At 36.1% G+C, this 115343-nt stretch carries 99 protein-coding genes and 1 pseudogene (1 of these 100 running past the window's edge); 15 read left to right on the top strand and 85 right to left on the bottom strand.

Annotated elements, in window-relative coordinates; all coding sequences use genetic code 11:
- From ACE025_RS05975 to ACE025_RS05880, 20 genes are all read right to left on the bottom strand, one after another.
- Window positions 1–839, bottom strand: partial view of a LacI family DNA-binding transcriptional regulator gene (locus tag ACE025_RS05975; RefSeq protein WP_485938439.1) — the 5' portion only. 199 nt of this gene lie to the left of the window's left edge; the window shows 839 of its 1038 coding nt (coding positions 1–839); its start codon is at window positions 837–839; its stop codon lies off the left edge, out of view.
- Window positions 840–999: 160 nt separating this feature from the next.
- On the bottom strand, window positions 1000–1671 hold the full coding sequence (locus tag ACE025_RS05970; RefSeq protein ID WP_485938437.1) for a YczE/YyaS/YitT family protein: 672 nt from the start codon (window positions 1669–1671) through the stop codon (window positions 1000–1002).
- A 240-nt stretch (window positions 1672–1911) separates the two neighbouring features.
- Window positions 1912–2664: a glycerophosphodiester phosphodiesterase gene (locus tag ACE025_RS05965; protein ID WP_485938435.1), complete on the bottom strand. Its 753-nt coding sequence runs from the start codon at window positions 2662–2664 to the stop codon at window positions 1912–1914.
- 160 nt (window positions 2665–2824) lie between these two features.
- Window positions 2825–3787 (bottom strand): ATP-grasp domain-containing protein, encoded by a 963-nt coding sequence (locus ACE025_RS05960; protein WP_485938433.1) that lies wholly within the window; start codon window positions 3785–3787, stop codon window positions 2825–2827.
- A 29-nt stretch (window positions 3788–3816) separates the two neighbouring features.
- Window positions 3817–5073: a dicarboxylate/amino acid:cation symporter gene (locus ACE025_RS05955; protein WP_485938431.1), complete on the bottom strand. Its 1257-nt coding sequence runs from the start codon at window positions 5071–5073 to the stop codon at window positions 3817–3819.
- Window positions 5074–5493: 420 nt separating this feature from the next.
- Window positions 5494–6477 carry a glycosyltransferase family 2 protein gene (locus ACE025_RS05950; protein WP_485938429.1) on the bottom strand — a complete coding sequence of 328 codons (984 nt, stop codon included), beginning with the start codon at window positions 6475–6477 and terminating at the stop codon, window positions 5494–5496.
- A gap of 20 nt (window positions 6478–6497) precedes the next feature.
- A complete protein-coding gene (locus tag ACE025_RS05945) occupies window positions 6498–7256 on the bottom strand; it encodes a YveK family protein (RefSeq protein WP_485938427.1) in 759 nt (252 codons plus the stop codon).
- Entirely contained in the window at window positions 7240–8574 is a 1335-nt protein-coding gene (locus tag ACE025_RS05940) for an O-antigen ligase family protein (RefSeq protein ID WP_485938425.1), read from the bottom strand. The genes ACE025_RS05945 and ACE025_RS05940 overlap by 17 nt, the downstream gene beginning before the upstream one ends.
- 35 nt (window positions 8575–8609) lie before the next feature.
- The gene (locus ACE025_RS05935) at window positions 8610–9539 is read right to left on the bottom strand and encodes a DUF6625 family protein (protein WP_485938423.1); all 930 of its coding nucleotides are present in this window, start codon (window positions 9537–9539) and stop codon (window positions 8610–8612) included.
- A 104-nt stretch (window positions 9540–9643) separates the two neighbouring features.
- Complete coding sequence (locus ACE025_RS05930) at window positions 9644–10816, bottom strand: DegT/DnrJ/EryC1/StrS family aminotransferase (RefSeq protein ID WP_485938520.1); 1173 nt, start codon at window positions 10814–10816, stop codon at window positions 9644–9646.
- Window positions 10817–10846: 30 nt separating this feature from the next.
- On the bottom strand, window positions 10847–12700 hold the full coding sequence (locus ACE025_RS05925) for a polysaccharide biosynthesis protein (RefSeq protein ID WP_485938518.1): 1854 nt from the start codon (window positions 12698–12700) through the stop codon (window positions 10847–10849).
- Between the two features lie 149 nt (window positions 12701–12849).
- On the bottom strand, window positions 12850–14307 hold the full coding sequence (locus ACE025_RS05920; RefSeq protein ID WP_485938421.1) for an oligosaccharide flippase family protein: 1458 nt from the start codon (window positions 14305–14307) through the stop codon (window positions 12850–12852).
- A gap of 128 nt (window positions 14308–14435) precedes the next feature.
- Window positions 14436–15677 (bottom strand): glycosyltransferase family 4 protein, encoded by a 1242-nt coding sequence (locus tag ACE025_RS05915; RefSeq protein ID WP_485938419.1) that lies wholly within the window; start codon window positions 15675–15677, stop codon window positions 14436–14438.
- Window positions 15678–15706: 29 nt separating this feature from the next.
- Complete coding sequence (locus ACE025_RS05910) at window positions 15707–16792, bottom strand: lipid II:glycine glycyltransferase FemX (protein ID WP_485938417.1); 1086 nt, start codon at window positions 16790–16792, stop codon at window positions 15707–15709.
- Between the two features lie 46 nt (window positions 16793–16838).
- Window positions 16839–17468 (bottom strand): sugar transferase, encoded by a 630-nt coding sequence (locus ACE025_RS05905; RefSeq protein WP_485938415.1) that lies wholly within the window; start codon window positions 17466–17468, stop codon window positions 16839–16841.
- Window positions 17469–17612: 144 nt separating this feature from the next.
- The gene (locus ACE025_RS05900; protein WP_485938413.1) at window positions 17613–18635 is read right to left on the bottom strand and encodes a GNAT family N-acetyltransferase; all 1023 of its coding nucleotides are present in this window, start codon (window positions 18633–18635) and stop codon (window positions 17613–17615) included.
- 372 nt (window positions 18636–19007) lie between these two features.
- Window positions 19008–20165: a mannitol-1-phosphate 5-dehydrogenase gene (locus ACE025_RS05895; RefSeq protein WP_485938411.1), complete on the bottom strand. Its 1158-nt coding sequence runs from the start codon at window positions 20163–20165 to the stop codon at window positions 19008–19010.
- A 1-nt stretch (window position 20166) separates the two neighbouring features.
- A complete protein-coding gene (locus tag ACE025_RS05890; protein WP_485938409.1) occupies window positions 20167–20607 on the bottom strand; it encodes a PTS mannitol transporter subunit IIA in 441 nt (146 codons plus the stop codon).
- A 27-nt stretch (window positions 20608–20634) separates the two neighbouring features.
- Window positions 20635–22716: a BglG family transcription antiterminator gene (locus ACE025_RS05885; protein ID WP_485938407.1), complete on the bottom strand. Its 2082-nt coding sequence runs from the start codon at window positions 22714–22716 to the stop codon at window positions 20635–20637.
- Between the two features lie 100 nt (window positions 22717–22816).
- Window positions 22817–24259, bottom strand: coding sequence for a PTS mannitol transporter subunit IIBC (locus ACE025_RS05880; RefSeq protein WP_485938405.1), 1443 nt, complete (start codon window positions 24257–24259; stop codon window positions 22817–22819).
- Between the two features lie 390 nt (window positions 24260–24649).
- On the opposite strand from ACE025_RS05880, the gene glmS reads away from it, so the two are divergent.
- Window positions 24650–26458 carry a glutamine--fructose-6-phosphate transaminase (isomerizing) gene (glmS, locus tag ACE025_RS05875; RefSeq protein ID WP_485938403.1) on the top strand — a complete coding sequence of 603 codons (1809 nt, stop codon included), beginning with the start codon at window positions 24650–24652 and terminating at the stop codon, window positions 26456–26458.
- A 167-nt stretch (window positions 26459–26625) separates the two neighbouring features.
- Entirely contained in the window at window positions 26626–27432 is an 807-nt protein-coding gene (locus ACE025_RS05870; RefSeq protein WP_485938401.1) for a MurR/RpiR family transcriptional regulator, read from the top strand.
- A gap of 297 nt (window positions 27433–27729) precedes the next feature.
- Here ACE025_RS05870 and ACE025_RS05865 read toward each other — a convergent pair whose 3' ends face one another.
- Window positions 27730–28407: an N-acetylmannosamine-6-phosphate 2-epimerase gene (locus ACE025_RS05865; protein ID WP_485938516.1), complete on the bottom strand. Its 678-nt coding sequence runs from the start codon at window positions 28405–28407 to the stop codon at window positions 27730–27732.
- Window positions 28408–28409: 2 nt separating this feature from the next.
- On the bottom strand, window positions 28410–29960 hold the full coding sequence (gene ptsG, locus ACE025_RS05860) for a glucose-specific PTS transporter subunit IIBC (RefSeq protein ID WP_485938399.1): 1551 nt from the start codon (window positions 29958–29960) through the stop codon (window positions 28410–28412).
- A 285-nt stretch (window positions 29961–30245) separates the two neighbouring features.
- Between ptsG and ACE025_RS05855 the strand changes: the two genes are divergently transcribed.
- A complete protein-coding gene (locus tag ACE025_RS05855) occupies window positions 30246–31280 on the top strand; it encodes a YsnF/AvaK domain-containing protein (protein WP_485938397.1) in 1035 nt (344 codons plus the stop codon).
- Between the two features lie 82 nt (window positions 31281–31362).
- Here ACE025_RS05855 and ACE025_RS05850 read toward each other — a convergent pair whose 3' ends face one another.
- The 28 genes from ACE025_RS05850 to ACE025_RS05715 form a co-directional block, all read right to left on the bottom strand.
- Window positions 31363–31872: a lipopolysaccharide assembly protein LapA domain-containing protein gene (locus ACE025_RS05850; RefSeq protein ID WP_485938395.1), complete on the bottom strand. Its 510-nt coding sequence runs from the start codon at window positions 31870–31872 to the stop codon at window positions 31363–31365.
- 69 nt (window positions 31873–31941) lie between these two features.
- On the bottom strand, window positions 31942–32331 hold the full coding sequence (locus ACE025_RS05845) for a YtxH domain-containing protein (RefSeq protein WP_485938393.1): 390 nt from the start codon (window positions 32329–32331) through the stop codon (window positions 31942–31944).
- A gap of 173 nt (window positions 32332–32504) precedes the next feature.
- Window positions 32505–32696 (bottom strand): hypothetical protein, encoded by a 192-nt coding sequence (locus ACE025_RS05840; protein ID WP_485938391.1) that lies wholly within the window; start codon window positions 32694–32696, stop codon window positions 32505–32507.
- Window positions 32697–32796: 100 nt separating this feature from the next.
- The gene (locus tag ACE025_RS05835; RefSeq protein WP_485938389.1) at window positions 32797–33549 is read right to left on the bottom strand and encodes an SGNH/GDSL hydrolase family protein; all 753 of its coding nucleotides are present in this window, start codon (window positions 33547–33549) and stop codon (window positions 32797–32799) included.
- 180 nt (window positions 33550–33729) lie between these two features.
- On the bottom strand, window positions 33730–34626 hold the full coding sequence (gene galU / locus ACE025_RS05830) for a UTP--glucose-1-phosphate uridylyltransferase GalU (protein ID WP_350469867.1): 897 nt from the start codon (window positions 34624–34626) through the stop codon (window positions 33730–33732).
- A gap of 487 nt (window positions 34627–35113) precedes the next feature.
- Window positions 35114–35881, bottom strand: coding sequence for a tyrosine-protein phosphatase (locus ACE025_RS05825; protein WP_485938386.1), 768 nt, complete (start codon window positions 35879–35881; stop codon window positions 35114–35116).
- Between the two features lie 159 nt (window positions 35882–36040).
- Entirely contained in the window at window positions 36041–38395 is a 2355-nt protein-coding gene (locus ACE025_RS05820) for a phosphoketolase family protein (protein ID WP_485938514.1), read from the bottom strand.
- Window positions 38396–38568: 173 nt separating this feature from the next.
- Window positions 38569–39636, bottom strand: a complete 1068-nt coding sequence (locus tag ACE025_RS05815) for a glycosyltransferase (RefSeq protein WP_485938384.1) — start codon at window positions 39634–39636, stop codon at window positions 38569–38571.
- 120 nt (window positions 39637–39756) lie between these two features.
- Window positions 39757–40668 carry an LCP family glycopolymer transferase gene (locus tag ACE025_RS05810; protein ID WP_485938382.1) on the bottom strand — a complete coding sequence of 304 codons (912 nt, stop codon included), beginning with the start codon at window positions 40666–40668 and terminating at the stop codon, window positions 39757–39759.
- Window positions 40669–40850: 182 nt separating this feature from the next.
- Window positions 40851–41996: a non-hydrolyzing UDP-N-acetylglucosamine 2-epimerase gene (wecB, locus tag ACE025_RS05805; protein WP_485938380.1), complete on the bottom strand. Its 1146-nt coding sequence runs from the start codon at window positions 41994–41996 to the stop codon at window positions 40851–40853.
- Window positions 41997–42098: 102 nt separating this feature from the next.
- Complete coding sequence (locus ACE025_RS05800; RefSeq protein ID WP_485938378.1) at window positions 42099–43934, bottom strand: glucosaminidase domain-containing protein; 1836 nt, start codon at window positions 43932–43934, stop codon at window positions 42099–42101.
- Window positions 43935–44011: 77 nt separating this feature from the next.
- Window positions 44012–44854 (bottom strand): dTDP-4-dehydrorhamnose reductase, encoded by an 843-nt coding sequence (gene rfbD, locus ACE025_RS05795; RefSeq protein WP_485938376.1) that lies wholly within the window; start codon window positions 44852–44854, stop codon window positions 44012–44014.
- A 64-nt stretch (window positions 44855–44918) separates the two neighbouring features.
- Window positions 44919–45947 carry a dTDP-glucose 4,6-dehydratase gene (gene rfbB, locus ACE025_RS05790; protein ID WP_485938374.1) on the bottom strand — a complete coding sequence of 343 codons (1029 nt, stop codon included), beginning with the start codon at window positions 45945–45947 and terminating at the stop codon, window positions 44919–44921.
- A gap of 20 nt (window positions 45948–45967) precedes the next feature.
- A complete protein-coding gene (rfbC, locus tag ACE025_RS05785) occupies window positions 45968–46549 on the bottom strand; it encodes a dTDP-4-dehydrorhamnose 3,5-epimerase (protein WP_485938372.1) in 582 nt (193 codons plus the stop codon).
- Window positions 46549–47421, bottom strand: a complete 873-nt coding sequence (gene rfbA, locus ACE025_RS05780) for a glucose-1-phosphate thymidylyltransferase RfbA (protein WP_485938370.1) — start codon at window positions 47419–47421, stop codon at window positions 46549–46551. The genes rfbC and rfbA overlap by 1 nt, the downstream gene beginning before the upstream one ends.
- 280 nt (window positions 47422–47701) lie before the next feature.
- Window positions 47702–50260 carry an N-acetylmuramoyl-L-alanine amidase gene (locus ACE025_RS05775; RefSeq protein ID WP_485938368.1) on the bottom strand — a complete coding sequence of 853 codons (2559 nt, stop codon included), beginning with the start codon at window positions 50258–50260 and terminating at the stop codon, window positions 47702–47704.
- A gap of 620 nt (window positions 50261–50880) precedes the next feature.
- Window positions 50881–51261: a hypothetical protein gene (locus tag ACE025_RS05770; RefSeq protein ID WP_485938366.1), complete on the bottom strand. Its 381-nt coding sequence runs from the start codon at window positions 51259–51261 to the stop codon at window positions 50881–50883.
- Window positions 51262–51333: 72 nt separating this feature from the next.
- Complete coding sequence (locus tag ACE025_RS05765) at window positions 51334–51666, bottom strand: DUF2304 domain-containing protein (protein ID WP_485938364.1); 333 nt, start codon at window positions 51664–51666, stop codon at window positions 51334–51336.
- Between the two features lie 24 nt (window positions 51667–51690).
- The gene (locus ACE025_RS05760; RefSeq protein ID WP_485938362.1) at window positions 51691–52386 is read right to left on the bottom strand and encodes a glycosyltransferase family 2 protein; all 696 of its coding nucleotides are present in this window, start codon (window positions 52384–52386) and stop codon (window positions 51691–51693) included.
- Window positions 52387–52506: 120 nt separating this feature from the next.
- Window positions 52507–53283: a glycosyltransferase family 2 protein gene (locus ACE025_RS05755; RefSeq protein ID WP_485938360.1), complete on the bottom strand. Its 777-nt coding sequence runs from the start codon at window positions 53281–53283 to the stop codon at window positions 52507–52509.
- Between the two features lie 93 nt (window positions 53284–53376).
- A complete protein-coding gene (locus ACE025_RS05750; protein ID WP_485938358.1) occupies window positions 53377–54894 on the bottom strand; it encodes a DUF2142 domain-containing protein in 1518 nt (505 codons plus the stop codon).
- A 141-nt stretch (window positions 54895–55035) separates the two neighbouring features.
- The gene (locus ACE025_RS05745; protein WP_485938356.1) at window positions 55036–57588 is read right to left on the bottom strand and encodes a CDP-glycerol glycerophosphotransferase family protein; all 2553 of its coding nucleotides are present in this window, start codon (window positions 57586–57588) and stop codon (window positions 55036–55038) included.
- 22 nt (window positions 57589–57610) lie between these two features.
- Entirely contained in the window at window positions 57611–58804 is a 1194-nt protein-coding gene (locus ACE025_RS05740; protein ID WP_485938354.1) for a CDP-glycerol glycerophosphotransferase family protein, read from the bottom strand.
- Window positions 58805–58810: 6 nt separating this feature from the next.
- The gene (gene tagD, locus ACE025_RS05735; RefSeq protein WP_485938352.1) at window positions 58811–59257 is read right to left on the bottom strand and encodes a glycerol-3-phosphate cytidylyltransferase; all 447 of its coding nucleotides are present in this window, start codon (window positions 59255–59257) and stop codon (window positions 58811–58813) included.
- 41 nt (window positions 59258–59298) lie between these two features.
- On the bottom strand, window positions 59299–60108 hold the full coding sequence (locus tag ACE025_RS05730) for an ABC transporter permease (protein WP_485938350.1): 810 nt from the start codon (window positions 60106–60108) through the stop codon (window positions 59299–59301).
- Window positions 60109–60134: 26 nt separating this feature from the next.
- Window positions 60135–61196 (bottom strand): CDP-glycerol glycerophosphotransferase family protein, encoded by a 1062-nt coding sequence (locus tag ACE025_RS05725; protein ID WP_485938348.1) that lies wholly within the window; start codon window positions 61194–61196, stop codon window positions 60135–60137.
- 129 nt (window positions 61197–61325) lie between these two features.
- Window positions 61326–62423 (bottom strand): teichoic acids export ABC transporter ATP-binding subunit TagH, encoded by a 1098-nt coding sequence (gene tagH / locus ACE025_RS05720; RefSeq protein ID WP_485938346.1) that lies wholly within the window; start codon window positions 62421–62423, stop codon window positions 61326–61328.
- Between the two features lie 290 nt (window positions 62424–62713).
- Complete coding sequence (locus ACE025_RS05715; RefSeq protein ID WP_485938344.1) at window positions 62714–63736, bottom strand: NAD(P)H-dependent glycerol-3-phosphate dehydrogenase; 1023 nt, start codon at window positions 63734–63736, stop codon at window positions 62714–62716.
- 218 nt (window positions 63737–63954) lie between these two features.
- Between ACE025_RS05715 and ACE025_RS05710 the strand changes: the two genes are divergently transcribed.
- Both ACE025_RS05710 and galE read left to right on the top strand, forming a co-directional pair.
- Window positions 63955–64686: a WecB/TagA/CpsF family glycosyltransferase gene (locus tag ACE025_RS05710; protein ID WP_485938342.1), complete on the top strand. Its 732-nt coding sequence runs from the start codon at window positions 63955–63957 to the stop codon at window positions 64684–64686.
- A 37-nt stretch (window positions 64687–64723) separates the two neighbouring features.
- Window positions 64724–65737, top strand: coding sequence for a UDP-glucose 4-epimerase GalE (gene galE / locus ACE025_RS05705; protein WP_485938340.1), 1014 nt, complete (start codon window positions 64724–64726; stop codon window positions 65735–65737).
- A gap of 55 nt (window positions 65738–65792) precedes the next feature.
- Here galE and ACE025_RS05700 read toward each other — a convergent pair whose 3' ends face one another.
- From ACE025_RS05700 to ACE025_RS05650, 11 genes are all read right to left on the bottom strand, one after another.
- A complete protein-coding gene (locus ACE025_RS05700; RefSeq protein ID WP_485938338.1) occupies window positions 65793–66716 on the bottom strand; it encodes an aldo/keto reductase in 924 nt (307 codons plus the stop codon).
- A gap of 81 nt (window positions 66717–66797) precedes the next feature.
- Window positions 66798–67841: an acyltransferase gene (locus tag ACE025_RS05695; RefSeq protein ID WP_485938336.1), complete on the bottom strand. Its 1044-nt coding sequence runs from the start codon at window positions 67839–67841 to the stop codon at window positions 66798–66800.
- Between the two features lie 187 nt (window positions 67842–68028).
- Window positions 68029–68784 (bottom strand): type I methionyl aminopeptidase, encoded by a 756-nt coding sequence (gene map, locus ACE025_RS05690; protein WP_485938334.1) that lies wholly within the window; start codon window positions 68782–68784, stop codon window positions 68029–68031.
- Window positions 68785–68920: 136 nt separating this feature from the next.
- Window positions 68921–69646, bottom strand: a complete 726-nt coding sequence (locus tag ACE025_RS05685) for a GntR family transcriptional regulator (RefSeq protein WP_485938332.1) — start codon at window positions 69644–69646, stop codon at window positions 68921–68923.
- A 362-nt stretch (window positions 69647–70008) separates the two neighbouring features.
- Window positions 70009–71427: a glycoside hydrolase family 1 protein gene (locus ACE025_RS05680; protein WP_485938330.1), complete on the bottom strand. Its 1419-nt coding sequence runs from the start codon at window positions 71425–71427 to the stop codon at window positions 70009–70011.
- Between the two features lie 12 nt (window positions 71428–71439).
- Window positions 71440–72765, bottom strand: a complete 1326-nt coding sequence (locus tag ACE025_RS05675) for a PTS sugar transporter subunit IIC (protein WP_485938328.1) — start codon at window positions 72763–72765, stop codon at window positions 71440–71442.
- A 195-nt stretch (window positions 72766–72960) separates the two neighbouring features.
- Window positions 72961–73764, bottom strand: coding sequence for an alpha/beta hydrolase (locus ACE025_RS05670; protein WP_485938326.1), 804 nt, complete (start codon window positions 73762–73764; stop codon window positions 72961–72963).
- Window positions 73765–74676: an ROK family protein gene (locus tag ACE025_RS05665; protein WP_485938324.1), complete on the bottom strand. Its 912-nt coding sequence runs from the start codon at window positions 74674–74676 to the stop codon at window positions 73765–73767.
- A gap of 66 nt (window positions 74677–74742) precedes the next feature.
- Window positions 74743–76089, bottom strand: a complete 1347-nt coding sequence (locus ACE025_RS05660; protein WP_485938512.1) for a PTS sugar transporter subunit IIC — start codon at window positions 76087–76089, stop codon at window positions 74743–74745.
- A 158-nt stretch (window positions 76090–76247) separates the two neighbouring features.
- Window positions 76248–77684 carry a glycoside hydrolase family 1 protein gene (locus tag ACE025_RS05655; RefSeq protein WP_485938322.1) on the bottom strand — a complete coding sequence of 479 codons (1437 nt, stop codon included), beginning with the start codon at window positions 77682–77684 and terminating at the stop codon, window positions 76248–76250.
- 128 nt (window positions 77685–77812) lie between these two features.
- Entirely contained in the window at window positions 77813–78556 is a 744-nt protein-coding gene (locus tag ACE025_RS05650) for a MurR/RpiR family transcriptional regulator (RefSeq protein ID WP_485938320.1), read from the bottom strand.
- Between the two features lie 237 nt (window positions 78557–78793).
- Here ACE025_RS05650 and ACE025_RS05645 point away from each other — a divergent pair, with 237 nt between their 5' ends.
- Window positions 78794–79246, top strand: coding sequence for a flavodoxin (locus tag ACE025_RS05645; RefSeq protein ID WP_485938318.1), 453 nt, complete (start codon window positions 78794–78796; stop codon window positions 79244–79246).
- Between the two features lie 42 nt (window positions 79247–79288).
- Here ACE025_RS05645 and ACE025_RS05640 read toward each other — a convergent pair whose 3' ends face one another.
- Complete coding sequence (locus tag ACE025_RS05640; RefSeq protein WP_485938316.1) at window positions 79289–79843, bottom strand: TetR/AcrR family transcriptional regulator; 555 nt, start codon at window positions 79841–79843, stop codon at window positions 79289–79291.
- Window positions 79844–80352: 509 nt separating this feature from the next.
- On the opposite strand from ACE025_RS05640, the gene ACE025_RS05635 reads away from it, so the two are divergent.
- Window positions 80353–81591 (top strand): aminopeptidase, encoded by a 1239-nt coding sequence (locus ACE025_RS05635; protein ID WP_485938314.1) that lies wholly within the window; start codon window positions 80353–80355, stop codon window positions 81589–81591.
- Between the two features lie 192 nt (window positions 81592–81783).
- Here the strand turns inward: ACE025_RS05635 and ACE025_RS05630 are convergent, their stop codons facing one another.
- Window positions 81784–82635: an aldo/keto reductase gene (locus ACE025_RS05630; protein WP_485938312.1), complete on the bottom strand. Its 852-nt coding sequence runs from the start codon at window positions 82633–82635 to the stop codon at window positions 81784–81786.
- 100 nt (window positions 82636–82735) lie between these two features.
- Entirely contained in the window at window positions 82736–83065 is a 330-nt protein-coding gene (locus ACE025_RS05625) for a thioredoxin family protein (protein WP_485938310.1), read from the bottom strand.
- A 248-nt stretch (window positions 83066–83313) separates the two neighbouring features.
- Here ACE025_RS05625 and ACE025_RS05620 point away from each other — a divergent pair, with 248 nt between their 5' ends.
- Both ACE025_RS05620 and ACE025_RS05615 read left to right on the top strand, forming a co-directional pair.
- On the top strand, window positions 83314–83667 hold the full coding sequence (locus ACE025_RS05620; RefSeq protein ID WP_485938308.1) for a hypothetical protein: 354 nt from the start codon (window positions 83314–83316) through the stop codon (window positions 83665–83667).
- 98 nt (window positions 83668–83765) lie between these two features.
- Window positions 83766–84746, top strand: coding sequence for a 3-oxoacyl-[acyl-carrier-protein] synthase III C-terminal domain-containing protein (locus ACE025_RS05615; protein ID WP_485938307.1), 981 nt, complete (start codon window positions 83766–83768; stop codon window positions 84744–84746).
- Between the two features lie 1619 nt (window positions 84747–86365).
- Here ACE025_RS05615 and ACE025_RS05610 read toward each other — a convergent pair.
- Complete coding sequence (locus ACE025_RS05610; RefSeq protein WP_485938305.1) at window positions 86366–87391, bottom strand: YeiH family protein; 1026 nt, start codon at window positions 87389–87391, stop codon at window positions 86366–86368.
- Between the two features lie 81 nt (window positions 87392–87472).
- On the bottom strand, window positions 87473–87964 hold the full coding sequence (locus ACE025_RS05605; protein WP_485938303.1) for a GNAT family N-acetyltransferase: 492 nt from the start codon (window positions 87962–87964) through the stop codon (window positions 87473–87475).
- Window positions 87965–88110: 146 nt separating this feature from the next.
- On the opposite strand from ACE025_RS05605, the gene ACE025_RS05600 reads away from it, so the two are divergent.
- A complete protein-coding gene (locus ACE025_RS05600; RefSeq protein WP_485938301.1) occupies window positions 88111–88524 on the top strand; it encodes a hypothetical protein in 414 nt (137 codons plus the stop codon).
- A 69-nt stretch (window positions 88525–88593) separates the two neighbouring features.
- Here ACE025_RS05600 and ACE025_RS05595 read toward each other — a convergent pair whose 3' ends face one another.
- The 9 genes from ACE025_RS05595 to ACE025_RS05555 all read right to left on the bottom strand — a co-directional run bounded on the left by ACE025_RS05595 (window position 88594) and on the right by ACE025_RS05555 (window position 97720).
- Window positions 88594–89079, bottom strand: coding sequence for an SRPBCC family protein (locus ACE025_RS05595; protein ID WP_485938299.1), 486 nt, complete (start codon window positions 89077–89079; stop codon window positions 88594–88596).
- Between the two features lie 244 nt (window positions 89080–89323).
- On the bottom strand, window positions 89324–89545 hold the full coding sequence (locus ACE025_RS05590; RefSeq protein ID WP_485938297.1) for a hypothetical protein: 222 nt from the start codon (window positions 89543–89545) through the stop codon (window positions 89324–89326).
- An 81-nt stretch (window positions 89546–89626) separates the two neighbouring features.
- Window positions 89627–89932: a PTS sugar transporter subunit IIA gene (locus ACE025_RS05585; protein ID WP_485938510.1), complete on the bottom strand. Its 306-nt coding sequence runs from the start codon at window positions 89930–89932 to the stop codon at window positions 89627–89629.
- An 80-nt stretch (window positions 89933–90012) separates the two neighbouring features.
- The gene (locus tag ACE025_RS05580) at window positions 90013–90327 is read right to left on the bottom strand and encodes a PTS sugar transporter subunit IIB (RefSeq protein WP_350458051.1); all 315 of its coding nucleotides are present in this window, start codon (window positions 90325–90327) and stop codon (window positions 90013–90015) included.
- A 167-nt stretch (window positions 90328–90494) separates the two neighbouring features.
- Complete coding sequence (locus ACE025_RS05575) at window positions 90495–93167, bottom strand: sigma-54-dependent transcriptional regulator (RefSeq protein WP_485938294.1); 2673 nt, start codon at window positions 93165–93167, stop codon at window positions 90495–90497.
- A gap of 30 nt (window positions 93168–93197) precedes the next feature.
- The gene (locus ACE025_RS05570) at window positions 93198–94523 is read right to left on the bottom strand and encodes a DEAD/DEAH box helicase (protein WP_485938292.1); all 1326 of its coding nucleotides are present in this window, start codon (window positions 94521–94523) and stop codon (window positions 93198–93200) included.
- Window positions 94524–94600: 77 nt separating this feature from the next.
- On the bottom strand, window positions 94601–95605 hold the full coding sequence (locus tag ACE025_RS05565) for a Gfo/Idh/MocA family protein (RefSeq protein ID WP_485938290.1): 1005 nt from the start codon (window positions 95603–95605) through the stop codon (window positions 94601–94603).
- A 237-nt stretch (window positions 95606–95842) separates the two neighbouring features.
- On the bottom strand, window positions 95843–96754 hold the full coding sequence (locus ACE025_RS05560; RefSeq protein ID WP_485938288.1) for an aldo/keto reductase: 912 nt from the start codon (window positions 96752–96754) through the stop codon (window positions 95843–95845).
- 132 nt (window positions 96755–96886) lie between these two features.
- Entirely contained in the window at window positions 96887–97720 is an 834-nt protein-coding gene (locus tag ACE025_RS05555) for a metallophosphoesterase (protein ID WP_485938286.1), read from the bottom strand.
- A 180-nt stretch (window positions 97721–97900) separates the two neighbouring features.
- Between ACE025_RS05555 and ACE025_RS05550 the strand changes: the two genes are divergently transcribed.
- Window positions 97901–98104: a hypothetical protein gene (locus ACE025_RS05550; protein ID WP_485938284.1), complete on the top strand. Its 204-nt coding sequence runs from the start codon at window positions 97901–97903 to the stop codon at window positions 98102–98104.
- Window positions 98105–98336: 232 nt separating this feature from the next.
- Here the strand turns inward: ACE025_RS05550 and ACE025_RS05545 are convergent, their stop codons facing one another.
- Window positions 98337–99047 (bottom strand): hypothetical protein, encoded by a 711-nt coding sequence (locus ACE025_RS05545; protein ID WP_485938282.1) that lies wholly within the window; start codon window positions 99045–99047, stop codon window positions 98337–98339.
- Between the two features lie 364 nt (window positions 99048–99411).
- Between ACE025_RS05545 and ACE025_RS05540 the strand changes: the two genes are divergently transcribed.
- Window positions 99412–100755: an MATE family efflux transporter gene (locus ACE025_RS05540; protein ID WP_485938280.1), complete on the top strand. Its 1344-nt coding sequence runs from the start codon at window positions 99412–99414 to the stop codon at window positions 100753–100755.
- Window positions 100756–100985: 230 nt separating this feature from the next.
- Here ACE025_RS05540 and ACE025_RS05535 read toward each other — a convergent pair whose 3' ends face one another.
- From ACE025_RS05535 to ACE025_RS05505, 7 genes are all read right to left on the bottom strand, one after another.
- Window positions 100986–103004: a hypothetical protein gene (locus tag ACE025_RS05535; RefSeq protein ID WP_485938278.1), complete on the bottom strand. Its 2019-nt coding sequence runs from the start codon at window positions 103002–103004 to the stop codon at window positions 100986–100988.
- 46 nt (window positions 103005–103050) lie between these two features.
- Complete coding sequence (locus ACE025_RS05530) at window positions 103051–103689, bottom strand: hypothetical protein (protein ID WP_485938276.1); 639 nt, start codon at window positions 103687–103689, stop codon at window positions 103051–103053.
- Window positions 103690–104241: 552 nt separating this feature from the next.
- Entirely contained in the window at window positions 104242–104742 is a 501-nt protein-coding gene (locus ACE025_RS05525; protein ID WP_485938274.1) for a signal peptidase I, read from the bottom strand.
- Between the two features lie 81 nt (window positions 104743–104823).
- Entirely contained in the window at window positions 104824–105945 is a 1122-nt protein-coding gene (locus ACE025_RS05520) for a PfkB family carbohydrate kinase (RefSeq protein ID WP_485938272.1), read from the bottom strand.
- A gap of 178 nt (window positions 105946–106123) precedes the next feature.
- The gene (locus ACE025_RS05515) at window positions 106124–106792 is read right to left on the bottom strand and encodes a P-II family nitrogen regulator (RefSeq protein WP_485938270.1); all 669 of its coding nucleotides are present in this window, start codon (window positions 106790–106792) and stop codon (window positions 106124–106126) included.
- Between the two features lie 3 nt (window positions 106793–106795).
- Window positions 106796–108274: a DUF1538 domain-containing protein gene (locus ACE025_RS05510; RefSeq protein WP_485938268.1), complete on the bottom strand. Its 1479-nt coding sequence runs from the start codon at window positions 108272–108274 to the stop codon at window positions 106796–106798.
- 186 nt (window positions 108275–108460) lie between these two features.
- Window positions 108461–109738 (bottom strand): mechanosensitive ion channel, encoded by a 1278-nt coding sequence (locus ACE025_RS05505; protein WP_485938266.1) that lies wholly within the window; start codon window positions 109736–109738, stop codon window positions 108461–108463.
- Window positions 109739–109910: 172 nt separating this feature from the next.
- On the opposite strand from ACE025_RS05505, the gene ACE025_RS05500 reads away from it, so the two are divergent.
- Window positions 109911–111251, top strand: a complete 1341-nt coding sequence (locus ACE025_RS05500) for an MATE family efflux transporter (protein WP_485938264.1) — start codon at window positions 109911–109913, stop codon at window positions 111249–111251.
- A gap of 71 nt (window positions 111252–111322) precedes the next feature.
- Here the strand turns inward: ACE025_RS05500 and ACE025_RS05495 are convergent.
- Together ACE025_RS05495 and ACE025_RS05490 are read right to left on the bottom strand one after the other, a co-directional pair.
- Window positions 111323–111400, bottom strand: a pseudogene (locus ACE025_RS05495) (SEC-C metal-binding domain-containing protein); the annotation flags it as partial.
- A gap of 1536 nt (window positions 111401–112936) precedes the next feature.
- Window positions 112937–113368 carry a VOC family protein gene (locus ACE025_RS05490; RefSeq protein ID WP_485938262.1) on the bottom strand — a complete coding sequence of 144 codons (432 nt, stop codon included), beginning with the start codon at window positions 113366–113368 and terminating at the stop codon, window positions 112937–112939.
- Between the two features lie 233 nt (window positions 113369–113601).
- Here ACE025_RS05490 and ACE025_RS05485 point away from each other — a divergent pair, with 233 nt between their 5' ends.
- A complete protein-coding gene (locus ACE025_RS05485) occupies window positions 113602–114633 on the top strand; it encodes a hypothetical protein (protein WP_485938260.1) in 1032 nt (343 codons plus the stop codon).
- Between the two features lie 26 nt (window positions 114634–114659).
- Complete coding sequence (locus ACE025_RS05480; RefSeq protein WP_485938258.1) at window positions 114660–115337, top strand: PspA/IM30 family protein; 678 nt, start codon at window positions 114660–114662, stop codon at window positions 115335–115337.
- Window positions 115338–115343 lie beyond the last annotated feature (6 nt).

Below are 115343 nucleotides of genomic sequence, written 5' to 3'. Positions count from 1 at the left end.
TGAATATCATCGAATCCACAAATACCGTAATCAACAGCTATTCTTTTTCCTGATTTCTCGATTTTTTTCAATACGTTCAATAAAATCAATCCATTAGCTGCTATCAACACACGCGGTTCAGGCAGCTTGAAAAAATCTTCTGCTGTCTCACTTAATGAATCTGTCTGTCCGTTGACTGTAATGTATTGCTTCATTTCAATATCTGAATGATGTTTCAACACGTCTTCTAAAGCTTGAAACCTATTTTGCTGTACAGTGTTAGAGGTTAAAGTTGGTGTAAAATATCCGATTGAATTAAACCCTTCTTCCACTAAATGTTGCGTCAATTCTTTACTGAGATCGTAATTATTCGAAGTGATGCAATCATAACTTTTATCAGAAATAGATTTATCCAATAAAACAATCGGAACATGTTCCTTTTTCAATGACATTAAATAGTCTTCGTTCTCTCCTACTGTGTTGATGACCAACCCATCTACTCTGTTGTCTAAAAAACGTTGGATGTGTTTTTGTTCTTGCTCTTTTGAACCATCTGAAACAGCCACCATCAATGAATAATTCAAATCATTCGCACGATCAGATAAACCTTTTATGATCGTATTTGAAAAAGGATTTTCAATATCTGCAATGACTGCACCAAGCAGCATGCTTTTTTGTGATTTCAAAGATCGGGCTATATTGCTTGGTCGATAATCCAACTCTTTGATTACTTTTTCAATAGTTTGACGGGTGTCTGTTGACATGTAATCAAATTTCCCATTCAAATAACGAGAAATAGTTGTTCCGCTGACATTTGCTGCTTTTGCGATATCTTTTAAAGTGACATTCTTTTTAGCCAATCTGCTCACCTGCTCTTATGCTGTATTTATTTTGTGTATCGATTTCGTTAACCGATTCCAGAAACCGTTATCATACATTCAAGTGTATGCTTTAATTTATATTTTGTCAACTCGATTCTTATGTTCTTTATACGAAAAAAGATCAGGAGCACTAATCTCTTTAAGTAATTTTTTTTGCAACTGGAGTAAGCTTGATTTGATGAATGGGGAATATACGATAAATATTCAAGTAAATAAAATTCATAATAGGAGCAAAAAGAAGAGCACCGATAATTGTTCCTTCACGAATAAAGAAAGAACCACCGAATAGTAAGGTTAGTGTTAAAGAAGCAGCAATAAGTATGATATCTGCAGACTGTCTGATTTTCCCGAAACTGGCTTTTGTTCGCTTGCTGAGCACCATACAGAGCGATTCTAATGGAAAACTGACAAAGTCTAAAGCTGTGCATAATCCTACACCTAAAGCTGCAGTCAAATTACCTACTATGATCAACAGAACATTCATATAATAGTCTCCCAAAATAAGTGAAGGCAATACAACATATACCATTGTATTGATGACTTCTCCGATCAATAAAGATAAAGGGATTTGCATCAGTTGAAACAGTTTAAAATCACGTCTTTGGATGATCCATTGGACAAATACTAACAACACATTAATGATAACCGAGACTGTTCCAACTTTAATCGTAGTTAATTCACTGATTCCGCTATTGAAGGCGTCCATAGCGGAAACTCCTATAGCTGCTTTGATACACAAACTTCCGCCTATTCCTACTAAAGTCGTGCCTAAAACTACGCAAATCACATTCATCATTATTTTTTTCGTCACACTCTTCACTCCTATTTCGCTCTATTACCAAACACTATACGTAAAAGAACCTATGAATTCAAGGCAGAATAAAAATAACACCAAATTGTTGGATATATAAACTTTTTAAAAGCAACTAATGAACGGAGTGTTATTAGGATCATTCCATAAATAGATTTTCTTTTGGTTGGTTTTTTAATACAGTATTGTTTGCATAACTCAAAAAAGCAGCTGTTACTCGCAGCTGCCCTTGGGTACCTTTTAAAAAAATTCTCCTGATTGCTCTTTAAAGATGTTGTTTAACTTATCTGGATAGTTTGTGATAATACTGGTCACTCCAGCTTGAATCAAACTTCTCATTTGTTCCTCTTTATTGACTGTCCATGTGTTAATCTCTAGTTGCTTTTCTAAGAGCTCATTTAATACTATAGGATTCTGTAAAGTATAGTGTGCCGGGTGTACACATTCTACTCCGACTTTTTTAGCATACTCGCCAAAGTCAACGAGCCAATCTGAAGATAACAAGCCGCATTTGATGGTCGAATCTAATTCTTTCAATTTCTTAATAGTGTAATGGTTGAATGAAGAAAAAATAATTGTATGCTGCAATTGATACTCTTGAATGAGCTTTATGACTTTTTCCTCAATTCCCGGATACTCGAATACATTGGTCTTCAATTCTATATTGGTTAGTAAAGGCTTTTCTTTTACCCACTCAAAATATTCTTTTAAGGTAGGGATAATTTCCTTGTTACTAATCTCTGGAAACTTATGTGCAGCATTTAACTGCTGCAACTCGTTTAACGTTTTATCTTTAACATAACCTTTTCCATCCGTTGTTCGATTGACAGTCGTATCATGAATCACGATCAATTCTTGGTCTTTCGTCAATTGAATGTCTATTTCGATACCGTCGACTCCTATTTCAAAAGCTTTTTGAAAAGCCAGCATCGTATTTTCTGGATATTTTCCACTGAATCCTCTATGAGCAAAGTTCAAAGGTTTCTTTTGCACTGTCTCTTCAACTCCCCATTTAACTGTTAAGCTTAGTATATCATTTCAATCTTTAGTTCCTAATATATTTACCTCTATTTTTTAATTAAAATATAAAAAAACAGTGCAAGCAAGCTTGTACTGTTTTTTTCATCTTGTATTGAAGGTCATTCTGAATTGCTTATGCTTCTACAGCCGTTGTTTTTTCCAATTCACTTTTTAGGTAATTTGCTAGTTCTAACATAGCGTACTTACCGGCTTCTCTTTCAGCGTCTGCATTGTAATTTGTATTAGTATTTACGTCATAAGCGTATGTTTGACCGTCTTCAGTTTCAATAAACTCAATAGCAGCTACGTCAATACGTTGTTTTTTTAAGAATGCTTCGTATAAATCGATTTGAGCTTGAGGCAGTCCATCTTCTTTGATCTTAAATTTGCTTGGTATCAACTCTTCAGATTCTTCTGCTGGGCACATTTCTGTTCCAATAGGAATTTGGCAATTATCTGCAGGACAAAGTTCAAATCCGTCACTAGAATCAACTTTCACAGCATAAAAGAATTTCCCGTTAATAAATTCAGAACGGACAATGTTTCCATCAGCTGGGCGAACATATTGTTGGATCAAGCTGATTCCGTCAATAGAATCTTCAAACTCCGGCCCATAAACATAGTCTTTTAAATCTTGAATTGTATACATCAAACGTACTCCAAGCCCTTTACCGGCACGATTATGTTTGATGATGAATGGAAAACGATTCAACTTTTCAGCTGCACGGATAATATTTTCTTTCCCAACAGCTCCTATAGTTTCCGGTGTAGTGATCCCGTTTGTCTTCAATGCTAAATGTTGTTTTAATTTACTGACTTCTAATTCGATTGCTCCTGTACCATTGATTACCGTAGCACCATTGCTTTCTAACCAGTGCAATAAATTGTCTGTCAATTCTGGAGCATATCGATGACCTCTAGTATGAGAAGAAGCACTCATACGGTTATAAAAAACACCCTCTGGTGGAGCAGCTTGAATATCTACTAACCCTTCTGATAAATCCCAGTTTTCATAAGGTACATTCAATTCATCCAAGCGAGCTGTTAAGTGTCTTGTCCAATCATCATTTTCGTGAATAATATATACTTTTTTCATGTTTAATGTCCACTCCATTTCTTATCTTCTTATTTTACCAAATTTGTACTCTCTTTTTCATTCAAAATGCTTGAAGGAACAAATTGCCCTTCCGTCTTAGCTATTACAACTGGCGCTAATGCATTTCCTACAACGTTTAATGCCGTACGACCTGCATTAACAAAGAAGTCAATCGATACCAAAAGCGCCACTCCTTGTGGCGGCAATCCTAATTGAGTAGCAGAAGCTAATAAAACCACTACTGCTCCTGAGGGCACTGCTGCAATGCTTTTAGTGATGATGGTCAAAAAGAAAATCAATGCGGTATAATCTGTTGCATTTAAAGTAGCTCCATACAAATTAACCACAAACATGACCGCTAATGTCGTATAAACAGCAGCTCCTCCTAGGTTGAAAGAATACCCCAAAGAAGTAACAAACGAAGCTACTGAACTTGGAACACCAAATTTCTTCAATCGATCAATCAGAGAAGGTAACACTACACTTGAACTTCCTGTTGAAAAAGCCAATAGCGACAAATCGCTAGTTTCTTTTAATAGAGTAAAATACGGAACCTTAAACCCTAAACCAATTATCGGATACACAACAAACGCTACAACAGCATAAGCTATGTAAGCCCAAATGACAAATTGGCCTAGAGACAACAAATTGCTGACTCCATATGTAGCCACATCATAAGCTAAAAATCCAAACACTCCGATTGGTGCAAGTGCAATAGCATAGTTGACCATTTTGAACATAGCGCTTATCCAAGCATCAAAGAAATCTAACACCGGTTTTGCTTTTTCTCCGATAGTGACTAAAGAGATGCCTAAGAAAACCCCAAAGAAGATGATTGGCAATAAATTGCCCTCTGCCAAGGCTTGGAAAATATTACTTGGGATAATCCCTAGAATAAATGTTCTAAAATCAATACTGTTGGCTATCCCATCCAAAGCTTCGGTACTGATTGAATCAATCAAAAGACCATTACCTACGTTGCTCAAAGCACCGATGATCAGCGTTAAAACAATCAAAAATGTCGTCACTATAAAAAAATACGCAAAAGATTTAAACGCAACTTTACCAAAGCGCTTCGCTTTGCTGATTTCCACTATAGCCAGTACAATCAACGGGAAAATCAATGGTACGATGACCATTTGAATAAAATTCATAAATAAAGTACCTAAAAATTCCAATTCTATTCCTGTCGCCGGGCTTAAATAGCCCAACAAAACTCCAATAACTGCTCCTATAACGACTTGAACCATCAGGCTGGGCCTTTTCACTTGTACTCTTTTTTCCACATTTTTCCGCTCCTCTTTAATAAAAAAACAAAAAAGTGCATGAGAATAGTTATTCTCATGCACAGTTCATCTTCATAATTGGTTTAATATAAAAAGCCTACAGTTTTCCTAGAAAACCGTAACATTTTGTTATTTAACATAACACAAAAAGACTTTTTTAACTAAAAGAAACCGCATACGATGTTAACTGATTACATGAGTTTTTAATACAACATGAACAACAACAGTTAAACATCAACATTTGGTTTCCTCCTTTTTTATTGAATCATTTTTTTGTTTCGTTCGTTTAAGCGCGCACTTAAGTGAAACTGGAACAATCTTAACAGAGGTTCAATGATTTGTCAAACATCAAAATAACCGATTTTCGATGTTTATTCTCGAGCGTCTCGATCATAAAAAACACTCCATTCAGCCTCTTTTTCACCCCCGGACCAACCGGTACAAATCATATGAGTACTGAGTAAAAGCCTTATTTAGCGAAAAGCTGTGAATAAGTATTTTATCAATTAATTTAGCTTGTTTTAATTCTGAACTTCTTTTTAACACTTGAAAATGTTTGTTAAAATCTAAAATCAGTTTGTTTTTATAATCTTTATTCTCTCTATTTTTGCTGTGCATCAAATCAATGTACAGGAAAACACAAACTTTACAGACTTCTATTCTTGCCCAGTTTTGATATTGAGGTGTGTAGTATAAACACTGTTGCAGTGAGTATTCTCCAGCCTCCAGCCTGTCGAATTTTTTTTCTGTGAATTGAGCCCCCATGATACTCCCTTTCCGCTGCAGGTAATAGTAATAGTTTTTAGGAGTATTCACCATCTTAAAAATGTGGACTAAAGCATCGGTTAACATAAAGACATCTTCATTATTTTTACCAACTTTGAAACGTAGTTCTTCAAACAACTCAGCTTTATACAGCTTATTCCATACTACAGAACTAAGTTCATTTGTTATATAATAAGCTTTCTCCACTTCTTTTTTAGAATTGAATCGTTGATTTCCAAAATTGATTTCACGGGTTACCTTCCCTTGCTCGTTGATCAAAGCATAACCACACTGTACAACATCTGCTTGATGGGTAAGAGCTAAATGAAGCATGGACTCATACATATGACTGTCGATCCAGTCGTCACTGTCAACAAATCCAATAAATTTCCCTTTAGCATTATCTAGTCCAACATTTCTAGCTGAACTCAGCCCTCCATTTTCTTTATGGATGACTTTGACTCGAGGATCTGCAAAACCATATTCCTCACAAATCACACCTGAACGATCTAAAGATCCATCATCCACTAAGATCACTTCTATATGCTTATAGGTTTGGTTTAATATGCTTTCAATACATTGCTGGACATACATTTCAACATTATATACTGGGACGATGATACTGATTAAAGGATTCATTTATATGACCTCCAATAGAACTAATTCCGATTTAAATATGTTTTCACCATTTTTTTTGCTGGTATTTTTCTATTCAGCTGATTCTTATTTTGATAACCAGCATTTCCCGCGACTTCCATAGAACTGATTACTCCAATAATATTCCAGTCTAACAATTGAGGTATCAGAGTTTCAGTACGGATCTTTTGATCTGATAAAGTTCTGATCAGCGCATAAACAGTTCCAATCAACATACCGATCAATCCACCCAGAATCGTATGAAAAGGTACATTTGGATAAATGGAAGATGGATTGCTTTTTGCAGGAGATAAAATAGCTACATTTTCTATACTGACCACTTCTGTAATATTTTCCTGAAACGAAGCGGCTATTTCGTTAGCAATCAGTGCAGCTTTATCGGGTTGATCTGCAAAAGCCGTTAAAGAGAATACTTGCGAATTTTCTTCGATTGCTACCTCAATTTTCTCCTTCAGTTCCTCTGCAGTAAATTCGTTCCCTAAATTTTCTGCCGCATCATCCAATACGATAGGGTCTTGTATCACATCCCGATAGGTTTGGATCATACGCAAGTTTGTTTCGATATCTCCTAATTCCATCGTTTGAGGATTTGCAGCGCCTTGACTGACTAGTAAATTGATAGAAGCAGAATATTGTGGTGTCATCATGTATGTACTAGCAATAAAAGCTGCTAATGCAAACACGACCCCACTAGCAAACAGCACATACCAATTTTTTTTAAGCACCAATAAAAATTCCAGTAAACTAATCGTATTCTTCATTCATATCCCTCCAGTTGTACTGTCCTCCATCTTTATGCGTTTGTTGTACCCATTTTTCTTTTGCCTCTATCGAATACCAGACAGCCATTCCCAATAGCAGCCAAAAAATGCGGGAATTATTAAAAGAAAGAGACAGCGAACTGACTAAAAAAGCAGCCATCATTTCTTTTGTCGTGAGATGAACCTGTTTATTTTTTCCTTTAGAAACCGGTATGAGGAACACCCTGATAATGTAATACGCCATAAAAAGCGTTACAGGTAAGCCCCATTCTCCTGCCATTTGCAAATACGTATTATGAGCAAGATTTCCCATAGGACTCATCCCTTGAACAACAGTTAAGTAGTTGGCTGTATTTCCTACCCCCAATAAAGGGAACTCTTGGATCAGATCCATTGCAATAACCCATTGTTCCTCTCGACCGGATCCATTCGCTGTAACAGCTTGGTCAAAATCCGTCAATAACAGTTCTACCCTGGAAAATACAGGGAATTTATCGGAAACTATCTCTAAAAAGCCGCTTAAGATTGTTTGCAAGTTTGGCAGAAAAGTAAACACAACAAACAAAAGCAACAAGTAGGAAATCAACTTTTTCACTTCCATTTTTCCTTCTAAAAAATTATTGAATACAATAAACACCAATAAACAGCCCAAAGTAAGAAATCCTGTCTTTGAACCAGAGCTGAAAATCGACAAAATCAGTATGGCGATCGAACTGATTTTTAGAGCACTTGGGATGGGTTTGTGGCGTAATATGATCGCAATAGCGGCACATTGAATCACTGAGAAATAATTCGGATCATTCATCAGCCCTTTCAATCTTACTTGTTCGTAAAACAAGAGTTCTACCATTTGCGGAACACGTACGAGAGAAAAAACGATTCCTAAACAACCAATCATTACAGCAGCAATCGCGAACCATTTAAAAAGAGGTCTGCTTAAACCGTTTTTTGCGATCAAATATCCGACCAAAAAATACAAGAAACTAACCAGCACTTTGATATAGTCAGTCAATACAGATCCTGGACTAATGGGTATTTGGAATAAATTAGGAATAACAAATACTGCATTTACAAATATCACTACGGAAAAAAGTATAAATACCACAATATGAGTGGAAGATACATGAAATAAATTGTAATTAATCAATGCTGCGATGAATAACACGATGATAAAATCGGCCAACGAAATATTTATCCCAAACAATACATCTGATTGATTCAATAATGCTCCTATAAAACAAGTCATACCCACCAAAACAGTATTAACCGCAATTTTTTCAGATTTTTTCTTAAGCTCCATGGGTCGTGAAATCATCATTTAAAGACTCCTTTCTTTCATGAGGGAACGACTTTTTATGACATTAACCCTTTCAGAGTACGTTTTACTTTGACGGGTGTGATTCCCTTAAGTCGTTTTATATGGTATTGAAAGACTTGTTTGTAGTTCGCTTTTGAGGTTTCAACGGATTCATCACAAGAATAAAATCCGTAAGCTGAGATGATAAAAGCTTCTTCTTCTGTCAAAGAGGAAGGATGGGATGGAAAAGCACGTTTTTGTAAATGAATGTAACTGTATTCTCGTTGGCGGATCTCACCATTTTCCTCCCAACACTTGTATACATGTCCATTTTTCCATTGGAAGAATTGATTTTTGTGGTGTTGGTCATCTCCGAACAAAACGTTCCTGAAGTAAGGAGATTGAGGAAGGATATCTGCATACTGAGGATTATTGTATTGTCGCAGCCCATACTTTTCGTACAACAAATTGATTCCCCACTCGTCAAAGTACATCACTTCAGGAAATTGGATACAATATCTAAAGCTTGTATCTCTATCTCCTATCAAGTCAAAAGTATGATTGACTTTTTTAGTGTTCCGATAGAGAATCAGATGCCCGTCCATAAAAATTTTATCGTATTCTATTAACATTTCTTCAGTAATAAATTGCCTTAAATTACCAAAAATCAAGTCAACGTCACAATGTCCCCAAAAATCGTATTCTTTTAGATAAGCAGTAAATATTTTTCCATAAGCAGGTTTATAGTCGCATAATTTATAAGGATGCGGTAAAGGAGCTGTCGTATTTAATTTATTGGAGATGAGGCTTTTCAATTGATCAAATGTCATAGGTATGACTTTAACGTTGCTCGGTAAGTCGTCGATTTCATTATCTGTAAAAATCAACCAGTCAATAGTTGGATTGGATGCACAACTTTTAAGAAACAAATCAAAGTAGTTAGGAAATTTCCCGAAATATGGAACAATTAACCCAATTTTTTTCATTTATAATCACACTCCTCTATTCGGTAGTCAGTATTGGACATAAAAGATTTATTGAAGGGTATTTTGTTTCTATAGATGTAAAACGAAGGGTTTTTTAGGAGAGGTTATACAGCTTTCACTGTGGCAGTTTGCTTATTCAGCACTTTTTTCAACGTATCAATGACTCTGTATTGATCATCTTCCGTCATATTCGAGCCGCTCGGCAAACAAATCCCAGTGGCAAACAAGGCTTCAGAAATAGGCATTTCGTAAGGTTGATGAGCATAAAATGCAGTGTTTTTGAATACAGGCTGGCGATGCAGAGGTTTCCATAAAGCTCTCGTTTCAATACCTTGACCATTCATTTCTACCATTACATCAAACGGGTTGGTCTTAATAACAGCCGGATTTATCAACATGGTTGTCAACCAACGATTTGACTTGGTATTCGCTAATTCTGGCATAAAGTGGAGTCCCTCGAGTGATCCAAGTTCGGCAGTATAGCGTTCAAAAACCGCCCTTCTTTGTTGGACTCTCTCATCTAAAACAGCTAATTGAGCCCTTCCTACTCCAGCTAGAATATTACTCATTCGGTAATTATACCCGATTTGACTATGTTGATAATACGGAGCAGCGTCCTTTGCTTGAGTGGCTAAAAAACGAGATTTAATCAACAATTCTTCATCATTGGAAACCATCGCTCCACCACCAGATGTAGTAATGATTTTATTGCCGTTAAAAGAATAGATTCCGATTCTCCCGATACTGCCGCTCTTTTTCCCTTTATATTCTGCTCCTAAAGATTCGGCTGCGTCTTCTACAATAGGTACTCCAAATGTATCAGCAATCTTACACAGCTCATCCATTTTTGCACTCTGGCCGTACAAATTGACCACAATAATGACTTTAGGCAAGCGATTGGCTTTTTTAGCATCCATCAATGCTCTTTCTAAAGCATCAGGAGACATATTCCAGCTATCTAATTCGGAGTCAATGAAAACCAATTCCGCTCCTAAATAAACCGCCGGGTTGGCACTTGCAATAAAGGTGAACGTAGAACAAAATACGCTGTCGCCTCTTTTGACACCCAATGTAGTTAACGCTAAGTGAATTGCTGCCGTTCCAGAACTTGTTACAGAAGCTCCAACAGTTCCTGCATACCTAGCCAGCTCTGTTTCAAAATGATTGACATTTGGCCCTAAAGGCGCGATCCAATTGGTTTCAAAAGCTTCATCAATATACTTTTGTTCATTTCCAGACATATGGGGTGAAGACAATAGGATTTGTTTTGGTTTCATCATACTATTTTCCTCCAGTTCTCTTTATGATTAAGCAGGTGCTAAAGACTTCTCTTTTGCTGCAGTAAACTCCTCATGAAGGGGGTGATTCATTTGAACAACTTGAGCGTCTTTTTCTACGATAGACTTCTCGCCTACTTTTGCAAATTGAATGAGCTGTTCTTTATATTCTTCAGGCTTGCAGTTTGTTAACTGATTTAAAAAAGAAACTACTTCCTCCATTGGACGATTAACAGCCTTTCCTACAAAAATTTTATCGTAGACTTTTTTGTCGGTCCGCTCATTAGCAACCAGCAATTCTTCGTACAATTTTTCTCCTGGCCTGATACCAGTTTCAACGACAGGAATTTCTTCTTCTGTAAACCCACTCAACTTAACAATTTTTTTAGCCAGTTCTACTATTTTGACCGGTTTACCCATATCTAAGACAAAAATTTCTCCTCCTTGAGCTAGTGCGCCTGCTTGAATCACTAAACGACTTGCTTCAGGAATCGTCATAAAATAACGTGTCATTCGAAAATCAGTAACAGTGACAGGCCCGCCATTTCTCACTTGTTCTTCAAAAAGCGGAATCACACTGCCTCTGCTGCCTAATACATTTCCAAACCGTACGGCAGCAAATTTCGTTTTCCCTTTTTCGTTCAAACTTGTCACGATCATTTCTGCGATCCGTTTGGTCGCCCCCATGACGTTTGGCGGGTTGACGGCTTTGTCTGTAGAGACCATAACGAATGTTTTAACATCTGCAGATTTAGCAGCTTCCGCCATATTTTTAGAACCAAAAACATTGTTCTTCACTGCTTCAACTGGATTGTATTCCATCATAGGAACATGCTTATGAGCAGCTGCATGGTAAACAATATCCGGATGATAGGTTTGCATCACTTCGAAAATTCTTTTACGGTCTTGAACATCTGCGATCACAGGCGCTAACTCAATCCGGCTTCCATATTTTTTAGATAGTTCTCTATGGATTTGATAAATAGAATTTTCTCCATGTCCAAGAAGCACGATTTTCTTTGGAGAAAATGCCGCTACGATCCTGCAGATTTCCGAACCAATCGATCCGCCGGCACCACTGATCATAATCACTTTCCCACAAATAGAGTGCGATAAAGTTTTCGTGTCCAGCTCAATTTCTTCTCTGCCTAATAAATCAACTACATCGATTGATCTAAAACGATTGACGGTCAACTTCCCATTCAAAACATCTTCAATAGATGGAATCAGATTCGCCGTAACACCGCTGCTGTTGCAAATACCTAATATTCGATCCAATTCTTCTGCTTTTAAACTTGGAGCAGCAATCGTGATCTGCTCTATTCCATGTTGTTCAACTAAATTTGGGATATCCCTTGTTGTTCCTAAAATTTTCACACCATAAAAATTTAATTGTTGTTTTGCAGCATCGTCGTCTACCACTCCGACTATTTGAATATCAGAAGGATGATTTTGAATACTTTTGATAAAAATACTACCCCCATCTCCTGCGCCAACGACTAGCGTCCGAATACGTTTTTTGGCTAAGCCGTTATTTTCAAATGTTGCTCTCAATTCAAAAAGAATACGGAATAAAATGTGTCTGCTGCCCACAATCAATAAAGAAAGCAAGTAAACCAACAGGTTGAACCGCAGACTGCTGAAAGAAAGAACAAATGGTGTCGTAACGCATACAATGAGAAAAGAAATGGTCAAACTCACAAACAATGTGAGCAGATCTTTTACTCCTGTATAACGATACAAAGTGGCACATAAATCAAACTTCAAAGCGAGTATCGAATAAACAAACATAAATAAGTTTACAACGACCCAAAATGTTTCTGTCGGGATAAGAATGTAAGGATTCAAAAAAACGTAAGACAACGCTGTCGCTAAGTAGATCATGCTGTTGTCTATTCCTAAAAAAACTATTTTACGTACCACAACTCTGTGTTGTTGGAAGAGTAGTTTACTCGTCTCTTTGATGGAATGAGTTAAAAGTAATTTAGCCCGAGGCTTTTGATTCATCGCAATCTCTCCTTGTTTATCTTAATTTATTGGATGGCCTTGCTGCTTATATCTTTCACTTTCAAGAATAGACGAAGAAAAATAGTTTTGACTAAAGGGACCTTTAATATCAGACACATTCCTGTATAAATGATGACGCCAATCATCAATTGAATTAAATTCGTTAACATATTTGGTGCTAAATGACGGGTCAGCAAAACAATTCCGCCATACATAGCCGCCGCAGCAGTTACATACTTTCCAATCAAACGGTAATCCAATGCAAATTGTATTTTTTTCCTTAGGTAAAGAAGCCGATATGTTGTGACAAATATCTCCACTAAGACTGTAGTTAAAATAGCTCCTAGTGCTCCAAAAGCGGGAATCAGTAGAAGATTTAATGCTGCACTCATTCCTGCACCGCAAAAAACGGAAAAGCTGTACACTCTCGTATTTCCTGTCGGAAGCAGGTATAAATTTGAAACAGACATTCCTAACGGAACAGCAATGATGACGACGGAGTAAATTGGAATCAATTGAATCAACCCTAAAAAATCTTGACCAAAAAACCAAGGTACTAGAGAAGAAATCACTGCGCATAATCCGAATACCGCGGGAATAGAAATAAATAGCTGTCCGTGGATCACATCGCTCAGAGAAGTTTTAATGAGTTGGAGTTGCCGATTGGCAAAAAGGTTGCTCATTCTGGGCAACATAACATTATTGATAGTCGATATCATGGTAACGATTGCGGCACTCAATTTGACAGCATTCCCATAAATGCCAACTTCCACTTCGCCGGATATCACACCTAAAATGGTTTGATTCAATGTGCTGTATAGAGTTATAGCGATTTGCGGGATAAAATAAACCCACATTTGCTTTAAGTGATGCCACAACGAGGAAAATTCGATATGCTGGAAATGAATATATTTACGAACGAATATCCAGATCACTGCTTGTGATAAGGTGTTAGCAAAAGCAATGATAAAAATGTATAAATAAAGATCTGAATAATCCTTGATGAAGAAAACGATCGACAAGAACATCAATACTTGTATGGATAAATGGGATAACGTGATTTTTTTGAAGTCTTCCAACCCCATAAAAAACCAAGAAATATCAAATAACACAGCTAAGATATGAAAAGATTGGAGGAAATAAACAAAAGGACTTCCTTGAAAAAATAAGTGGACCAATATGAAGTAACCAATGAGAGAAGCTGTAGTAGTAATGAATTTTAAGATGATCAGCTCTGAAAAAGTTTGTTGCAATTTTTCAGGATCATCTCTGACTATAGCGATTTCTCTATTCCCATAAATCCCGATTCCCAAGCTGGAAAACAGCACAAAATATTCAGCAATCGAACCAGAAAACAAGCTGATACCAATTCCTTTTGAACCAAGCGCGTTGGAAACAATGGGAATCGTGATAATCGGCATCAAAATACGAATCGTTTGAAATAAGACTTGATAACCTAGATTTTTTTTTATGCTTCTCGGCAAAAGTAACACCTCAAATCTCACTAGAGGAATGCTCTAGCAGTTTATGTTCTTTTTATGGAATCTATTTTTATAGGGAACTCAGATGTTATAAAGAGGTCAGGATAAACAAAGTACCCTGTGGAGTGGATTCAACCTTTTAATGCGGTGGTCGTTTTTGAAGAAGATGTGGCTTGGTGTTTTTTCAACTCATCTTGCTCGATCAGTTGGAATGTTTTATGATAAATTGTCTCTAAAGTGTTGTTTACGTTATTTACGCTGTACTTTTTGACTGCTTTCAAGCTTTCTTTACTAAATGCTGTTCTTTTTTCCTTATGCTGGTACAGGTCGACGATTCTTTCAACAAATTGTTCCGTATCGTCTATATCGACGACAAAACCATTTTCCCCGTCACGAACCAGGTCTCGATTTCCTCTGCAATCTGTCACTACTAACGGCAACCCGACTGACATCGCTTCTAATACATTTACCGGTAGTCCTTCTTGTCTGGAAGCAGAGACTACAACATTCGATAAAGACATCAAATCATTGACATCTCTCCTAAAACCCAACATGCTTACTTGGTTTTCAACACCTAGATCTTGAATTAAAGTGTGAAGCTTATGCCATTTTTCCTGTTCTCCATCTCCAACCAATAATAGCTTGGCATTTGGTATGGCGCTCAGTAATGTCGGCATCATTGTAATGAGCATATCCTGGTTTTTGCGGTAACTCAATTCTGCTACATAAATCAAGATAAACTCCTCTTTTTTGTAACCATACTGCTGTCTCAAATATTTTCTTTTGGATTCAGTAACAGGCCTAAATTTTAAAGGATTGATTCCTACTCCTGGAATCAGCTCGATCATATCAGTTTTAAAATGATGCGAATGTGCTGCAGAATAATCTTCTTGATTGATCGTAATCAAACAATCAGTGTATTTAGACAATATTTTTTCGACCGTATAGAAGAGTGCCCAATTTTTTAACGGTGCGCCTTTGAAAAAGTGAAACCCATGAGCCGTATAGACTACTTTTGTTCCGGATTTCCTAACATTTCTGGCAGCTAAGCGAGTCAGAACTCCGCCGATGGGTGTGTGACAATGTATCATAGAAAAGTTTTCTGTTTCAATGATTTTCTTCATCTGATTGTACGCTTTTTTGTTTTCTGCATGAAAAGGTTCTCGATGAATAGGCAATGAATAAGAGATAACTCCTCTGTTTAACAACTGTTCTTTAAACAAATCAATTCGCTCTTGTCTTAATGCATCTGTGTCTTTAAAGTTAGCCATTACATGAACTTCATTACCCATTTTTTGCAACAATTCAATATTCGGGAGCAGGAAAGCTTCGATCATTTCAGATACAGAAGCAACGATTAAGACTTTTCTCATATCTATACTCCTTTCTATTTTTCTATGAATTAACTGCGGTAAAGAGGAAAATAATCAGATGGTTCGGTGGACGATTTATGGATGAGTTGAGCTAAAAAGTCGCTTTTAACTGGATCGTGTAGTTTTTTCCCAATATAAAAATCTTTCGGCTCAGATTTAGAGAAACTCTTCTTAAACCGGAATAAAGAATCACCTTCTGATTCATGTCCTCCACCTAAATGGAAACTTTCATATCCATGTTTACTTCCCCATTTGGCAATTTCGTAGAACAATAAGTTATTTGGTTTTAGGTGCCTATATTCTGAAATGGATCCTGAAAAATGATGATGAAGGAAATGATCAAAACTCAAGATCAATGCTGATGCAATGATTTCCCCTTGGTAATAAGCATTTGCTAAAATGAGGTGTTCAGACTGATGATTTTTTATATCGTCAAAAAACTGGGGATTAAAAAAGTAGTAGTCTGTAGCTTGATTGTGTTTCATCGTGGAATGGTACATTTGCTTGAATTCTTCCAGGGTCTCTATTCGGTCATTCACAATGACCGTTACCCCATTTTTTTCAGCTTGGCGAATTTTGTTTCGGCATCCTGAAGTTAAGTTTTGAGTAAGAAATTCAACACTTTGCAAATCTAAGCAAATCGTTTTTTTATTCGGTGTGACTGTACAATAATCGTCAAAAAACTCATGAGTATTCAGTAAAGGATGGAAACGGTCGAATTGAGAAACGATTCCTTTCTCTTTACAATATGCTGAAAAACTTTCTTGAAAATCTGTTTTTAGTAATTCTGCCATTTCTCTAGATCCATACAATGGATTTAATTCTACTAGCGGACCTCCATATCCATATACTCCGCTGATGTCAAAAAAAGTTTGCTCTGGTATTTTCCCTTTGAAACGAGCACATTCAGCAATATCGCGATACATAAAAGGATACGCTACTTTACCCAAGTAAGATTCAAAATAAAACAATACTGGTTCTCCATCGCCATTTTGTTTAAATGGCTGCATATAGTCATAAGTGAAATAAATATCTTTTTGTTGAAATGAAGCAAGTGTCTTATCCCATTCAGATTTTTGTGTTACCTCTTTAGTCAACATACTTTGTTGTATCATAATAAACGCCTCTTTTCTAAATATATCAATTAAGTGGTATTACCATCTATTTTAATCTACGCAGCTGATTCATTCGATAGACATCAAAATCAGCTAGTTCCTCAGATTCGTCTTCTATTACATCAGATCCGGCCAATACTTTTTTTATCGTCAAAAAGACGATTTTAGCGTCCATTTTTAAAGACAGCTGTTCAATGTATTCTAAATCCAACGCGAAACGTTCTTCCCAAGTTAAGGAGTTCCTTCCATTGATTTGAGCCCATCCGCTTATCCCAGGCTTTACTGAGTGTCGTTTAATTTCTTTTTCACTATAGAAAGCTAAATACTCGGGCAATAAAGGTCTAGGACCAATGAAACTCATTTCACCCTTTAAAATATTGATGAATTGAGGCAACTCATCCAAGCTGAATTTTCGAATCCACTTGCCGCAATGCAGCATCCTTTCGGAATCAGACAATAAACTTCCATTCAAGTCTTTTTTTGAATTCATTGTTCTCAGCTTATAAATATGAAAAATCTTTTCTCCTTTTCCAACGCGTTTTTGAAGAAAAAAGACAGGTCCTGAGGGGTCTTCCAGCTTAATGCAGATTCCGCAAAAAAGAATCATCGGCCATACAAAAAACAACAGTATCAAGGCGCCAATAATATCGATTAAAGGTTTAACGGTCTTGTACATAACCAGTTCCCTTCTTTCTTTTCAGTTGAGTTTTAAGGGTAAATGTAGATAATTGGTGTTTTTAGAAGTCATTATCGTGGTTTTGTTGCGATTAAGGTAATACGTGGAGTTGAACTTGAAAAAAAATCTTTGGATTTTTTGATGTTAAGAGCGATATAAAGGAAAATAAGAGTTGGTTGGTTCGAAGTTTGGTTCTTTGGAGCGTTGTTGAACTAGCTGATGATAAATATTGGGTTCGTGAATTTTTTTACCGATATAAAATGGAACGTCCCCTGTTGTTTTAGCAAAGCTGCGTTTAAAACGATAGATGCCATCGTCTGGTTCATAACCGCCGCCGAGGATATAATACTCTATCTCTTTTTCTTTAAGCCATTCCATACTTTTGATTTCTAAAAATGTTGCAGGGTTGTAAGAAAAATAATCTCTTAAAGTTCCGCCGAGAAAACCATAACTGTACGTTGTTCCATAAATAGTTAATCCAGATGCGATCACTTTATTGTCCAATAAGACATGGACATAAACGTAATGGCCTTTCATTTCTCGATTTAGGCGTTTGAAGAAAGATTCATCAAAGTAATAATAATTCTCCGCACCATTTCTGTCCATAGTAGAAGAATAAATCGTTAAAAAATCATTTAACCTTTCTCCCGATGTATCATAGACAACCGTTAGACCTTGTTGCCTAGCTTTCTTCATACTTCTTTTAACACTTTTACTGCAATCTTGAAGAACAGGAGTACATAAATCTTTAACGATATTCATTCCAGAACAGACGGCTTCACCATAAAATCCATTCACAAATTCTTTATTTTTCAGTAAATGAAATCGAATGAATTCACTAACGATTTTTTGCTCTTTGCAGTGCTGCGCGAATGCCTTTTGGAATTCATAGACAAGCTTTTCAGCGCCTTTATCCACTACAATATTCGGCCCCCCATAGCCGTAAGGCGTAATGATATCATAATATTGTTCGTCACTAATCAAGTAAGGGATCGGCCTTTTCAAATATCTATACTGAATTTCTCCATGATCTGAAGAGTACGTGAAAAGTTCCAATGAAGCCTGTTCTTTTTCCTCGTACAATGCACCATAGCACCCTTCAAAATAAATATCAACTATCTGTTCTTGGGGCAACTCTGTAATGGCTCTTTTTATCGTTTCTTTCATGCATTAAACCTCTTTTCTTTATATGTTGGCAAACCAAATAAACCGCTGTTCTGTGCAGGAACATATAAAATTTATAAAACATTAAACCAGACTGAATAAAAAATGTAAAGTATAAATTGGTATTATTAAAAATAAATGAGGATGAGATTAATCAAACTGAGGATAAAACTGGAGTAAAAATTAGAAGAGGTGGTCTCTTAATTTGCGTAAAGTATAGCATGTTTTCAAAAAGTGAAAAAATGATAACCTTTTTTGCCTTTGTTTCCCTTTTTAAATGTGTCTTTTTTTTGACAAAATAAAAAGGCAGATTAAATAACGGCCAAAGCAACCCCCTCATAGACTCCATATGAATCAATGAGGGGTTCTCTTAATTTATTTGTCATTTTTTAATAGTTGACGGTATGCTGTCAGAATTTTATGGATCAACTCTTCATCGATCAATGATGTGACCTGACGAATCACATCAACTGTTTCTTTTTCTGCTAATAATCGAGATAATTCTTGGCTCTCTTCATCTTTATCATCACGATAAATAAAGGCTTTGGCAATTGTTTCCACTAACGCATCAATGCTTAGTTGACGAGAGTAAGCCTCTCTCAGCGGCTTGATGAAGCGTTCATCATACCCCAATTTCCGCATAGGTGTTCTACCTACACGAGCGATATCGTCAGAAATAAACGGATTTTTGAAACGATTCAGTATTTTTTCAATATATTGTTGGTGCTCTTTGGCATCAAATTGCCATTTATTGACCATCAATTCTCCTGTTTCACTCAATACACGTTTGACCTCTTTTAAAACCGTTTCGTCTTTCAACGCTTCATCGATCATTTGGTATCCAGCGTATTTCCCGTTATATGCTGTAGCGGCATGCCCTGTATTTACAGTAAATAACTTTCTTTCTATGAATGGATCCAAATCATCTACATAGTCGACACCATTTAAAACTAAATCAATGTTTTTCAAGCCGCTTTTTTCTACGACCCATTCTTTATAAGGTTCTACTGTCACGCTCAATACGTCCTCGTGTGTTTGTGCAGGAACGATACGGTCTACGGCAGCATTTGGAAAACCAATATACTGTTCAGCATACTCAATATCTGCTTCATTTAGATGTTTCACTACCTCGTTTTTTAAGAAGCTGCTTCCACCAATCATATTCTCGCATGCGATAACATCTAAAGTTTTGGATACCTTTTCTGTACGTCTTTCTCTGATTCCTTGAGCTATAAGCGGCGCAATGTATGGAAGGATTTTTGGCCCAATAGCAGTGGTGACCAAGTCAGTTTCTTTGAATAATTGCACAACTTCTTCAGGGTTAGTACTGTTGTTGATTCCATACACTCTATCAACTTCAATCGTTTTTCCGCCTTCTTCTGCTAAATGGATCATATAAGATTTTTTTTCATTCAAAGTTTCAATGATCTCATGATTGACATCCACAAATGCGATCGTAAAATCATTTTGATTTAAAACTTCTCCAATAAAACCGCGTCCGATATTTCCTCCGCCAAAATGAATAGCTCTCATATTAGTCGATTCCTCCCAACAATTGAACGATTTCACTTTCAGAATTTGCGTCGGCTAATTTAACAACATTGTCGATTTCAGAACAGTAAACAGCAATTTGGGATAAGATGTCTAAGTGCTCATCACCTACTCCAGCAATACCAAATACTACGGTAACCAGTTTTTCTTCTTCATCATTGCTGAAGTCGACTCCATTCGGTATTTGCACGATGGAAATCCCAGATTTTTTGATGGCTGTTTTTGAATCATCTGTTCCATGAGGGATCGCAATAAAATTCCCCATATAAGTGGACACTGTCTGTTCTCTCTCTAACATTGAAGGAATATATTCTTCGTCGACATACCCGCCTTCTACCAATAATGTTCCTGCGGCTTTTATCGCCTCTTCTTTACTCACGATAGTTTGATTCAATAAAATATTTGATTCGTTTAAAATACTCATAACTCATTCTCCTTTATTGTATTGACATTAATTTTTGATTTTTCCCAGATACAGCTGATTCAAAAAATGACTGATCATTTCTTTAGAGCCAGTATTGAACAGCTCCATTTTGAATGAACTTTCAATAATCGCGGCACTAATGGATCCTAGAACATCTTGCAGTTGTTCACTTAACGGATCAGGTCCCAACATAAGTAAAATCCGTTTCATCTGGATATCTTTTTTATCCATAGCCTGGACTTCAAGCCAATCAGTCAGTTCAAATATAGCGAAGTAAGGTTTAGGAATTGTTTCATCGATACAATGGAATAACGCCATGTTAGAACCAGGAAGTCCAATAGGAGCTAGTTCCATTCGCTTAATCAGTTTTTTCCGTACTTTTTCGGCGTCCAGTAACACGTCTCCTTCAAGCTTTCGGCAAATCAATTCCAGACTCTCCTCGAGGCTTAAACCAGGTTCGATGGACACCAAATCAAAGTTGTCTAAAATGGTATTGGCTTCTGATAATTTTTCAAAAAATGTTTTAAAACTGTTTTCTTCAGAATGATTTTGAGAATACAATTGATCTTGCAAAACTTTTTTTGTTTTCTTTTCTGCCAATATTTGTCTAGTGTATAATTTGATACTTTTCACTTCATCATCCATCAACAATGGCGTTACTACTTTATACTCCGTCTCAAAACCTTGAAGAAATACAGTCGATAGTATCAAGTCATATTCCTCATAATCCACATTATTCAACTGTGAAATTTGAGAGATCTTTATTTCTGTGATTTCGGGAATATTCTTGCGCAATCGACTTTCCAGTATTTTTGCCGTTCCTACTCCACTCGAACAAATGACTAATACTGATAAGGACTCCGTGCGTGGGTTACGCTCATAAGCCGATGCAAAATGGATCACTATATATACTAATTCATTTGATAGAAAAGAGATGTTCGGAAATATCGTTTTCAAATTTTCTTGTACTGAGTAACTAATATCTTCGTATTCTTCAATGATTTTATACAACAGAGGATTATTGCTTTCCGGCATTGGAGCTTGCGCTCGGTTCAATGCTGCAGAAACGTGTTGCAACAAATCTTGAAACAGCGTTTCATCTAAATGAAAATCCCAACCTAAATCTTTTGAGACTAACCGGATCAATTCCCGCACTTTATACCCTAAATTGACATCAAAATCTTCATAGAATTCATTTTTCAGCGGTACGTTCAGCCCTTGAATCTGCAAGGCCAAAAATTCGTATTCTTCTTCGGGAATAGAGTGTATCTGGTAAACCGATTGGAAACTTTGCAAAATAGTCTTCGCTTTTCGTTGACTATCTTGAGTATTTTGTATAGGTTTTTGAATGCTGTATTGAATTCTATCCAATACATATCCGCTGGTCATTCTGGTAATTGAAACTGACAGCAAGGTAACCAGTCTTTGGAATTGTCTATCAGTAATTTGTTCAATTTCAAAATTTTCCAGCTGCTTCAGCTCTCTGTATGCATATTCTAAATCAGCGTCATTCAACTCATATAAAAATGGATTGTTCGCCCGTTCCCAACGTTCTGGGATCAAGTCATTGTTTTTATCAAATAATCCGAAAAAATCGTACTCGTTGACTTCACTGGTGATCAACCCGCTGATAATCAATCGGCGGCTGCTTTCAGACGCTCTAACTGAAATTCCTTTAGCTTTTTTTCTCAACACTTGAATATCATATTCTTTGAATAGTTCCTCTATCGATACTAAATCGCTTTGGATTGTCCCGACACTGACCGCTAGATTCATAGCTAACGATTCCATTTTCTGTTCTTCTTTTTCCATTAACAAAATAATGATCAGCTTACTTTGACGTTGTTGAACTGAAAGTTCATCTATAGGACTATTGAGTTGTTCTTTCAATTTTTCTAAAAAGATCTCTTTTCCGACTAAACAATAGCCTTTGCTCTCTCGCATCAATTTGATTTGAAACTGAGCTAATGTACTTTCTAAGCTTGAAATCACTCGGTAAGTCGTTCGATTACTGACGTCTAATTTTTCGCTTAAATAATCTATAGTGACTCCGTTGGGCTGTTCCAACAAAATGGTCACCAATTTCTTTTCTCGATTGGACAGATACATGCTGTTCCTCCCTTCTAAAAGGATTTAGCGTTTGAATGAACAAGAAAGCGATGTAAATTTCTTTACACCACTTTCCTCATTTTGCTATTCAGGAATTCTTTTATTGATTTTTTAATCGATTGATGACTTCATCGTATTTTGGACTGTTTAAAAAGTTATCTACAGAGACGTGTACTGCACTTGGTGTTTTTTGTGAAGCTCGTTCTGCCAATTCTTTTTGAGTAATAATCAATAGACCATCTTCATTAGTCAGATTGCTGATAGATGAATTTGTCACTGGTACATCAATACCTGCTTCTTTAACCTTCTTACGCAATAACGATGCTCCCATTGCACTAGAACCCATACCTGCGTCACAAGCAAAAATGATTTTTGAAACATTTTGACTGCCTGCTGTCTCACCAGCCATCACTGGAGTTGGAGCTACAACTGTTTGTCCTTTTGATTGTGATTTAAGATTTTGAGATTCCTGTATTTTTGATTCGAAATCTTCATCTGACTCTTTTGCTTTAGATGTTTTTAAAATCAAGGCAGCTACTGCAAATGAAACTGCAGCACCAGCTAATACGCCTAAAATAACACCTAAATGAGTTCCTCTAGCTGCCATACTTAAAATTGCAAAAATAGAACCTGGAGATGCAGCGGCTACTAAACCTGAACCCATTAACACATTTGTAAATGTTCCTGCAATACCGCCAGCAATAGCGGCTAAGAATAAAAGTGGATTCATCAATACATAAGGGAAGTATATTTCATGGATCCCACCAACGAAGTGAATCACTGATGCACCTACTGCAGATGATTTAGCTGCCCCTTTCCCAAAAAACATATAAGCAACAAGAATCCCTAAGCCAGGACCAGGGTTTGCTTCTAATAAGAATAAAATAGACTTTCCAGTCTCGGCGGCTTGTTCGATACCAAGTGGTGTCAGGATGCCATGATTGATTGCATTATTTAAGAATAATATCTTAGCTGGCTCGATAAAAATATTAGCTAGCGGAAGCAATCCAGCGTTCATGATCCAATCAACACCTTGACCCATAACATCCGTTAATGTTTGAACGAAAGGTCCTACAATATAAAACGCAATAATGGCTAAAATAAATCCGATGATCCCACTGGAGAAGTTGTTGACTAACATCTCTAGACCAGTTTTGATTTTATCGCCAAAAGCTTGGTCAAATTTTTTGATCAAGAATCCGCCTAAAGGTCCAAGAGCCATAGCTCCAATCAGCATAGGAACTTCTGACCCCATAATAACCCCGAAAGTAGCAATTGATCCAACAACTGCCCCACGTTGCCCGTAAACGTTATAACCTCCTTGATAAGCAATCAATGTTGGCAATAAATAAGACAACATTGGTCCAACAATCGAACCTAACTCTTCATTAGGCAGATAACCATCCGGAATAAATAAAGCTGTAATAATACCCCAAGCAATAAAAGCACCGATATTCGGCATAACCATTCCACTCAAAGCAGTCCCAAATTTTTGAATAGACGACTTGCCTCCTGATTTTGACTTTGATAACGTTTGTTCCACGATAACTCCTCCTTAAAATGTTTTTTTCTTATCTTTACTTTACTAAACACTGAACACGCTTTCAACAAAACCTAGCGCCATCATTGGCAAGACTAGTTGTGACAAAGTTGTCTGTTTGTCTGTCAGCACTCCTCCCTTTATATATCCTAATCTAGAAGTACTGCTTCACCTCCTTCTATTAATCATCTATACCAATTTTAAAATAAAAAAGAAAAATTGTTGACTTCTATTTTTTAGTGCTATATTATGTAACTGTTCTTGTTGTTACACCTCTTTTCGTTGTCTATACCAATTTATTTTTATATTATATTTGGTCAGATGCAGGTCCAGCAACTACTACACTATAAAATTTTATTTAAAAAATTACAAAACAGAAAGTTGGAATAGTATATGTGCGGAATCGTTGGGTATATCGGAAATAAAGACGCAAAAGAAATTTTATTACATGGTTTAGATACTTTAGAGTATCGAGGTTATGATTCAGCAGGAATCTATGTGATGGATGACAGCCAAAAAGGTCATTTGTTTAAAGAAAAAGGTCGTATTGCTGCTTTACGCGATAAGGTCGATCCATCTGTAGCTGCTTTTTCAGGAATTGGTCATACACGGTGGGCAACTCATGGAGCTCCTAGTGTAGACAATGCTCATCCTCACCAATCGAACAGCGGTCGTTTTTCTATTGTTCACAATGGAGTAATTGAAAACTTTACAGAAGTGCGCGATGCTTATTTGCAAGACGTTGAACTGCACAGCGACACAGATACTGAAATCATTGTGCAATTGATTGCTTGGTTTGCTGAGTCTGAAGAATTAGATACGATGGATGCTTTCAAAAAAGCTATCGTTGCTTTAAAAGGTTCTTACGCGCTTGCTTTAGTAGATAACGAAAATCCAGATGTCATTTATGCAGCAAAAAACAAAAGTCCTCTATTGTTAGGTACTGGTGACGGATTTAATGTGATTTGTAGTGATGCAATGGCTATGATCAGAGAAACTAATCAATTCATCGAGCTGATGGACGGTGAAGTAGCTACGTTGTCACAAGAAGGCATTCAAATTGAAACTTTAGCTGGAGACCTTATTGATCGTGCTCCTTATACAGCACACTTAGATGCTAACGATTTAGGCAAAGGTACTTACCCATACTATATGGCTAAAGAAATCGACGAGCAGCCAGCTGTTATGCGTAAAATCATCCAAAACTACCAAAATGACCAAGGCAAATTAGAAATGGATCCAGAGATCTTAGATTCTATTTTATCTAGTGACCGCATTTACATCGTTGCTTGCGGTACAAGTTATAATGCCGGTTGGGTAGGTAAACAATTACTTGAAAAAACTACCGGCATCCCAACCGAAGTACACTTATCCAGCGAATTTGGATACAACATGCCATTGTTGACTGAAAAACCATTCTTCATATTCTTGTCTCAAAGTGGAGAAACTGCTGACAGCCGTCAAGTGTTGGTTCAAGTGAACGAAATGGGTTATCCGTCTCTTACATTGACAAACGTACCTGGTTCTACTCTTTCTCGTGAAGCTCAATTCACATTGCTGCTGCACGCTGGTCCAGAAATTGCCGTAGCTTCTACAAAAGCTTATACAGCTCAAATCGCTGTCATGTCTATCTTAGCTGAATTGGCTGCAAAAGCAAAAGGTTTACCTGTAGAGATTGATGTCGTTCATGAATTAGCTATCGTAGCCTCAGCTATTGAATCAGTCATCGATGACAAAGAAATCTTTGAACAGTTATCATTGACTCATTTAAGCACAAGCCGTAACGCCTTCTACATTGGACGTGGAATCGACTATTACTTAGTTATGGAAGCTTCATTGAAATTGAAGGAAGTTTCTTACGTTCAAACGGAAGGTTTCGCTGCTGGGGAATTGAAACATGGAACGATTGCCTTGATTGAAGACAATACTCCGGTTATTTCTATCATCACAGACAAAAAAACAGCGGGACACACTCGTGGAAATGCGCACGAAGTTATTTCTCGTGGAGCACACAGTATGATCATTTCGATGGACGGTTTAAATCAACCAGAAGATGCTTATGTATTGCCGAAAGTCCATGAATTGCTGACTCCATTAGTGAGCGTCATCCCAACTCAATTGATTGCTTACTATACTAGTTTGCACCGCGGCAATGATGTTGATAAACCAAGAAACTTAGCTAAAAGCGTTACAGTAGAATAATCAACTCAATGAAAAGCAAGGTAAGGATCATTTCTTACCTTGCTTTTGGTGTATCTGGAATAAAATACTTTTTTGATTGGTGCTTCCTCTGGCAAAGAATCTCTTAATTTTTTCTCTTAGAGTGGTATACTATTAGTAAAGACATTTACATTTTTGGAGGATGACTTATGCAGAATCTAAATTTTTCCAATCGAATATCACAAAACTATTCTTTGCTTTCTAAGAAAGAACGGAGTATAGCAGAATTTATTTCTAAACATTTGCCAGAGATCACGCATTGGAATATCAAAGACCTTGCAAAATTAACAGATTCCTCAATTTCAACTATTTCCCGATTTTGTCATAAGGTTGGGTACACTAGTTTTGCTGAGTTTAAAACTTTCGTCGCTCAAGAATTGAACACGGAGCAACATGAAAAATTGGAAGTTCCTGAAACGATTGCTTCTTATTATAGTCAATTGATCCAATCTTCTACTGAACTGATGGATATTACCCAATTAAGAGCTTTAGTAAAAATAATTGATCAAGCTAACAAAATTTTGATCTGCGGGCTAGGCAGCTCTGGACTGAGCGCTGAAGAGTTGAAAAGCCGATTGATCCGGATGGGTTTGAATGCTGATGTAGCTTTAGATCCTCATAAGATGCTGATGAGTGCATCATTATTGGATCAAGATGATCTCTTTATCGGCATCTCCAATTCAGGAACTTCTCAATCTGTCATCGAAGCGGGAAAAGTAGCGAATAAGGTTAAGGCGCCTGTATTTACAATAACGAATCGCAACCACACTCCTCTTACAGAGATTTCTGATGGTGTGTTGTTCACTTCTGAAAATCAATACATTACAGACGAACATTTCATCAATAGCCAAATTTCGATTATTTTTATTTTAGATATTCTTTGCTACTCTCTGTTAAAAAATCCTGTTTACTTAGATAACAGAAACAAAACTCTGCAAGCTTTAAAATTGAAATAATACATAAAAAGAAGCTCGCCTACAATAGGCGAGCTTCTTTTGCTGAGTGAAGGTGCTGCGAAATTATTCATTTAGCTGAATTTTCTATTTCTATTGATCAAGTGAAGCTGAAAATTGTGGTCACTTGATCAATAGGCTCCTTCTATTAGTCAAGTGAGCACCACAAGTTCGTTCACTTGATTAATAGACCATCTCTATTAGTCAAGTGAACCTGACTAACTGACTCACCCGACTAATAGGTTTCCTCTCGCAAAAAATAAGAGCTCCCACAAAAGTAAGAGCTCTTATTTAAGTCATCTAATTCATACCTTCTACAAATGTCTTCGTAATAAGTTGTGGTCGTGTGATCGCACTTCCCACTACTACAGAGGTTACGCCTAACTCTAGGCAACGTTTTGCTTTTTCAGGAGTATTGACATTTCCTTCTGCAATAACGGGTGCTTTTACATGAGCTAAAACTTCTTTTAGTCGTGCAAAATCATCTTCAGCAATGTCGTGTCCTTTAGAAGCTTCTGTGTATCCCATTAATGTAGTAGAAACCACATCAAAGCCCAATCTCTCAGCTTCAAACACTTCTTCAACTGTTGAACAGTCAGCCATCAACTGGATGTCTCCATACTTCTCGCGTATTGCTGAGACGAACTCTTGCAATGTTTGTCCGTTTGGACGGATACGATCGGTAGCGTCTAAAGCGATCATTTCACAACCAGATTCCATCAACTCATCAATTTCTTTCATCGTAGCTGTAATAAAAACAGGTGAATCGTCATAGTCGCGTTTAACAATTCCAATGAGCGGCAACTCTGTATTTTTCTTGATTTCAATAATATCTTCTCTTGTATTGGCACGAATACCTACTGCCCCGCCTTGCTCAGCAGCTACAGCCATACGCCCCATAATGTAAGAACTATGCAACGGCTCGTCTGGCAAAGCTTGGCAAGAGACGATCAATCCGCCTTTTACTTGATCAATCATTTTCATCCTTCATATTCCTCCAATACTTCTTCAACTTCATTTTTAATAACAGAAACTTGCGGACCGTATACAACTTGAATCCCGTTTCCTTTGACCAACACTCCACTGCTCCCTGTAGCTTTTAACGACTCTTTGTTGACTAGAGATCCATCTTTTACAGTTACACGCAAACGAGTAGCGCAGTTGTCTACATCCACCAAATTATTTTTTCCACCTAAGGCTTCGATAATATTTACAGCTCTACCTTCTTTTACTGTAGTTCCTGTAGGGGTTGCTGCTAATTTCTCTTCTCTACCTGGAGTTTTAAAATTGAATTTGCGAATCAAGAACGTGAATGTAAAGTAATACAAGAAGAACCAAGCTATTCCAATTGGAAGAACTAATAACCAGTTCGTGCGAGCATTACCCTGCAGCACTCCGAATAAAATAAAATCAATGAACCCGCCAGAAAACGTTTGTCCAATAGTAATGTCAAAAATGTGTGCGAACATAAAAGCAAATCCATCGAATGCAGCATGAACGACATACAATACCGGAGCTACAAATAAGAACGAGAATTCCAATGGTTCAGTAATTCCAGTTAAGAAAGAAGTTAGAGCTGCAGATAACATCAACCCGCCCACAACTTTTTTATTTTCTGGTTTTGCTGTTTTATAAATTGCAAATGCAGCTCCGATCAATCCAAACATCATAGTAATAAAACGACCTGACATAAAGCGTGATGTTCCTGCAAAAAATTCTGTCGTACTTGGGTCGCCTAATTGAGCAAAGAAAATATTTTGAGTTCCTTGAACAATTTCTCCTCCCACTTCTAGCGATCCGCCGACAGCTGTTTGCCAAAATGGTAAATAGAAAATGTGGTGCAAACCAAGTGGTCCAAGCATTCTTAAGATAAATCCGTATAATAGCGTTCCTACATAACCAGTAGCATTTACCACATCTCCTACTCCAGCAATCACATTTTGAAATAGAGGCCATACAAAGTACATTACTACACCTAATAAAATAGCTGCAAACGAAGTCACAATCGGCACAAATCGAGAACCGCCGAAGAACCCTAAGTATTGCGGCAATTCAATTTTATTGTAACGATTGTGCAACCAGCTTGCAAGAATCCCAACTACGATACCCCCAAATACACCAGACTCTAAAGTTTGGATCCCCAATGTCATACCTTGTCCTGCAGCTGCTAAATTATCTGCAGCTAATTTGCCTGTGAGTACCAAAATTGCATTCATCGTAGCGTTCATTACCAAGTAACCGATTAATGATGCTAACGCTGCTGTACCTTTATCAGATTTCGCTAAACCAATTGCCAGACCGACTGCAAAGATTACTGGCAGATTAGCAAATACAATATTCCCTGCACTGCTCATAATCGTGAAAATACTCTGCAACCACGCTACATCCAATATAGGATACGCTCCAATAGTATTCGGATTGGACAAAGCACCTCCAATTCCTAACAATAAACCAGCTGCAGGCAAAATCGCAATCGGCAACATAAAAGATTTCCCAAATTGCTGAGCCCGTTCAAAAAATTTGTTTTTCATTTCTTACTCCTCCGTTTTGTAAGTGCTTTTATAAACTTCTTGAACTTATTCTACGTTACGAAAATGTTTTCGTCAACATTTAAATTAAGGAAATTTTTTCATAAAGTAGAATAAAAATATTTTTATTTTCCATTGATCAGTTTAAATTACTGACACGACAAGGCTTATACGATTCTGGTGTTTGACCTAATCACTCTATAAACATATCATTAGCCAAATATGACAAAAGTTTGTACAATGACTTTGTATCAAGAAACCAAGCAGAATAAAAGGAGGAAATTAATTATGAGCAAGTTTGTAGAAGGAAGTTATCTATCTATAGAAGAAGCACAGAAAGCAATTGACGTCCTAGTTTCTCAAGGGTATTCTGAAACAGACATCACATTAGTGACCAACCCATCGGTGAAAGATTCAATTTCTCTTAATACTGATGTAGAGGTTACAACAGATTATGATGAAACAAACACTGGAGATACTGGCAACGATGATAAGTCGATGTGGGACAAAATCAAAGATGTCTTTACAGTAGACTCTTATGATGATTCATCTCACGATTCTCCTGATTATAACCGCGACGAAGATGTATTATACAATTACAAAGATGATATTGACAATGGCAACATTGTTGTATTAGTAGAAGAAAATCCTGATATCGATCGAACTGCAGTTGAAACCACGTATACAGACGGGGATACTTTAGATACATCTAACCCTAGTGCAGTTCCTCCAATCGTTGACCCTACTCCGGTTCCAGGTGAAGGAATTTCTCCATTACCAGGTGATAGTATAGTGGATCCTACACCAGCTCCCAGAGCAGACGAACCAATAGATCCTGCTCCAGATCTTGGAACGGATGATGATACCTTGAACAACGATATGGATAATACGGGCGACCCGACTCTAACGACAGATCCTTCTGTAATAGATGAAGAAAGAATTACTCTTCAAGAAGAAAGATTGGATGTAGATACCAACGAAGTACAAACTGGTGAAGTCCACGTTAAAAAGAATGTTACAGAAGAAACAAAAACGGTTGAAGTACCAGTTCAACACGAAGAAGTAACGATTGAAAGACACCCAGTTACTGGAAATGAGCCTGTTGACGGAACTATCAGTGATGAAGAGATCACTATTCCAATTACAGAAGAACAAATCGAAGTAACTAAACGTCCTGTTGTGACAGATGAAGTTGTCATCAATAAGGAAACTAAAGAAGATACTAAAGAAGTTTCCGAAACAGTACGAAAAGAAGACTTAGATGTGGATACTCAAGGTGATGTCACTGTAGATAATGATGATGATTTAACCAATAAACCTTAAAAGCAATATAAGCAAATAAAAAAGTGAGGCATGCGCCTCACTTTTTTTTGTCTATATATTAAAATACTTGTTAGCGAAAGATTTATTTATTCTTTTTCTCATTATATGGCTCAACTTGTACTTCTTTGATATTTTTTTCAGTTTGTGTACCGGGAGTTTCAGAAGATTTTGACGATGTCTTTGAATGTTCAGCAGTATTGTTCGGAAATTGTTTGTTCAATTCTTGTTCCAGACTATGGACTTGTTGTTTTAATCCTTCAATTTCAGCATTTTTCTTGATCAAATCTGATTGTGTTTCTTTTTTTGTTTGATCTACAGCCTCTTCTTTAGTTTTATCAGCAATCCGAATTTTGTCTTCATGATCTCTCAGCCTCTCATCTTTTTCATGTAACTTTTCTTTGCTTTTCTTTTCTTTCGAGAGCATGATCAACCAACCAGCAATTAAACCAGCTACTAATAAACCTGTCATGATCGCCCATAACGGCAAATTCAATTCAGTAAAACCTAAGTTCAGCATAACCATAGAATCTAAATTCAAAAAAATCAGACCAGCAGCTAACAGCACCAAAACTATTCCTATAGCAAGACCCACTTCAATTCCCCCTCTCATTCTTCCATGTATACAACACCTGAACCCCTCAATATCTACTGTCTACTAAAATTAAGGTTTTTCTACTTCTTCAGTTTTGTCAGCTTCTGCTTTACCAGCCTCAGCTTTTTGTTTTGCTTCTTCAGCTGTTGCTTTTGCAGTATCTGCTACGTCACCAGCATCGCTTTTGACTTGTTCAGCAGTTTCTTGAACTTGACCTTTTACATCTTCAAATCCTTGTTTTAATGTTACTTTAATGTCATCTGAAGTATCTTTTGCAACTTGCTGCAAATCTGCGCCTTTTTCTTTAGCCATGTTTGTGTAATCCATAGCTCTATCTCTTGCATCTTCTTTCTTTCGCATCAATTCTGCTCGTAATTCTTTACCTGATTTTGGAGCATATAACAGTCCTATTGCAGCACCAATTAAAGCTCCTTTTAGGAATGAACCAACTTTTGTCATACGAATTCCTCTTTTCTATAATATGATGATTTTTTATTCTAATTATATTATACGTTATTCTTTCCAATTGCTAAACAATAACGCCCTGAGCAGACATTATTTTATTTTCAACCATAAAAAAACTTAGACAGGTCTGTATTCAGACACATCTAAGTTTTATTTTTTTATTCAATTTAGAGGCCAAATCCTTTAGAATTATCTTTTTCACCTATTGCGTTTTTTGCTGCATCCATCAGTTCTTGGCGTTCTTTTTCGTTGATTTTCCCGTCATCTTTAGCCCGTTCAAAATCTTTCATCAAATCACCAATCTGCGCTTTATCAACACTTTTAAGCTTCTGTTTCAATTCATCAAATTTTTGATTCATCATTAGCCTCCTAAAAGTTTTTTAGTACACTATTTTTAATACACTAACATAATAAGGAATTTCGTTTGAGATCGCAACTTATATGCTCTATCCTAACTTTCTATAACCCACTTACAGGAACAAATAACTTTTCTTGCATCACATCAAACCACAATTGATACCCGTCTCCATTAGGATGAACATGATCTACTAAGATCTCTTCGACTGGTTTATGTTGTTTATTTAGTTCTTCCGTCATTAATTCGTAAATATCGATCAAAGGCCAATTTTGTTCTTCTACAAATGCACTGACTGATTTGTTGTATTGATCATAAGTGAGTTTTCCATCCGCCAACAGAACATCATTAAATATTGTAGGATTAGCGGTAGTAAAAATAACCATCGTATCCGGAATCTCTCTAGCAAATATCTCCATGATCCATTTGATATCTGTTGTAGTCTGCACCAATGGATTTTGTGGGTATCGATTATTATTGATCAAGCACAATTCAAATAGAATCAAATCCGGTTCAGCTTCTAATATGGGCTGGATTTTTTTTTCTTTTATTAAATCTGATGTACTGTATCCATTGTATCCATGATTTTGCACAGATACTTGAATGTTATTATGAGCGTTCAAATAACGTTCTAGCAACTTACCCCAAACCGGCTGATTTTCAGTAGCACCTAATCCTTTTGTTACACTGCTGCCTAAGACAACAATATCCATTTTTCCATCTCTTTGCGTAACAAATTCGGCACGGTCTCGGATACTCTCCCGTTGATAGACATCTGAAGTCATATAATCAGCCGTCAACTGAGCTTGCTTCTGGTTAGTTTGCATTTCATTAAACAAAAAGATTCCACTAATCAATAACACTGATCCTATACTGAGTAAAATTATTTTAATTCTCCACTTAGCTTGAACTTGCATCTCATCACACCTCAGTTTTTAACTTATGTGCAGTATATCATAGCTGAAACCTTCCAATTGCGACAATAATATGAAAAAACAACTGCTCAAATATAAAATGAGCAACTGTTTTTTCATGTATTATTTACTTTTATTTGATTTGCCTTCTAATTCTTTTCCTAAGTCAATAATGTACTGGCTTAAAGAATCTTTTATTTCAGGATGTGTCAATCCATATTGAATACTTGTTTGCATGAATCCGAATTTGTCTCCTACATCGTAGCGTTTACCCGTAAAGACGTGCGCAAAAACACGTTGAGTCGTATTTAACTTATCAATAGCATCCGTTAATTGGATCTCATTTCCAGCACCGGGTTTTTGAGTTTCCAGTATATTGAAGATTTCCGGTGTCAGTAGGTAACGACCAATGATCGCTAAATTACTTGGAGCTTCTTCTGGTTTAGGTTTTTCAACAAAGTTGCGGACATTGTATAATTTTTTACCTACTTGTCTTTCAGGATTGATGATCCCGTATTTAGATGTTTCTTCTTTTGGCACTTCCATAACGGCAATATTTGAAGCTTTGTTTTTATTGTACTCATCGATCAATTGTTTCGTCAATGGTACGTCATCTTCCATCAAGTCATCCCCAAGCATGACCACAAACGGCTCATCTCCTACAAAAGCTTTCGCGTGCAATACAGCATCGCCAAGACCTTTTGGATAAGATTGACGGATAAAGTGCAATTTGATTTTCGTTGTTTCTTCTACTAACTTCAATAATTCCAACTTGTTTTTTTCTTTCAAATTTTCTTCCAATTCAATATTAGAATCAAAATGGTCTTCGATAGAACGTTTGCTCTTACCTGTCACCACTAAGATTTCTTCGATCCCAGAAGCGATTGCTTCTTCTACGATAAATTGGATAGTGGGTTTGTCAACGATTGGCAGCATCTCCTTTGCCATCGCTTTTGTTGCAGGTAAAAATCTTGTTCCCAACCCTGCTGCTGGTATAATCGCTTTTCTAACTTTTTTCATTTCATTCCTCCTAAGTAATAATAAATTTTCTTTGTAATTTATCCGTATTTCTTATGCACTCCTACAGTATACTAAATTTAGCTTTTTTTTCCTAGTCAGAAAAAACACCTCGAGGTTTCTATCATTTAGTCTGCACCTTATAACAATTGTTGGGAAATCCATTTAATAAAATAGATTGATTCCGAAAATGTAAACGGTTAAAATAAAAACATATATAGGAGGTTTTTAAATGATAAAAGTAACCAGTCCATTCATGCAAAAAGAAATCATCACTCTTTTAGAGAAGAATGATGATCCATCTTATACATACGTTAAAAACAAGGCATTCAATTGCAATTTGATACTACTTCTTTAAATGAAACAGAAGCTGCTGAATATGCAAAACAGCTGCTTAAAAAACAAGCTTTCGCTAAAGGTATCGCATTGAGTGTAACAGCAAATTAAGCAAAAAAGTAGAGGCGCATATGCGCCTCTACTTTTTTGTTCATTAAAATAATCCGAACAATTTGCTGCGTTTGGTTTTTGAAGGTGTCGGAGGAACAACTACATCTCCATTAATCAAGTCTTTGGTCACTTGATGGTATTGCTCTACTTTACGAGCACCATACTCTTTTTCCAACTTTTCAAAAGCTGTTTTCATATGGAAAGATCGTTTAGAAACACTATGTGCATCTGATGCAATGAAATGAACCAAGTCCGCATCAATCAATTTTTTGCTGACTTGATGAATCTCTTTTCCAAAGCCGCCTGTATAACTGGCTGCTGTCAATTGAGCTAACGCACCACGTTCAATAAACGGCAGCAGCACATTGGGATCTTTCAACACTGCATGATTACGTTCCGGATGAACGATCACCGGGGTAACGCCTGAACGCTGCAATTCAAAAAATAAAGATTCCGTATATGCCGGTATAGATGGAGTCGGAAATTCAATCAACACATACTGTTGTCCTTCATCAATAAATTGAACTTTTTCCAACTCAATATCTTCCATGAGTTCTCCATTTATCCGAACCTCTTGTCCAGGGAAAATCGTCAAAGGAATCCCTCTAGCATCCAACTCGTCTTGTACTTCTTCTACCAACGGCAAAATATCTTTTTTCTCAATATCCCAATGTCCATTTTTATAGTGAGGGGTTGCCAATATATGGGTGATTCCTTCTTCCACAGCTGTTCTGGCCATGTCCATCGAATCCTCGATCGTTTTAGCGCCATCATCAACGCCTGGCAAAATATGACAATGCAGATCAATCATTCTCTTAACACTCCTTCATGTTCTCTCAAATACCTTGTCTTTTCAGTTTATTATATCGAACTTATCCCTCAGTAGCTAGTCTCTAAATAGGAATTTAGAATAGCATCAAAAATCTCACTTTTATCTGTGAGCTTTTTGATGCTATTTCATACTAGTTGTTTATTGATTGCTCCATTTCCATTCCGTCACTTCAGGGATATCTTTTCCTTCTTCACGAATATAATCATGGTGTTTTTGCAGCAAATCATCCATCTCTTTCGTGAACCCGTCAGACTTCCATCCTAAACCAACTGAAGCAATCGATTTGGCTAAATTAAAGCGATCCATCTTATTAACGACTCGCATATCAAACGGAGTGGTCACATCACCATTTTCTCTATAGCCGTGAACCGTCAAATTTCGATTATTATGGTCAAAGAACATATTGCGAATCACCCCTTCATACCCATGGAAAGCAAATACGATTGGTGTATCCTTAGTAAAGTACTCATCAAAAGCTTTATCGCTTAATCCATGTGGAGATTTTTTCTGACTGCGCAACACCAATAGATCTACGACATTGATAAAGCGGATTTTCAATTTAGGAAAGTGTTCTCGTAAAATCGATACCGCAGCCAATCCTTCTAAATTCGGTTCAGTCCCTGCTGTAGCGACGACAACGTCTGGTTCTCCATCATCATTACTTGCCCAATCAATGATTTTTAATCCTTTTTCGACCAACTCTTCTGCTTCTTCTTTGTTGTAAAATTGAGGTCTGGGATGCTTACTGGATACGATCAAATTGATTTTTTGTGATGATCGAAAAGCTTTGTCCATTACTGCTAGTAGTGTATTGGCATCTGCTGGCAAATATTCTCGAATGTATTCCACTTTTTTCTCCGCTAAATGAGTCAATATTCCAGGATCTTGGTGAGTATATCCATTATGATCTTGTTGGAATACGGTTGAAGAAGCCATAATATTTAAAGACGGATATTTTTTCCGCCATTTTAATTCATCAGCTTTACGCAGCCATTTGAAATGTTGGGTCAACATCGAATCGATAATTCGTAAAAAACCTTCATAACTGACGAAAAAACCATGTCTTCCGGTTAAGGTATAACCTTCCAGCCAACCTTCAGCTTGGTTTTCTGACAACTGAGAATCAATCACTCGTCCGCTGGCTGCTTGGAATTCATCTTCCGGTTCTTTAACCGTCTCTAACCATTGCCGGTTGGTTACTTCAAATACTCGATTCAAACGATTAGACTTTAATTCATCTGTACTAAATGCGCGAAAATGAGTTGGATTGGCTGTAATGATGTCGCGTACATAACCTCCAAATTCCATCATGTCCTGGGCATCCTCTTGTCCAGGTACTTTGATATCTAAGGCATATTTTCCCCAATCAGGCAATGTCAACGGCTTAGGTTCGATTCCCCCATTAGTGATTGGATTTGCTGCCATTCGTTTATTGCCTTTTGGAGCCAGTTCTTTAATTTCATCCAATACTGTACCGTTGGCATCAAATAATTCTTCTGGACGGTAAGACCGCAGCCATTTCGTTAATGCATCCAAGTGATCTGTATGTTCTGCGTCGACCGGAATCGGAACTTGGTGTGAACGGAAAGATCCTTCCACCGGCTCGGAATCCCATTCGGCTGGACCCGTCCAGCCTTTTGGCGTACGAACGATCAATACCGGCCACACGCCTATTTCCGCTTCTGCAGCGTCCTTTTTCCGAGCTTTTTCTTGGATAGAATGGATTTTTTCAATCGCCGTATCCATTTTTTCTGCCAGCATAGGATGCACTTTTCCTGGATCAGATCCTTCTACAAAAATCGGATCCCACCCTAATCCTTTGAAATACTGCGTTAGTTCTTCATTTGTCTTTCTAGACAGAATAGTAGGATTGGCAATTTTGTATTCATTCAAATGCAAAATCGGAAGCACTGCCCCATCAGTCACCGGGTTGATAAAAACATTTGAAAACCAAGCAGTTGCTAGAGCACCCGTCTCAGCTTCTCCGTCTCCGATCGTAACAGCAGCAATCACATCAGGGTAGTCTAAGATTGCTCCTACTCCATGAGACAACGAATACCCCAGTTCTCCTCCTTCGTGGATAGATCCAGGCGTTTCAGGCGCTGCATGAGATCCGATTCCTCCTGGGAAAGAAAATTGCTTAAACAACTTTTGCATCCCAGCTTCATCTTGAGTGATTGCAGGGTAGATTTCGCTATAACTGCCATCTAAATAAGAATTGGATACCATTACTTGACCGCCGTGACCAGGTCCCTCAATAAAAAACATATTAAGATCATACTTATTGATGACTCTATTTAAATGAGCGTAAATCATATTTTGTCCTGGGATCGTTCCCCAATGTCCAATCGGATTAACTTTCAAATCTTTTGCTTCCATCGGAGTTCTCAAAAGCGGATTGTTTTTTAAATACAATTGCCCCACAGAAAGGTAATTAGCTGCACGCCACCAAGCATCTATTTTAGTCAAATACTCTTTTGAAGAATAATCTATAGAAAGTGTCATTATCAAGGCCCCTTTTCACTTTAATATGCTTTTACTATAATGGTTTTGCCTCAAAAGATACAATTATACGAAGCAAGAAGCAAGTAAAAAAGATTCGAGAGAACAATGATATGCTCCCTGGAATCTTTTTCATTTCTACTCATCACTTTTTCAGCATACATTTACTTCAATCCCAGCAATTCAATCATCTTATCTTGCTGATTAGTGTACTCATACAACCGCTCCATTGAAATATCTCTGACAGCACGTGTTTCTAACTGAGAAATATCCAAAGCAGCCAATTCACTTTCTTTTATTGAAATAGCCAAATTCTTCTCTTTTAACTGCTCAATATTATGAGTGTCTTCTAAAACACTCTCTCGTTCTATTAATACCAATTTTTTATTTGCTGTAATAGCTTCAGAAATCGTTCCCCAACCTGCTTTAGCGATCACTAAATCGCTAGCTGCAAGATAGTTGTGAGTATCTTGTGTGTCGGTTGGCAACTCAATAATTTGATCGCTTCCAGTGACCGTAACACCGCTCGTGGCAAATACAGTTCCATGATAATTTTCAATATGGACGTTGTCTATCGTTACCGCTTTGCCGCAAGAAATAAATATACTATGACCATACTGCTGTTTTAAATCACTGACTTTGCCCAAATTCAATTCTCGAGACAGAAATCCAATAGATTTCCTAGGACTCTTAAGACTTTCCATCGGTAAAGCCAGCGCATACTCACTAAATAAATCTAAATTGGCGTAAGCTGTTCTGAACTCTTCAATGATACCCTTTTTGATATGGAAAAATTCATACTGTTCTACCCACGTGAAATTAGACAATCCAATCGTTTGTAATTCCAGCTTTTTCCCTACTAGAGCCCCAATAGGTGTAATATCTGTTATAACACATTTAATAGACAGAGATGCTAATTGCTGTACTTCCTCTGCTACGATTTCTTTCCAACTGGCTACAAAAGAATTTAATTGTCGTTCTGTTTCTTCAGCATCGACCGCTAAACTATCTTGAACTGTTACCAATCCGATATCGGTTTGCAGATCTTTATATTTCATCCGATCAGCTACCTTATTTAAATAATTTCGAGCAAAGTGATTTTGGTAAGCACCAGAGATCAAATAGACATGATAAGATGTCTGTTTCATTATTTCTTCAATAACCGCTAAACTTCTTGTCATATGTCCAAAACCATGTGAAGACACATAAAATACTACCCATTTCTGTTCCATTTTATTCGCTCCTGTCTTAGACAATCTGATACGACCATACTAGCAAAAGGAAATAGAGAACACAAAAATTTAATGTGCACTAAAAAATCCCATGAATTCAATCATGGGATTTTCTATAACTTATTCGATTTCAAGTTGTTCTTTTAAAGCTCCAGAAACTGTTGCTAATTCACCATCATCGACAATAGCGTAGTAGATACCATCAATTTTAGTCCCAGCACCTTCTAGTTGAATTTCCTCTATGTTTGATACTGCCCCTCTGTAATTATTGAAAATAGAGAGCATATTATCAAAAGTAAGATTCGTTTGCATATTATTTTCTAACGTTCCTAAAATGCCTTGATAATTCATAATGGAAGATAAAGATGCAACTTTGTTCATTGCAGCCATAATGATTTGTCTTTGACGGGCTTGACGACCGTAGTCTCCATTAGGATCGTCGTAACGCATACGTGAGTAGGCCAAAGCCGCATTACCATCTAAAGTAGTTGTTTGTCCTTCTGCAAATGAGTATCCATCATAGTTGAAAGATAATACAGGTGTAACTTGTACGCCTTCTAATGCATCTACAATATCTTTGACTCCTTGCATATTTACTTCGACATAGTAATCAATTGGAATGTCTAGTAAATTTTGAACAGTGTTGACAGACATTGAAACTCCGCCAAATGCATAAGCATGATTAATTTTATCCATCGTTCCTCGACCAATGATTTCTGTATAAGTATCTCTTGGAATACTTACAATAGATGTTTGATTTGTATTCGGATTGACCGTTAAGACCATCATCGTATCTGATCTTCCTTGTTCCGTACGACCTAAATCTCCCGTATCTACTCCTAACACTAAGATAGAAAAGGGTTCTTTATTTTTCACTTCGATTGGGTCTTGACGACGTTCCTCTTTTTCAACGTCTTGGTAGATTTCATCTGTAGTATTTGTCACATCACTATATACTTTAAATACAAAAACACCGACTGCTATCAATAAAATCAAAAAAACAATTCCTATGCCACAGCCTAGCTTTTTCATGAAGGAAGGCTTTTTCTTTTTAGAGGGTTGTCTTCTTTGACTACGTGTATTGTTATCCATTTTTCTCCTACTTTCAACGTCTGGACGTTTTTAAATAAAAACTAATTCTTTTCTATCATACTATGTTATTTAAAAGTAATCTATATAAATTTGTGACTATTTTACAACAAATTACCTGTCTTTCAGATTAAGAAATCTTCTGGCCGTTCTTCTACTTGTTTAAACGAATAAGCTATTGCCTCAAGTATTCGTTCAGCTGACTCTCCGTCTCCATATGGATTACTTGCTAAACTCATAGTTTGATACATCTCTTCGTTCGTTAAAAGCGCTCTTAAAGAACGCTCAACCTCTTCTCCATTTGTTCCTATCAACCTTAAAGTACCCGCATCCACACCTTCAGGACGTTCTGTCGTATCACGCAATACTAAAACAGGTACACCTAGTGAAGGAGCTTCTTCCTGAACACCGCCTGAATCTGTCATGATCAAATAGCTTCGAGCAGCTATATTGTGGAAATCAATCACCCCAAGAGGAGCAATTAGATGAATTCGTTCATGGTTACCTAAAATTTCAGCCGCCAACTGCTGCACGACTGGGTTCAAATGAACAGGATAGACTACCTCGATACTTCCATCTTCTTCGACCACTTTTCGAATAGTTTTAAAAACTCGTGCCATAGGTTCGCCTTGATTTTCTCTTCTATGCATAGTCAATAAGATTAAGCGGCTGTCTTTTTTGATTCTGCTTAATACTTCGTGTGTATACTCTTCTTTCACTGTTTCTTTAAGAGCATCAATAGCCGTATTTCCTGTAATAAAAATTTTATCTGCAGGGTGATTTTCTTTTAATAAGTTTTCTTTACTTTGTTCAGTTGGAGCAAAATACAAGTCAGCTATAATATCTGTCACTTGTCTATTCATTTCTTCTGGGTAAGGAGACATCTTGTTCCATGTACGTAGTCCCGCTTCAACGTGTCCAATCATTATTTGGTTATAAAAGGCTGACATTCCAGCTGCCAAAGTTGTTGTTGTATCTCCATGAACCAATACGATGTCTGGCTTTGCTTCTTTCATGACTTGATCTAGTCCCAATAATACATTAGCTGTAATTTCAGATAGCGTTTGCCGTTTTTTCATAATATTCAAATCATAATCCGGCTTAATATCGAACAAAGCTAAAACCTGATCCAACATTTCCCGATGCTGAGCTGTCACAGTTACAAGAGACTCAAATCTCTCAGGTTGCTTTTCTAAAGCCAACACAATAGGAGCCATTTTAATAGCTTCTGGCCTCGTTCCAAATATGGACATCACTTTTATTTTCCGCAAATTTATCTACTCACTTTCATTATTATACTCTTCTTCATTCTATCCTTTTATAGAAAAAATGACCAGACTCTTTTTACTTGAGTCTAGTCATCTTATTTATAACTATTTTGTTAAGAAATATTTAGTGGTAGATCCAGGGGCTAGCGACCCTTTTTTCACAATTTTAATTTCAAAAGCCTCTAATTGTTTTGCTAATCCCGTTGTTCCCGCTTCTTGTCCGTTTTTAGCCCAATCCAGCCAACCAATATCCGCTACATGAACACGGTAGTATACATCATAAAGACCAGCTTTTGAACCCGCTAAATTAATCTTTAAAGCTTCTAATTGTTTTGCTTTTCCTGTTGTTCCACTAACTTGATTATTTTTTACTTCACTCATCCACCCATAATCTTGAACATGAGAAGTGTACTTAATCTCCAAACCGTCCACACCTTCAACCGCAATTTTAACGGCTTCCAATTGTTTGTTTTTACCTTCAGTTCCTGATAACTGTCCATTTTTTACTGTGGTTTGCCATCCCTTATCTTCCACGTGTGACGAGTATAGGACCGTAGGTATTTTTATTTTTTCTATATAAGGACGAATAGTTGGACCAGGGGCAACTTCGCCCTTTTTAACAACTTTAATTTCTATAGCTTCCAGTTGTTTGCCATAACCTACTGTTCCTGCACTTTGTCCATTCTTTGCCCAATCCAACCAACCATGATCTTCTGCATGAACACGATAATAGACATCATACAACTTAGCTTTTAATCCATTAAGTTGAATTTTGATAGCTTCCATTTGTTTAGATTGGCCTTGTGTTCCACTCAATTGATTATTGGATACCCAATTTGCCCAACCTATATTCTGAATATGAGATGAATATTCTACTCCTAAACCAGGCAAATTATCAATTTTTATCTTGATAGCTTCCATTTGTTTATTCTTTCCTACAGTACCTCCCGTAACTCCGTTGGCAACATAATTTAAAGTTCCTATGTCTTGGACATGTGTAGAGTAAGCTACACTAGGTACAGGATCGTACTGAGTTAAGTTATAACTTTTGATTATATTATTTAACTTAATGGCATATTGAGGATCTGTAGCATATCCTGCAGCTTGTAATGCAGCTGTTGCATCTTGATATGTAGCAGCATTTTGAATCCAAACATTGGTATAACGAGTCTTTTTCAAAAAATTGGCATGATCTTTAAAAGTCTCATCATATGAAGAATATTTTCTAAAGTTATCATATATAGTGATAAAATATCCACCATCTTTATAGCTCTTGTCTGGTATCCATTCTTGTGTGGGCACTTTTACATAATTACCTGTATATCCCTTTTCGGCTTTAATACCAAAGAGATTATGGTTAGGTGGCCCTGATAATGAACTTCCCCCCCAACCGGATTCTAAGATAGCTTGAGCAATAATAACAGAAGGGTATAATCCGTATATTTTACCATTTTTAACAGCTGAAGAAGCAACACTATTAATAAAAATTGTAGTATGCGGTAAAGCGCGCGCTCTCATGAACATTCCGCTTTCTTTAGTTTGCATCTCTTCTTCCATTATTTGTATTGCTGTTTCTCTATTTTTTTCTAAAGAAAAAACATCCTCTTCTGGAACATCAATATTTGTAGTTTGATCATCTTTAGCATTCTCTTCATTGATATGTGGGTCTAACTCTCCTACTTGTTTTAAATCTTTACTTTCTTCACTTGAGGATGTTTGAATTTGTTTCTCTTCCTCAACATTTAAAAAATTTTCAGTTAATTCTTCACCCGATATATCTAAATTATCAGATTCAATAAGTTCTTCCTCAGTTTTTTCGTTTTGAATTAAAACTTCTGTTTCCTCTGCAAATACTAAAGCTGGAGAAATAATTACTGAGCTCAAACTTGCAGTAGCCAATACCATTGCTAACTTTTTGTTCATTTTTTTTAAATCCTTCAATATCAAACATCCTATCACCTTTTATTTTGATTACTTATCAAATATATCATGAATGTTACTACAGAAAAGTGACAACTCTATGAAAGTTCAGTTTCTTCCAAAAAAGATCTTAAAGCTTCTTTCCATGTAGAAATGATAAACCCTGTATCTTTTGTTTTAGATAAATCTAATATGGAATGTTTAGGACGATAAGCTTTTTGCGGATACTCTTCTGAAGTGACAGGAGCCACCTCCACTGCTTCGTCTTTTAAAATCTCTGTAGCAAATTCATACCATGAACAAAGTCCATCATTTGACAAATGATAGATGCCATAATCTTGATGAGTAGTGGTTAAATGAAGCATAAACTCCGCCAAAGTACGTGTCCATGTCGGACGACCAATTTGATCACTCACTACAGTCAAACGAGAATGTGTGCGAGCAAGCCGTTGCATCGTAAAAACAAAATTGTTCCCAAACTCTCCAAAGACCCAAGAAGTTCGTACGATATAGTATTTACTACAAAGCTCTTGCACCACTTGTTCTCCAGCTAATTTAGCACGTCCGTATTCGTTTTGAGGGTTAGTTGGAGCATCTACAGGATATTCGCCTTCGTTTGTCCCATCAAATACATAATCGGTACTGATGTAAACCATCTCTGCTCCAACAGATTCAGCCGCTTTAGCCACATTTTCAGTCCCTTGTACATTGACTAAGTGATTCGCTGTTTTCCCTTCGTCTTCTGCCGCATCTACCGCCGTGTAAGCCGCACAATGGTAAATAACCGTAGGCTTCAATGCTAAGATAAATTCTCGAACAGCTGTTTCATCAGTAATATCCAACTTTTTCGAATCTGCTGCTACGTAAGCTACCTCTTTTTCATCCAATAATTTTACTAATTCAGAACCTAATTGTCCCTTTGCACCGGTTACTAAAATCATCTTGCTTCCTCCTCTATAGAAAAAGATAGGATTACTCCTATCTTTTTCACCTAATTATAAAGTTTTATTGTCCATTTTGAGCGTATTTAGCTTCTACGGCTTCTTTTTCTGCCAGCCACCAATTTTTATTTTTAGTATACCACTTTATCGTATCCGCTAATCCGTCTTGGAAATTGGTGAACTCTGGAGTCCACCCTAATTCATCTCGTAATTTCTTAGAATCAATTGCGTAACGCAAATCATGCCCCGCGCGGTCTTTCACATGATCGTATGCATCTTTAGGCTGGTCCATCAATTCCAATATCAATTCCAATACCTCTTTATTGTTTTGTTCTCCGTCTGCTCCGATCAAATAGGTTTCGCCTATTTTTCCTTTAGTTAAAATAGTCCAAACTGCCGAAGAATGATCATTTGTATGGATCCAATCTCGCACGTTCTTTCCTTCGCCATACAGTTTTGGTCGAATACCTGATAAAATATTCGTGATTTGACGTGGAATGAACTTTTCAATATGCTGATAAGGGCCATAATTATTTGAACAGTTAGACAAAGTCGCTTTTAACCCAAAAGAACGCACCCAAGCTTTGACTAATAAGTCAGATCCTGCCTTAGTAGATGAATATGGACTGGAAGGGTTATAAGGCGTCTCCGCAGTAAACTTTTCCCCGGGCCCTTCTCCATGATGAGGCAAATCTTCACGTAGAGGCAAATCCCCGTAAACTTCGTCAGTCGATACATGGTGGTAACGTACATCATATTTCCGACAAGCTTCAATCAACGTATATGTTCCCATAATATTTGTCTGGACAAACGGGAATGGATCATTCAATGAGTTGTCATTATGTGACTCTGCGGCGTAATGCACTACTGCATCGGTATCTTTCACTAGACGATCGACTAGTTCAGCATCTACGATGTCGCCTACTACCAATTCAACTTGGCTTTCTGGTAATCCAGCTAAATTTTCTTTATTCCCCGCGTAAGTTAATTTATCTAATACCGTAATATGGACATCTGGATAATACTTAGCCACATAATGAACGAAATTAGAACCAATAAATCCTGCTCCACCAGTAACAATAATCTTTTTCATTTTTTTAAATTCTCCTAATCTTAAATGCTTCCATATTCAAAAGGGTTCTCAGCTTCAAATTCTTTTAGTGTAGGATGTTTCATGTCTTTTTCAGAAGTAATAGCTTTATCAATTGAAATAGGCCAGTTAATACCCAAATCCGGATCATCGAATGCGATTCCTCCATCCGCTTCCGCATTATAGTAATTATCGCATTTATAGAGAAAGTTTACATCTGGAGTCAAGGTAACAAAGCCATGTGCGAAGCCTTTTGGCACCAGTAATTGACGATGATTGTACTCAGATAATATATAGCCTTCCCACTGACCATAAGTAGGGCTGCCTTTACGGATATCTACAATAACGTCTAATACTACTCCGGTTACTACTCGAATCAGTTTTGTTTGTGCAGCTTCGCCTTTTTGGAAATGTAATCCTCTTAAGACTCCTGGTTGAGTAGATAAGGAATGGTTATCTTGCACAAAGTCAAATTCAATTCCAACGGCTTTAAAATCTTCTTGTGAGTAGCTTTCGGTAAAGAATCCTCTGTGATCGCCGAATACTGCTGGCTCAAGTATTTTCACATCTTTTAGTTTGGTTTCTGTTATTTTAATTTTCCCCATTAGTGCACCTCGTTTGCTAATCTTAGCATATATTGACCATACTCATTTTTCTTCAGTGGTTGGGCTAATTCAATCAATTGTTCTCGGTCAATGTACCCCATGCGATAAGAAATCTCTTCTAAACAGGCCACTTTTAAATTTTGACGTTTTTCAATCGTTTCAATAAATGTTCCGGCTTCCAACAACGACTCATGAGTCCCAGTATCCAACCAAGCATACCCACGTCCCATCACTTCCACATCCAATTCTCCAGCTTCCAAGTACGCTTTATTTACATCCGTAATTTCCAGCTCTCCTCGAGGAGAAGGTTCAATACTTTTAGCAATCTCTACAACCTTATTATCATAGAAGTAAAGGCCTGTTACAGCATAATTACTCTTTGGTTTTTCCGGTTTTTCTTCAATCGAAATAGCCTTCATTTGATCATCGAATTCTACCACTCCAAAACGCTCTGGATCATGAACATGATAGCCGAAAACAGTAGCCCCTTTTTCTTTGCTTGCAGCTCTTTGCAGCATCTTAGATAATCCTCCACCATAGTAGATATTGTCTCCTAAAATGAGGCAAACTGAATCATTGCCAATAAATTCTTCTCCCAGTATAAAAGCTTGAGCTAATCCATCTGGTTTTTCTTGTACTTTGTATTCTAAATTTAACCCCAGCTCATGTCCATCTCCAAATAATTGTTCAAATCTTGGAGTATCTGTTGGAGTAGAAATAATCAATATGTCTTTGATTCCTGCCAACATCAAAATAGACATTGGATAATAAATCATTGGTTTGTCATAAATCGGCATCAATTGTTTTGAAACAGCTTTTGTAAGCGGGTATAATCTAGTTCCACTTCCTCCTGCTAAAATAATTCCTTTCATAACTTCAACTGCTCCTTTTAATTATATAATTTTTAATTTTAAACGCTTCAGTATTCATTCTATCATATTTCATTGTCTTAATAAAAATAATCTTACAATAAAGTCAAATAACTCTTAAGAATTAACTTTTATAACAAAATTTTATTTAATTGATAAATACATGTTTTTTCAACTATTTCATACTATAAAAAAGTACTTACTTGTTTGAAAAATTTCAAACAAGTAAGTACTTTTCAGATTTCTATATAAAAGTTAACTTTCTAAAAAGAATGAACCATTTTTAATCTTTGAAGTATCGGTTAATACCATTAGCTACAGCATCAGCTAAATTATTTTGATATGAATTTGTCTTTAATTTTGCAATTTCTACAGGGGAACTCATATAGCCTAGTTCAAGTAAAACTGCAGGCATTTTTGTTTCACGTAATACAGCAAACGTATTTCTTCTGATGCCACGATTTGTTGCACCTGTATTATTAATTAGTGATTTATGAATTTCTGATGCGAGATCTGCACTTTCTTTTAGTCTTATCGGATCATTGTGTAATTCTTTATTTATTTGAGGTTGATAATTCGGATCATACTCATAATAGAATGTTTCAATACCTTTAACTGAAGAATCTCTAGGCATTGCATTATGATGTACGCTTACGAAAATATCTGCCCCACTGTTATTTGCATCTATAGCTCTATCAATAAGAGTAATTCTCTTGTCTGTTGTCCGTGACATTATAACTTTGTATCCTAATTTTTCTAGTTTACTTTGAACTTTTTTTGCAACAGATAAATTTAAATCCTTTTCTTGAGCACCGTAATATGACGCGCCACTCTCATATCCCCCATGTCCGGCATCTAAATAAATTACTTTTTTTTCTTTAAAAGCAACATCTTCATCTACTGATACTCCGGTATTTTTCTTAACCAATTTGATTTGAATAGCTTCTATTCGTTTAGACATTCCTTGAGAACCAGAATTCATTCCATTCTTTGCCCATCCTAACCAACCGTAATCTTCTATATGAGTACGGTAATAAATATCATAAAATCTTGATAGAGTACCAGATAATTTAATATTTATAGCTTCTATTTGCTTTTGGTTACCAACAGTACCAGCCAAAGAACCATTAGTGACAGTTTTTTGCCAACCATGATCTTCCACATGTGCCTGATAGGAGATATTTCCATCGTATGGGGAATTTTCTAACGACATCTTAATAGCTTCCATTTGTTTTTGTTGTCCGGTAGTTCCACTTACAGCTCCATTTTTTACATCTACTAACCAACCCTTATCTTCTACATGAGAAGTATATTTAATAGATGGTGGTGTGAATTTTACAAATGATGCTTCTTTAGAATCACCTACTTGAGTTCCTTTGGTTACAATCTTTATCTCAATAGCTTCTGCAGGAAGGTTATAACCTTCTAATCCAGCCGAATTTCCATTTTTTGCCCAACCTAACCATCCAAATTCTGCTGAGTGTATTCGGTAATAAATGTCATAGTATTTTGCATTGCTTCCAGTAAGCTGAACTTTGATAGCTTCAATTTGTTTTGATTTTCCAGTTGTTCCTGATAACTGTCCATTGCTTACCCAGTTCATCCAACCATAATCTTCTACATGAGTAGAATACTCTACTCCAAGTTCCGGAACTTTATCTACGCGAATTTTCAAAGCCTCTAGACTTTTGCTCTTGCCTGTTGTGCCTGCTGTAGTACCATCTTTAGCTGTTGGATTCCAACCGTAGTCTTGTACGTGAGCATCATAGCTTATAGAAGGATTGATTGTCGGTTTTGGCTGACCTTCAATATAAGGTTTCTCAGTAGGGCCAGGAGCTTTTAATCCCTTTTCTTGTAACACGATTTCAACAGCTTCTATGTGCTTGAGCAACCCAACTGTTCCTGCATTTCCACCATTTTTCGTCCAATGAAGCCATCCATAATCTTCTGAATGTACACGATAGAAAACATCATACTTTTCTGCCTCTGCACCTGTCAATCTAATTTTAAGAGCTTCCATTTGCTTAGATTGTCCAACAGTTCCTGATATTTCGTTATTGTTGATCCAATCCATCCACCCAATATCTTGAACATGGCTAGAATATTCGATATTTAAATTTTCCATACCTGTAAGATTTATTTTCAAAGCTTCCATTTGTTTATTTAAGCCGGTAGTTCCACTCGTCTCTCCTGATTTAACTTCTTTCATCCAACCTTTATCTTGGATATGTGAAGAGTAAGTTAAAATAGGCATTGTGCTCGATTTTTTCATACTGAATGTCGACGGAGCTTCAGATTCATCCGCCAGTAATTCAACGGCACTTTTTTCGATCCAACCTAAAATATCTTCATCTATAGAAATTAAGAGCCATGTAGTTGCGTAAACTTCTCTTTCTTTTAGGACAGTTAATGATTGATACAAAAGTTTTTCTGGCATCTCTTTTTTATTCGTTTCGTCCATCATATTACTTTCTGGGTAAATATAGTAATCTTTGTTTATTACTTGTACATTATAATGTACGTCTCTTTCAACTATTTCTTTTCCCCTATCTTCCTGATTTGGAAGATTCTCTTCTACATCATTGGAAGATTCTTCTGAAATTTCTTCTTCGGAAAGTGACTCTAAAGATTCCACTTCAGTTATCTTTTCATCAATTGTCTCGCTATGTATATTGGATGCACTTTCTTCAAGATTCTGGCTATCTTGAACTGATGAATTGATGAAAGAATTATGAGCATCTTTATCACTCTCATTTGCAAAAACTATAGACGTTGGTAATAAGTTTATAGATAGAATTGATATCATCATTACCACTACAACTTTTTGTAATCTTCTACTCATTATACTCCTCCTTTATTTTGTGAAACAACTTCCTTATATCATTTTTAAAGTTAAAAAATTTAATTACTCGCATGTGATAATTTATAAATATTAGAAAAACATGTAATAAGCAGCTAGTTAGTTTCTTATACAATATCTTTGTTTAATTAAAATTCCAGCTTTTGCTTTTTTTAACTGAAATTCATAATTACTACTCCAGCAATTATAAGTATAGTTCCTATAATCGTAGCTTTTGTTATAGTTTCTTTAAGTATAAAGTAAGAGCCTACCAAAATAGCTAAGTTTGTTGCCGCTACCCCTAACGGGACAATATAACTTATTTCTGCCGATATTGAAATGATATACATCCACAAAACAAAACTCAATAAGTAAAAGGAAATGCCCAATAGGCTCAATAAAGAGATTTGCATTGAAAATAAAGACTTGGTTAAGCTCATAGTTAACTTTTTAGATCCTAGTTTGACTAAAATCAGACCCGAGGTTTGTAGTATTACATATATGAAAAATAAAAGCATAGTAGGTCTCCTTATCTTTTCTACTTTAATATTTAGCACTCAACACTTGTTAAAGTAGAATACTTCATGTATTTCTTGTTTGAGCTAGTTATACAATTAACTTTTTTAGCTATTTTTATCTGATAAAAAACTTTTCTTCTTTAATTTGATATTCATTACGACTACCCCTGCAATAATAAGCATAGTACCAACGATTGTGTAAATAGATATCGTTTCATTAAGTATAAAGTAGGAACCTGCTAAAATAGCAAGATTTGTTACCGCTACACCTAAAGGAACAATATAACTTATTTTTGCTGATGTTGAGATAATATACATCCACAACAAGAAACTACATAAGTAGCAAAACAATCCTAACAAACTTAGTAAAGGAATTTGCATAGTAAGCAATGAAGTAGTTAAACTCAGTAGTAAATTTTCGGATCCTAGTTTAACCAAAATCAGACCTGAAGTTGATAATATTACATATACGAAAAATAAAACCATACTATGTCTCCTCGTCTTTTACAATTTCTATAATCTATCTCTAATTAAATTATTACAACAATGAGAGTCTTATTATTTTCTTTTTTCTTCTAATGCTATTTTCTGAATTAAATGGGTTAGTTGTTCTTCCAATTTTGATAATTTTAACGTTGTATTGAATTCTTTTAAAAGTAAAACAAAAATTATAATCAAAAACAAAAGATTCGCTGGAGACTGTACACCTATTATTCTTGCAGTAAAAATAATAATATTAGGAAACACACTTATTATTACTAAAACAAGTGAAAAAATTATCCAAAAAAGAGAATACTGTATTTCTACTTTTCCATTTCTTACTTGTTTTGCAAAATAATATGTTGTAAATACAGCTCCGATAAACAATATTATTCTAAGTCCGATTGTCATTCTTATCCACTCTCTTATCCATTATTAGTTTATTTGTCTTTTATCACGAAACGGTTGAAGTATCATTATAGATATTGCCATTCTTACCATGTATTTTATACTTCTAGAAAAGTTTAAGTAACTTTCTCCAGCTGTACGGTCCTCCATAGTAACTTGTGTTTCGGAAACTTTCGCTCCTCTTCTGATCAAATAACTTATTGTATCAGGTTCAGGAGTCATATTTAGATTTGTAGCGTATTCGTGGATCATTTTTTTATCGAATAATCTCATTCCACTTGTCGGATCATTTATTTTTTTTCTTGTCATTATTCTTATAGCCGTTGAAATTAAAAAACTTCCAGCCATACGAGATGTGAAGGGTTTTTTTTCAGTTACAAATCGGCTGCCGATTACTATATTAAATCCCTTTTCTAGTTCTGCAACCATGCTAGGGATATACTCTGAAAGGTGTTGCCCATCAGCATCGAACTGAATTACTCCATCATAATTATGTTCTTTTGCATATTTCATACCTGTTGAAAATGCACCACTCAATCCAAGGTTTACAGGGAGATCAATTAAGGGTGCATCTTTTTCTCTACATACTTTAACTGTAGCATCCGCACTTCCATCATTAATTACTACATAATCGTATTGAGGCAAATTTTTCTCCAAGTCTTCTAAAACAGGAATAATGCTCTCCTCTTCATTATAAGCTGGTATAACTATTAGTATCTTCATTTCTTCCTCCTGCATACTTCTGCATATAGAATCAAGTATCTGACGAACTTAGTTCTATATGCAAGATATGTTTATTTAAAGATATTGAGCAATAAATATTCGATTTCAACTATATAAACATCAGTTTGTTTCTTGACTTTTTATATAAAATTTCATTAAGATATTGACAATAAAATTTGGCCAATATTTCTGAAACATTTCTCTATCTTCTAGAGTTCGCTTATTATTTTGAATAGCGTTACTGGTTTCAGATTCCCCGTGTATGCGATGATACATCAATGGTTCATCTGAATATAGAAACGATCCGTCTAGCTTACCAATTCTGTACCAAGCTTCCCAGTCTAAGTTCGAAGAAAATTTAGTGTCAAACTGGAACCCTTTTAAACGCTCCATATTGTAAGTCACCGCTGGACAGCAAATACTATTTCCTAATGACAAGGATCGGTTTCTTATGAATTTGTTATTTGGAAATCTTTTAATTGGTGCTAATGCAATTCGTTTAATCTTTAAATTTCTTGTTCTTTCTAAAAGAATATCGTTTTTCATTTCTAGATAATCAGTAAAAGCTATTAAGGCATCTGGATCGGAATTAAACATGTCTAAACAAGTCTCTAAATATTTTGGTGTATAAACATCGTCTTGATGAGCCAAAGTAACGTATTTTGTGGTAGCTAAATCTAACCCTGCATTCCAATCAATACCAATACCAGCAACCTCATGAGTTGCGAGTTGTAAATTATATTTGTTAGCAATGTCTTCAATATGCTGATTAGGTGTAGCAGTAGAAATAATTATACTACTTTTTACTGTTTGTTCTAATAATGACTCTACGCACTTTTCTAAAAAAGGCGATTCTTTGTAAGCACAAATAACGAATGTATGGTTATTAACTTGCACAGTTATGTTCCTCCTAGTCGTACTTGAAACGATTATAATAAAGTTGTTTGTCAATTGAATAACTAATATAACACCTTATATTATTCAATATTTTTAATAATATGTGCCTAGTCTGGACGCTATAGACCAAATTAGTAAAAAGATACCTATATAAATCAGTATATTTTTATTATCTTCTTCTTCACTATATCCAAATGATTTAGAAAAGTTTGCGAAAATAGGCGCAGCTAATAAAATTCCAAAGAAATAGCGTCCTTGTACTCCAGTAATAATTTCAGATCCTACAGAGTCCCATGTAAGATACATAGACATGTAAATCAGCGCTGTCGTAGTCAACGCTATTATAGCGACCCCAAGCTTAGTAATAGGAGCAATCTTGTCATATTTTGGAATAGGATAAGTTAGCGGAAGTACTAATAAAGATAAATTTACTAAAGCTAATTCTGGTGCGTGTTGATTATCCCAAGCAAAATTAGATAACTGATTATATTTATTGATGGTTCCAATAATATTAGTTAACAGTAATTTGAAAAATGATACTGGATCTTTTGATATATGAATAATTTGTTTGATCATATCTACGTTAGGATCAGGTACATTTCCAATTATTTTTGAATATGATAATATCCAAAATATTCCACAGATAATAACAATGAACATACCTAAAAAAGCAGATATGAATGTCTTAGTTTTGCTAAACTTTTCTTTAGGAATAAAGATCAGTAGACCGGCTAAAGTAATGTACGGAAGTTTCGTAAGTGCCATTAGTATACATAAAAAACTATATACAATGATGTCCTTTAAGTAAATTTCTTTTTCTTTTCTTTGCAAGAGATTAACAAAATAAGCAAAGATTATTAACAGTAGTCCATAGCTAAAGGCATCTTGATTAAAGGAAGAACTAATATAGATTACCATAGGCTGCAGTGCAAAGAAAGCAAAGATTTTATTCCATTTCTGAGACACTTTAACAGCTATACTAGCACAAAGTGCAAAAAAGAGAACATTGAATATTCTTCCTAAATAAAACATTACACCTAGATTGCCATTGGAAACTATTTTTCCTACTAAAAGACCAAGAGAGCTGGGGATATAACTTACAAATGCATACGCATTTGTGATAGGTACTCTAAACTCATAGCTCTTGTTTTCAGAATGTTCATACTCCCATAATCTCGTTTCAAAGAAATTGGGTAAAACTTTGTCATGTCGAGTCAAATATTCTGAAGTATCTACTAATGTTTTGATATCATCAGAAACTATTTGCTGTTCTTTATCATTCGTCAGTCCCAAGTGACCTTCTGTTATATACGAAGCTCTAGTGTAGTGAGCAGGCTCATCCCATACTTCAAAAACAGGTGACAGTATGGAGAACATTATACCAAAAGTAGATATAATGACAAAAACTGTTTGATAAATCTTTTTTCTAGAGATTAACAATAAACCTGTGACTATTAAAGATAATAAGCCAACTTTTGTAATTGAAAAATAATTAAAAGACACTTCAAAACCTATTAATATGATTATCTCTAATATAAAAAATAAAATCACTTTTTTTTCTGAATAAAATTTTTCTAAAAAAGAGTCATAGTTTTTCTTGACCAAATTCATTTAATTTACTCCTAATCTTATTAATAATTAAATGCTACTAAGTTCAAATAAAAGAACTCAGTAGGATATAATCTTTTTCATTTGCAATTTAAAGCTTTGAGTAAAACATGAACAATACAATAAACCGTGAATTTATAGGTATTAATCACCGCAAACTTTCTTGTAAAAATCATTAAGCGCTGCTTCATTATATGAAACATAGTCAAATTTCTCAGCCTGAATATCCCCATTTATAAATTTTTTCAACCCTTGATAAATAGCCTCAACGGAATTTTCAACCAACAAACCATTTGTATTTTCTAACACACTGTGTATCCCAGGAACGTCAGTGCCAATAACAGGTTTTCCTACGATCATTGCTTCTAGTAAAACTAAGCCTTGACCCTCATAGTTAGAAGATAAAACGAAGCAATCGCATAGGTTCAAAAACATAGCAGGATGTGATAGATGTCCCATCAAATGAACATTCTTACTTATACCTAATTCAAATATCTTTTTCTCGATTTCTGTTCTTGATGGTCCTTCACCTAGAATAAATAGCTCACAATCTCTATTGTATCTCAATATTTTTTCGAATGCTGTAACTAAAGCAATATGATTCTTTTCAGGAGAAAGACGAGCTATGTTTACAAAATTAACTTTACTACTATTAGGAGGAATAAAACCTTTAAGCGTAGTTATACCTGTTTTTTGATCTGTTTCTTCTAAGAAAACTTTTCTAGGTTGATTATCATTAGAACTATAGATATCATTACCTCGATTATAGCTTTCTCCATTATTAATAGATTGAAGTATTGAATCTCCATCTATTGAATTGTTGACATAATCCATTTTATTTTTATAATTTTTTATTTGATTTCCTAAATCCAATTCATTTCTTTCATTTGCGCTCTCAGAAACAGAAATAATTTTATCAAAACACGAATACAAACTGAAAATGACTTTTAGATTCCATTTATGTTTATATTTATTACTAATTTTTTTATTGTATTCTTCCATCATAACATTATGAAGGTATACTACTTTCCTTGGCACCTCAGCAAAAGCAAATAATGCATTGAACATTTTATTGTATCCACCAAAATCAATTAGGACATCCACTGGCAACTTTCCTACTATTCTTTTGTATTCATAATTTAAATGTTTCTCCAACTTTTCCTTATTAACATATGGAGTATCTAAACCTTGACGATACAAAAGATTTTGCCGAATGGTGTTCATGTAGCCTCTGTTTACCCCACTAAATTTATAGATAAAATGTACTCTAGAATCTACCCTTTGAATATTATTAGATTTTTCTTTATTCATTCTGTCTGTATCTATAAAAACTACATCATACTTATCGTAATCAATTTTTTTTGATAAATTGATAGCAGAATTTGTAATACCATTATTATAAAAACCACCACAATAGAATAATAATTTTTTCTTATTAGATAAATACGATATCTCTTTTTCTTGATTTTTGTTGTTCCGGAATAATATATCTACTACTCTACTTCTAGAATGATTGTCGTCGTTCAAACAAAAACCTTTTAAATAACGATCATATTGTTTTTTGTATTGTTTTTTGTAATCACTATCTTCAATTGATAAAGATTGACAGAGATCACTTATAGTCGTACATAATATTCCAGGCAGTTCATTTAAGTCTAAATAAAATCCTCTAGTCTCTTCGTAAACCTCTTTATCAGGAATATAAAAATATATCGGTCGCTTAGTTGGCAAAAAGTCAAAAAATATGCTGCTATAATCCGTAATCAGTTTGTCTATACATGTTAACAATTCATTTGTATCTATCCAATTTGGTATAATTTTATCTGTAAGGTTATGTTCAACGAAGTAATCATAAATAAAGTAATGAGCTTTTAATAAGACTTTGTAATTTTCTCCTAGAGATTTTTGAATTTGTTCCACTTCTTTTAAAAGTTGTAAAATGTCTTCTTCAGTTGTTTCTTCTAAATCTTTTTTCCAAGTAGGCGCATAAAGTACAAGTTTCTTATCTCGAGGAAGATTTAGTAATTGAATAATCTCAGCTTTGTCTGTTGAAAGAGTTAAGTCGACTCTTGGATTTCCTGTAATATATACCTTACTATTTAATATACCATTTAGATCATGTCCCTTTATTAAACGATCAGCTGTAAAACGATTCGGCATAAACATATAATCACTTTGTAAAAAGTTCCGCTGTATATTTTTATGCGAAGACAAGGTAGCATTTTTGATATCTAAACCTAAAGTTTTTAAGGGAGTTCCATGCCAAGTATTTATATATATTTGATCATCTCTCTTAATAAAGTAAGGTAAGAAAGAAGTATCATTAATTAGATATTGGCAAGTAGCTAACAAATAGAAATACTTTTTGCTTTCATATTCGACAAAGTGAATATTTTTATGATTTGAATATTTTTTTTGAATTCTTTTAATCATTGGATTGTTCAAATCAGTAGTTGCCCAATAAAACTCAGCATCAGCAAGTTTTGCCTCATCTAACAATTCAGTAAACAGCGCGTAAACATTTCCAGTCATACTAACAGCATGATAAGATTCCAACAAAAAAGTGTTATTTCTTACTGTTTTTTTATCAATCATGCTGATATAGTAACTTTTCATTCTAAGGTTTCTATTTTTCCTCAATTCGTTCATTGGACCAATATAAAATTTTGCAATTTCTTTTAATTTTTTGAGCTCCACTATAAATTTTCATTCCCTTACTTTAATTATTAGAATTTATACCTTTATGATTAATATAAGTTATTATACTTTCTGCGGCTTTTCCATTTTCCCATTTGCAGTACCTATTATAAAAATCCTCAATTTCCAGAGAGTACTCCCTACTTTTCATTTCATTAATATATAAATATAATTCTTTAAAAAATAACTCTTCATCAGTCACAAATGGACCTGGAGCATCTTTTTCTAAATCAAAATAAAAACCTCTTAAATTATCCCGATAATGTTCATAATCATAAGCATAAAACAACATCGGTCTCTTAAGATTAGCATAATCAAAAAAAACCGACGAATAATCTGTAACGAGTAAGTCAGAGACTAAATACAAGTCGCTGATATCTACATTCGTTGAAAAATTAAATAAATTGGGATGAGTCGAAAGTTCATCTAAACTTTCAGCTACTAGATAGTGCGCTCTAAAAATAAAAACAGCATCATTTCCAAGAATGTCAATCAATTGATCCATATCAAATGGAATATGAAACTTGTATTTGCCTTTAGAAATATAGTAATCATCGCGCCAAGTTGGGGCGTAAAGAATAACTTTTTTATCCAGTGGCAACCCTAAACGATTTTTTATTGCTTCGATCTCTTCTGCGTTATTTTTTTTATATAAAATATCATTTCTGGGGTATCCACTATCAATAAACGTTTTTTCAAAAGCAAAACAAGATTTAAAAATCTCTTTTGAATATTGGTTTGGCGCTACTAAATAATCCCATTTCTGCGTTTCTGCTAAGAAATTCTTTTTATAATTCTCCAAACTGGAACCCGGCATACCAAATGTATCCATGTCCAAAGCTAATTTTTTTAACGGCGTTCCATGCCACGTTTGAACGTATTTTGTTTCTTTACGTTTCGGCAACCATTGAGGCAGACGTGCATTAATAATCCAAAACTCAGCTCTAGCCATATAATATAACCATCGGATAGAAAATCGATACAGAACATTAACTTCTTCCTCTTCCACAATACTACGATCGCGATAACGGATACTCCAAAATAATTTATGTTCATTATTGTCTTGTTCTTTCAAATAATCATAAATAGCTTTTGGATTATCATCAAATCGTCCACCATATTGGGATTCAAATATATACACGTTGCGTTTAACAGGAAGCAGTTTGAAAAGATTAAAAACAATAGTTAAGGCAAAGGTTATTATTTTTTGCTTCATTATTTATTAAAACTCTCTTTCAATGTCTTCTTCTATTTTTTTACTGATTTTGTCTACTTCGGCTTTGATTTGTTTCAAGTCTTCTTTTATTTTAGAAGTCGAAATACCTTCAGTTCGTGGTAAATACACTACTTGACAATGCTCTTTAAGGAAATCAAATTTTCCTTCCCAATCGTCTCCCATAACGAATACATCAATATCATATTTTTGTACATCGCTTATTTTTTGATCCCAATCATTCTCAGGAATAACTTCATCTACGCATGATAGAGCCTCTAAAATCAATTTACGGTCTTCCCAAGGAGTGTAAGCTTTTTTCCCTTTAATAGCGTTAAATTCATCCGTTGATAAAGCTACTGTTAAATGGTCTCCTAATGCTGCAGCTCTTTCTAACAACAAAATATGTCCTTTGTGTAATAAATCAAATGTTCCATAAGTCAGTACTTTTCTCATCTTTGTTCCCTCCAATTTTTCTTTTCGATACTATAACAAAGTTAAATAAAGTCTACAAAACGAGCTCTAAATTTCATGTGTAAATGTGTACCTAATATCAAAATAATAGAAATGATTCCCCAGAAAATCAACGCTAATGTCGGTTGTTCCCAGAACCAAGCTCTAGAAAGAAAGGTATCCCTGAAACCATTGATGAAATAGTAAACGGGATTAATTTGGAAAATCCTTACTAACCAATCGGGGAAGCTACGTGTTTCAACATCCCAAATAGGACCTGAAATATAGAACAATAATCTTAAAATCGATTGCAACATAATATGGTAATCACGAACCAAAATAGTAATGGTTGAATCTAAAATCCCCATAGCAAACAAAAAGGCTATCATACAAACAAAGTAATAGATGTACTGCAGCCAATAAATGGTTGGATAAACGCCAAAAACAAACATTACTACTACTAAGATGGCCATCATCCACCAGTAAGAAACAATATTACTGGCCATATTGATCGATGGCAACACACTAACGGGGAACTTCATTTTAGAAACCATTCCCACCTTATTATATATACTATTAGAGCCACCTAACAAACTAGTATTTACAAAGAACCATGCTATGATTCCTATCAACATCCAAACTATAAAGGGCGTGCCGTTTATATTGCGTCCACCGTTAACACCTAAACCGAAGACTAGATAATAAATCCCGATTTGAATTAAAGGATTTAAGAATTGCCACATCAAGCCTAGATAGTGGCTTTGATAAGTTGCTTTTTCTTCGTACTTTGATACACGTCTTATAATTCCAACGTTATCGAATTGTTCTTTTATAATAAGCATAACATTTTTCATGTTGAATCTCCTTATTCATATAGATACTACAATAATTTTTGAATATGTTCTATAAGATGTTTAATAGCATACCCATCATTGTACGTATTCCATTTATCGTTAAATTCTACAAAATCATTATAGGTTTCTTTTTTTATTTGAACGATCAACTCATCCATCGTTTGCACGATTTCTCCAGGTGCCCATTCTTTGAAATCTTCTTGCAGTCCTGTTATTTGATCGTATTCTTCTAAATCGTAGCAGTAAAACAATATACTCTTTGCATTATCAAGCAATGTAAAATCAAAGGGTACTGAAGAATAGTCAGTAATCAAGATATCCGTAACCACTAATAAATCTTCAATTTTATGCTGACTTAAATCCCCATAAAAAAATTCTTTGTACTCATTTGCAATAGGCCTGCTCAAAACATGAGGATGCTTTTTCATTAGAACAGCATACTCATTTCCTAAAGCTTTATATAATCGCCGGACATCAAAAGGATAGTCGTCTTCTAACCCATTTCGATAAGTAGGAGCATACAAAATAATTTTTTTACCTGTTAATTCAGGATACTGGTCAAAGAAGGCCTCTCTTTTCTCATCCATCAGTAATTTATTGAAGTAAATATCTGTTCTAGGATTTCCCAATGGTTTTATGCTGCTTTTACTTGCACCATAGCTATTTTGAAAAACTTTCCCCATCATTTCTGATCCTACAATATACTCATCAAAACGTTTATAGACTTGTTTGAAGCGAAGATGATCGAAAAAACTTCTTTTTAAAGCAGTAGGATCTTCTAAACCAAACCGTTTGATTGCTCCATTTGCATGCCAGATTTGAATAATTGTTGTTTCTTTCTTTGGATGCAACCCTGCTAAGAACGGGAAATAATTATCACACAGTATCATTTTTGCTTGCATAAGAACAGGCACTGCTTTCCATAAAAAATCTATTGAAGAAGATATAGGCATCAGCCTAACTCTTGCTTCTTTAAATTTCAGCGCTTCTTCTTCGCAATTTTTTTCAAAAAGAATGATGATCTCAATACTCGGATTTTCTGTAACTAAAGCGTCCAGAAAACCATTATCATTTTTTGGAAAACTCATTAGATAAACAATTCTTTTTTTGACTGGTAAAGGCTTAGAAAGAAGAGATAAGAACCTAATCAACCATACATATATTATTTTTTTGATTTGTTCCAACTTTCTCCTTCTTTCTATATGAACTATATTTATTTAAGCTTCTGTCATAGTTGTTTCTACTAATTCTATATCTTCATCAACAAGAGAGGCTGTTTCTTCATGCACCTGTTCAGATTCTGCTTGAGCTCCAAACAATACACTACTCAAGGAATTCCCGCTCAAATGAACCCCTATCAGAAATCCAGTGACCACTGTCACAACCAATAAAGTCAACCTTGTAGACAGTCTCATTCGATCGGTTACTTTTTCTTCTTCAAATTGAGTGTTCAAATCTTTTAATTTATTGCTGTCTGTTGTTTGTTCTTCTAGTTTTTTAAAGTAAGCACGGACATCAAAATCTTTCTGATCTTGTTTGTGTTTGTTTTGATATGCTTTTTTGTCTTTTGCACTTTTTTTCTTAAAGTCATCACTGAATTTTTTATATTCAGCAGCTACTTCTTCGGCAGGTCCTGCCATACGAACTTCACCATAATGCATCCAAACAATTTTATCACACAACTTTTTGACTTGATTCAATGAGTGACTAACAAAGAAAATTGTTTTCCCTTGCGCTTTAAATTCTAACATTTTGTCTACACACTTTTGGTAGAAAGTCTCATCACCAACTGATAATGCCTCATCGATAATCAAAATATCAGGATTAGTGTGAACTGCAATGGCAAAACCAAGACGAGATTTCATACCACTTGAATAACTCTTTACCGGTTGATTAATAAAATCACCAATTTCAGCAAAATCAATGATATCATCGATGGTTGCATCAATTTCTTGGTTTGTTTTACCTGTCATCAATGATTTTAATCGAATATTTTCCAAACCAGTCAATTGATTTTTCAAACCAGCAGAGATAGCAATAATAGAAGTATCTCCATTAACTTCTACTTTTCCAGTAGTTGGTGGTATGATGCCTGCGATGATGTTGGACAGAGTTGATTTCCCTGATCCATTCACACCGATCAATCCAACAGTCTCGCCATCGTATACATCTAAGGTAACTCCTCTTAGAGCCCAAAAAGTAGGAATATCTTTTCTAGAAAATTTAAACAGCGCTTTAACTTTATCTGACTTTTGCTTATATAGATCATATTGTTTTGTAACATTCTCAACACGTACTTTTAGTTTGTTTTCCAACACGTTTCACCTATTCTTTGATTTATAAATTTCTTCAAACTTGTGAATCTTATGAACCAACCTATACATAGTAGTATAGATTTTTTTTGTTTTCAACTTTTGATAATCTATGAGATTATAGCATAGAATCATTTAGAATTTTTCTATTATTAATCAAAATTAAGATTTGTTAAGAAAAAAGTGATAGTTTGTTCAACTACTGTTTATTATAGCTGATTTCAAAAAAATTAAAATAGCTCAAAAAGACAGGCTGAAATTAATTTCAGCCTGTCTGAACTCACCATCTATTTTTATTGTTCATCTTTTGAATGAGCTTCAGATTTAGGATCTCGTTTCATCAACTCAACGATTGTTTCTCTAACATCTGCATTATTATATAATACGTTGTAAATCGCTTCAGTAATGGGCATCTCGATATTCTTTTCTCTTGCTAATTCATATGCAGCTACGACCGTTGAAGCTCCCTCAACGACCATACCCATACTTCCTAATACTTCGTCTAAAGAATGACCTTTCCCGATCATATTACCCGCTTGCCAGTTTCTTGAATGGATACTTGTACACGTGACGATCAAATCACCGACTCCGCTCAACCCGATGAAAGTAAGCGGGTCTGCTCCAAAAGCTATTCCTAAACGACTTATCTCAGCTAAACCTCTAGTGATCAAAGCAGCCTTAGCGTTATCTCCATAACCTAGGCCTGCTAAAGCACCCGCTCCTAAAGCAATAATGTTTTTAAGGGCTGCGCCATACTCCACACCCACAATATCTTTGTTTGTGTAGATTCTCATGTAATCATTCATAAATAGTTGTTGAACCTTCTCTGCAGCACCCATATCAGATGAGGCTGCTGTGATAGTTGTTAAGTCATTTACAGCGACTTCTTCTGCATGACTAGGTCCGGATAAAGCTACAACTCCCGCTCTTTTATTTTCTGGAATTTCTTCTTCTAAGATAGTAGAAATCCGTTTGTGCGTTTGCTGCTCCAACCCTTTACTGGCTGTTACTAAGATAACTTTATCAGTCAGCAATTCAGCGACTTGCTGAGCTACCATCCGTGTAACTTTTGTTGGAACAACAAATAATACTACTTGCACGCCTTCTAAAGCCTCTTCTAAGTGAGTAGTTCCTTTGATATTTTTTGATATAACCAATTCGGGTAAAAAAGTTTTATTTGTGTGTTGTTCATTGATTTCTTTGATTTGCTCTTCTACGTTACTGTATAAAATTGGCTCATGTCCATTTTCTTCCAGCACTTTAGCTAGAGCGGTTCCCCAAGAACCTGCCCCAATAACAGCAATTTTTGTTTTCATCGTTTAATCTCTCCATTCATTAACTACATTCTTTAATTATCCATTCTATAGTATCATAAAACGATTACAATCTGAACTCTCTGCTTTTTCTTACATAGTTGGTAGGAGGTAGTATTTTAGCCATTTGATTCTATTTTATTGTTAACACTATTCTCTTTTAATGGTATAGTGTTAGAGAAATAACACATTTTACTGGATAGATAGGACAGAAATAACTTATGACAAATACATCAGTAAATATATTAGGCGTAGAATTTACCAATAAAACAAAAAAAGAATTTGTTTTTGAGATTTTATCTCGTATTGAAAAACAAGAAAAAACTTTTGCGGTAACAGCAAATCCTGAAATCGTTATGTATGCTAGAAACCATTCCTCTTATATGAAGATTTTAGAACAAGCTCATATGGTGATTCCAGACGGAATAGGCATTGTAAAAGGTGCTCAGATTCTAGGCAAACCTTTGAAGGAGCGAGTTCCAGGTTATGAACTCTTGTTAGAGTTGTTGGCTGAAGCTGATAAAAAAGCGTTAAAAATCTATTTTTTAGGAGCAAAGGAATCAGTTGTCCAAAAAGCGGTCAGTAACGTTGCTGTTCAATACCCGAACATTGATATCGTTGGGTATCGTGATGGTTACTTTGATATTAACGATAAAAAAGTCTTAGAAGAAGTGAAGGAAAAAGAACCTGACATGGTCTTTGCGGCTTTAGGTTATCCTAAACAGGAACTATGGATCAGCCAATATCTTGAATTTGCTGATAAAGGGTTTCTTATGGGTGTCGGCGGAAGTTTCGATGTTTTATCAGGAATCTCACAACGTGCCCCTGAGTTTTATTTGAAACACAATTTAGAGTGGTTTTACAGATTGATTAAACAACCTACTAGATTTAAACGGATGCTCGCTTTGCCAAAATTCGTTATAGCGGTATCTTTACAGAAGTTCCAACATTGATTTAGACTAACTTTTAAAACCAGAAAGAAGGATGAATATGTCAATTTTAGTTACAGGCGGTGCTGGTTATATCGGCAGCCATACAGTAGTGGAGTTATTAAACTCTGGTCATGAAGTCGTTATCATAGACGATTATTCAAACAGTAAACCAGAAGTTTTGAATCGTATTAAAGAGATTACTGGTAAAAGTTTTAAGTTCTACGAAGTAAATATCTTAGATAAAGAAGCTCTTGAACCTGTTTTTAAAGAAAACAACCTAGAAGCAGTCATCCACTTTGCCGGCTATAAAGCAGTTGGCGAATCAGTTGCTGAACCTTTGAAGTACTACCACAATAACTTGACAGGTACTTTTGTGCTATGTGAATTAATGGCACAATATAACGTGAAGAAAATAGTTTTCAGTTCTTCTGCAACTGTTTACGGAATGAATAATGTATCCCCTCTTACAGAAGATCTGCCACTGAGCACAACCAATCCATACGGAACAACTAAAATGATGATTGAACAAATATTGCAAGATGTTTATACATCTGATAATAAATGGAGTATAGCTTTATTGCGTTACTTCAATCCTATTGGTGCTCATGAGAGTGGCCGTATCGGAGAAGATCCGAACGGCATCCCAAATAACTTGATGCCTTACATCACTCAAGTAGCTGTCGGTAAACGAGAACATCTAAGTGTATTTGGGGATGACTACGACACTCCAGACGGTACTGGTGTGCGTGATTACATCCACGTTGTCGACTTGGCTAAGGGGCATCTAAAAGCCTTAAATAGAGTATTGGAAACTGAACAAATCGAAGCATATAACTTAGGTACAGGTATTGGTTACAGCGTGTTGGATGTAGTCAACAATTTTGAAAAAGCTACGGGACAAAAAGTACCTTATGAGATCGTTGATAGACGTCCTGGTGACATTGGTACATGTTTTTCTGATGCAACCAAAGCCGCTAAAGAGCTTGATTGGAAAGCAGAATTCACTTTAGAAGAAATGTGCCGCGATTCTTGGAAGTGGCAAGAAAATAACCCGAATGGATACACAGATTAAATCAAATAAAAAATGCTCTATTCCTGATTCATTGGAATAGAGCATTTTGCTTTTTTTATGGCAGCATTTTTCCACCGCTCAGATAAAGTTTGTACCACTCTTCTCTGCTTAGGGTGATTTCAGTTGCTTTCGTGATCGCTTTGATACGGTCTGGGTTCATTGTACCAACTATCGGCTGCATCTTCGCTGGATGACGCAACAACCAAGCGATCGCAATAGCTTCACGAGCAACTTCTTTTTCTTTCGCCATTTCATCAATCACTTTGTTCAGTTCTGGGTAGTCGGGATGATCAAAGAACAATCCTTTTTTTCCATTTCCTGATTGGAATGGTGACCACGGCTGAATCGTCATATCGTTTATTCGGCTGTAATCAATCAATTGTCCTTCATGCAAGACAGATCCGGCTTCCATCCGGTTGACGTTTAATCCAGCGTCAATCATCGGCGTATGTGTCAAACTTAACTGAAGTTGATTTGCTATCAATGGCTGGTTGACAAACTTTTTCAGCAATTCAATTTGTAAAGGATTGTGGTTGCTGACTCCAAAGGTTCTTACTTTTCCAGCATTTTCCAACTCATCAAACGCTTCTGCCACTTCTTCTGGTTCTACCAATGCATCTGGCCGGTGAAGCAGTAAGGTATCGACATAGTCCGTTTGTAAGCGAGTCAAGCTTTCTTCTACTGATTGGATGATGTGCTCTTTTGAAAAATCATACATGATTCCTGGTACGATTCCTGTCTTTGTTTGTAAAACGACTGAATCGCGAGAAATACCCAATTCTTTAAATGCTTGACCGAATATCGTTTCTGAGGCGCCTTTGCCATAAATATCCGCATGGTCAAAGTGATCGATACCTTCACTGACAGCAGTTTCGATGACCGTTTTCGCTTCTTCTACAGACAAAGCATTCATGCGCATGATTCCCAAAGAAACCTGAGAAGCCATTAACTCTGACTGTCCTATATTGATCTTGTTCACATTAGTTCCTCCACTCTATTATTGAAATCGTTTTCCATATAAGTATATCATTCTTTTTTAAAAAATAGTCAACTGAAACTGTTATAAAATCCATTTTTTCAATCCTGGTATTTTTGACAATAATTTTACCACGATGTAGCCCAGAACGGCTACTATCCCGGTCAATATTGGTACCGATAAAATCGGATTTAAAATTTGTGTAGTGATATTCAACTGGTTCAATAAAAAGATAATCAATACATGGCTCAAATATACCCCAAATGAGATATCAGAACATTCTTTGATCCATTTTTGTGCCTTTTTAGAAAATGTGTGTTGATCAAAGGTTTCTTTAAACCATAAAAATACAGCCAGACTGGTGATCATCACATTAGGCGTCAAGTACTCATATAACCACCCGACTGGTTTTCCTGCTTCTACAGATAAGAATCCCGTTCCTAAAAATGTTGTTAAAAATCCAACTACTCCTAGAATATAAATCCATTTTTTTACCTTTGGTGTCACTCCATACCGATGAAGGTAACTTCCAGCAAAAAAGTATCCCACATACCCAAAAGTAATGTCTAAATTGATCCAATCGTCTGCCATGGTGACTGTTGAACCAATCGGAAATTGTCGAATCGTAGGGATAAGAAATCCTAATACAAAACAATACAACATGATATACTGCATGAGCTTTTTCTCTTCTGAAATTTTACGCAGTACAGGTGTCATAATATAGAGTTCTACGATCCGGAATAAAAACCATAAATGAAAGTGGCCTTCAATAAATCGACTGATCGTTTCGTCCATTTGATCCATCGAAAATGATTCAAATGGATAGAAGGCCATAAAAATAGCGTAAAAAGAAGACCAAAAAAGAAAGACTCTTACGATCCGCCAAATGTTTTTACGGTATAACTTACGAATACCGATTTCTTTTTGCGGATCAAGAAAAAATATTCCGCTGATCATAACAAATAATGGAACGCAGATTCTAGCTACTGAATCATAGGCATTAATGATTTGCCATTCAGCTGAATCAGGTTGATACCAATCAAAATTACTGGAAGAAATATGTACTACAATAACCAAAAAAATGGATACGATTCGGATTAAATCAACGTACCATAGCCTGTTTTTCATAAGCCTCTCCTTTTAAGATGATACTTCATTATACCAAAAGTCTGCGAAAAACTAATCGATATGACTTTTCTCTTAGGGTAATGTATAAGTTGTTGTTTGCTTTGATACTAAATTCTATAAAAGAAAACCAGGCAAGAAAGAGGAGAAATCTCTTTCTTGCCTGGTTTTCTTTTATAACTCAAATAAATTATTGGTCACCTTGAGAAGTTAAAATACGCGGACCATCTTTTGTAATAGCTAATGTGTGTTCAAATTGGCAGCTGATACCGCCATCTTGAGTACGTGCTGTCCAGCCATTGTCGTCCATTTTAGATTTCCATGTCCCGGTGTTGATCATTGGCTCGATCGTAATGACCATTCCTTCTTTCAAACGAAGTCCTTTACCCGGATCTCCGTAATGAGGAACAGATGGAGCTTCATGAAGAGTTGGTCCAACACCGTGTCCAATAAATTCACGGACAACAGAAAATCCTTCTGGTTCTACATAAGATTGGATCGCATGCCCAATATCTCCAATACGATTGCCGACTTGTGCCTGTTCGATTCCTTTATATAGAGCAGTACGAGTTACTTCCATCAATTTATCCAATTCAGGAGTCGATTTCCCTACTACATAACTCCAGCAAGAGTCGCTCAAAGCACCTTTTAGGTTGATAACAGTGTCAACTTTGATCAAGTCTCCATCTTTTAATTTTTCTTTACGAGGGAAACCGTGGCAAATCTCATCATTGATACTTACACATGTAGCGTATTCGTACCCTTCAAATCCAATTTGTTCAGGAATCGCTCCATTATCAACGATAAATTTGTGACAAAATTCTTCAATATCCCAGCTTGTAATTCCTGGCTTGATAAAATCACGCAATGCAATATGCATGTTGGCTAATAATGCACCCGACTCGTCCATTGCATCAATTTCGCGTTTTGACTTTAATGTAATCACTCTTATTCCTCTTTTCTATTTTTTACGCTAATCCATTCTTATCTATTATAACGCATTTTTGAAGGTTGTGAAGAGAAAGTCTTCTTTCTCATTCTCATATAACAAAGTGAAACCCTCATCATCACTATTCTAAAGCCTAGTAGATCTCTGTATTTAAATTGACAAATGACATCTCCACCATATCAAAACGATGGCGGACTTTAGAAAATTCCAATGGTGTTCCGCTCGAGGTGAACATCACTTTCGTCACTTCCAATACAGGCTCATTATCTTCACACTGCAAAAATTCTTTATCTAATTCATCTGGCTGAGCTGCCCGAATAGTCTGCCGGTTTTCTCCAAATACTATTCCCAGCTCGTTTCTGATGTAATCATACATCGATTTTTGCAACACGTCTTTTGTAACTCCTGGTACAAGCGACAAAGGCAATATAGAATGCTCCAACGAATAAGGCTGCTTATTTAAAATGCGCAGCCGCTCGATTTCGTAGACCGGGTCTTCTTTTTTCAACAACAGTTGTTCACACTCTTCTTCAGTTGGAAAGCGTACATCGAATTTAATAGTTTTATTCTCCAAATTCATGCTTTCATCTACTTGAGCGGTCAAGCCGACGTTTTGACCGATGCGAATACTTGATTCGGCTAATTGTAGAGCATTTTGCTTAATATATGTCCCGGAGCCTTGAATCGTGTATACTAATCCGGCTACAGTCAACAAATCTAGTGCTTTTTTTATTGTGACACGACTTGTGTTAAACTCTTTTGCCAATGAGGTTTGATCAGGCATTCGTTCTTCAAGGGGATACGACCCGTTTTTGATTCTTTTACGGATCTCATTTGCGACTTCTTTGTATTTGACCATTTCCATTCACCTAACTTCATGAGATAATTGCTTTTTTTTAGTATAGCATGGATTTGTATAAGTTTAAATGACAGTATTTTGATTTGTATAGACAAATTAGAACACTGTCATTTAGCCGTTTGCTTTTTGCATTCCCTTTTGTACCTCTTCTTTCTAGATAAAGGAACGCAATTTTCATCTCCACCCTTTTTTCAGTAGCAATTACACAGAGAAGGCACGTGAAAGGAATTTCCGTTCCCTATAGAGCCTTTTTAACAACTAAAAAGAAACCCAAATTTTTGTAGAGCATTACAGCCTCTTCTACACAAAAAAACAAGAGTTGAAAGATTTCTCTCAACTCTTGCTGGGGGGTAAACGAGTGTCTACTTGTACTCTGGTACTTCGGGTACTTCTAATCGACAGCTGGAGATCACATCTTTGTACCAAAAACCTGATTTTTTCAACGAACGAGCTCGATTGTTTTCCAAATCGATCCGAACTAAACCGTAACGATTTTTGAAAGCATTCATTGGCGATACGCAGTCGGTAAATGCCCACAGCATGTATCCACGGCAGTTTGATCCTGCTTCATAAGCATCCAATAAACAACTCATATGTTCCGTAATGTATTCAATGCGGTAATCATCTTGAACTACACCTTCTTCATTCATGAATAAGTGTTCATTTTCGATTCCCATACCATTTTCTGTCAAAACCCACGGAATGTTTCCATATTCTTCTTTCAAACGCATCCCCATATCATAAACGATTTGCGGGTAAATTTCCCATCCTCTTGATTTGTTCATTCGACGACCTGGCAGCTCAAAGGAGTCAAAGTAATAAGACGGATGGAATGGCGTGTTTTCATTCCATTTATATTTAGGAGCTTGGACGCGATGTGGGAAATACAGATTGACACCTAAATAATCCACTGTATTCTCACGAATAATGTCCAACTCTTCTTTTGTGTGATCAAAAGTAATGTCGTGTTCTGTCATTTTCAAAAATAGTTCCTCTGGATAGGCTCCTTTAACCAATGGATCTAAGAAAATACGATTATAAAATAAATCATACATCTCAGCAGCTTTTTGATCTGCTTGAGAAGATGAGCGTGGATAAGTGACTTCAGGATTCAATACAATACCGATTTCGCCATCATAGTTTTTTCGATGGTAAAGCTCTACTACTTTTGCAGTTGCCAGAACTTTATGATGGTTCCATTGCATCCATTTTTTTGTATTTTGTTCATGAGGATAACGGATAGCATCTAGATAGACACGAGTTTGGATAACAATAGGTTCATTGAATGTGAACCATTGTTTTACGCGATCGGCATAACGTTCAAATACGATTTCCGCATATCCAACAAATAATTCCACCACTTTTTTAGAACTCCAGCCATCATACTTTTCTTGCAAGGCAGTCGGCAGCTCATAGTGTTCCAGACAAAGAATGGGTTCTACCCCTGCTTCAATTAAAGCATTGATGACATTGTCTATATGTTGAGCATAATCTTCATCGACTTCCAATGTTTCATAGTCGGTAAAGAAGCGAGCCCAATTGATCGAAGTTCGGTAATGTGTAAGCCCGATTTCTTTCATGTAAGCTACATCTTCCCCGTAACGTTCATAAAAATTCGTTGCTACTCCTGGTCCATAGCCTTCATGCCAGACATGGCGCTCGTTTTTATACCATGTATCCAAATAAGAATCTTGTCCTTCTTTTTTTCCTTTCCATCCTTCTGTCTGCCACGCTGAAGAAGCAGCTCCAATAATAAAATTCTCTGGTATTGTTTTAAACACGAAATCTCTCCTTTAGTTTTGTTCTTGCGGTACTTCTTCTACTTCATCGACTCTTTTAGTCACGTTTGATGCTTTGACAAAGGGCAAGTAAACCAATGTAGCAACTACGATACAAATCAATTGTGTTGCAACAGCCCCAAGGCTTCCGGCTGTTGCCAAGTAAGCACTGATGATCGGCGGAGTTGTCCATGGAATCATGACTACAGCTGGGCCGGCAAACCCGATAGCTGTTGCAAAGTAACCAATTACTCCTGTGATTAATGGTGTGATGATAAAAGGAATCGCCATAACCGGATTCAGCATGATCGGTAATCCAAAAATCATCGGTTCATTAATATTGAACAATCCTGGAGCAAAAGACAATTTAGAAATAGAGCGGTAGTCTTCACGTTTGCTGACAATGAAAATAGCGATCAACAGACCAAAAGTTACCCCTGATCCTCCCATGCTCATATAAATATCCCAAAACGGCATGTTGATGATGTTAGGAATCGCTTCTCCTGCTTCAAAAGCCGCAGTATTTTCTGCAATAGCGGCTAATAAAATCGGTTCGCGGATTGGTTTGATGATTTGATTTCCATGAATACCGATCACCCAAAATACTTGTGATACAAACATCAACAATAATATTCCCGGCAACCCTGATACTAAATTAGATAATGGCTCTTGAACGATTGTATAAATGATATCGTAAAGTGTCATACCTGTAAGAGACAATACTGCAAAACCTAGTGCAGATATGATAGTAATTGTAAGAATTGTAGGAATCAATGCTGAAAAACTCGCTGATACATTTGAAGGCACTGAATCCGGCATATGGATATTCAGCCTATCTTGTCTCTGCAACCAGCTAAACAATTCAATGGATAAAATAGCTACAAACATACCTAAAAATAAACCTGAACTATTAGTGTATTGTTTAGCGATTACGTCTACTACTTCTACAGGCGACTCATTGACCAATGTTTCAATTGTTTTCGGTATGATGGTTATGTAACTGATAACCGCTAATAACCCTGGGAAAAATCCTTTTAACTGGTTTAATTTCCCCAATTCCATACCGATCAAGAATACCGCACTAATGGTTAAGAAGTTCAATGTAGCATAACTGATTGAATCCGTTATCGGTTTTAGGTTCTCTAGAAAACCAAACCCATTGATAGCTGCTAAACCACTTGTAGTCCCAAAAACCATATTTGAAATCAATGTTGCAAATGCACCGGTAATGATGACCGGCAACAACATCGTAAAAGCATTCTTGATGGCGATAATGTATTTGTAGCTGTTGACTTTTGCTGCGAAATTACCTAACATACTGACCCATTTACTTTCTTCCATTTTGTCTTTCCTCCTTTTTGTTTTTGACACCATTATTGTAACCCCTTCCAAATTAATTGTAAAGCTTTATGATAAAATTGTATTTACAAATATAAAAAATTTCCTTTCATCGATCTAACTCTCTTAACCCCCCAAAAAAAACGACATTTATTAGTAGCTCAATTCCCCTAATAAATGTCGGTTACATACTACTATTTATTTTTTGGTATTTCCGTACAACCATTCCATGCTTTCTTCAATCGTCATATTCCAAAAATCCCAATCATGTTTCCCGGGAGCTTCTATATATTCATGTTCATACCCATGTTTCATTAAAAATTGATGCAAGTCTTTGTTTCCTTGGAAAATATCATCCTCTATTCCGCAAGCCAAATACAAATCTGGTTTCTTGTCTTGTTGTTCCAATACTTTTAAAACCAACGACTCGATATCCATTTCATCAGGCATCATTTCAGCTCTGTCTGTTCCAGCTATCGCTTGAAGCCTCTGATAAATAGGATAAGCTACATCAAAAATTTCCTCTGAACTTTTGGTCAGGACCTTATTCGACAAAGCTATTATCGTGCCGAATGTATCTGTATAATTGAGCCCGTTTCTTAAAGCTCCGTAGCCTCCCATCGACAATCCGCCGATAGTTGTATCTTCTTTTTTCGTCGATAAATGAAATAATTTGCGCGTTTCCTGAACCAATTCTGCTCCTATATAATTCCCATAATTATCGCCATTGGGATGGTTGGTGTAAAAGCTGTTCTGCCCGTCCGGCATAATGACAGCCACATGGTACTTGATAGCTAATTCAGCTATGCGTGTATTATGCAGCCAATCTTCATGATTTCCATCCCATCCATTTAATAAGTATAACGTCTTTAGAGGCTGGTGCTCTTCCTCGTTGTCTAGTTTAGATTCATAAATGGATCGTGTACTCGTAGGGATGATTGCTGTAAAACTGACTTTTCGAAACAATTCTCGTGACTGAAATGATCCTGATAAAACGGCCATTCAACTCTCTCCTTTAACGGTTTGATTTTCCAATTGTTGTTGAACGAAATAAAAAGCTCCTAAGATGCCCGCATTATTCAAATACTTACAGGGTTCGATCAATGTATAAAAATCTGTGATCCATCGTTCATCAATCTTAGACATTTGTCGTTCGATTCTTGGCATCAACTCTGGATTCGCGCTGACGCCCCCTCCGATCAAGATTTTTTCTGGATTGAAGGTACATGCCAGATTATAAATTCCTACACACAACCACTGTACCCATTTTTGAATCATTTCTTCTACTTCAGGATTCAATTTAGCATTTTCAAACACTTCTTCTCCTGTGACGACCGCTGGAGCAGGTATCTTCATGTGCTTTTTATATTCTTCTACTAATATGCGCGTCGAAAAAATATCGTGCATGGTGTGCTGTGGTCTTTTTTGATAATCGATTCTACAATGTCCAAATTCTCCAGCTTTGAAAGATGCTCCTCGATACAAACTGCCGTTTAAATAAAAAGCAGTTCCGATACCAGTACCGATCGTCATCACAATAAAGTTATCCAATTCTTGAGCATTCCCTGAATACCGTTCTGCTAAAGCTGCGCATCTTGCATCATTTTCTATGTAAATTGGGAAAGGAACTCTCTCACTCAGCACATCAATGATATTTTTGTGGTCTAGATAAGCTAATGCACCGGCTCTTTCAGCATATCCAGTTTGCGGATTAATGTAACCTGGCATGCTTATACCAACTGCCGTTATTTCATCTGTTGCAGCATATTCTTCTACGACTTCTGCAATCACTTTTTGAAATGTAGTAAGGTCGTAAGGTGTAGCGATTTTTCCTTGATGGGCAATTCCTTTATTTTGGGAAACTAATGCATACTTGATAGCTGTTCCTCCAATATCAAAACAAACTGCATTCATTTGATGATAACCTCCTTAGTGAAAAAACTATCCGTCTGAGGATTCAGACAGATAGTTCATAATTTATTAAGCTTCTATGCTGGTTGTATCTGGTGCGTTTTCCATTTCTTCCATCTTCACAGCAGCTTTGTTCGTAGCTAAAACAAATGGCATGTATGTCAAAACAGATACTCCCAAACATAAGAAACCAACCGCTAGGGCTCCCCAGCTACCGCCTGTTCCTAAGAACGGGATCAGCGGACCTGGAGTTGTCCAAGGTACTGAATAGCCGATCGGAGGTATGATTTCACTCACAATAAAGAAATATCCTATCAAAATATTGATGACTGGTGTCAATACAAAAGGAATGATCATGATTGGGTTCAATACGATTGGAAGTCCGAATACTACTGGCTCATTGATGTTGAATAGACCAGGAGCAAAAGATAATTTTGCAATGTTGCGGTAATCTTTACGTTTTGACACTAAGAATACAGCAATCAATAAACCAAGAGTCATCCCGCTACCACCGTAGTTCGCAAAACCGTCGTTCATAGAACCCCAGTTGATGGGATAAGGAACGCCCCATGTTGTCCCTTTTTCAGCAATGTAATTCAAGTTTTCAATTCCCATTGGTGAGAAGATAGGATCACGAATCGCTGCGATTGTGTTTGGTCCATGAATCCCTAAAACCCATAACATGTTAGAAACTAGTGCTAAAATGATAACCGCAAAGACGTTTCCACCAATATTTGTTAGTGGTGCTTGGATCAATGAGTAAATCAATTGATTGATTCCATCTGGAAAGAATAAAGTAACTACATAATTGATCACTGAGAAAAGCATCAAGATCAAAATAATCGGAATCAATACAGAAAAAGAACGGGCTACAGCAGGAGGCACTTGCTCCGGCATTTTGATTTTTAAGCGTTTATTTAAAGACAGACGGCTGAAAATCTCCCCAACTAACAATCCGACGATCATAGCAACGAATAATCCTTGAGCGCCTATGTATTGTGTAGCTAAGTAGTTAGCACCTTCAACATTTTGATACGGAGGATACAGAATAAAGAATGTTGAGATCGCTGTCAATCCACCCAATAAAGAATCTTGCTTATATGTTTCAGTCAAGTTTCTTGCAATCATGAAGACGATGAAGATAGATAAGACATCATTCGTTCCACGGACAACAGGTGAAAAAATATTTTGTGCTTCGGCTAAGTTGGGAAAAATACTATCTAAATTCAATAATGAAGCGATGAATCCGTCTGGTGATAATACAGCAAAATTGAGTAATAAAATCAACGATCCTGCCATTGTTAATGGAAAAGCTAGAATAAATGCATCACGTACAGCTCCGATGTGTCTTTGACTGTTTAACTTAATTGATAAGGGCACTAAGGTTTTTTCTAATGCACCTTCAAATTTGTCCATAAAGCTCATTTGGTTTCCCTCCAATAAGTAAAAATATAGTTCCTATCCCTTTAAAGAAAATCTTTTTTGCGGTATGTCTAATGAACACTGACTCTAATATTGTTGCCCCCCTTCAATCAGTGAGGCTTTTAGCCCCACTGAAGAGCGAAGAATGATTTTTAATCTGTTACTCCATTGTTTTCAATGACTTTTTTATACCAGTGATAGCTGTCTTTCTTGTAGCGTTTCAGTTCTTTTTCGTCGTTCTCTTCCCGATCGACATAAACAAAACCGTAACGTTTTTGATAACCATTCAACCAGCTCAATAAGTCAGTATAGCTCCAAGTACAATACCCCAGCACTTCTACTCCATCGGAGATCGTTTCTTGGATCGCTTTCACATGGGCTTTTAGATAGTCAATACGGTATGTATCATGGATTGACCCATCTTCTTCCAACGTATCATATTCCCCTAAACCATTCTCTGTGATCAATATAGGCAATTCGTAGCGGCTGTCAATACGTCGCATACCAATACGCAATCCTGTTGGGTCGATATCCCAATCCCAGTTCGTTTTCTCTACAAATGGGTTATCTGTTCCTTTGTAAAGTCCAGGTACTCCACCCGCTTCAGTCGAACCTTTTTCTCCAGTCGTATTCATTTTCCCTTCAGAAACACCATCTAACGGATTGTGTTCTACAGTCGAACTGCGGTAATAGTTTAAGCCCATAAAATCCGGTTTTCCTTCCGCTAATAAAGCGTAATCGCCCTCTTCGATCGTAGGCGCCAAATTATTTTCTTCTAACCATTTCATCGCCAGCTTTGGATATTTCCCAAACACATAAACATCCATCCAAAAATGGGCATTAAAGGTTTCGTTGTTATCTGCAGCTAATTGATTTTCTGGTTTAGAATCTAATGCATAAGTTGGTCCATAAGCAAAGCTTGGTCCGATTTTACCTTGGATCCCTAGTTCTCTAAACGCTTTGATAACTGAAGCGTTTGCCAAGTTGGCAATGTGATTAGCTTCATAAAAACGTTTTGGATCTTTGACACCTGGTGGATGACTGCCCATCATATACCCATGGGAGGTGAAGACGTTTTGCTCATTCAGTGTTACCCAATAGTTTACTTTCCCGTTAAAACGTTCAAATAAAATCTTGGAATAACGAGTAAAATCATCAATAACTTGGCGAGATTCCCAACCATTGTATTTGTCTTGCAGTGCTTGCGGGATATCCCAGTGATACAATGTAACAATCGGCTCAATGTTATGAGCCAGTAATTCATCAATCAGATTTTCATAAAACTGAAGCCCTTCTTCATTTACTTCTCCATCTCCATCGGGAACCACTCGACTCCATGCAACAGAAAAACGGTACGCTTTTAATCCTTGTTCAGCCATCAATTGCACATCTTCTTTGTAACGATGGTAATGGTCTACTGCCACCTCTCCTGTAGTTTCCTTGAATGTTTTACCTGGGATCTTTACAAATTCATCCCAAACAGACAATCCTTTGCCGTCTTCTTCCATCGCACCCTCTACTTGATAGGCTGCAGAAGCAGATCCCCATAGAAAGTCTTCAGGAAAAGGGACTAATTTTTTATGTTCCATTTCCTCACCTCAATTTCATTTATTACAATTTAATTGTAACCGTTTTTACAAATAAAACAATCAGTTCTTAATATTGTGGATACGGTTTCAATTCATTGGCACAAGTTTCACGTTTGAAACATACTGTTTCAAACGTGTTTTTGTCTTTTAGCATAATTTTTCCTTGCTAATGTTTCAAGTAAGTAAGCCACTGGAACTTGAGAAGTGATATTAACCGTCTTATTGATTGTTTCTGGGGTCAGGTGATAAGCCAGGTTTACATCAGAATGTTTTGCTAGTGTATTTCCAGACGTATTTGTAATGCTGATGATCTTACTTCCCCGTTCGATCAATATCTCAGTTTGTTCTAGTATTTGCTCTGTTTCTCCTGAAACCGATAAAATAATCGCTACTGAATCTGTAAAATCTTCCCTGGAATGTCCCAATGGGTAAAATGGATCTTTTACAAAAAAGGTACGTTGTCCTAAGTTGAAAAACTGTCTGGATCCATATTCTGCTAGAATACCTGATGTTCCGATACCCAAAAAAATCACTAAACCAGCAGTATGAATCATTTCAACCGCTTTATCCAATTGTTTATTGTAGTCATTGCTCAATGTACGATTAAAAAATTCGTCAACGATTTCTTTTGTATCAAAAACAGATTGTTTCTCTACTTGTTTGTATTGATTTCGAATTTCCAGCTTAAACTCTGCAAAACTTTCGTACCCGCCTTTTTTCATTAAGCGGATAACCGATGCTGGTGAAACGTGTGCTGCTTCCGCCAAGTCTCGAACCCGCATATAATAGACCGTGTGTTTGTGTTGCATAATATAGTCGTAAAGCACTCTCTCAGTTTCAGTAAATGAGTGGATGGTTTCTAAATTAAACACGCTCTTTCCCCCTAGTGCTCAAAGTTGATTTCCTTTTCATCTTAGCATAATTTCTATTTGATTATACGCATTTTTTTATTGCTATAATGTGAACATTTCATTACTTACATTGATATGAGTTCACACGTTTTGTACACCTGTTTATTCCCTCTGGGATTTAGAAGATTCCTATTGGTACTGGAAGATAAAATTTGATATACTAGCTTGAGAAACTATACACAAAGGGATGAAAACAGAATGGTGAGAGCTTTGATCGTATATGCAAGCTTAACAGGGAATACAGCTCAATGCGTAGATATTGTTGAAGAAACTTTGAAAGAATTGGATGTAGATGTTGAGGTTGTAGAAAGCATGCAAGCTGATCCTCATGACTTTCTAGATGCAGATTTGTGCTTAGTCGCTACTTATACTTATGGGACTGATGCAAACTTGCCAGATGAGATCGAGGACTTTTATGAAGAGTTGGCAGAAGTGGATCTAACTGGAAAAATTTTTGGGACCTTTGGTTCTGGAGATACTTTTTATGAAAAATTTTGTCAGTCTGTGGATGATTTTACAGAACAATTTAAAGCCGTTGGTGCTGTAGAAGGTGCGGAAAGTGTCAAAGTAGATTTGGATCCGGAAGAAGAAGACATCAAAAAATTAGTAGCTTTCAGCAAATCTTTGGTTGAAAAAGCTGCTGCAAACTAAAAAGCTCAACGTCATGATGACGTTGAGCTTTTACTGTCTTGTCTATTGGACAAGTTTCAAGCTGGTTTGGAATGCTTGGTTTAAATATTGAATCAAATCTTCTTCATGAAACGGCACCAGTTCTTGAGAAACAAATGAAGCTCCCCCGTGAACACTGGACCAAAATAAACCAAAAACTTTTTCTTTTTCTTTTTCCGTTAAATCTTTTGTTTCAGAAACTTTTTTAAATGAATCAAGCACTACATCACGAGAAATAGTGTATATTTTTTTTGCATCTAAGCGGTTCTCCAAGTACAACGCTTTGAAGAATGTTGACTCTTCTTTTGCAAAATACAAATAATTCAATGCATCATTCAGCACTGGGTGTTCGGTTCTTTCTTGAGTATAGATAGTCTCTGTCAAGTGCTCTTTTATTCTAATGATCAATTCTCTTTTCAAATCATTCATGTTTTTGAATTCCAAATAAATTGGTTGTGTAGAACAGTTCATTTCTTTTGCAATATTACGAGCAGTAAATCCGTCAAAACCTTCTTTTCGGACAACATCATACGCAGTGTCTAAAATACTAGACTTCATAATCGTTTTTTTCCTTGCCATATTTCTCACCTCTAAATTCTTTCATTTCTCAAGGAATAGTTATAGTCCCGGCTACAGTATTACCTCTTAGTTATAGCTTCCATATAAAAAGTTCTTAAACGACTTAGAAAGACACAAAAACTCTATGCTGTTGATTTAGCATAAAAATACATTTTAGTTAGCTCTTCTTTCTGAAACGGTTAAGAAATTTACCAACAATCTTTTCAATTTTTCTATTTGTTCTTTACTCTTTAACACGCAATCATTATTGTATCACTTGTAAGACAGGAAAAACAAGGTGAATTGTAATATAACAACGATTTTCCTATGAGTAACCTGTGTTCTTTACAAAATAATTATACCATAGGTTATTCATGTAATAATATCAGAACGTCTTTTGCTTTAGCAACTGTTCAGGCTGTATATTTTTTACCGAGCAAATTGTTTTTTCTTATTTTCTTATGCTATGATAGAAAGGTGAATTATTGAAGTAAAATCGTGTGTTATCTAAGATGAGGAGGATTTAAAAAATGGTATTACCAAATTTTGAAGAAAATTTACAAAAATATGCTCGTGCAATCGTTGAAGTTGGTGTCAATGTATCAAAAAGTCATACAGTCGTTTTATCTATCGACGTAGACCAAGCACCACTAGCACGTATGATCACTAAAGAAGCTTATGCTTTAGGAGCTACTGAAGTGATTGTGAAATGGGCGGACGACATCATTAATCGTGAGGTTATGACACACACTCCTGTGGAACGTTTGACAGATATCCCCCAATACAAAATTGACGAGTCATTAGACCATATTGAGAAAGGCGCAAGCCGTATCAGTGTTCGTTCTTCTGATCCAGATGCTTTATCAGGAATAGATGCAGAGAAAATCGCTGCTTATCAATCGGCAGTTGGTAAAGCAATGATAGAACAAAGAAAAGCTACTCAAGCAAACAAAGTAAGCTGGTTAGTAGCTGCTGCTTCCGGTGCTAAATGGGCTGCTAAAGTTTTCCCAGAACTAGAAACAACTGAAGAACAAGTAGACGCTTTATGGGATGCTATCTTCAAAGCCGTTCATATTTATGATGAAGACCCTATCGCAACTTGGAAAGAAAAAGACGTTACGTTAGAAACAAAAGCTGAAGAATTGAATGCACAACAATTCACTGCTTTACACTATACTGCTCCTGGTACTGATTTAACAGTCGGGTTGCCTGCTGGTCACCGTTGGGAAGGTGCTGGAAGCTTGAATGCTCGCGGTGAACGTTTCATGGCCAATATGCCTACTGAAGAAGTATTTACTGCTCCCGATGCTAATCACGTTGACGGTGTAGTACGAAGCACTAAACCGTTAAGTTATGCAGGAACAACTATCTTAGATATGGAATTCACCTTCAAAGATGGTAAAGTTGTAGAAGTTACTGCAGCTCAAGGAGAAGAAACTTTGAAACGTTTGATCGAAACAGACGAAGGAGCTGCTCGTTTAGGTGAAGTGGCATTAGTTCCTAACCAATCTCCTATTTCTCAATCTGGTCTGACTTTCTTCAATACGTTATTTGACGAAAATGCGTCAAACCACTTAGCTTTAGGTTCAGGATATGCCTTCAACATTGTTGGTGGAACTGAAATGTCTGAAGAAGAATTGGCAGCGGCTGGATTGAACCGTTCTACTGTTCACGTGGACTTTATGATTGGCTCCAAGGATATGAATATCGACGGAATCAAAGCAGATGGTTCAACAGTTCCTGTTTTCCGCAATGGTGAATGGGCATAATTTAGTTACAGCAAAAAGAGGCTAAGACAATAAGTTTTTTCGTTATAAAACCAACATCTGCTTCCAAAATGCGGGATAAAATACAATCCTAAATTCCAATAAATAAAGTACCTGACGAGAAAACATTTTCTTGTCAGGTACTTTATTTATTGGGACAGAACTGAACGCATTTTTCCCGTTCCCGCCTTCTTTTTAGTCGAACTCTTCGTATTCATTTGGGTGTTGTCCTTCTACCAGACCATCTAACCCTTTATCCAAGCTGTCTATCATCTTCATTTCTTCATCACTTAAAGCAAAATCGAAAATATCCATATTTTCTCTTTGATGCTTATTACTGGAAGCTTTAGGAATGGTTAAAATTTGTTCTTGGTAATTCCACCGCAGAATGATTTGCCCGACAGATTTTTTGTGTTTTTCAGCTAGTGAAGCAATGGTTTCATTTTCTAACAAATCATTGATTTCTCTGCCAAATGGACTCCAAGCTTCTGTTAAAATACCGTGTTCTTTGTTGTATTCTATGACACGTTTATTCGTAAAATATGGATGGCGCTCGATTTGATTGGAAGCCGGAGTAACACCTGTTTCCTCAATGATGCGGTCTAAATGTTCTGGCAAAAAATTTGATACTCCAATTGAACGGATCAAGCCGAACTTTTGTGCGTCTACGAGTGCTTGCCAAGCTTCCACATAATGGTCTTGCTTAGGCAATGGCCAGTGAATCAAATATTTATCAAAATAGTCGATGCCTATACGGTACAAAGATTCTTGGATCATTTGAATCGCGTCTTCGTATTTATGCTTTGCACCGGGTAATTTTGAACTGACTAAAATTTGATCACGCGGTACGGAGCTTCTTCGAACAGCTTCTCCAACCATTCCTTCATTATTGTAATTCGTGGAGGTATCAATCAGCCGATACCCATTATCCAGAGCATCTAAGACCTCATTTACGCCTTTGGCTCCTTTTATTCCTACCGTTCCTAATCCAATAACCGGTACCTCTTGCCCATCATTCAGTGTATATGTTGGAATAGATTTACTCATTGTCTTCATTCCCTTCAATGTGTTTACTTTTCTATCTTAGCAGTCATTAAAACACATTGTAAAACAATACGAATGTCTTATCCTTATCCCTCATTAAAAATTAGTAATTCTCTACTACCCTATTGAACTGGCGATCTAAGTTTTCCATGTTGACAAAGCGAGCTTCTCGAATCAGTTCTTTTCCTTCTGCAAACAATAATAATGCCGGTACACTAAAAACAGTAAAGTCTCCAGCTACTTCTGGAATTTGATCCGCATCTGCTTGGATAGACTGAATGCGTGGATAATTCTTGAGAATTTCTTGTACTTGAGGCCGAACCGCATGGCAGACGCTGCAATCTTCTCTTGAAATGTACACAAAAGCCAATTGGTTTTCTTCAATAAATCGTCTCACTTCTTCAATGGATGTTGCTTGTTGAAAAGCAGTCATTTTATCCCTCTTTTCTATTTTCATTTGCTTATAGTATAACATGCTATTCCAAATGTTAGGGTCATTCAACAGACTTGTTCGTCCATTGATTGTGCATATACATACACAATTTGAGTATCTGACGGCTTTTTTCTTTTTATGTGAGTCAAAATATCGATTTTTATTCATTTTTTCGTTGTGAACCTTCTCTTAAATGGTATAATAAATTTTGTACTATGATATTTTTTTAAGAAGGGGAAGTTATACATATGTCCATTTCATCTAAAGGTAGTTATACTATCACAGTAGACACAAAAGAGAAAAAGGTCTTTCTTTTTGTATCTGGAAAAGCAGAACCTGAGGCAGTTCAAGGATTCTTCAACGATTACAGTCAAACTGTCAGCAACATTAATCCATCTGGATATGAATTAGTTGTAGATTGCAAAGAAATGCAAGTAGAGACACCTGACATGCTGGAAAAATTAGGAGCTAGTTTCAGCTTATACAACGAAACAGGCTTCAAACAAATTACTTTCGAAGTCAGCAGTGCTGTTGTAAAAATGCAAATCAACCGCATCGCTCGTAATGTTGGTTTAACAAACGCTCAAGTTATTGAAGCGTAAATAATCATTCATCAAAAGTAAGGGAGTAGTTTTCCCTTACTTTTTTTATGAGAAAGAATTCGATTATTTGAATCGATATATAGAAAGGACTGTCTTTTGTGACACATATTAAACTAACAGAAATTGCTTTGTACCACCCTGCTCATACCGTAGAAAATGATTATTTTATCAACCATTTTGCTGAAAAAGGAAAAGATATCCAAAATCTATTGGCGCACCTTGGAAGACAAAATCGTTATCGAATAAATGATTCTACAGAGACCGGCGTCACGATGGCTGTTGCATCCAGTAAAGAAGTCTTGCGAAAAGCTGAGTTAACTGGAGAAGATATCGATTTATTGATTTACTCTACTCAAGTTCCTGAACATAGTCTTCCGATGAATGCTTTGTTTGTGCATCAGGCTATCAAAGGAAAAAAACGTATGCTGGCTTATGATTTAAATGCGAATTGTGCCGGAATGACGATGGCCGTAGAACAAGCTGCTAGAACTATGCTTTCCAATCCTCGTATCAAGAGAGCCTTAGTTGTGGGTTCAGACCATTTTTCTCCTATTTTAGATCCAGAAGACGAAATCGCTTATCCTTTCTTTGGTGATTTGTCTGTTGCTGTTATTTTAGAAAAAACAGATGAAGAGACCGGCTTTATAGATGCCATCCATTATATGGACAGTACTGATCCAACCAATATGATGTTTCCTGCAAGCGGTCTGACTCAGTTGGTGACTGGAATCTCTAATGCTTACTTAAAAACTTCTCCCTTTGATGATTCTGAGATGTATCCGCATGTCTATGACTCGATCCGAGAACTTTTGGAGCAATATAACCTATCAGCGCGTGATGTGAAATGCTGCTTTTCGCAAAGCAATAAAACAAATCTGAACATGATCCAAGAAGAATTAGGAATTCCGGATGAGCAAATGATTTTCGTGGGCGATCAATTCGGCTATCCTGGCACAAGCAGTCCATTTTTGGCTTTGCATGAAGGTATTCGTACTGGGAAAATCCAACGCGGCGATCATGTGCTCTTTTGGACGATTGGAACAGGATACGAATTTATCACGATGTTATACAAATACTGAGTTGCCTCTAACAAGCTGCGTCATTGGACACAGCTTGTTACTTTTTTATGAAGATAACGTTGATGATTTTGCAATTCTGCCAAAATCACTAGACAACTTTTTGGAATCATGAGAAAATAACTTTATCCATGTGGTCCTATAGCTCAGTTGGATAGAGCAAACGTTTCCTGTACGCAACGTTTTACTACAAAGTAAACTTGAAAAAGTTTATAAAAAAGTAAGAGCCAATGTGCTTAACTGTTATTACGATATTGTGCACAATGAAAAAAGCACACTCAAGTCAACCGCTTGAGAAATACCTTGATCTCCGATTGGCAAGACTTAAAAATAGTTGGGAATTGTCAAAAGTTCGGTAAAGTCGGCGAAAAGTATCTGCTCAGTAGTCGGAGGGCTATAAATTAAATAAGGTGAGAATGTGTTTTGGCACTGACGAACTTTCGAACGTACGGATGTTTCTTCATTTGATGAATTAAAGCACGGTGGACTGTCTAGGAAAACACAAACTGTTATTAAGGATCTGACCTTAATAGTTTTTGATTGAATGGTTGTGGATCAAAAACGCTGGAACATTTATAGAAAGCACCTAAGTTTAATGGTAAAGCTAGTAATAACGGAACGTTGGAAGCAACTAAGAACTGTTAACTCCTATTTGAGAGTTCTAAACAGCAGGATAATGGCTGTTGAGTAGTTGCGGCAGCAGCTGTGTAGTACCGATGAACCTGGGATAACAACCAGCGGAGGGAAGATGGCTAGTCAGTCGAGTATTTCGTTGAAGCATAATGCATTTATTTCCAGTATCATAGCTTCATTTCGCCCTTGCGCAAATGAGATGTATTTTACATTCATAAGAGTTATTCTCTCTTCAACGAAATTTTGATTGATGGAACGCCTTGTGCGATGAAAGTCGCCTGCAAGGTGTGGACTGGGGGAAAACAAGTATTCTGAGCAAGTCATGTTGCAGAAGAACGTTACCTATCAGTATAAACGTTAGGTCGGGAGTTCAAACCTCTCTAGGACCGTAGAGTGTGAAACAAAGCGTTTTAAAACCAAAGAGTGGAACAGGGCGTTTAGGATTCCGTAGAGTTCGATTTTGACTTGTCATTGGCGTTTTTTGCCAATAACAAGTCAAAACGAAATCATAGGGAGCCTGCCCTGCGCAACTCGTTTTAAAAGCAGAGAGTGGAGCGAGGCGTTTAGCTTACCGAATTCGGCTTATAGATGTGTAAGCTGTCTCGTGCAACGTGTTTTAAAACCAGAGAGTGGAACAGGACGTTTAGGGTTCCATCATATGTTAAAAGCACCGGTATAAAACTGCCGGTGCTTTTCTCTGTAAAATGAACGATAGCCTTCTCTATTTAAGAGAAGGCTATCTAACTAATCAATATTCAATATTTTAAGGCTGACTAAACTATTACTCATTTTCAATATTTCAATTTATACAATGTATTCCCTAACCTCTAATACATCCTTGTAGCCCCATAGCTACTCCAGTGTGAATAAACTTGCCGCGTAAAACACAAAAATCGTATATCAATATCTTTCGTATTTAAGTAGTATAGCACTTATTTTACATAAACGCAAATCCCCCAATACATCTACCTATTTACGACTCGTTCGCTCTAGACTTGACCTAAAAAAACTTGCACTACAAATGAGACTACTACGACTAACGTAGAAACGAGGAAACCATGCAGCATCGGTTTGAAACCAGATTTTGCGACATCAGCGAAATTAGTCTTTAACCCAATAGACCCTAGTGCCATCACCATTAAAAATTTACTGATCGTAGATGTCTGGCTGCTCAATGAATCTGAGATGATTCCTGTACTTTTAACAGCTACCATTACTAGAAACAGTAGAATGAAAAATGGGAAAATCTTTTTTATGTTGACCTTCTGTCTGGTGACAGTTTCGCCTGCTGCAATTTGTTCTTTTTGTTTGACACGCAAATTAATGATCGAAAACATCATTACCATAGGAACAATCGCCAAAGTCCTTGTCAACTTCACAATAACCGCATAAGCCCCTGCTACATCAGAAAAAGCATAAGCAGCAGCTACTACAGAAGACGTGTCATTCACCGCTGTTCCTGTCCATAAACCATACCCTAAATCGCTCATACCAAAGTAGACACCTGCTATAGGAAATAAAATGACCATCAACACATCAAAAATGAAAGTCGCTGAAATAGCGTATGCTACATCTTTGTCTTCGGCTTCAATCGTTGGCGCCACTGCTGCAATAGCTGACCCTCCGCAAATTCCTGTTCCGGCTGAGATCAAGCTAGATAACTTCCAATTCATGTTGAACAGCTTTCCGATCAAATAACCTCCGCCAAATGCAGTGAGTAACGTAAACATCATCACAATCAAAGAGTACTTTCCTACATTCAATACTTGAGTAAAACTTAGAGTCAATCCTAATAAGATGATTGAAAATTTCAATACACGCTTGGATACAAATTGGATACCCTCTTTAAAAATAGAATATTTAGCAATAAATGGATTTAATGCCATACCGATCAATAACGCAAATACACTCCCGCTGATGATACCACTTGGCACCCATTCACTGATTTGATTAGCTGTGATCGCCAGCAAAATTGTCAATAAAATACCAGCTAGATAATTTTTAACCTTGTTCAAAATTAAATCCTCCTTTGTTCTTGTTGTTTGATGCTCTTCTTAAAAGGAGAATCCACATTCATTTTACTCCATTTTATTACATCACTGAATCAGTTGTTTTTGAAAAGCTACTCGTGGAGTGCCATCATTTACATAAATGATACCACATTCCTGGTAACCATTTTTCATCAATAATTTTTGCATCGGCACGTTCGATTCATGAGTATCTATTCGGATGTTTGGTATTTGCTGGAAGCACCAATCTAAACACGCGGTCCCTACCCCTTTTTTAGCGCTTGAAACTCCTAAACGATGGATTACGCCATATTCTTTTTCATTCAGCCATTGTCCATCATATATTTTTTTATAGGTTGTATCTTCCCCTATAGTGAAAGCAAATACACCAACAATTTCCCCCTCATCTACACAAACATGACTGATTCCTTCTGCTATATCTTTTTTTAACAGCTCGTCACTCGGGTAACCATTTACCCACTGGTCTGAATTGCCGTTCATTCTCATATAGTTTCTAGCTTCACTGTAGATTGTTTGGATCAAATTCAATTCATTAGGGATCGTCTTTCTAATATGCACTATGTACCACCTCTTTAGTTTAATAAATCATTCTTCAAAAATCATTCTACCATATTCTGTTTTAGACGCAGATAAGTTTTTTCCTTTACTATTCGAACGTTTGTTCGTATAATAAAGAATGAAGCAAGTACACGGAGGCGAAGATTATGGAGAAAACTCAATTGGATGAAGAAAATAAAGAAATCAGTTCATTTGAAGAAGGATATAAAGATCGAAAGATGGCTAAATGGCAAGGTTTTATCTTATCGGATCATTCAGACTTGATCCGGAAAGAAAAAGAACTGCAAACAGAATCTGTGGCGAAAGAAGAGCAGACTTTGCCTGTTATCAGCGATTATTTGCACCGATCATTTGCGTATGGCTATCAATTGTCCATTCAATTGGATTTTATTGTGGATGGCTTGTATGAACCTGATATTATAGGAGTCGTGACAGGTTTCGAAAATCAACTGATTTATATTCAAACCAACGAAGAGTCAATTGTGATCGATTTATCTCTGATCCGACATGTTGAACTTCTTACATCATCTAAATGGTTCGCTCCTGATAAAGCAACATAAAAACACATGAAGCCTGCGCTACGTTACGCAAGCTTCATGTATTTTTATGTTGATAGCCTTAAGTCCGGTTCATTTTTTTCCTGTTAATTCGTCGAACTTCTCTTCATACATTGGATACAGTTCATTATACTTATATTGGGGGTCCGGTAATTCTTCATTGGAAAGAATCGCATCAATGACATCTAAGCAAGTGTGCCAGCCAGTTATATCTTTTGGTGTGTGGTCTGTTACTTTACTGATGGTTTCTTTAAAAATCAAATGCGTGCCTGTTTTCGATGGAGTCAAATCAAAACGCACGAGATCACTTCCCCAAGTGTATTCTAGAACATTCGGCACACTTAAAGAAGTAATGGTCATTTCTTCAAATGTTCCATCTTTCATATCAAATAAAATTTTTCCACCTTCTTCTAGCGTTTCGATTTTTAAATCCGCAAACCACTTTTGCAAATATTGGTTTTCTGCCAGCATACGCCATACTAAATCTATTTCTACTGGAAAGTCTCTTTCAAATTCTACGATTACTTGATCGTCCATTTTTTGAATACTCGCTGTCATACTGACCCCTTCTTTCCTTAATAGATTAAAAAGACTCTAAAAATAGAGTCTTTTTGTGCATTGCTGTTTATTGTTTTTCTTTCTTTTCGGCACGATAATACAGAATGAAGCCCACCAGAATAAACACTGCAGCCAGAAGTACTATCCATCCATTGTTTTCGGATAGACTCGTTAAGCCCAGTATAAGGATAATAAATCCTAGGGACATGATGAACATTCCGTTTTTAAGCATTGCCTATCTCCCTCATTCCACGGTAGCTTGGAAATACAATACTGAACCATAGTCAGTAGATTTGATGATTTTTTTAGCTAATTGCGCTGCTTCTTCTTCATCTTCAGCCGTGGTTTCAAAGTATAACTTCATACCAGCTTTTTTTATGAATTTGTAGCTAACTCCATTTTCACTGTAATTAGATAAAGTGTCAATAATTTTGTCTTGTTGGATCGGTGCATTTAATAAAATCATATTTCTTTCCTCCTCAAATAGTTTCATAATAATAAAAAGCTGCAAAAAGGAATAGACACTTTTTGCAGCTTTTCATCGGCTTTACTCTTGTTCAGTTGAGACACCTGCAATAGTTTTGTAAACGTCTACAACTTCAGCTGCTAAATCACGGAATGTAATAGCATTCATCAAATGATCTTGTCCATGTACCATCAATAAAGATAAAGCTACTGGATCTCCTGAAGCCTCTTTAGTCAACATCCCTGTTTGGGATCTGTGAGCTTCTGTCAATGAAGTATCAGCATCTTTTATTTTTTGGTCTGCTTCTTCAAAGTTTCCTTTTTTAGCAGCTTGGATAGCTTCCATAGCATCGCTTTTAGCGTTTCCTCCGTTGATGATGAGGCCCATGATCGTTTCTAAATTTTGTTCATCTACCACAATAAAACTCCCTTCTAGATCTTCAAAATAAGTATTTTTCTTGTTTATGTTTAGATTAAAGTTAACACATGGTCTAGTACTTTTTCACCGTTCATCATACCGTAGTCTTGCATATTGATAATGTCTACAGGAATGTTTTTGTCCGCAACTTTCTTTTCAAATTGTGATTTCATAAAGCGAACTTGTGGGCCTAATAATAAAACGTCTACATTTTTATTTGCTAAATTAGCATCTGCTTCAGAAGCTGATACTGCAAAGATTTCAGCATCTAATCCTTTAGCTGCTGCTGCTTTTTCCATTTTGCTTACTAATAAACTTGTACTCATACCTGCTGCACATACTAACATGATTGTTTTTTCTGCCATTATTCATTCACTCCAATTAGTTTTTTTGCTTACACTTCTATATAAGCAATTTTCGTGCCAACTTTTCTTTTAGGAAACGTTATCAGAAAAGGCTTTCTTAACGAACTGAAGAGTACACACTAAGGATGTTTCTTTACACAAACGTCCTTTAGTGTGTATTAGGTTCATTAAAAAGCGTTTTCGATAATGATATAACTGATATAAGCAATCTCATCTTCAGGGAATTGAATGCTATACTGTTGTTCCAATGAGAGCAGTTTTGTTTTCACTACATCCATCAATAAGCGATTTTTCTTCAAAAAAGCTTCTTTCTTTGGAAACTTACGTGTAATCGTTCCTGATTTCAACGCATCTACTAAAAAAGCCATGTGCAGCATCAAACCTACCTTGACCCCTGAATCGATTTGAAGCTGTCTATCCTTTAATACTTGGTTTACTAAAGTTTGAATTTTACTTAAAAGATCAGATATAGATCCGACTGACCTCAGTGTTCCTGCTAAAGACTTTGCCATTTCTTCTATTGAAATATGAATTTCTAAACGTCTCTTCAACTCATTCAATTTGCTGTCTTCAAAAATATCATAAGCAGAATAATAAGGGATAGAAGCGTAATCAAAAGCAACTGTTCCTACAATAGCTTTGATATCGTAATCAGCCATTAAGTGGTCGATTTGCTGTCTGAATTGTTCTCGCTGCAAAAACTGGAGTGAAATGATTTTGACAGCAGACGTATCTATCTCACCCTCTAATTTATCTTCCAGACTCTTCGCTACCCCTTCGCCCGTAAAACAAGTGACCACAATAGCATGCGGTTTATTTTTTTGGACGGAAACGATTTGCTGGAGACTAGTATTCATTGCACTCAAGCAGCTTTGATAAATATCCTCTAAAGGTCTGCCTAAACTCGCCATACGAACAGCTTCAAGCACAATAGGAGTACTGGTCATAGATAATGTCTTAATGGGAAGGTTCAATTCTTCTGCTAAAATCCCACCAAATGAATTCAAAGAACCCATATCGGTCAGTAAAAAAATACCTTTAGTATACTCTTTGCTTCTCTGCCTTAAAGTAGTCCTTACTACCTCGTACATTTCTTTCACTTTCATCGTCAACGGCATATCTAAAGCGATACCTACTTTTGTATCCAATAATTCTTGTACGGTTTCCAACATACTGGTAGCAGTCGACTTTCCATGCATTATGACGACTATACCTACTTTTTCTTGAGTCTTTTCCGCTTTTTCTGTGAGATCGATCGTTAAGAACATTGTAATAAAACCAATTTCATCTAACGGAATTTCAATAGCAAATTGTTCTTCAATCAAAGCAGACAACTCGATAGCTACTTGAAATTCTTTGGAATACTGCTTACGTACACCATTTAAATTAGGGTGGATGATCTGGCGATCTTCACGAATACGGTCTAAAGTACTCTGCAGATGCAATGAAAAAGCAAAACGTGTACTGTTGTTGAAAGAACGATTCAATCTCTTTTCTGCAATATCATAGACCAGATCCGTGGCTTTCAATATCTCTTTAGAGATCAATTCTTTTCGGACTTCTCTACTAGCTAATTGCTCGATGTAATCATTAAAGTAATGCCCCATACCATTTTGGACAAACGTTTCCAAATCGATTTGTTCAGCACCTGATTTGAGCAATTCATCTACTCGTTCTTCAATCGCGTTATACACACTCATGTCTTCACCAGAACCTAAAAAATAATCCGGTTGTGGCTGATTTGGTTCAAAAGAAAAATGTTTTTGCTGCGGTTTAACGATTCTATTCAATCTTTCCGGAGCTTCTTTTTTCAGCAGCAGTCCTTTTTGAACCGGTAAAGGCAAGTCCTCTTGAGTAATCGTCAAATGGTCTTCATTATTAGTCCGGTAATGCAAAAAGGCTTTAGCACAAACTAATTTCAAATCTCGCTCGACTTGTCCGATATTGGCTTCTGGATGGTACAACATAAAAGCTAATACAACTTCTCTTTCTGCAACTATTTCTTGATTCAGCCGATGTGCTTCTTGCTGCAAAAAGGAAGCTACTAATTGATACCGTTCATCAATCGTTCGTTCCCTTAAAGGCGGCATCGTGATCGACATCGGGATTCGTCTGTTGAAAGTGGACAGCAGAACATCAGAGTTCTCCGTCGTAGCTCCAATGATCTGCACACTTGCTTCATACTCTTTGCCGCTTTCTCCTAACGGCTGGTAGACCCCCTTGTCAATAAAAGTGAACAGCATTTCTTGCCCTTCAGGCGGCAAACGATGGATTTCATCCAAAAATAGAATCCCTCCATCAGCTTTTTTCAACAATCCTGGACTATCTTCTGTAGCACCTGTGTAAGAACCTTTTTTAACACCGAAGATATGCCCAAATAATAATTGCGGGTTTTGGGCATAATCTGCACAGTTAAATGAAATAAACGGTGCATCTTGTGACATTGCTTTAGACTCCAACGCGAACTCATACATACTTCTTGCAAAAACCGATTTACCCGTACCTGTTTCTCCAAAAATGATTGTGTGCAATCCTCTAGGTGGATATAAGATAGCTGCTTTAGCCTGCTGGACCATCACTTTTAACGACAAACTATGTCCAACGATTTTTGAAAAAGCTTTGCTTTCTCCTTCTTCTTTTTCTGTACGGGATGGTTTGAATTGAAACAATACTGGTCGTCCAGCATTTTTGTGAACTTTGTTTTCATTGTATAGTTCGTTTAAGTAACGACTCACATTAGATCGATCAAGCCTTAGCTCTTCCGCAAGTACTTTTGCTGAGAAAGACTCATTTGGTTTTTGTTGTAAAAAAGTTAAAACCAAGTCTTTACGATTGTTCATTTTCAATACATTCTCCTTTATTGCACAGGATTAGTCCGTTTTTTTGCGTCTTGCTCCCTTATTCTTCGCCTTTTTCGTTCGATTTTTTTTCTTTTTCTTTATTGGAGCTGGAGCAGCCTCTTTTACAACGCGCGGTTTGTGTTCTTTTTTTGGCATTACTTTGACTTCTTTGACTTCTTTGACTTCTTTGACTTTTTTTTCATTAGTGCTCTTCACAACTGGTTGTGCTGTCTCAGCAGAAATTTTCTCTTCTACCAACTCTCCGCCGTACAAATATAAGCGAGTTAGAGACAACTCTAAAGGCGCTATCAATTGCTTGAAGTTGCGCAATTCTCTTTCATTCACTAACGTCAGAACCGTTCCTTTTCTTCTCATTCGCCCTGTTCTTCCTGAACGATGAACATAGCTTTCTTTAGAAATCGGAATGTCGTATTGAATGATGTAATCTAATTCTTCAATATCCAAACCTCTTGAAGCCAGATCAGTGGTCAATAAAAATTGGATCTTTCCATTGCGGAAGTCTTGCAAGACTTGTTTTCGCTCGGTTTTATTCCGTTCACTGTGAAGCACTCCAGCTGAGACTCCCTCAAAGCGCAAGCGATCTAAAGCAGCTGTTAGATTGGCTACATCATTGAAAAAGACTAACGCTCTAAATTTTGGCAAATGACTCAGATGTTTCAATGTCGCATCTCTTTTACGAATTGGTGTATCAATATAAGCATGAATGATCTCGCCTTTAGAGTCATCCATTGCTGTCACATCTTTCCAAATCGGATCAACATTGAACCATCTGGATAAGTCACCCATCAATTCATTGCTTGTAGCAGAAAAGAAGCCCATTTGACGATCACTCGGCATTTTCTTCACCAACTCGCGAACAGTGTCCAACTGGTCTTGTCCTAACAATTGATCTGCTTCATCTAAAACGACTGTTTGAACTTGATGTAATTTTAATTTCTTTTTGTCAGTCAATTCTAAAATTCGTCCTGGCGTTCCGATAATGATTTCCGGTTTAGCTTTTAATTTGTCGATCTGACGTTGTACATTTGCTCCTCCTATCAAGGTTAAGGTACTTAATTGACGAATGTCAGCCCACTCTTTTACCACTTGTCCAACTTGGACAGCTAATTCTTGAGAAGGTTCTAAAATCAATAGTTGCATACGTTTGTCAGGAACGATAGATTCCAATAATGGAAGTGTGAACGCCAATGTTTTCCCGCTGCCTGTAGGAGAAATCCCTACGATATCTTTCTTTTCTTTTAATAATTCATACGCTGTTAACTGAATAGCTGTTGGTGCTTTGAACCCTGACTTCGCCCAATGTTCTTGAAATTCCGGGCTTAAAAATTCACTCATTTTTGACTGCTCCTCTTGAATACATAATTTAATGGACTGAGACGTTTGCTCAGCCCATTCTCGATTGTTATTTTTGTTTATTTTTTATCTGCTGGATAAACGATTCCAGCATCAGCTCTTAAATCATATAATACTTGGTTGACTTTTTGACTTAGATCCAACCATTCATGATAGTTCTCTAAGGCTTTTTCATCATTAGGATGATTGATCACATCAGCAAAATCTACCGCTTCTTCAATCATTGGTGATTTTTGAGTTGGTTTAGCAATATTGTCTTTCAAACCAGCTTTACGATCAATCACATCGATTGTTGAAATACCTGTTACACCATCTAAGGAGATTGTTTTATTCAATCCATAAATCTCGCTCGGTAAATATGAACTAGCAATTTTTCCTGTTTGCATCGTCACATCAAACGTGGGATAACGGAAAATGATTGTTCCTTTTCCGTCTACTCCTGTAGAAATTTTTTGCGCGAAGTAATGAGCTGATTGAGGCATTCCGAACCAAGCCACCGCAGCATAAACGACGTATACTCCTAAATCGGCTAAGGCTCCTCCAGAAAATTTCAACGAAAAGATATTTGGTTCTTCTCCATTCAATACATTGTCGTAACGAGAAGAATATTTCATATACGTCAAATTTGCACCTTGGATATGTTCGATATTTTTAATTTCTTCTTTCGCACGTTTAAAATTTTCTTCATGGATATGACGCGCTGCATCAAACATAAACACATTATTTTCTTTAGCTGTTTCTGCCGCAATTTTCCATTCCATGGGGTTAGAAAACATTGGCTTTTCAACGATTACATGCTTTCCGTTTTTCATCAGTTCCACAGCTTGTTCAAAATGCAGACTGTTTGGTGAAGCAATGTAAACCACGTCTATTTCCGGATGTTGAGCAAAAGCAGACAGATCCGTCTCAAATACATCTGCTTCATAAGGCTCTCCAAACGCTTGTGCTTTCTCTATCGTACGTGAGTAAACTGCTTTTACCGCATATAATTTTGATTCCAATGCTGCATCTACAAACACGTTTGTAATTGAATTTGTTCCAATAACCCCAAGATTTAAAGCCATATTGTTAACCTCCAGTAGGTATATTTTCTTATTATTTATAGTTCCTTGCCAAATAGGATCAAAATCAGTCATAACAATCTATAAGCAATTGCCTATTACATTCACATGCTTATTTTACCAAATCTAATCCAATAGTAAAAGCTTCCATAAAAATAAACCATTACCCGCTTCACAAATTTGTGTATGCGGATAATGGTTCCACCTTATCTGTAAGAAAACTCAGTTATTTATTTGATATTAATGTCTCATTCGGCCTGAACCTCTCCCGCGTCCTTTTTGAATATTTTGACGACGGTGAGTACGGTCTCTTAAACCTGAAGCATCGTTGCTTTGTCGTTCTCCACGCGGAATATCTAAACTATTTAAGATTTCCATATCATTATCGCTGATCGTAAAATCAAAAATATCGATATTGTCACGAATATGGTCTTTATTTCCAGATTGAGGAATCGGCACGACATTTCGGTCGATCGACCAGCGTAAAACTAACTGCTCAGCTGTTTTCCCGTAAGTTTCTGCCATAGAACTCAACTTGCGGTCTTTTTGGACTTTCCCTTTTTTCAACGGAGAATACGCCATAGACACAATATTCTCTTCATCACAATAGTCGTTGGTGTGTCGTGCGCTGGCACCAGGGAACATTTGGTATTGGTTGACAGCTGGTCTTACTTTAGCTTCTTCTAACAACATCGCCAAGTCGCCGCGGTCAAAATTGGAAACCCCAATGGATCGAACTCGTCCTGAAGCATAGATTTCTTCCATTGCTCGCCAAGTTTCCAGAGTCACTTCATCGTCTTTAGCTGGTTTATGGATCAACAATAAATCAACATATTGAGTATTTAATCGTTCTAAGCTTTCTTCAAAAGCATCAGTCGTTCTGTCAAATCCCATATCATCAGGTGCGATTTTAGTTACCACAAAGATTTCTTCACGGCTGATACCTGCATTGATCGCTAAGTTGACTCCGTGCCCAACTTCTTCTTCGTTATCGTATATAGCTGCGGTGTCGATTAAACGATAACCATGATTCAATGCGTAGAACACAGCCTCTTCTGCTTCTGCACCTGACAAACCTGCCGTACCTAACCCAATTCTTGGAATCGTATAACCATTATTCAAAGGAATTCTGTCATATAAGCCTACTACCATATGCTTCGCCTCCTAATCAAGTTACCTTTAGTTTAGCTAAGACCATTAAAAACATCAAAGGAAACCACTTACATTAAAATTTCTTTTCTCATCAAAAAAACACCCTCATCGAAATGAAAGGTGTTTTGAAAGTTACTGTAATTCAATGACTACAATTTCTGGTCGATTATTAAAACGGAATGGGAACGTAGAATTCCCGATCCCTCGACTGACGACCATGCGTTTATCAGGCACATCGGGATTGAAGTACACACCCGAAGTATATTTAGGAAAACGTCCTTGTCCAGGCGCAAACAGTCCTCCTAAGAAAGGCAGCCTAATTTGTCCGCCATGAGCATGACCAGATAAAATCAAATCCGGAACCCTTGTCAGGTCCATCAAGTACTCTTCTAAAAACTCTGGATGATGCGCTAATAAAATACGTTTTTCATCTTTTAGTTCATCCTTCAATTCAATCTCTTTTAAAATAGGTTTAGGAGCCGATTCAAAGTCTTCTTTTTCAGATAACCCCATAAGAACCAATCCGCTGTTATTGATCGGATGCCAGACTGCTTCATCAATCAGCAACTTGACTCCTGATTCGCTTAACATTTGTTCCCAATCTCTCAAATGTCCGCCTTTTAGATCATGATTCCCTGTCACTGCATACGTAGGCGCTATTTTCGTCAAACCCGCACTCAACTTGCTTAATTTGCTTGCTGGAAATTTTTCATCCACCTGAATCAAGTCTCCTGTTAATGCAATAAAAGATGGATTTTCATCAGCTACTTTTTTCAATAGACTATGAATCGATACGCCTTCTTTCGGAAAATGAACATCTGACACTTGAACGATTTTCGTGCCCTTCAACTCCTCATCTAAAAAAGGAATCCGAATCGAATAATGTGTTGTCTGAATCCATGTGTTATTTAAGTACAAGTAAAATAGTGTAAATACAATCAGTAATCCTAAAATAATCCAAATCATAACTTTGCCTCCGGTAGAATTCATTACTTAGTTCAATCAGTTTCTCCTAGTTTAACATATATTTTTAAGTTTAGAGATAAATTGCTCAGTCATTTTTATACTTTATAAAGCGAATTTAAAGCGTTTACAAAAAGATAATGGTATAGTTAGCTTAAATTATAAAAGAAATGAGGTTTTTATATGGTACAACAACCACCTGGAGATGGACAAAACCCTATCGTCAATCCATTTTTTGTAAAAGAAGGACTAGGCGATATCGTTTCCCCTGCTGAAAAAGAAGAACAAAATGAAGCAGATAAAGAAAACGAAACAGCACCGGAAGATTTCCAATCTTTTGGCGATCCAGAAAAACTGAAACAAGTGAAGAAAGAAAGCAGCGAGTAGCTGACATTAAAGAAGACAGTTATTCAATTAACTGTCTTCTTTTTTGATGAATTTTCTTCATCTGGATAACGCGCCTTACCTATTAAACAAGTGAATTCTTGAAAGTTGCTCATTTGACTAATAGAGTGATTCTATTAGTCAAATGAATCCTTGGTTATTGCTCATTCGACTAATAGTGTAAGTCTATTAGCCGAATGAACATCTAGCTATTCTCCATTTGATTAATAGGCGTTTAACCTTTAGAGACATGTGCTTCTCCAATCGTATAAAAATGATTAGAATGGTAAACATACTCTTTCTCTCCTGCAGAAATATGAAATAGTACAGAACTTACTCCACTTTCCTTGTTGAGAGCTAAAATTTGCTCAGATAAAGCCTGAGCTTTTGATAAAACAGCCTCTATAGTTAATCCTTCACCCATATCGACATTGATACTCACTTCGCCCGTAACTAAGTTCAGTACATTATTACTCAAATCCCAGTTTTGATCGATTGTTTGATCAGGTTGAATATCTTTGTAAACATCAAAGTCGACTGTTTCAACAGAGTCGTCATTCACAGTAACTTTATACATAATGTCTTCGTTCAACAGAATTTTTTTTCCTCGCGATACTGGCGCAGTACTTGCATACACGATTACTTTTTGTTTTTTTTCTTCGCTTAATTCTTTCGCTATCGCTATGGTGTCTTTTTCAGAAACTGTTGGATTGTATATTACTACTTGTAACTCCTCGGGAAGATCTCCACTTGTCACTTCTACCACTTTATACCCTAATGATTCAGCCAAAGAAATAGTTTTCGCTTCTACTTTTGTAAAGTTCAGCCCCCATAAAACTAGAAGTACTAGAGTAAAAATGAGTACAAAAAAAGCCGCACGAATTACGACGGCTGACAACGCTTTCTTATTATTAGGTTTAAGTGGATAGGCTATGCTTGTGTTCATTGGGTTTCCTCCGTTCAAATGGATGCAATGATGACCATTGTCTATGTAAATACATACTTTAGAACATATATATGAGAACTACCTATTTAGTTGTTATTATTCTTATCGGTACTAAAAAAAGAAATTTAATAGCATAAAAAAACTTTTTCATTAAAAATCATAAATTGATGTTTTTTTCCTTAAATGTAATTGACTACCATTATACTCTTTGATTGTAAAATAGGATATGCTATACTCCAGTTAAATTGAATATTGCTGAGGTTCTTTTGTCGCCGGATAACGAACCTCTTAAAGCACTCGTTTCTTCTGTCATCAGGTCTTGGACAGTAGAAGTGGTGCTCTTTTATTTTGAAAGGAGAAAATAATGAAATCTATCGACTTAATAAACCAGCCTTTACATAAATCATTCATTCATTACGTTAGTCTAAGTTTGTTCAGCATGTTAGGACTATCATTATATATCTTGGCAGATACTTTCTTTATTGCAAATGGTGTTGGTCAAGACGGTCTAACTGCTTTGAATCTTGTCATCCCAGTTTACAACGTATTGAACGGTCTTGGATTGATGTTGGGAATGGGTGGTGCTACATTGTACGCCATCTTCAAAGGTGAAAAAGAGAGTGAAAAAAGTCGTCAAATCTTCACCTCTACTCTTATTATAGGAGCAGGCTCAGGAATTATTTTTACTGCATTAGGACTTCTGTTTATCGATCCTTTACTTCAAATGCTAGGGGCTACTGGGAATATTCTTCCTTTAGCGAAAAATTATTTTGGCATCATTTTATTGTTCTCCGTATTTTTTGTAGTGAATAATATTATGGTGTGTTTTGTTCGAAATGACGGCAATCCTAAATTAGCCATGACCGGAATGTTAGTAGGCAGCTTAGCAAATATCGTGTTAGACTATTTGTTCATTTTCCCGTTGGAAATGGGTATGGAAGGAGTTGCTTTAGCTACAGCAACTTCTCCAATCATCAGTATACTAATCTTGACTTTTCATAGACGGTTTCCTAAAAGACAATTAGCTTTTTCCGCAGTTAATTGGAAGATGAATTCACTTTTACAAACCTTATCTATCGGGTTCCCCTCTTTCATTACTGAATTTTCGTCTGGTTTAGTTATTTTTATGTTCAACATTGTCATTTTGGAATTATCCGGAAATGTAGGAGTAGCTGCATATGGAATCATAGCTAATATTTCATTGGTTTGTGTAGCTATTTTCACGGGTATTGGACAAGGACTTCAGCCACTCGTGAGTGTAAACTTCGGCGCAAAAAAACATAACAATATTGTTCGTTTAATGACCTATGGTTTTTCCACTGCTTTAATCTTAGGTGTGCTGTTTTACGTAATTGGTCTAGCTTATTCTGATACCATTACTCAATCGTTCAACAATGAAAACGACGCTGTCTTATCAGCTATTACGAAAAAAGGCATTGCGCTTTATTTTATTGCTTTCTTATTCATGGGGATGAATATCGTATCAATCGCTTTCTTTTCAGCAGTCGCTAAACCAAAACAATCATTCATTCTCTCATTATTGCGAGGACTGATATTAGTCATTCCGTTACTGTTTATCTTGTCTTCTTACCTTGATCTGACAGGTGTCTGGCTGACGCTTCCTTTTACAGAAGGAATGACATTACTCTTGACAATTTATTTTATTCGACGATATTTCAAAAAAGCTAATCTTCATTTATTAGAATAGACAGTAAGAGGACCCCATTATTTAAATGGGGCCCTCTTTTTTACGTTGTCATCTTTCAATTTTTATTGAAACATATAAAATTCGACCGGAATAAGCAACTTTTTAATCAACGCCAATCTAAAAACTTTTACTCCGCCTAATTCAATAATAAAGTCTTTAGGTTTAATTGCTGTTTTGTAAATCTGTTTTTTTTCGATTAAATATAAATTATAATTGAGTCAATGTACCGTCTATTGTTGAATCGTTAGTTTCAATGCTCTAGCTATAGGTTCATCTTCCAATGAAAATGTTAAAGGAGTATTGTAATCTTTTAAATAATCAAAAATCTTTTCTTTTACGTCTTCTAGTTTATAATTATCTGCCAATTGATCATAATAAATATATAGTTCAGTATCACCATTTTTGATTGGTTGGATAATTTGTGCTTCTACATTGAAATTGGAAGCGAAATTATAATTTTCTTGTACACTAAGCTCCTGTTGTTGCTTAGTTATTTTTATTTTGCTATAACTCACACCTACTGCTGCATTATTTATATGTTCAGCACTCGCTTCTTTTTGGATACTAAAGTTAAAACCCCATGGAAGATTATATTCATTTGCATTAAGTTTACTGAATTCTAAAGCTATTCTCATGTAACTTCCTGTTGAATTATATCCAATACTTTGGGTGATAAAATGTTCTGAATTTGATATTGAAAAAGCTAACTTTTCTCTATAAGGATTTTTCACATAAATATAAAAATTTTCCTTAGAAGTTATTTTGCCACCGTCCTCTATTATATTGATTGAAACAGATTGATTATATTTATTCATCATATCTGGTATACCCCATTCAGCATTCATCTGCTGCGGCCACTGAGCATCTTGTATGACTGGCATTAACTGTATATCTCTTTTAACTTCAAGTATTTCTCCTGAATTTCCCTTCAATAAAACCGATAAGCCTATACCATTTACTTGATTATCTATAATGTTCTTAGGCTCTAAGGTAAAGTGACTGTTCATTGAGTCGTTTTTTGCTACATTGACTAACTTTCCATTTTCCCCTATAACTTCAACAAATGTCTCTACTTTTTTATTAAGTTCTATTTGAGATAAATTTTTATGTAAATAAAGAGTATTATCTTCTAACGTTTGTGCTAAAAAGATTTCTCTTTTGTCTTCAAATAAACTAATCGGATTAATTTTAAATTGTCTTGGACCTGCATCATCTGTAGAAAGCAGAATTCTTCTTAAAGTTATCGGTTCATCTTTGTTAGATAATTCAAATTCATTTTCATTATTGGAAGCAATTGAATAATCGTAAATCGGAACCGATAAAATATCTCGTTTAAATTTAGTTTTATCTATTGAAAGTGTAATTTTCAAACGTTGTTTATTTCCATCAACATGCTCTACTTTAATAATCATATCTTCAGGGGAACGTATAGTTAAATCTGCTAAATTAATCCCCTTTTTATTTTTTATTTCTACATAAAAAATAATATCATTCAAGTTTTTTATTTGTTTACTATTTGTACCTGAAATTTCACTAAAATACATGACTGGACTATAATTATCTTTATTATAGCGAATATTTCCATGATCTATCCATCCCGAAGCAGGCCAATAACTATTCTCTTCTTCTGGAGGATTTATAATTTCCTCATCTTTCTTATTTAATACAATTTCATAGCTTGATTTATCTATATCATGGAAAAGTGGTTTTTCTACAGTACCATTCGCCTGGAAAAGCATATACTCTACTTCGATGTTTATTGTTTGCGTCTTTTGTAAATCGGAGGTTAGTTTGACTTTCATAGAGATCTCTTTAGGTGTTTCCTCAGGAGTCAAATAAAAAAAATCTCCATCTTGCGTTGGTACAGGAGAGTATTGGTCTAAATTATTCATATTCAATTCATGATTGTTCATCGTAATTTTTAGTGATTTCAATAAAGAAGAATCTACGTTTGTTCCATCTGCTTTTTTTACATTAAATTTATATGCTAATTTTCCGGTTAATGTACCTACGTTTTGGATAGTATCTGCCAATTCAATTTCATCGATGCCATTGCCCAATGTTATGTCTTCAGTACTTGCAGCATTGTTTACTTCTAAATCTATTGATCCTAAAGTAATTTTTATCCCAGCATTTAACGTCGTACTATCTAAAAATTGAGCGTGTGTAATATGTACAGGTACTAATAAAAAAGAAAGGAGCATGATAAAATAAATTAAAAACTTTACTTTTTTATACTGACTCTTCATCTATTAGTACCTCCTGTATCAAACTATTGTCTATGTGACTAACTGGTTATTTTGCTTGCTTTAAATCAACATTAATGGTTTTCCCCATTAAATCTATGATATTACTACTATCTTGGAAAAAGTTTTCGCTCCCTGAATTAAATGTATTCATATATTTTTCATCATCCGTACTTTGGACCTCTAAAATCATAGTAACTTTAGCAGACTCATTACCCTGCAATTGAAATGAGTTATTTTTTTTAAGGTCTTCAAACTTTATAATGTGAGATTTCCCTGTCTCATCTTTAGCAACTACATCATATTTGATATCAAATATACCTTTTTCAGCTTCTAAAATATCTTCTGTAAAACTAAAACTTGTTATTAACGAACTTTCATTAGTAAAAGTAAAAGTTTTGCTGAATGAATCACCAGGCTTAACATTTGTAAAAGTTTCTGTTGGACTAAAATTTTTCCCACTTAGTGATTTACCAGTTTTATCATGTAATTGATTATCATATTTTCCAGTATTGTTATATTTCCAATTTCCAGGTTCTCCTTTAACTTCGACTTTACCTAATTGTAATTCAATCCCCGCATCTTGTTTTGTTGAATCTGTGAAGAAAGCACGAGTTCCATAAGCAGCCACACTAATCAGCAATACCAATCCAACGATTAGCGGATAAAATTTCTTAATACTTTTCATTTTTACTCATTCCTCCATTATTTTATAGTCTTTTCTCTTTCTGTTTCTCAATATAGCTTTCTAATTTTTTTAAGTCAAAAAATAATTTAATATTCATGTTATTTAATATTATTTACGTAAATAATATTATGTTTAAATATTTATTAAAATACAGAACGTTATACTATTCATTTGAAGCTCAAAATACTTGTTATTCAAAGGATATTCACTATCAACATTATTTTGTATATTTTTTTGTAAACTTTTGTCCTATTTTATTATTCATTATTTGTATTTTTATTTATTTATCATTAATGACAAATACTTTGAATTCAAAGTATTTTTAGGCTTAATTAAATAACCTGCATATTTTTTATGCGTTTGTTTACATGATTTACTTTTTTCTCTCTTATTGGCTTTTTCTAAAAATAATTTTTCTATTCGGTTTATACAATTTTTCACTGCAAAAAAGAAGCAAAAACTGGAATAAGTTTCTATTCAAGCTTTTGCTTCTTTTTTGCATAATTTTTAATTGTGAACAAAATAAGACAATTTATATGAAAATAACAGATATCACGTTTTTTGCTTATCTTTTTTCGCTATATCGATATAGGTAAGAATGTAATATACTGCCAATAGAACAACCAACCCGCCTAAAATTAACGGTTGTTGCGTTGCTACTACCACATAACCAAAATAAGGCACGATCAAGGCTAACTCTCCGATATAAGCATCTTCCGTCACTTCAACTTGATCTGGGATGTTATTGGCATCTCCTTGAGTGATCAACCCTTTACTATTAACTTCTATAGCTCTATGCGTTACGATTTCTCCATCACTGACAAATGTCACTATATCTTCGATTTTGATATTTTCATAAGGTGTCGTTTTCACAAAAATAAAATCTCCGGTCGAGAAAGCAGGCTCCATACTTCCACTCACTACTGTATACCCTTTATAACCAAATAAACCTTCGTCATCAGGTCCCGAAAAGAAACTAACGGCAGCTGTTGCTGCAAAAAGAATGATCACAATTGTCAATAAACTGTTCCCAATGTATTTGATATACTTCACTATTTCTTCCTCGCATTCATTTTCCGTTGTTTAAAAGATAACACAGGTTTGCTATTAAAGCCAGATAAAATGTAAGCGGAATTAAAATTTCATTTCTGTGGTAGGAACGTTCCCTTCCTCAATGTCTTTTTTTAATTTATCATTTGTTAAATCAGACCGAACAATATCAAGACTGTCTAGCGTCCTAAAAGCGTTGACTATACCTGCCAAAACGCCATCTTTACAAAAGTCAGGATGAAATTCGGAATATAGCATACCAGCACACATTGCTTCATTTTGTCCCCAATCGTACTGCTTATTATGTGGAGAGGGATTTCTAAATATTCTCATCTGGTTTTTATTTCCGTAAATGATTTTTTCACTGTCCTTAGAAATAATTATTTCTTTAGCTCCTCTTTGTAAGTACAGCAATACCATTTCTTTCAAATCTTCGTCTGTTTGAACAGAACGTTTAAATGTCGCCTCTAATTCATTGTGTTTAGTGACTAAAGTTGCTCCAGCCAAACGTTGAGGCAGATTTTTTATTTGTTGTGCGGAAACTGTCAGCAAGACTAATTTGATATTGTGGCGTTTCGTAAAAACTTGTAAAAATTCAATAGTGTCTTTCGGGCAATTTAAATCTACTACAATGCATTTAGCCCGTTGAATAACATTCAAATATTTATTCATCAATTTAGGAGTGAGACACTCATAAATGGACATATCAGCTAAACCAACCAGAAGTTCTTGATCATTATTGATGATCTCAATAAAGTGGCCAGTCGATTTTTCTTCTAGAACTGAAACACTTGTTAAATCCATAAAGTGTTTGGAGTGGTTTTTGATCCTCTTCCAGTCATCATCATTCCCAACAACCGACAACAATTCTACATGTTCACTTAGTCGTCCTAAATTCTCCGCTACATTTCGTGCACCTCCACCTAGAGAAGATGCAGCTTTTATATTATGGGAAGTATTTCCTACCAAGTCATCTTGGATAATATGACGATTATCGATATTGGCTGCACCGATACACACAATAGGACGTTCTTCATTTACAATGTAGGCTTTTCCTAAGAGATAACCTTTTCTCACCAAACTCGAAATAATATTTGCTACTGCAGATCGGGATAACTCAACAGTGTCGGCAAGATCCTGCTGAGAGACATAAGGATCTTGCCGGATCACATCTAAAACTTTTCTCTCATTTTTATTTAAAGCCATATAACTTCCTCCCAATCCAACGTTTTTTTTACTATATAGTTTACCTTTTTAGTTAAGTTTAAGGAAACCCTCTCATATAGTCAAAATAAAAAAATACAGTTTTAAAATGATTTTCAAAAAACATTCAAAACTGTATTTTTTGTACGGACGTTGCTGAGTATAGGGATCGCTCAGAAAATCAAAATAATCCTTTTGTATTTTTCACATCAATGGTGAAAATAATTCCGTTACCCGGTTTTTCAATTTCCGTTGCATGACTGATCGAAGCCACGATTGGATCTACTTTATCTTTCTCTGATAAAATCAACACAATTTCTTTTTCAGGTTCGATGTCCATTCCGAACAAACGACTGGTCTCATTCACTCCTGAACCGCGTGCACTGATAATGGTTCCACCTTGAGACCCCGCTTCTACAGCTGCATCAATAACATCTTCTGCTTTTCCACGTTCTACAATAACAAAAATGGCTTGGTGCATTACACTGTCATCCTCTCCGATTTGAGCATTTTGATCATAAGTACTATTTCTTCTTCCAAGAACATTCAGCAATGAAATAGAAAAAGCTATTCCACGATTTGGACGATCTAGTTTCAATTTGTCTGAAAGAACTTTCATAATAGTGTCGCTTTGATCATCATTGGTGATCATTAAAACAATTTCTTTTCTAATATTGTCTAAACCAAACATTTTTAATCGGGAATTATTGACCGTACCCGAACCATAAAATACCGTTCCACCGCTGCTGCCATTTTTTTTGGCCAGACGAATAACTTCACTTCCCATACCGTCGTTGACAATTAGACAAAGCAAATCGGTATTTACTTTTACTGACTGATTTTCTGTCATAGATTAACGGTCCTCCCTTTTTGATTTCAATTTAAAGATCAACCCCAGCAATTGCAATGTAATAATCGGCATCATAGCAACCATAGCAATCATACCAAATCCATCACGAATAACGTCGGCGCCTTCTATAGACTGAGCGGCTCCTTGAACAAATGCTAAAATAAAAGTAGCTGTCATTGGACCTGAAGCAACTCCTCCTGCATCAAATGCCATACCAATAAACATTTTAGGCACGATGTACATCAATCCTACTGCTATGATATACCCTGGTAATAAATAATGCCATAGCTCTAAACCAGGAATCATGATTCGGATGACAGATAACAATACAGCCACCCCTACCCCAAGAGATAAGGCCACTAAAACGGCTTTTCTTTTTACATACCCATTAGTGACTTGTTCAATTTGGTGCGTCAAAACATACACCGCTGGCTCAGCTAAAATTGTTACTAATCCTAGAACAAAAGCAATAAGAAGTATATAAAAAGAGGCATCCATCGCTGCAAGATGATATCCGATCAAACTTCCTACATTCATGAATCCAGCATTTACTCCTACTAAGAAAATAACCAGTCCGACAAATACATATACGATCCCTTTCAATACTCTTCTTAACGGACGTTTATTTAACCGTAAAGACAAAAAATTGTACCCTAAGAAAACTAATACTATCGGTAGTAACGCAATAAAAATCTCTTGTGAAATAATAGGCAGTTCATGAATAAACGGCTCCAGAACAGTTCCAGATGGATTCAAATCAACAGGCAACTCTCCGGTCAATTCATTTTGCCCGGTGATGATATTTAAAAACATAACTGCCATGATAGCTCCTGAAGAAGAAATAGCTACTAAACCGAAGCTGTCTTTTTCTGAAGCTTTTCCATTTTTTTTCAAAGAAGATATCCCTGAGGACAAAGACAACATAAACGGGACTGTAAGAGCCCCGGTAGTAGCACCAGAAGCATCAAAGGAAATAGCTAAAAATTCACTTGAAGTAAATAGAGACAATACGAGAATAAAAAGATAAACTCCTGTCAGCAATTTAAACAGCGGAACGTTATACACGATACGTAAGATACCGATCGTCATCATTATTGCTATCCCAATGGAAACTGATATCAGAATTGTAGAACTGGGAACTACGCCACCGGTAACAGTGTTGATTTGATTAGCTAAGATATGAAGGTCAGGTTCTGCAATTGAGATGAAGAAACCTAAAAATAACCCTGCTATGATAACAACCCAAACTTTATTACTTCGTGTAACTCCCTTACCAAGATAGTTTCCTATAGGAGTGATTCCAATATCTGTTCCTAGAAGGAAAATGGCTAATCCCAGAATAATCATACCTGCTCCAAGTAAAAACCGCATTAATATGGTTCCTTCTAACGGTACAATTGTAAAATTTAGCAGTAATACGATTGCAGCGATTGGCGTAACCGATACTAGGACCTCTTTCAATTTATCTGTTAATGGGTTCAAATAACATCCACTTCCTTTCTTTTAAAGTTGTACAATACAAATAACTCTTAACTATTATATCATAAATGGATATTTGGTTAAACAAAAAAACGTGTAAACACTTGCTTTTAAACTGTTTCAATTCCTTATATATTTTTTTAGACAAAAAAAATCTGGCTATTAAGCCAGATTTTTTGTCTTTTCTCACTATACTGTTGGAGGAGTGAAGTTATCAGATGAATCAGTTTTTTTATTTGATTCATGTTCTACTTTATTTCCTGCTTTTTCAAGTGTACGTTTTGCAACATCGCGTCCACCAATACCAAAAGCAATAGCAAAGGCAACTGCAATACCACCCATAATGAATATGAACGCAGTATTAACAATGTTTGTTGCAAATTGCAATTGTTCTAAAGCCATGAATATTGAGAAAATAATCAAGATGTATTTCACTGCTTCTCCAAAGAACTCACTCTTAGTAGAAGTTGAAATGAAGTTTCCTAACAGCGTTCCTCCGATGATTCCAAGACCTAGAATAACTAATGCACTAATGACTAGCGGCAAGTAAGCAATGATCGCTCCACCAATCATATTCAGAACTTCTAAGTTTAAAACATTCAATGCTTCCACTAAGAAGAAAATACCAATTACTATTGAAACAACTTGTCCAGTCAACTTAGCTAAGTCTAAGTTCATTTTTCCATTTGTGTTTAGATATTTCGTTAAGCTGTTCATTCCTGTTCCGCGCAATAGATCAGCTAATAACTGTCCAATGAATTTAGCAAGGAAAATACCGATACCTAATAAAATTACAGCAACTAAGATATTAGGGATAGCTGCTAGAATTGAATTCAACACACCAATCACTGGTCTAGAGATGCTTTCAATACCTAATACATCAAGAGCAGCTGTAGCAATTGGAATCAAAATGACTACGAATACTAAATTTGCCAATACTTTAGCTAAAGTATTTTTTTGAGATGCTGTTGGTGTAGCATCTGGTGTATCTGAAGATCCACTTAGTTTAGACATCCATTTATCCAAGTTAAGAGATAAAGCTAAGTTGTAAACAAGGTTTTTAGCAAACTTCGCTACAAAGTAACCAATTACCAAAATAAAGATAGCTCCAATTAACGTTGGAATGAAGCTCAATGCAGTGTCAAACATATTAGAAATAGGTTGAGCTACTGCTGTTAAACCTAACATACCGAGAATTGCTGGTAAGAATAATAACCATACAAGATAGTACAAAACATTCCCAATTGATTCTACAGTAGTATTAGCTTGCTCTTCGTTTTGAGCTACTCCCCACTTAACTAGGTGTCTATTAAACCCGGCCATTTTGAGACCTTTTTTGACCCCTTTTCTAATCAGTACTGCTAAAACCCATGCAACTAAGACTAAAGCAATTGCGCCTAATAATGTAGGCAAGAAATCAACAAATGAGTTGAATCCTGAACTAATCGTATTTGATACATTGTCCATATCTATCTCTCCTCTTTTGTAATATTTTGTACACATCTTAGTATAGCTCACCCTTTCAAAAGTTTAAAATAATATGACTTATCATTAAAGGTCTATGTTAGGATCGAATTGACAAGTTCGTTTGACACTGCTATTTTTAATAGACATATATTATAGAAAAGAAGGTCAGTAAATGAAAAAAGAACATCGGTTAGGCACTGAGAAAATCCCGCGATTATTAATGGAATTTTCTATCCCCGCTATCATTGGTATGATGGTAAATGGAATTTATAACATAGTAGATAGGATTTTTATAGGCAACGATCCTGGTCTTGGCTCATTAGGTCTAGCCGCAGTATCTATTACTTATCCTATTACTTTAGTATTATTAGCTTTTTCTCTTATGGTCGCCGTGGGTGGGTCTACTATTTTTTCAATTAGTTTAGGAAAAAATGAAGAGCATAAAGCACAACATTTCTTAGGCAATGCAGTAACCCTCGCCATTATTTTGGGTACTTTTTTCATGATTTTTGGAAATCTTTTTATTGAACCCCTCTTAACCTTCTTAGGGGCCAGCCCGGATGTATTGCCTTATGCTGAAGATTATTTAAGGATTATTCTATTTGGAGCTGTTTTCCAGACAGTAGCTATTACTTTAAATAATTTTGCTCGAGCAGACGGCAGTCCACGTGTCTCCATGTTCAGTATGCTGATTGGCGCTGGATTCAATATTATTTTTGATTATATTTTTATTGTCAAACTCGGTTGGGGAATGGATGGAGCAGCTTATGCAACTATCGGTGGTCAGTTCCTTTCAATGATATGGCAATTAAATTACTTTTTAAGAGGCAGAAGCAATGTATCGTTGATATTAAAAAATATGCTGCCAAAAAAAATATATGTTACGGCTATTTTATCTATTGGTATTCCGGCTTTCATGCTTCAAATCGCCAATAGTATTTTGAATATTATTTTAAATACAACATTAGTTGACTACGGTGGTGATGTTGCAGTGTCTGTAGCAGGAATCATTACCAGTGCAGTTACTTTGATCGTTATGTTCGTTTCAGGATTGATACAAGGTATGCAGCCGATCACAAGTTTCAATTATGGCGCGAGAAAAGGAGATCGCGTAAAAGAAGTATTAAAATGGGGAACGATTATCGGCGGAGTGATCACCACTATAGGTTTCTTAGTGATTCAATTATTCCCTGAAGCAGTTGTTATGGTATTCAACCAAGAACCTGCTGTTGTCGAATTAGGTGTTCCAGCTATTCGAATCTGGGTATTAGCTTTTCCTCTGGTCGGAATCCAAATCGTTTGGGCTAATTATTTCCAAGCCATCGGTGAAGTTCGTTTGGCCAGCTTTTTGAACTTGATGAGACAGATTATTGTACTGATTCCATTGATTTTTATTTTCTCTCATTTATTTGGACTCTATGGAATCTACTTTGCAGTTCCAACAGCCGACTTAATCGCTTTTGGTATTACTAGTTACTTTTTTAGAAGACAATTCAAAAAAGACCGGATGTAAAAAAATAAGCTCCCTAAGAATAAATTCTTAGGGAGCTTATTTTGCAGTATCTAGAAAAGCATTAGTAATTTTTATTTACCGTGACATTTTTTGTATTTTTTACCGCTGCCGCATGGACAAGGATCATTTCTCCCAACTTTGTGAGCAGTTACAGGCTGTTGTTTGCCTAGTTTTACATTCAAAGCTTTTACTAATTGACTGGACGCCAATTCTTGAACAGTGAAGCCGTGGTTGTGCCACGTTCTAGCATGTTCTCTTAATTCTTTGAATAAGTCGACGAACTCAGTCACTTCCTCTTTATTCTCAAAAGTAAAATCTTGTTTAGTAATGCTTTGGTATAATTTTTCACCGGATTTGCCGATTACTGCGCCTTCTACGATAGTGTAAAGCACGCGATTTTTCTTCACTTCATCTAATTCTTTTCCAAAAATATACTGTTTCATATTTAAATATTGTAGTGAGTTCGAATCGACCCAGTGATTTTCATAATATTCGATTTCTTCTTTTGTCGGCATATAGTAATCCACATGAAGAATGCGTTTCAATCCTTCTTTATCGATTTCTTCTGCTTCAAATAGAACTGAAGTCACCAAATCTTCATTGAACGTAAACTGAACATCCCAATCAGCTAGACGAGCGATCACCGCGCTGGCTGTTTCTTCCGTGATTGCTTCAGCATGATGTTCATTCCATACTTTGACAAATTGTTGTACAGAATACATTCCGTATAGATGAATCAAGGCTGTTAAGTATTTCGAAAATTCTAGATTTTCAGCAACTGCTTGTAAATATTTTTCATTTCCAGCTAACTCTTTTACAGCTTCCATTACTTCATCTGCTAGAAACGGGTGGAATTTACCGTTTTCTTCTTCTACATACAGATAACCATGCTCAGCTAATGTTGCCAATGGTTTAGCATCCAAAAAGTCGAAAATAGTTTCACTGTCTTTGAAATCCATGACCTTCTTCAACGTTTCTTGACTATTGCTATCCATGTAACTCAATAATTCTGGGAGGTTCTGTAGTAGTTGTTCTTTCATATTTTCTGCCATTTTAGTTTTTGTATGGCTTTTATAAACTTTGATTTCGTGCTTATCTGCAATACTCATCATAACGTCTTTTGTATTTGATTGCAGTAAGCTGACTAATCCAGTTTGTGATGGACTAGTTGTAGATTCTATATTATTCATTAAATATTACTCCTGACATTTTTTTCTCTTTTTCTAGTCTATCTTATTATTTACTATAATAGCAACCTTTTTCAGTAAACTTATTCGTTTTCGAGATATATTTTATTTAAAAAGGATTTTAAAAAGGATAATTCTTTCTTTTAAAAATTGGATTGCTTTTTCTTTATTAAAAGTCGTGTTTTATAATACCGATTCCAGTTAAAGACTAAGTACTTTGTATTCACAAATCCATATATTTTTGCCATTTTTGCTTTCGTATAACTTTTTTAGTTTTACTTCATAAAATTAAGCTAATTGCAGAAGGATATCTTTTTTATAACTGAGAAGACTTTCCTCTAATGATTCTTTTGGGCTTCCTTTGAGGTCCCATAAATCTATTGTGGAATGCTTTTTACCCCGACTTCTTTCCATACTATTTCTATTTTACATCAAATTCCTCTTTTCGTAAAATACAGTTAAAAAGAGAGCTCGACTAAGTCGCACTCTCTTAATAGCTTATAGAATCGTATATTCTGTATTATCAAATTGATTGAAGTCCATAAAACTGATTTCCCACAAATGGCCGTCTATATCTTTGATGCGTTTAAAGTACATCATCTCTTCTTCCCCAGGATTTGATTTGTCTTCTGCACCCGCTTCAAGCGCTTTATTGAATATTGTATCCACTTCTTCTTTAGAAGATACATTGAATGCCAAAATACATTCATTCTCCTTAGTAGTATCTGTAATTCCTAAGTGAGTAAAGCTGCTGAAAAAGTCTTCCTCCAGCAACATAGCATACATATTTGGTCCTAAAATCATACAAGCAGCTTTTTCGTCTGTAAATCTTTCATCAAATTCAAATCCTAGCTTCTTAAAAAAATCCATTGATACTTCCACAGTTTTGACAGGTAAATTGACAAATAATTGTTGTACGTTAAAACCCATTTTCCTCACCTCTTTTCTCTTTTAAAAGTAAGTACAATTTCCCCCACACTTATGTTGTTTGTTTATTTTCAATTACAGTATACTCTTTCTTAAATAAGAGTACGAAAATTTTGTCGGTCCATAATATTTTTATGGTAGCTGATTTTACTGATCCTCTTATAAATTGACAGCGTTTAACTTACTATGCTAGATTTAAGGCAATAGTAAATGACGGATGAGGGAGTGACGCACATATGGCAAGAGGTGGCGGAAGTCGTGGAGGAGGAGGATCTTTCGGAGGAAGCCGAGGAGGTGCCGGTCGAAGCGGAGGCGGGTTTGGAGGAAGCCGAGGCGGCGGTGGAGGTTTCGGCGGTTCACCACGAGGTAGAGGCGGATATAACCGTCCTTCTAGACCCGTTTTCATCCCTACCAGACCTTTCTATGGTTCCAGACCTCGTGGAGGACGCTATTATGGAACCGGCGGAAATGGCGGAGGAAATGGGTGTGGGGGTACTGGTTGCAGTTCGATCATTATCATTTTATTGGTCTTAGGGGCTATCCTCTATTTCTTTTCAGCTGGACTTTCCGGGTCTAGTTCGGGTTCATCATCGATCACCCGCTCAACAATTGAGCGCGAAGCTTTACCGGAAGGTTCGGTAAATGAAACAGACTACTACACCGACCAGACACAAGCTGGGTGGATCGGCAATCAAACGGTTATGATCGATGGATTAAGACATTTTTATAATGAAACTGGTGTGCAGCCCCATGTATATATTACAGATAATATTAATGGTTCTACTGCCCCTTCCAGTACAGAACTTGAAGAGTTTTCTACTAACTTATATGACGAATTATTTACAGATGAAGCACATTTATTATTAGTATTCTTCGCGCCAGATAATAATTCATACATGGACTATTATGTGACGGGAACTCAGGCTAAAAGTGTCATCGATACAGAAGCAGGAGACATTTTACTAGACTATATCGATCGAAATTATTACGATAAAAGCCTAAGCAATGAAGAATTTTTCAGCAACTCCTTCAGAGACGCCGCAGATCGAATCATGAAAGTTACTCGTTCTCCATGGATTCCTGTACTGATCGTTTTAGGAGTACTAGCTGTACTTTTCTTACTATACACTTGGTGGAAACGCAGACAGCAGCAAAAAGATCTGGAAGCTAAACGTACCGAAGAAATGCTCAGCAAACCTTTGGATACCTTTGGAGATTCTGAAGCTGAAAAGCTTGCAAAAAAATATGAGGACAGCAACAAAAAATAAAAACAGTTTATTAGGAGGAATGCAATATGGCAATATTAAGTCGTTTTCAAGATATCATCAGTGCAAACATCAATGCGGTTATCGATAGAATGGAAGATCCGGAAAAAATGATCGACCAATATCTGCGCGATATGATGGAAGATTTGGCAGAAGTAAAACAAAATACTGCTGGAGTTATGGCAGAAGAAACTAAATCTAAACGTTTAGTGGATGAAAATGAAGCTGAAGTTATGAAATACAGCAACTTCGCTAAAAAAGCTATCGAAGCCGGCAATGATGATGATGCTCGTGTCTTCTTGGCTAAAAAACAAGAGTTGGAAGATATAGGAACAGGCTTAGCAAATTCTTACGCAAAAGCACATGAAAATGCGACTAAAATGCGCCAGATGCATGATAAATTAGCTTCTGATATCGAAAAATTAAGAGGACGCCGTTCAATGATCAAAGCTCAACTATCAGTTGCTGACACACAAGAAAAACTGAATGAAGTTAGTGATTCGATTGGCAAAACAGATGGTGCGATGAGTGCCTTCCAACGTATGGAAGAAAAAGCCACTCGTAAATTGGATGAAGCAAATGCTATGGCAGATTTAAATGCTCAACCTGAAGATCCTGCTAAGAGCCTAGAAGAGAAATACTCCTCTCAAGGTTCAGCAGCTGTCGAAGATGAATTGTCTCGCTTGAAAGAAGAACTCGGCAAATAAAGCTTC

This window comes from Desemzia sp. AGC72 (genome assembly GCF_057334175.1).
The sequence above is the reverse complement of the archived record's forward strand: the minus strand, read 5'-3'. Positions and strand labels throughout refer to the sequence as shown.

Excerpts from the sequence above, each read along its gene's own strand:
- galU (WP_350469867.1), bottom strand. The coding sequence starts at position 34,626 with ATGAAAAAAGTTAGAAAAGCGATTATACCAGCAGCAGGGTTGGGAACA.
- ACE025_RS05540 (WP_485938280.1), top strand. The coding sequence starts at position 99,412 with ATGAAATCTATCGACTTAATAAACCAGCCTTTACATAAATCATTCATT.
- ACE025_RS05695 (WP_485938336.1), bottom strand. The coding sequence starts at position 67,841 with ATGAAAAACAGGCTATGGTACGTTGATTTAATCCGAATCGTATCCATT.
- ACE025_RS05655 (WP_485938322.1), bottom strand. The coding sequence starts at position 77,684 with ATGGAACATAAAAAATTAGTCCCTTTTCCTGAAGACTTTCTATGGGGA.
- ACE025_RS05555 (WP_485938286.1), bottom strand. The coding sequence starts at position 97,720 with ATGATTTGGATTATTTTAGGATTACTGATTGTATTTACACTATTTTAC.
- ACE025_RS05770 (WP_485938366.1), bottom strand. The coding sequence starts at position 51,261 with ATGGTTTTATTTTTCGTATATGTAATATTATCAACTTCAGGTCTGATT.
- ACE025_RS05640 (WP_485938316.1), bottom strand. The coding sequence starts at position 79,843 with ATGGCAAGGAAAAAAACGATTATGAAGTCTAGTATTTTAGACACTGCG.
- ACE025_RS05665 (WP_485938324.1), bottom strand. The coding sequence starts at position 74,676 with ATGAATGCAGTTTGTTTTGATATTGGAGGAACAGCTATCAAGTATGCA.
- ACE025_RS05600 (WP_485938301.1), top strand. The coding sequence starts at position 88,111 with ATGGAGAAAACTCAATTGGATGAAGAAAATAAAGAAATCAGTTCATTT.
- ACE025_RS05915 (WP_485938419.1), bottom strand. The coding sequence starts at position 15,677 with ATGAGAAAAGTCTTAATCGTTGCTTCTGTATCTGAAATGATCGAAGCT.
- ACE025_RS05905 (WP_485938415.1), bottom strand. The coding sequence starts at position 17,468 with ATGTACAAGACCGTTAAACCTTTAATCGATATTATTGGCGCCTTGATA.
- ACE025_RS05645 (WP_485938318.1), top strand. The coding sequence starts at position 78,794 with ATGGTGAGAGCTTTGATCGTATATGCAAGCTTAACAGGGAATACAGCT.
- ACE025_RS05760 (WP_485938362.1), bottom strand. The coding sequence starts at position 52,386 with ATGAAGATACTAATAGTTATACCAGCTTATAATGAAGAGGAGAGCATT.
- ACE025_RS05635 (WP_485938314.1), top strand. The coding sequence starts at position 80,353 with ATGGTATTACCAAATTTTGAAGAAAATTTACAAAAATATGCTCGTGCA.
- ACE025_RS05590 (WP_485938297.1), bottom strand. The coding sequence starts at position 89,545 with ATGATTTTATTAAATGCACCGATCCAACAAGACAAAATTATTGACACT.
- ACE025_RS05865 (WP_485938516.1), bottom strand. The coding sequence starts at position 28,407 with ATGATTGATCAAGTAAAAGGCGGATTGATCGTCTCTTGCCAAGCTTTG.
- ACE025_RS05960 (WP_485938433.1), bottom strand. The coding sequence starts at position 3,787 with ATGAAAAAAGTATATATTATTCACGAAAATGATGATTGGACAAGACAC.
- ACE025_RS05670 (WP_485938326.1), bottom strand. The coding sequence starts at position 73,764 with ATGGCCGTTTTATCAGGATCATTTCAGTCACGAGAATTGTTTCGAAAA.
- ACE025_RS05520 (WP_485938272.1), bottom strand. The coding sequence starts at position 105,945 with ATGGCTTTAAATAAAAATGAGAGAAAAGTTTTAGATGTGATCCGGCAA.
- ACE025_RS05740 (WP_485938354.1), bottom strand. The coding sequence starts at position 58,804 with ATGAAGCAAAAAATAATAACCTTTGCCTTAACTATTGTTTTTAATCTT.
- ACE025_RS05775 (WP_485938368.1), bottom strand. The coding sequence starts at position 50,260 with ATGAGTAGAAGATTACAAAAAGTTGTAGTGGTAATGATGATATCAATT.
- ACE025_RS05480 (WP_485938258.1), top strand. The coding sequence starts at position 114,660 with ATGGCAATATTAAGTCGTTTTCAAGATATCATCAGTGCAAACATCAAT.
- ACE025_RS05715 (WP_485938344.1), bottom strand. The coding sequence starts at position 63,736 with ATGAAAACAAAAATTGCTGTTATTGGGGCAGGTTCTTGGGGAACCGCT.
- ACE025_RS05515 (WP_485938270.1), bottom strand. The coding sequence starts at position 106,792 with ATGACAGAAAATCAGTCAGTAAAAGTAAATACCGATTTGCTTTGTCTA.
- ACE025_RS05815 (WP_485938384.1), bottom strand. The coding sequence starts at position 39,636 with ATGGAACAGAAATGGGTAGTATTTTATGTGTCTTCACATGGTTTTGGA.
- ACE025_RS05725 (WP_485938348.1), bottom strand. The coding sequence starts at position 61,196 with ATGAGTTTTCCAAAAAATGATAATGGTTTTCTGGACGCTTTAGTTACA.
- ACE025_RS05940 (WP_485938425.1), bottom strand. The coding sequence starts at position 8,574 with ATGATGATTTCACGACCCATGGAGCTTAAGAAAAAATCTGAAAAAATT.
- ACE025_RS05550 (WP_485938284.1), top strand. The coding sequence starts at position 97,901 with ATGGTACAACAACCACCTGGAGATGGACAAAACCCTATCGTCAATCCA.
- ACE025_RS05945 (WP_485938427.1), bottom strand. The coding sequence starts at position 7,256 with ATGAAGAATACGATTAGTTTACTGGAATTTTTATTGGTGCTTAAAAAA.
- ACE025_RS05565 (WP_485938290.1), bottom strand. The coding sequence starts at position 95,605 with ATGGCTTTAAATCTTGGGGTTATTGGAACAAATTCAATTACAAACGTG.
- ACE025_RS05490 (WP_485938262.1), bottom strand. The coding sequence starts at position 113,368 with ATGGGTTTTAACGTACAACAATTATTTGTCAATTTACCTGTCAAAACT.
- ACE025_RS05840 (WP_485938391.1), bottom strand. The coding sequence starts at position 32,696 with ATGAATCAAAAATTTGATGAATTGAAACAGAAGCTTAAAAGTGTTGAT.
- ACE025_RS05505 (WP_485938266.1), bottom strand. The coding sequence starts at position 109,738 with ATGGACAATGTATCAAATACGATTAGTTCAGGATTCAACTCATTTGTT.
- ACE025_RS05660 (WP_485938512.1), bottom strand. The coding sequence starts at position 76,089 with ATGGACAAATTTGAAGGTGCATTAGAAAAAACCTTAGTGCCCTTATCA.
- ACE025_RS05910 (WP_485938417.1), bottom strand. The coding sequence starts at position 16,792 with ATGATACAACAAAGTATGTTGACTAAAGAGGTAACACAAAAATCTGAA.
- ACE025_RS05560 (WP_485938288.1), bottom strand. The coding sequence starts at position 96,754 with ATGGTAGTAGGCTTATATGACAGAATTCCTTTGAATAATGGTTATACG.
- ACE025_RS05750 (WP_485938358.1), bottom strand. The coding sequence starts at position 54,894 with ATGAATTTGGTCAAGAAAAACTATGACTCTTTTTTAGAAAAATTTTAT.
- ACE025_RS05845 (WP_485938393.1), bottom strand. The coding sequence starts at position 32,331 with ATGACAAAAGTTGGTTCATTCCTAAAAGGAGCTTTAATTGGTGCTGCA.
- ACE025_RS05730 (WP_485938350.1), bottom strand. The coding sequence starts at position 60,108 with ATGAAAAATGTTATGCTTATTATAAAAGAACAATTCGATAACGTTGGA.
- ACE025_RS05765 (WP_485938364.1), bottom strand. The coding sequence starts at position 51,666 with ATGACAATCGGACTTAGAATAATATTGTTTATCGGAGCTGTATTTACA.
- ACE025_RS05810 (WP_485938382.1), bottom strand. The coding sequence starts at position 40,668 with ATGAAAAAGCTAGGCTGTGGCATAGGAATTGTTTTTTTGATTTTATTG.
- ACE025_RS05485 (WP_485938260.1), top strand. The coding sequence starts at position 113,602 with ATGGCAAGAGGTGGCGGAAGTCGTGGAGGAGGAGGATCTTTCGGAGGA.
- ACE025_RS05895 (WP_485938411.1), bottom strand. The coding sequence starts at position 20,165 with ATGAGAGCTATTCATTTTGGCGGAGGAAATATCGGACGCGGTTTTATT.
- ACE025_RS05675 (WP_485938328.1), bottom strand. The coding sequence starts at position 72,765 with ATGGAAGAAAGTAAATGGGTCAGTATGTTAGGTAATTTCGCAGCAAAA.
- ACE025_RS05900 (WP_485938413.1), bottom strand. The coding sequence starts at position 18,635 with ATGAAAGAAACGATAAAAAGAGCCATTACAGAGTTGCCCCAAGAACAG.
- ACE025_RS05950 (WP_485938429.1), bottom strand. The coding sequence starts at position 6,477 with ATGAATCCTTTAATCAGTATCATCGTCCCAGTATATAATGTTGAAATG.
- ACE025_RS05570 (WP_485938292.1), bottom strand. The coding sequence starts at position 94,523 with ATGAGTGAATTTTTAAGCCCGGAATTTCAAGAACATTGGGCGAAGTCA.
- ACE025_RS05855 (WP_485938397.1), top strand. The coding sequence starts at position 30,246 with ATGAGCAAGTTTGTAGAAGGAAGTTATCTATCTATAGAAGAAGCACAG.
- ACE025_RS05620 (WP_485938308.1), top strand. The coding sequence starts at position 83,314 with ATGTCCATTTCATCTAAAGGTAGTTATACTATCACAGTAGACACAAAA.
- rfbB (WP_485938374.1), bottom strand. The coding sequence starts at position 45,947 with ATGAAAAAGATTATTGTTACTGGTGGAGCAGGATTTATTGGTTCTAAT.
- ACE025_RS05545 (WP_485938282.1), bottom strand. The coding sequence starts at position 99,047 with ATGAACACAAGCATAGCCTATCCACTTAAACCTAATAATAAGAAAGCG.
- rfbD (WP_485938376.1), bottom strand. The coding sequence starts at position 44,854 with ATGATTTTAGTAACCGGTGCAAAGGGACAATTAGGTTCTGAATTAGTA.
- ACE025_RS05580 (WP_350458051.1), bottom strand. The coding sequence starts at position 90,327 with ATGGCAGAAAAAACAATCATGTTAGTATGTGCAGCAGGTATGAGTACA.
- ACE025_RS05890 (WP_485938409.1), bottom strand. The coding sequence starts at position 20,607 with ATGAGTATTTTAAACGAATCAAATATTTTATTGAATCAAACTATCGTG.
- glmS (WP_485938403.1), top strand. The coding sequence starts at position 24,650 with ATGTGCGGAATCGTTGGGTATATCGGAAATAAAGACGCAAAAGAAATT.
- tagD (WP_485938352.1), bottom strand. The coding sequence starts at position 59,257 with ATGAGAAAAGTACTGACTTATGGAACATTTGATTTATTACACAAAGGA.
- ACE025_RS05885 (WP_485938407.1), bottom strand. The coding sequence starts at position 22,716 with ATGTATCTGTCCAATCGAGAAAAGAAATTGGTGACCATTTTGTTGGAA.
- ACE025_RS05710 (WP_485938342.1), top strand. The coding sequence starts at position 63,955 with ATGACAAATACATCAGTAAATATATTAGGCGTAGAATTTACCAATAAA.
- ptsG (WP_485938399.1), bottom strand. The coding sequence starts at position 29,960 with ATGAAAAACAAATTTTTTGAACGGGCTCAGCAATTTGGGAAATCTTTT.
- ACE025_RS05625 (WP_485938310.1), bottom strand. The coding sequence starts at position 83,065 with ATGACTGCTTTTCAACAAGCAACATCCATTGAAGAAGTGAGACGATTT.
- ACE025_RS05585 (WP_485938510.1), bottom strand. The coding sequence starts at position 89,932 with ATGGGCCTCATCATCAACGGAGGAAACGCTAAAAGCGATGCTATGGAA.
- ACE025_RS05685 (WP_485938332.1), bottom strand. The coding sequence starts at position 69,646 with ATGGTCAAATACAAAGAAGTCGCAAATGAGATCCGTAAAAGAATCAAA.
- ACE025_RS05500 (WP_485938264.1), top strand. The coding sequence starts at position 109,911 with ATGAAAAAAGAACATCGGTTAGGCACTGAGAAAATCCCGCGATTATTA.
- ACE025_RS05930 (WP_485938520.1), bottom strand. The coding sequence starts at position 10,816 with ATGAAACCAAAACAAATCCTATTGTCTTCACCCCATATGTCTGGAAAT.
- ACE025_RS05535 (WP_485938278.1), bottom strand. The coding sequence starts at position 103,004 with ATGAAGAGTCAGTATAAAAAAGTAAAGTTTTTAATTTATTTTATCATG.
- ACE025_RS05870 (WP_485938401.1), top strand. The coding sequence starts at position 26,626 with ATGCAGAATCTAAATTTTTCCAATCGAATATCACAAAACTATTCTTTG.
- rfbC (WP_485938372.1), bottom strand. The coding sequence starts at position 46,549 with ATGGGGAAAATTAAAATAACAGAAACCAAACTAAAAGATGTGAAAATA.
- ACE025_RS05935 (WP_485938423.1), bottom strand. The coding sequence starts at position 9,539 with ATGAAAAAAATTGGGTTAATTGTTCCATATTTCGGGAAATTTCCTAAC.
- ACE025_RS05575 (WP_485938294.1), bottom strand. The coding sequence starts at position 93,167 with ATGAACAATCGTAAAGACTTGGTTTTAACTTTTTTACAACAAAAACCA.
- ACE025_RS05925 (WP_485938518.1), bottom strand. The coding sequence starts at position 12,700 with ATGATCTACTTAGCGACAGCGTTGTCTTACGTTTTTTTGAATCCTTAC.
- ACE025_RS05530 (WP_485938276.1), bottom strand. The coding sequence starts at position 103,689 with ATGAAAAGTATTAAGAAATTTTATCCGCTAATCGTTGGATTGGTATTG.
- ACE025_RS05630 (WP_485938312.1), bottom strand. The coding sequence starts at position 82,635 with ATGAGTAAATCTATTCCAACATATACACTGAATGATGGGCAAGAGGTA.
- rfbA (WP_485938370.1), bottom strand. The coding sequence starts at position 47,421 with ATGAAAGGAATTATTTTAGCAGGAGGAAGTGGAACTAGATTATACCCG.
- galE (WP_485938340.1), top strand. The coding sequence starts at position 64,724 with ATGTCAATTTTAGTTACAGGCGGTGCTGGTTATATCGGCAGCCATACA.
- ACE025_RS05825 (WP_485938386.1), bottom strand. The coding sequence starts at position 35,881 with ATGATTGATCTGCATTGTCATATTTTGCCAGGCGTTGATGATGGCGCT.
- ACE025_RS05595 (WP_485938299.1), bottom strand. The coding sequence starts at position 89,079 with ATGACAGCGAGTATTCAAAAAATGGACGATCAAGTAATCGTAGAATTT.